Here is a 115,343-nt window from a genome sequence, read left to right as displayed (position 1 = left end):
GGCCTGCTTGACCAGCGTGGCAATCTGGGGCTTGGAATACTGGCGATTGGCGCCAACAGCTTCACCTTTATGAAGTAATTCATCAGTAATCAGGGACGAAAAGAGATATACGGTCAGGTCACGCAAGTTTATATCTTCCTTGATCCTCTTGGTCAGGGCATGCCCGTCCATTCCCGGCATTTCAATATCCGAGACAACCAGTTGTACGAATTCGGAAACATGCAGTCCGGTTTTGGCTACTTTTGCAGATATCTCTTGAAGAGCCTGCCATATTTCAAGCCCATTGGAATAAGCTTCAACCTCAAAGCCGCCTCGATGCAGCGAATTTTTGACCAGATTTCGCATGGAGCGGGAATCATCAGCGCATATTGCCTGATAAACACATTCCACAGACTCTTCCACTTCTTCAAGGGAGGCCTTGTCACGCGCCGGATTAAGGTCTTCCATGGCCTGCTCAAGATCAAGAATCTGCAGAATACGATCAGGATCGGTAAGCTTTACGGTCCCGATAATAGTTCCTTCAGCATACTTAGCCATGTTTCCTTGCAGGGATTCAAGCTCGCTCCAGCTTACACGGTGGATACGGTTAACCCCGGAAACAAGAAAAGCGCTGACTATTTCATTAAATTCAGTAACCAAAACCATGCGCCGATCTTTGGATACAGGCTCCATACGCAACCAGCCGCTAAGATCAATAAGAGGGATGACCGACCCCATAAATTCAAACATTCCCAAAACCAACGGGCTCTTGGGATCAATTTCAGACGGTCCTTTCGGTATATTTCCATTCTGCTTGCGTCCTGAAAAATTTTTCAGATCCGCTTCGCGGACAATTTTCTTTACTTTGGCCACGTTCAGGCCGAACGACCAGCGTTTGTAATTATCTCCACTACCCTCATCAAGATAAACTTCCAGAAGCTCAACTTCGTTGGTTCCGGATTCAAGCAGAATTCTACTCCCCGTCATTACTGGCTATCCCCTCAATTCGCTTTAAACTTAATCGATTTTTATACCTGATCCATGAATTACCGCACCTGCGAGTTTCAGTCCAGCACTCTCGTCCAAAAAGCACCGAATCACCATATATTTAACTTTTCAGTTTCTCTTTCAGGGCTGCAAGCATGTTATTGAAAACAATACTCCAGTCTCCCGGACTTTTCTGGCGAAAAAGCGTCATACTGGGATACCAGGGAGAATCCTTGCGCTTTCGCATCCAGCGCCAATCAGGATTATAAGGAATAGCAACCCAGACTGGTATATTCAAAGCACCGGCCAGATGAGCGACCGAAGTATCCACAGTAATAATAAGATCCAGCTGCCCCATAACCTTGGCCGTATCCGCAAAATCTTCACAGCCGTTACCGAGATCACGCACCAGCACTCCGCAACCGAATTCTTCACGCTGCTTTGTTTCCGGTCCTTTTTGCAGGGAATAAATGCTCACACCGGGAATTCCGGCAAAAAGCATGAAATTTTCAATACTAACCGAACGGTTGTGGTCATTTTTATGGGTAGGCTTACCGGCCCAGACAATTCCAATCTTGAATTTAGTTCCTTCAGGGACATGAACCGGAAATCCAGCTTGTGCCGGAGCGGCGAGGTAAGGGCACTCCCGGGGAATGGACTTCAGGTCATGCTTTAAAATTCTAGGCAGGCTTATCAACGGGGTCTGGACATCAAATTCAGGTAATTTATCACCGCCGCTGACAATTTTTTCAATACCATCTATCCCTTCAAGCAATGAAACCAGTTCCGGCTGACACTCGAAAACAACCTTCCCCCCTGCTTCAGCAACAAGCGGAAGGTAACGGCAGAAATTCAAGGTATCCCCGAAGCCCTGCTCATGATAGATGAAAATTCTTTTCCCGTTTAAAGGGGAGCCGTCCCAAAGCGGCTGGCGGAAATGTCGGGGAAGCAGTTCCTTGCGCTTCCAGCGGTACTCATAAAGCTCAAAACCGTTTATGAAATCTCCCTTGGACAATAAAGCCAGGGACTTATCCCAGTTAATCCTATGATCGTCAGGCTTAAAATTCAGGCAATGATTGAAAAGGCGAATCGATTCGTCAAGTTTTCCAAGGTCCTGCAAAACTAATCCGAGGTTGTAATAGGCATCTATAAATTTACGGTCCAGTTCAATTGCCCTGCGATGGCAGGCTACTGATTCCTTAAGCTGCCCCAACCTGCGCAGCACGTTGCCCAGATTGCTCCATGCACCGGGACTGTCCGGTTTAACGGCAATTGCCCTGCGGTAACATGCTTCTGCAGCCTTAAATTTATCCTGCGCTCGCAAGGCCACCCCAAGATTACCCAAAAGGACAGGATCGTCCGGCAACAGGCTCAGTGCCATGGAATACAAAGAGACAGCTTCATCATAATTGCCAGCGGAATGCGCCCTCACAGCATTAATAAAAATTTCTTTAACCCTGGGCGGAACAGTATCGATCCATTCAGGCTGCTTACTTTCCTTTTTCGGGGAGACGGGGCTTTTTGTGCTCATCGTTCCCTCATAGCATAGCTCATGGAGCCCATGAACGGCTCAAGAATATATTCCATCACCGAACGTGTTCCTATATGAATTCCGGCAATTACCCGTATACCGGGAAAAAGCTTATAGTAATTTCCATCGTGCTCGAAGAAATCCTTATCAGTCTCAATACGCACCCTGTAAAAGGTCAATCCACGGTCAGTTGAATCTGCATCCGGGCTGATGTTAACAACCTTGCCGTCAATATTGCCGAATCGGGAAGCATCGCTGGAAGCCAGTTTGACCACCGCCTTCTGCCCGTCCTTAACGTAACCGATATCACTGATGGGCAAACGCGCTTCAATGACCAGCTTATCCCCGGCCGGAACAATATCCATGATGGTCATCCCGGAGCGCACAACTTCGCCCACGCTGACCACGTACAGAGTCTTCACCACCCCATCCACAGGGGAGCGGATGATAGTCCGGTTCAGGTTATCCTCAAATTTCCTGAGCCGCTGGGAAAGCTCATCAAATTCCCTTCGTGCTTCCTGAAGTTCTTCACGCACCGAAGCCAGATAGGAGTTCCTGATCTCGCCGATGTCGGCCTTGGCCTGCGCCAAAGCGGAACGGGCCTTGGCAAGTTTGGCTGAATCCTCTTCAATCGAGCTTTTAAGATTTGACTCTTCCTTAAGAAAACCGAGATGCTTGTACCGTGAGGTCAACCCGTCTTCCAGCAATCCGGCACTTATTTTAATCTGTTCACGCAAAAGCTTAAGACTGTTCAAGGAGTTACGCTGCCGTGAACTGATCTGATTAATATCCTGCTCGCGCTGTTTGATCTTTTCATGCTCGGAAAGCAGGTCACTTTCAACCCGGGCCTTCCTGGTCTGAAACAGTTTCAGGGACCGCTCAATCAAAGCCGGAAATTTTTCATAAATATCTTTAGGATAATCAGGAGCATCAAGCCCTTTATCCTCAGCAGACAGACGGGCTATATTCACCCTCAGGGAAGTGACTCGAACCTCAAGTTCATCAACAGTGGAATCGCTGGCGGTTGCTTCAAGAACTATAAGCTCCTGCCCCTTGGCCACCCTCTCACCTTCGCGAACATTGATCTTCATGATAATGCCGCCTTCAAGGTGCTGAACGGGCTTGACCCTTGAGCTGGGAATAACCTCGCCTTCAGCCTGACTGACTATATCCAGCTGGAAATAACAGGCCCACGCCAGAAAAGCGAGGCACATGGCTATGCACAGGAAAAGAAAGAAATGACTGGCAGCCTTTACTTCACCTGAATATTCAGGGCTCATGCTGTTCATTGCGCACTCCCGCTCTTGGATGAGTGAGTTCCCTTCGGCGCAACATCCTTTTTAGGATATAAGACATTTGGTTTCGGCTTGTTTCCAAGGTCTATAATGATATCAGCACGCTGCATAAGACGCATATCCTGCGAAACAATAATCAAGGTTTTCTTGGCCTTAGCCATGCTCTGGATGATCATATCCATAACCCGCAACCCTTCGATATCAAATCCCTCGGCAGGTTCATCAAGCACAGCCACTGCCCCTTGCACGGAAATAGCACGGGCAAGGGCAAGCCTGCGCCTGATACCAACTGCCAGTTCTGCCCCGCCGTTTACCACTTGTGCATCCAGCCCCTGAACGCTGGTATCAAGATATTTTTTAAGTCCTGCGATTTCCACCACCCGGTTCAGACGATCGTCATCCATACCCGGACTGTTCAGACAAATATTTTCCCTGATGGTTGCATTCAAGAAGGTAGGTTCCTGCGGGAGGTACATAACCTGCTTGCGCCACCACGGTGCGGAAAGCTGACGGACATCCACTCCGCCCACAAGAATCTGTCCCCGGCCGGGATCAATAAGCCCCAGCAGCAATCGTACAAGGGAAGTCTTTCCGGCCCCGTTATGCCCGGTGACAATTACGATATTACCCGGTTCAATATTCACATCCAGACCTTCAAAAAGAGGTCCGGTAGAACCGGGATAGGCAAAGCCGAGGTCTTTGATTTCAATTGCACCCCGGTAATCCTTGAGTTCTGTACCTGTTTCGGATTCAAGGGGCTGGCGGACGAATTCATGCAAAGATTGCATTATCTGTCCGGCCTGAGCGATCATGGTCCGCGATTTCATAAAAGAGGCTGAGACAGCCAGAGCCTTGCCGGAAAGAATGGAAGCACCGATCAATCCCCCGGTGCTCATTGATCCGGCAACAACTTCACGTGCGCCCACAGCATAAATCAAAACCCGCAGTAACATGGAGATACTCTGCAACACAGCCTGCCCGCGAGTTCCACTCTGAACCATGTCCCGCTTAATCTGCTGCAGCTTGTCCATTTGTGCCTGAAAAACTCCGGTCAGATGACCGCGCCCGCCGAATGCTCGGACAGTATCAGCACCGCTGATGGCATTGGCGAGGTTGCCACGATGGACAACTGATTCATTACGCATGGCATCGTTCATCTGCTTGCCGCGACGCATATTCAGCCAGCCCGCAAGCATGGAACACCCGATAGCCAGCATAGTGATCAAGGCCAGTACCGGACTGAGGAAAAAGGTAGCACCCACAAAAAGAAGAAAAAAAGGCATATCCAGAACAGAGCATATAACGGATGCATCATAGCCTGACTGTACAACCTGTATCCCACTCATGAGCTCATGAATTCGGGCCGGTGGAATCCTGCCCAAAGTACTCATTTTGGCCCGGGCAAGGCAGCCCAGCACAGTCTCGGAAAGCACACGGTCTGGCCCCACATTGACAGCCGACGCCAGACGAACCCGAACCACAGTAAAAGCATGGTTCAAAACCCCGGCAATGAGCATTCCGACTGTAAGCGTAATCAAAGTCCCGTCAAAACCATAACCAACATAACGGTTCAAGACCTGAATTACGAAAATGGGAGAAGCTAGGGAAAGTATATTGATAAAAAAAGACGCGAGGCAGATTTCGAAAGCCAAAAACGCATGTAGCGATAATCTCCTCAACAACTCTCTCATGTGACCAATCCCCTATCCAAAGTAAAAAAATCAAAAACTGCCCGGAAAAAGAAAATTCCATGAGCATGCACACATGGAATTTTCAGTAAACTTCTAAATTACGCTTAAAGCTTATTTGAAAACATCAATGTTCATCATGCCCATTTCATAGAGAAGCTTGTAGGCAAAGATAATGTTATCAATGTCAGCAGTGACGCTGGCGCTGGTGGCTGTAGAGTAATCCCTTTCACCTACGAGGATATCAAGAAGTTCCACCTGCTCACCAGTGGCTCTCTTTTTCTTGATCAGCTCAAGGAATTCCGCGGTGATGTTAGCCTGAGTCCTGTAGAGTTCAGCGTTCTTACGCAGAGTCATGAGCTCAAGCCATGCATTGCGGACATTTTCCTCAACAGTGCGGCGCACATCAAGGGTCTGCTTGCGGATTTCACGCAGATTGGCCTTGGCGGACTGAGTGGCCTCGTATTCATACAGGCCGGAAAAACCGGAGTAGCCAACCTGAAAAGTTGCCTTGTTCTCGGTTCTTACACCGCTGGCACCCTGATCCTGTTCCCGTCTTTTGCCTTCAAGTACAAATTCGAACTTAGGGTAAAGGGTGGCTTCCTGCACATTAACATCGTGGTAAAGCCTTTCCTTGGAAAATTTAAGCTGCAGCAACAGCGGGTTCTGGGCCTGAGCCTGAGTGATAGCATCATCGAGTGATGCAGGCATATAGCCGGCAGGCATGGGAACCGGAACCATCTTATCGATTTCATCCATAGCAATGGGGAAACCGTAAACAGCCTTGAAACGGTTGCGTGCAGTCTGCAGGGAACGCTCAATTGTCACTCTGTATGAAGTAGCCCCGGCAAGCTGGGCCTTAATCTGGAGCTCCTTATAGGAAAGCCCTGCCCCGCGCTTAACCAAAGTCTCTTCCATACCGGAAAGACGCTTCATGCTTTCTTCGGACTGAATGGCGTATTTAAGGGTTTCCCTTGCCCGGATCAAGCCGAGATAAGCTTCAACACCCTGAATCATCAGTTCCTGACGGATCTGTTCGAGAACAGCCTTATATTCGTTCAGCAGGGCTTTGCTGCTGTCGATATCACTATTCACACCGCCGAAGTCCCAGAGGAGCTGGGTGGCCTGAATTCTTTCTTCGTTACGTCCTTTGTTGGTTCCGCCACCAGGCTTATCAATTTCTTCGCGCCCGCCCTCCACGGAAACATCAAAAGTTGGAGTCCAGCCGGACCAACTCTGGGATACAAGGTGTTCAGCGGATTCAACTCGCGCTTCAGCAGCCTTGATACGGTCATGAGTTGAAAGAAGATCATTGAGGATTGCTCTAAGATAAGGCTTACCGTCAGCCTGATCAGGATTCATAGGAGCCATTTCCTGCTGTGCCGAAGCAATGCTGAACACCCCTGCCAGCAGGCAGAGCGCCAAACTCAAAATTAAGACCTTAATTGCTTTCACCACACAACCCTCCCAAAAAAAATAAACATATTAATCAGATAAAACAAAAAGTTTTCTTGTTTTTATTTTATTGTTACATATATATATAAATTTAATTGAAAAATCCAGATGATTCATACATATATAATAGTATTTACTAATATCTTTTAACATAAATTTTAGCCTACATCCAAAAAAAATGCTGCGTGCACTAAAAAAAATAGCCGGTTCTGATTCATTTTTTCTACTCCTAACCGGGGTTGCTGTCTCTGTTTTGGTGGCTTCCCTTTATATTTTTCAGCCCCCGATCCTGCAGTTCGTGGATTACAAAATCTATGACCAATTTATGCGCTCCAGCCCTGTGGGTACCAAAACCAATATTCCGGTAATCGTTGATATTGATGATGAAAGCCTTGCGGAACTGGGACAATGGCCGTGGCCCCGCTACCGTATGGCACTGCTGCTGGCTAAAATACAGCAGGCCGGAGCACTCTCAACCGGGCTTGATATTCTCATCGGCGAGCCGGACCGCACCTCCCCGGCCACCATTAAAAAAAGCTTGCAAGAAGAATTGGGCGTAGCGGTTAATTTCAAAGGGCTGCCTCAAGGATTAATGGACAATGATCTGGTCTTGGCTGACGTCCTTAAAAACGGACGTTTTGTGCTCGGATTCTACTTTGACTTTATTGAAGAACAGACTCCATCCGTGAATGCCCAGCCCTGCTTTGTCAAACCGGTACCCATTGCCCAGATCAAAGCCAAGGGAGCGCCTCCGCTCAAGGATTTGACCCTGAATGCACTGGACGCAATCTGTCCGCTGCCCGTATTGGCAAAAGCTTCACCTCTGTGCGGCTTCTATAATTCAATCACCGACTATGACGGAGTTGTCCGCCGGGTTCCGCTGATTATCACCAAGGACGGCAAGCAATACCCAAGCCTCGCCCTTGCCACACTTATGAAGGCGTTGGGACGCAAGAACATCATTGCCAAAACAAGTCCCATCGGCATTGAATCCATCCGCGTAGGCAAAACAACCATACCGGTTGATGCCAAGGGGCAGATGCTGGTCCGCTACCGGGGCGGCATGGAAGAATTTCCCTACTACAGCGCCAAGGACATCCTCAGCGGCAAGGTCGGTGAAAAAGAATTGAATGGTAAAATCATATTTATGGGTACCTCTGCCGCAGGATTGCGCGATTTAAGAGTTACCCCTTTTGCTTCGGACTATCCCGGAGTTGAAGTCCATGCCACCATAGTGGACAACATCCTGACCCGTGACTTCCTGCTCAAGCCGGACTGGGTTCCCGGTCTGGAACTGCTACTGGTCCTCGCTGCGGGTATCATCTCCATGATTCTGCTGACATGGTCCCGTTCAATGTGGATGATCCTGCCTATCGCGGTCATGGGTGCCGGTATTGTTTACGGATCACTGCATGTTTTTCAGGAATATAGCGCGTACCTGACCCCAATGTATGCACTGATAGCACTGGGTACAAACTTCACCTTGCTGACTCTAATCAAATTTTGGCGGGAAGAAGGACAGAAAAAATTCCTGCAGGCCACATTCTCATCTTATCTGGCTCCGGAACTTATCGATGAGATGTTCAGCAACCGCGAAATGCCGGAACTCGGTGGCGAAGCAAGAGAAATCACAGCCTACTTCACCGATATCCAAAGCTTCTCAACCTTCTCGGAAAAGCTTACCGCTCCGCAGCTGGTTGAACTGCTCAACGAATATCTCTCGGTCATGACCGACATCCTCATCGAAGAAAAAGGAACTCTCGATAAATATGAAGGTGATGCGATTATCGCCTTTTTCGGCGCGCCCATGGATGTGCCGGACCACGCCCTGCGCGCCTGCCGTGTGGCAGTGAAAATGCAGCGATCAGGAATCGAATTACGCGAAAAATGGGCCAAGGAAAGACAGCTGCCCGATGAACCGGACCGCAACACCAAGAATTTCCCCGAAGAGCAATGGGCCAAAGGCGAAAAATGGCCCAGAGTTGTCCACAACATGCGCACAAGAATCGGGGTTAACTCCGGTGAAATCGTGGTCGGCAACATGGGTTCATCCATGCGCATGAACTACACCATGATGGGTGACGCTGTTAACCTCGCAGCCCGTCTGGAGGAAGGAGCCAAGCAGTTCGGCATATTCACTGCGGTGTCTCATTTCACGCTGGATCAGGAAGTGGAAGTAGACGGCCAAACCCACAAGATTCTTGACCTCGTGGAAGCACGACTTATCGATAACATTCAGGTTGTCGGTAAGAACGAACCGGTCCGAATCTACGAGCTGGTAGCCATGAAAGGCGGCCTTACCGAAAGCGAAGAAATCCTCTTCGACCTCTTCGCCAAAGCACGAGAAGAATACGTCGCCCAGAACTGGGACAAGGCCATTGAGCTGTATCAGGAAGCCAACAAATACGAACTATACGACGACACCAAATTCACCCCCTCAGACGTGTTCATCAAACGCGCCGAGGAGCACAAGATCAATCCGCCTGTCCCCGAAGGAGAACTTTGGGATGGGGTTTATCGGATGACTAAGAAGTAGAAACGCGAACAGACCCGTTTAATGAAAAATTCTCAGGCGATATTGACAATTCCCCGATAATGAAGAACTTCAAGGGTATAACTTTGCGAGGAAAACATGAAATTACTGATCGAGAATTTTTACAATATCAAGCACGCCGAACTGGATTTCAAAAAATTCAACATACTGATCGGTCCGCAGGCTGCGGGGAAGAGTTTGATTGCGAAGATGTTGTATTTCATGGAAGAAATAATCAACACTTACGAAATGCAAAGCCTTTCATTAGAAGAGATAAAGCCGCATAATGAATTAAATAATAACTTCTTCCAACTTTTCTATTCCATATTTGAAAAAAGGTCACTTAACAATAAGTTCAACATCACACTATCTGCAGAAAATAGAAGTACATGGGAATTCAACTCAAAAGGCCTAATTCCAAGTAAATATTTATTTAGCAATGACCCAAAAGCTGAACGCACAGTTAGGAATTCAAAAAAGATCAATACAGATCTAAAAAATATGTATCAATCGTACATAGAAATAAAAGAGAGGTTAGATAAGATTGAAGACACATCGAATGAATTTTATTCTACTTCACTAAATTTTAAAAATTCATTTGAAAATTTTCTAAACGCCTTAAACACAAGTTTAGACTCAGCACATTTATTTATCCCAGCTTCAAGATCACTTGTTAATATTATTTCAGACAACTCTTTTTGGATGAGAGAAAGCAACATAGACGCATTACTAGTACGCTTTGGACAAACTTACTCGAGACAACTTAAAAGAGATACCGCTGACAAACCTCTCACATGCAAAAACTTAAACTCCATAACCAACGGACAAATTGAACGACAGGACTCAGGATACGTTATAAATGAAAACGGAAGACTTGTAAGTCTAGCTAATGCGTCATCAGGGCAACAAGCAACACTACCCATTTTAGTAGGATTAAACAAAGTCAGCGAAGCTTCTGTACAACACACCTACATTGAAGAACCAGAAGCACACATATTCCCAGATGCCCAAAACCTGCTGACCCGATACATAGCAGAAATACACAACCAAACAAGAACGAACATAACATTAACAACCCACAGCCCTTATCTGCTGACAACAGTAAATACACTTATTTATGCGAATACCGTAGCCAGTCAAAGCGAAGAAAAGGCAGCTAAAGTAATGGAAATCATTCCTGAAAGCGAATGGCTAAAAGCAGAAGATGTAGCCGCATACATGGTGAACGAAGACGGAACAGTTCGCTCCATCATGGATGAAGAGACAGGACTAATTGACGCTGACAGCATTGATGATGTTTCCGATGTAATTGGAAGTGAATTCAATAAAATTTTGGATATTGAATTCGAAGAAGAGGCTGCGAATGCCTAAGGATTGCGAGAAAGTACTCAAGAAAAAAAGTCATATTCTTGAAGACAGAAAAACCGGATCAAAAGCATCAGTCAGACTTGAAAATAAAACTCAAACAAAATTTACAGTTATTGAATTTGATGGCTGTGAAATGAAAAACGAAACAGCCTGCGATTATGTCGTCACGACAGATAAACGGGCTTTGTATGTTGAATTGAAAGGTTCAGATGTACGCAAAGCACACAAACAAGTCCTTGTCGCCGTCAATCACTACCAAAAATCACACAGCTCAAAAAGCAAAACTGGAATTATTGCTTTCACAGGAAGACCTAAAGAAAGTAGCTTTATACAAACACAAAAACGAGCATTGATGCTGAAACACAAACTCAAAATGATTTGTGAACGTTCTCCCGTTACTCATAAGCTTTAGCTCTAAAGATCAAAGCCCTCCCCCGGAAATTCCGAAGGAGGGCTTTACTTTATCCCAAACAATTTAAATTTGATAGATCAATCCCGAAACGGCTAAAGCCACTGCAATCAACCACCAAAACGTTTTCCTGAATCCTGCCCAAAAGCTAGACCAAAACCCCAACGATGGTCGTTCCAACTCATAGGTGTACCCATGTCCGCAATTCGGGCACTTGGCAGGCAGATCAGAAATATCCGCCCCGCATTCTATGCAATGGAAATTATCCATTACCTAACCCGAAAAACCCGCGCTCCCTCGGAGCTGTCTTCTACGTTGAAGCCCAGGTCCAAAAGCTTATCGCGCAGGCCGTCGGCTGTGGTAAAGTCTTTGTTTGCTCGGGCAAGTTCGCGTTGTTCGAGCAGCTCTTTGGCCTCTTCGGGCAATGATACGAACGGCACGGGCATGGCCTCATGATCGAGAATGCCTAGGATGTCGTCCACTTCAAGGAGCTGGTCGAGGCAGAACTTTGCTTCCTTGGCGGAAAGCTTACCACTGCCCAGCAGGGAGTTGATGGTCTTGGTGAAGCTGAACAGGATCGGCCAGAAACGGTGCAGCATGAGGTTGTCATTCAGGGCCTGTGAAAGGCCGGACTTGAGGGTGAAGACCTCTTGATCGATGTCCTCGGAAAGCTGGCCGGAATCCCCGGCGTGAATGCTCAAGCCTGCGGCAAGATCCTGCAATTTCTGCTGGTTCTTGACCCACATGGAAATGGACTGTTCGCTGCACACCAGCGGTTTCTTGTAGGATGAAGAAAGCATCCACATACGCACGGCTATGGGCTGACCGGACTGCTCCAAAAGCTCATCCACACAGGGCAATACCGGACCGCCGGGAAGTACAGGCTGGGCCACCATCCACGCCTGCGGAGCGACTCTGGCTCCGGCCCAGATAGCGCGCAGATTTTCCAGATGCGGAAAGCGATGGATTTCCCCGGCAAGCACAAGACTTACTCCGGGCAGACCTTCGAGAGCGGTCACTGCCTGCTGCATAAACCAGCTGGGCCGCACATTACCCCACTCGGTTTCGATGATATCGCCGAGCTTGAGGTCCTGCAGGGTTGCCCGCTTGAGCAGAGTGAAATCTCGCGGATTTTCCTTTACGTAATCATCCATGTCCACGGTCTTGCCAAGGCTTACCTTATCGATATCCATGTTGGACATCTGCCCGTAGCCCTTGTCGCGTGAGATATCAAAATACACGGACCGCAGCTTCTCGTAAGCCAAACCATGAGCGAGCAGAGCTCGGCAAAGCTCCACAGTGCGGTCCACGGACTCCGAGGCACGCTCAAAGCGCATGGACTTGCGCACGCCCAGCAGATAAGCGGCCTTACGTACAGCAGTGGCAATCTCTGTAGAAAAAGTCTCCCGGTCCACACCCCGCTCACGGGAAGCAGCAAGGGTCTGATCCTCAAGGTCAGCCAGCCCAACGAGCGCGGAAACCTTGGCGCCCTCGCGTTCCAGATGACGAGCCAGAACATCGAGCAGCACTATGCGTCTGAACACCTCTGGATCATAAGGATTGTCGAATGACGGTCCCATGGTGAAAAGTCCGGTTTCAGCTTCGGAAATGGAAAGGACACGATCAGCACCGCTGCTCTGATCAAAAATTTTCGGTCCTTTCAAAACCTGCGGACGGAACAACGGGGTGGAAAGGTAGCGTTCACCGCCATCGGGAAAAATCGCCACAACCAGCCCGTCTTCAAGCTCGGAAGCAATAGCGGCAGCCCCGGCCATGGCAGCGCCGGAACTCATACCCACAAATACGCCCTCTTCCTTGGCAAGACGACGGCAGGATTCAAAAGCATCGTTATCCTGTACCCGAATAACGCGGTCCAGCTTCTGCTTGTCGTAGATTCCGGGAGGATAGGATTCCTGCATATTTTTAAGACCCTGAATCTTGTGCCCCGGCTCAGGCTCCACGGCGATCATCTGGATATTCTTGTTAAGCTCCTTGAGCCGCTTGGTGATACCCATGACTGTTCCGGTAGTACCGAGGCAAGCAACAACGTGGGTTACTTTACCTTCGGTCTGATCCCAGATTTCCTGTCCGGTTCCCTCATAATGAGCCTCAATGGAGGCCTCGTTATTATACTGGTCCATGAGCAGATATTTTTCCGGCTCCTCACGGTAGAAACGGTAAGCCTGTTCAATGGCACCGTCAGTAGCAAGGTGGCCGGGGGTGAGCATAATCTCGGCCCCGTAGGCACGCATAATCATCTTACGTTCCTCGGAAGCGGTCTCCGGCATGATCAGCATCAGCTTGTAACCGCGAACAGCACAAGCCATAGCCAGCCCGATTCCGGTATTCCCGGAAGTGGCCTCGATAATAATTTTATCCGGGGTCAGTTCCCCGCTTTTCTCGGCTTTGCGAATCATGGCCCCGGCTGCACGGTCCTTGATGGAACCGCCGGGATTCATGGCTTCCAGCTTGGCCAGAATCTTGACATTTTTATTGGGATTTAGGACCCGCATCTCAACAAGGGGGGTTCCTCCGACCAGCTCAAGAATATCACGCGCAAACATTTTATATAATCCTTTCAACTAATTATCTTTAAGAAAATGAATTTCAGGCCGCGTCCTTTTTACTTCTGGCAATCATTTTGCAAACAAGAGGCAGTAGATCATCAGTGTTTGAAATCCGGGGCAAGGAATGAACCCGGCTAATTACAGCTAATAAACAGTCTGCCAAGGACGGAACAAATGTCAGCCTATCCTTTTCTTAAAGACAACATCGAAGCTCTTGCAACATACAACCCGCCCTTTTATTCCTGGCTGAGCAGTCAGGATATTGACGAAGAGAAACTGAAAGAATCTCTCTTCAAGAATAAGTGGGACATTCTCGACTGGAAAATGGAAAACGGCAGCGGCATGTTTGAATCCGTCACGCCCAACATGATCTACAATAGCTGGCAGGCCAAAGACAAACCCGAGACAAGTGCCACCATCATTGTAGGCTGCAACGTGGGCTACGGTGTCAATCAGGTATTGATGAACACTCCCGACACCCACAAAGTCATTGTCAGCGAGCCGAATCCTGAGATGCTGCTCGCCTGTCTGGGCCAGACCGACTACCGTCCTTTCATGAAGGCCGGCAAGCTCCATTTTTGCCCGGTCGATGAAAACAGCCTGATGAATATCATTAAAGAACTCGACCTTCAATTCGTATACGGCAAAATATATTTGAGGCTGGATATCCCCAGCCAGCAGATCGGACCGGAATACGCCCGCTGGTCCGCAACCATCCGCAACAAGCTGGAATCATTTACCGTTGAGATGACCACCCTGCGCCTGAAGCAGGACGTCATGGTCGGAAACGAACTGGATAACTTTTCGCGCATCCTTGGAGACGGCAGCATTGCTCCGCTCAAGGGCGCAGGACGCGGCATGGGCGCAGTCATTCTCGGCGCAGGTCCATCTCTGGCCCAGTTCGGTCCTGAACTGGCAAAGAATCCCGGACAAGCAGTATTCACCACCTCGCTGCAGGGTCTCCCCGCTGTGCAGAAAACCGGAATCAAGCCCCACTTCTGCATTGGTATTGACTACAACGCATCCATGAGCCGTGTATACGGCCAGTTGGATCATGAATGGGCCAAAGATATTCCACTCATCTACTCTACCAAGCTGGATCACGAAGTACTTGCCGCCTACCCCGGACCGACCATCCCCATGTGGACCGTCGGAGGACTGGGAACCTTTGCCCTGAACAACCATGAAGAAGTTTTTGACGCCGGTAGTAACGTCAGTATCACTCTGGCAAGATTTCTCGACTGGTGCGGATTCAACCATGTTCTGATGGTTGGTCAGGACTTCGCATGGAAAGGTCAGGTTTCCCACGCATCCGGTCACCAGAACTCAGGAGCTCAATACAACCCGGCCATGCTGGTGGAATTGGAAAACGCGGACGGCGAAAAGCTGACCTCCACCATTCAGTACATAACTTCCAAGCGTGAAATGGAAGATGACATCAAGAAACTGCGTGTACCGTTCTACAACCTGTACGGCGGCTGTGCAGTAATCGAAGGCACCCGCAATGTGGATATGAATGCGGTCAACATGGAAGGCCTGCTCTCGGCAGTTCCGGGCAGCATGGAACATTTCAAAACAGCCATTAATATGACCGCAACTCCGCGCAACATCCCGGTATTCGAACCGCGCAGCCCGAGGTGGACAGCATCCCTGAATCACGTCACCAAACGAATGGAAAAACTTTTCCGCAAGCACGGTAAGAATCAGGAAGAAATCCACAAGGCACTACACGAAGTCTATTTCTTCATCAGGCAGGACCTGCTCTACCTGCCTTACCTGTACAACGAAATCCTCGATATGGCGGGGCTGGCAAGGGCAAAGTCACATTACGTGCCCAAAGACCTGCCCCATTACAAGAGGATCATCAAAAAAATCCTGACCAAGGTGCGCCACATGGACCGGGCCATGAACGTGTCCGGCAACCGTAAAGCGGCCTGAAAGGATCAATCAGACAAGAACGTCCAGTAAGTTAATTCATCATAAGGAAGTCCCTTGCAGCACCTGCCCGCTGCAAGGGACTTTCGCATTGAAATTCATAGAAAGATTACAAAAACTTGTACCCGAAATTTATAAAATCATCCTCGTAACGCTCATTTACCAGCTTAATCAGCTCCGGGGTGTAGTAATCCTCAATGTAATCGACCTTATCGGGTCTGGATTTATTTTTATGTGGGATTTCAATCTCTTCCCCAAGCGCAGAAAAGAAACTCTTCATATCGTCAGCAAAATTCTCCAGTCTTAATAGCGTAAAATCATCTAGCAGACCTTCCGGCAAGGTCAAATGTGCTGTCTGAGACATGAAGTGAACATCAGAAAATTCATCCGGGCAAGTAGCTATAATTCTACAGAAATCTTCAAAGTTAAGCTGCCCAACGATTTTACTTAACAAAGGGTACAAAAATTTATTCGGTGCTTCCCGCATTACGTGGGCATATAAGGAAGCAAGTCGTTCATATGGATTTCTGACAATAGCAAATTTCAAATAATCTTCAAAATAAGGATCCGTGATATCGCTACAATTTCTAAGCTCTTTAAACTGGAAACATTGGTCTTTATATTTATCAAAAATCTGCCTTAAAATACCAACAGAACTTGATGCTCCATTCTTACAGATTTCAAGAAATAAAAGTTTTCTGCCCTCAATGACTGAAAAATTCCTGATTCCGATGGGACTTTTATATATAGAAATCGACCTTCCAAGATCGGAAGTAATATATGCAGCCAAAGCTGCAAGTTGCGTTTTACGGCCATTAATATCGATAATACAAATATCTTTAACCTTAGAGAGGTCAATAGCAGCGAAGGTTTGTTCATGGTCATAGTCCAGCAAGTCAACAAAAAAGTGCTTTAACGGTAAGGAAGTACAATCCCCCAACACGTTGCGTACCGCTCCGGGGCCATCTGCTCTACTACTGACATTAAATACATATAAACAGTCATCATCTTCCATATCTGGAAGACTTGAAAAAATGGACATCTTTTTCTCAGGGATTTCGAACAAATCTCTATATACATCTAAAAAACAACAATGTTCCACAAAAACTGAAAAATCTTTACATCCATATGCGTATAACTTTTCTGCAATTTCTTCATAAAAAACAGATGCAACAACTACCTTACAATCCTTAAACATGTTGAGAGTACCTACATTAAAGACAGGAATACAACAAAGTTCTCCAGAACAACTAGTACTATCCATAAAACATCGTATATTTACATCCGGACGAGTTCTATTTAAAGCAAAAAACAATTCCTTTGCCGTTCCTCCAAGGCCATAAATAACGACATCAGAACCAAATTCGATATCATCAAGATTATGAATATAATTATATTTCATAAACACACCATTCCTTTGTACTCATCAAAAACAAAAGTAAACAACTATCTACAGAACTCTATCTTATACCATAATATATAGAACCCTATACACAACTACGATCAAGATGCAATTTAATACGGCAATAACTAAAACCATATTTATCGAAATGATTCCCTTGAATCCTCTCCCGTCAGCGTGTAAACCGTGCCCATGAGTGATAATAAGCAAGACATGCCCTATCTCATGGAAGACGGCACACTGGTTATCCCGTTCTCTTGTCCGGACCACGAATACAAGTACTGGAAAAAGGAAGGAAAAAAACTTTCCGAAGTCCTTGCTGATCTCAATACGGACAAGGAGACATGGTATAAATTCACCACAGACAAGCACCCGGATGATGCTTCTGCAAAGGAAAAATCCGATGATGGCGAGGAGTAGGCAATTGAATTCGTTCATTTTTAAAAACCAGACCCTCTGCCATTACTTTCTGGGCTCCCTGCCCCTGATGCTGATATTCGCAGCCTTTTTTTTCAATTTCGGCAGCGAAGCGGAAGTACTGGCCTTTTTCAAGGCCCATTCACAGGCGCACCCGGATATCAAATCCTTTGCTAAAATCGTGACCAACTGGGGCAACGCAGCCCTTTACCCGATTTACATCTGGTTTCTGATCACAGGGATTAAACAGCGCAAGACGGATAAATCACGGTTGCGTTTTGCCCTCGTTTTTATCGCTGTGCAGTTGGCTGTCAGCCTGATCGCAGTGCGCTTTCTGAAAATAGCCATAGGCAAACCCCGTCCGGGCGAAGGAACATTCTTCGAACCGATGTCAATGAAGGGAGCCTATCATTCCATGCCTTCGGGCCATACATGTGAAATTTACGGGGCAAGCCTGCCCTTGATTCTACGTTACCGAAACCTGCTGCTGACCCTGGGGCTGGGCATTTTTTCCGCAACCGTGGCCTTCAGTCGAATTTACTTGAACTGGCACCATCCCAGCGATGTTTTCTGCGGCTGGATGCTTGGATCAGTAGCCGGATTCGCAATTCACCTTTTTTCCAAAGAGGACTAGTCCATGCGCTATGAAAAAAGACCGTTCATCTGGGACATCATGGAAGCCAACCCGTGGCTCAGTGTCCTGTTCATTCTCTTCCTGCAGTCCATCTTCACCATGGATTACCGTTCACTGTGGTTTTCCGATGAAGTCCGCTATGCCGATGTCTACACCCAGATGATGGATGCCGGACACTGGCTGGTCATGTATTTGAACGGTGTTGCCTACCCGGACAAACCGCCGGTGTACTTCTGGTTCCTATCCCTGATCGACACACTGACTCCGGCAGACGGCATCAGTGTGTTTTTCCTCGGTTCGGCACTTTCCGCTGCCTTTTTCCTGCTTTCCACTGTGGCCTTTGCCCGCACCCTCGGCTGCGGACGCAAGACAGCCCTTGCCACCGGACTGGTGCTGCTGAGCAATATTTTCTTCATCGGCATAGCCCATTATTCGCGTATGGACCTGCTCTTCGGCGGTTTCATCCTCTGGGCCAACATCTGTCTTTATAAAGGCTTTCAGAACCGGGATTCCGGAAGATACTTCCTCTGGGCATTCGGATTCATGGGAATAGCAACCCTAACCAAAGGCCCTCTGGGACTCATCTTCCCCCTGCTCACTGCGGCCTGCTTCCTAATCTGGAAAGGCAAGACAGGACTACTGCGCGACAAAGGACTGCTCAAAGGCCTTGGCATCCTGCTGGCAATCCTGCTGGCCTGGGTTGTCGGAGCACTTGTTGTGGACGGATCATCTTTCATTCACAATATCTTCTACAAGCAAATCTACCAGCGCGCTGTAAGCTCCTTCCACCACGAAGAACCTTTTCAGTATTACCTGATCGCCTTCCCGCTGGCATGGCTGCCGTGGACACTGGCTATCTTCGCCGCACCGCTGAAAAAAAGATTCTCCATTGACCACTGGGTAAAAGTAACTTCCCTGCGCAAGGAATCAGAAAACGAAGGCCGGGACTGGGCATGGATCATGTTCATCAGCGGCTTTGTGCTGCTGACCTGTTTGAGCATCAAGGTTCTGATTTACATCCTGCCCCTTTTCGCCCCCCTCGCCATGCTGACCGCACGTGGACTGCTCGGCGAAGACGGACAGGAACCGGTTCTCAATTCCAAAAAACTATGGTTTGCCATTGGCGGATTCTATCTGCTGCTCGCTGTGGCAGCACCTTTTGCCGAAGTGCTGATCCCCTTTGACATCACCCTGCACGGGCTCTCTTTCACAGTCCTGATCATGGGACTTGCCGGACTGGCCCTGCTTAAATTCAAAGATTCAGGGGCATATAAAGGTTTGCTGGTCATGACCGCAGCCATGGTTCTCTGGCTCCAGCCGCTGGCCCTGATGACCCTGCCCTCGCTTGATCCCCTCATGAGCCCCCGCCAGACCGGGGAAATAATGAGGGAATACGTTGCGGAAGGCAGCTATCCCATAGCCCACAAGATTTATTCCGGCATTTTCTCTTACTACGCCGGAACCAACATACACGAAACCAGCGATCTTGAAGAAATCGAAAAGGTCCTCGCGGAAAAAGACAACGTAATTCTGGTCATGCAGAAAAAATACTACGACCGCTGGGAAAACCGTCCCGAAGGTATCACTGTTGTTAATGAGCAGTTTATCTCTGACCGGCCCTATTTGCTGATTAAAAAATAACCAAACTCGACAATAGAACTCAATAAAACCCAGCTCCCATCTTACAGGGAACTGGGTTTTTTATTTTCCAAAACACCAGTACCGTGCTATCGTCAAACCATAAGCAACAGTCACAACCGGCTATACATCCGATACATTTCATATTTCTGGAGATGATTATGGGACGCTCTAAGAACATACTTTTTATCGACAACGATAAAGAACAGCTGAGAATGCTTGATAAACAACTGAGTGCTTTAAAAAAGCGCTGGCAGGTTGATTACGCTTCAAACAAAGAAGAAGCCATGGAACAGCTTAGGACAAGACCTTATGATATCATTGCCATGGAACTTAATGTCGATGGATTCGAGGGAGATGAACTCCTTGATGAAATCAAATACCGCCAGCCCGGAAGTATCAGGTTCATTATTTCCGAGTCGGTAAATTCAGAGAACTACCTTAAGTTTGTTAAATACGCCCACCAATTCATTACCAAGCCGTATACCCAATCGGAGTTGATCGGAAAAATAAAAAAAAGCCTGCGTCTTAAAAACATCTTTCTTAACGAACGTGCGGCAAAAGGTATTGCTTCAATTGAAGAACTCCCCACCATGCCGGAACTATTCCTCAAGCTTGAAAGAGAGTTGAACAAAGAAGATGTGCTGATCAGCAATATCGGTAAAATGATCGGAGAAGACATGAGCATGACCGCCGGGCTGCTCAAGCTGGTAAATTCGCCATTTTTCGGTCTCTATTCCAAAGTGACCAACCCGGAACAGGCTGTTACCCTACTGGGTTTGGACAACCTCAAAGGACTGGTGCTCGGAATTCATCTGTTCAACTCAACCAAAAATACCAAATTTGATTTTTCCATAGAAGAACTGGGCAAGCACTGCCAATATACAGCCCTCATGGCCCGATCCATCATCAAGGCTGAAGGCGGCAGCAATGAACAGGCCGAACATACCTTTCTTGCCGGCTTTCTGCATGACATAGGTAAACTGGTACTTGCAACATCATATCCGGATGAATACAGTACGATCCTGAGCATAGTGCGTGAAACCAATATTCCGGTACCTGAAGCGGAAAAAGATATTCTGGGATTCACCCATGCAGAAATTGGAGCCTACCTGCTGGCTATCTGGGGATTTGACGAAGACATAATTGAAGCCATTTACTGCCACCACAAGCCACAACGACTGGGCAGCGTTGACTTAAGCCCCGCCGTAGCCATCCATGTCGCGAATTCATTTGACCATGAGTTACGGGTCAAAAACAGTGAATACGCTCCGCACCTGCTTTCTGCTGAATGGCTTGAACAAAATGAATTCAGCTCCAAACTTCCAGAGTGGCTGCAAATTTGCGCAGAAACAATGGAAGAGGATGCAAAAGAAAATTAAAATACAGCCCATCAAATCCTTGCAGACTTGATGGGCTGTAATTTTGTTTCAATAAAATTCGTTTTAAAAACAGGCGCAACTATCCGGTAAACCTGCATGCAATGGGCATCCGCCATCCTGTACCGAAGGCTCTTGAAGTTATCTTAAGCCCCGGCGCGGCCTGCTTGCGCTTGAACTCTGAAATCCTGATTAACCGTAGCACATGCTGAACAGTCTCGGCTTCAAATCCGGTTTCAGCAATGATTTCACTCTCTGCCTTGTGTCCTTCAACCCGCAGTTCGATGATCCGGTCCAGAACATCATATGGGGGAAGAGAATCCTCATCCTTCTGGCCCGGACGCAGTTCTGCGGACGGCGGTTTCTCGATAATCGCCACCGGGATAATCTCGCCCCTGCCCTGCTCGTTCAGCCAGCGGCAGACCCGAAAGACAAGGGTCTTGTACAGGTCTGATATTACAGCCAGACCGCCAGCCATATCACCGTATATGGTGCAATAACCTACTGCCAGTTCACTTTTGTTTCCGGTGGTGACCAGCAACGCGCCCATCTTGTTTGAAATAGCCATGACAAGATTTCCACGGATACGGGACTGGATATTCTCTTCAGTAACGTTGGCGGGCAATCCTTCAAAAGTCGGCGCGAGGGCCTTCTCAAATTGGTTCATGAGTTTGTCGATGGGGATGGTTGTGCAATTGATGCCGATATTTTTCACCAGATCAAGAGAGTCATCAACGCTGCCCTTGCTGGAGTAAGGGGACGGCATAAGCACCCCGGTTACATTCTCGGCACCGAGGGCCTCAGCAGCAACCGCAGCGGTCAGGGCTGAATCAATACCTCCAGAAAGACCAAGCACAACTTTACTGAAGCCGGTCTTGCCGAGATAATCACGCAATCCGAGAACCATGGCCTGCCATGCCTCGGCTTCTTCGCAAAAATCGTCTTCCTCAATGCGTCCGGCAGAACAATCAGATTCAACAATAACCACGTCTTCCTTGAAGCCGTGCCCGCGCGCAACCAGATCGCCGTCGGTATTAAAAGCGCAGCTGCGTCCGTCAAAGACAAGATCATCATTGCCGCCCACCTGATTGGCATAGAAAACCGGAACCTTGTACTTTGAAGCAATATCGCCGAGCAACTTTTCACGAGTCCGCTGCTTGCCTATGCTGAAAGGCGAAGCGGAAAGGTTGACCAGAACATCTGGATTCATATCCATAATCTGCGGAATGGGATTACTTCCGTAACGCCTTCCATTATGGTTTTCACGATCGTTCCAGACATCTTCACAGATAGTCACCCCGATTTTCAGCCCGTCAAACTCAAAGAAATTTATATTTTCAGCAGGTTCAAAATAACGCTGCTCATCAAATACATCATAGGTTGGCAGCAACCATTTATAAAAAACTTTTGGGACAGCTCCATGTTCGATCAGCCATGCGGCGTTGCGCAGAGGATTACCAATTCCCTCATGGTTGAGATCAACTCCACCTGCCAGAAGAGCCATGCCCTCAGGCATGCGTCGGGAAATTTCAGAAACAGCTTCTCGACAACGGCTGACAAAATCCGCATTGAGCAGCAGGTCGCGCGGAGGATAACCGGTCAGGGCAAGTTCAGAGGTCAGGCAAAGTCTTGCACCGCGTTCAGCGGCCCTTTTAACTCCATCAAGGATGAGTTCCACGTTTCCTTCAAGATCGCCAACTGTCAGGTTGAGCTGCAACAGGGCTATTTTCATTTATTCATGTCCGTCCTTAATAAATTTGGGATGGGGAGTACCTAACGTCTGAAAGAACACTTGTCCATTGTCAGGGGACAAATAATTATCAGCCTCTCAGACTCTTAACCTTGCACTGAATATGCTGGAATGCTAAACAGTTGTCTATATCTAAAGCAAAAGCGCGGGAATTTGCCCAATCTATCAACCAACGGATTGAAATTGTTAAAAATAGATAAAGTACAAACCAGAATCGGAGTTCTGATCGTAGCTATTTCCCTAATTTCATTCATTGTTTCCGGGGCATACGATTACAGTTCCATGCGTAGAGACATGCTCGATGAACTCAACCAAAAGGCTGACGGGCTTGTTGAGAGGCTTTCCGAATCCCTGATTACTCCACTCTGGAATGTTGACCAGGCTGCTATCAACCGTATCCTGCTCTCGGAAATGAACGACAAGCGTATCAAGGCCATTCTGGTTACCGAAGACAACGGCAACAATGTTTTTGCCGGAAAGATGCGTGACGAAACGTGGAACATAATCAACTTCAAAAGCTGGCCCATCGGCAAATTCGTTAAACGCAAAACTGAAATTTCAATCATGAACCAGCCCATCGGGGCTGTGGAAATCTTTCTTTCCCCTAAATTCATTGATGATGAGCTATATCAATCGCTCCTCAATTCACTGCTGCGCACCATGCTGCTGGTTATCCTGATTAACCTTGCACTGTTTGTAACCATGCGCAGGATTCTCATTTCCCCCATAACCAAATTAAGCCAGACCGCCAGACAGATTTCGCTGGATAAAAACTACAGTTCACGGGTGCAAATCGAGTGCAGGGGTGAAATGGAAAGCCTCGTCAAAAACTTCAACAATATGCTGCAGCAGATTGAAGAGCAGGACCTTAAGCTCAAACAATATAGCGGACAGTTGCAGGAAAAAATCCATCAAAGCAATAAAAACCTTGAAAAAAGTTATCGCGAGCTGAAAATCATCAACCGTGAACTGGAGGTCGCCAAGGATGAAGCTGAGGCTGCGTCCAAATCCAAAAGTGAATTCATGGCCAATGTCAGCCATGAAATCCGCACTCCCATGAATGCCATCATCGGTATGGCCGACCTGACTATGGAGACCGATCTTTCTTCCAAGCAACGGGAATTCATAAAAATCATTATCAGTTCGGGTAAAGTTCTGCTGCGGCTGATAAACGATATTCTCGACTTCTCGAAAATAGAAGCCGGAAAACTCAGCCTCGAAGAGGTTAATTTCAACCTGCACCAGCTCATTCATGACATCAGCGATCTTTTTGTCGAACAAATGGTCGCCTCACAGACGGAACTGGTTATTGATATCCGGCCCGGCGTGCCTCAACGCATCATCGGTGACCCCTTGCGACTGCGTCAGGTTCTGGTCAACATCACTGCCAATGCTTTTAAATTTACCAGCAAAGGCGAAATCATCATTACTGTTTCAGCAGACCAGATAAATGCCACCAAATCTGAAATTGTATTTGCCATCAAAGATACAGGGATTGGAATACCTGAAGAAGTGCAACCCCATCTTTTTGAAGCCTTCAAGCAGGCGGACGGTTCCACGACACGCAAATACGGGGGAACAGGACTGGGTCTTTCCATCTCCAAACGCATTGTTAATCTCATGGGCGGAAACATCTGGTTCCGCAGCAGGCCGGAAGACGGAAGTACATTTTTCTTCACCATCACTCCTAATGTAGCAGTGGAAACATCCCTGATTGAATTTGAAATTCCGCAGGAGCTGAGAAACAAACCTGTTCTGGTGGTAGACGATAACTTCGCAGTCCGCAGCGTGCTGGTACGCTATCTCAAACAATTCGGATTCCAGCCCACCAGTGTTGCCAGCGCGGAAGAAGGCATCAAACTTATTGAAGAAAAGAAAGATGACCAGTTCAAAATGCTCATCATTGACCTCAAACTGCCCGGCATGAACGGGGATGAAGCAAGTATTGAAATCCGCAAAACATACAGTAAAGAAGAACTCCCCATACTGATGATCACTGCCACAGAGCTTAATACAGCACTGAGTAAAGCCCAAAAAGCTCAAATAAACAGAATGATCAGCAAACCGCTCAAACAGGCCACCCTCTTTAATTCCATCATGGAAACTTTCGGCTATGATGTACCTCAAGAATACTCTTACGAACCTTCAAAGCCGATTAAAGATGAATTCAAATCCTATAGACTGCTTCTTGTTGAAGACAACCCCATAAACCAGCAGGTGGCGGAGCAAATACTGGAGCCCACCGGAATTGAAATTGCTTCAGCCCCTAATGGCGCGGAAGCTGTCAGAATGGTGCAGGAAGCAGGCTATGACATCGTTCTTATGGATATCCAGATGCCGGAAATGGACGGGTATGAGGCAACAACCATAATCCGTAATGACCTGAAAATGAAAAATCTGCCGATCATCGCCATGACAGCACACGCCATGCGCGGCGACAAAGAGAAATGCATTGCTTCCGGCATGGACGATTATATTCCCAAACCTATCGATAAAGAGCAGATGATCAGTATCATCCGCAACCACCTGAAGCAGGAGAAAAAGACGAAACAGCCTGCCGCTTCCTCACCAAAAGAAGAGCCATCCACCACGCAGAGGGATGACACACAATACCGGGAAATAAATGTTTCCGAAGTTCTGGAACGAATTGGCGGAGATATGGGAATCCTGGTCAGCATCCTGCGCAACTTCAGGAGTACAACAAAGATTTCACTGCAGAAATGCGAAAACTGCTGCAAGCCGATCAGCTCAAGGAAGCCGGAGACAAAGCGCACACCTTGAAAGGATCAGCCGCAAACATCTCCGCAAATGAATTGGCTATGGCTGCCCTTGAACTGGAGAAAAGCTGCAAATCAGACCTGAAAGAAGATGCTGAAATCGCCCTTGAAAAAACAACTGAAAAACTCACTCTTCTTTGCGAGGATGTTGCCCTTCTTGAAAAAGATTTTAATTAAGGCAGGCAGATCAGGACACGGTGCATTCATTCAGTTGAAATTAATTCATATTTGAGGCAGAAATCATTAATAAATATTGACTGTAAAAGAGGATTTTAAATATGGCGTTAATGTTTGGAAGCCCCAACCGCAAGACAAACAGGACCATTGAAGATGCTAAAAAAGACCAGCGTCTTGATATGGCCCGCAACCTTTATCTTGGCGGAAAGGTAAAAATTGTGACCACCGAAGAAGTCCCGAACAGGGAAGTTCTTGGAACATTCGGTCTGATCGTCTGCCGAAGCTACAACTTCGACAACGCATTCTACGGCCTCATAGCACAGGCAATTGATGCCAATGCCGATGCCATTGTGGGCTACAGAGAGTCGGTCTCATTCCATCCTGAAGGGGACAAATTCTATTCCTGCTACGGCACTGCCGTTCGCCTGAAAAAAGTTAAATAAAAAAAGGACCGGTATTCCGGTCCTTTTTTTACATTATGACTTCACAGCCTTAATTTTCCAGATATCTTCAGCATATTCCAGCATGGTCCGGTCAGTTGAGAACTTACCCATGCGCGCAGTATTCAAAATTGCCTTGGCGGACCAGATTTCCCTTTCAGCATAATCCCTGTCGATCCGTTTCTGGACATCACTGTATGATTTGAAATCAGCCAGATGCATATACTGCTCATTATCAGTCAGCAGCTTATCGACCAGCCAGCGGAACAGGTCCGGTTCATTGGATGAAAACCTGTTTTCCAATAAGGCGGTAAAAACCTGCCGTATTTCCGGACTGTGGTTGTATATTTCACGGGGATGATAGCTTCCTTCCCGCAAAGCCTTTTCCACCTCTTCCTGCTTCAATCCGAACAGATAGAAATTATCTTGTCCCACCTCTTCCAGCATCTCAATATTTGCGCCATCGTAAGTGCCGACAGTCAAAGCGCCGTTCATGGCAAATTTCATATTTCCAGTACCGGAGGCCTCGGTTCCGGCAGTTGAAATCTGCTCGCTGACATCGCAGGCAGGAATTATCTTCTCCGCAAGGGAAACTCTGTAATCAGGCAGAAAAGCAACCTTAAGCAAGCCTTCCGCACGCGGATCATTATTGACCACATTGGCTACGGAATGAATAAGCTTGATAATCTGCTTGGCCTCCCAGTAACCGGGAGCAGCCTTACCAGCAAAAAGAAAAGCCCGTGAACATGAAGGCTCAACATCATTATCCACCAGCTCAAGGTAGAGATGAATTACGTGTAAAATATTCAGCAGTTGGCGCTTATACTCATGAATACGCTTGGCCTGAATATCGAAAATAGCCTCCGGAGGAATATTAACGTCCAAGGTAGCATTTATGAAATTGCCCAGCTTGATCTTATTGGCTCGCTTGGCTTCCATGAACCTTGAACGGAACTCACTGTCGTTGATGTGCTCTTCCAGTTTATGCAGCTCATTCAAGTCAGTAATCCACCCGTTCCCCAGCGTATCGGTAAGCAATGATGAAAGAGCGGGATTGGCCTTAAGCATCCAACGTCGCGGAGTCACCCCGTTAGTCTTGTTGTTGAATTTCTTCGGGGTAAAATCATAAAAGTCAGGAAACAAACGGGTCTTAACCAACTCGGAATGCAATTCGGAAACCCCGTTTACCGAATGGGAACCGACCACCGCGAGATTGGCCATGCGCACTTTCTTGGTCCCGTCTTCACAGATAAGGGACATGCGTCTCAATTTTTCATTATCACCGGGATACTTGCTCTCAACCTTTTTCAAAAAACGGCTGTTAATTTCATAAATGATCTGTAAATGGCGCGGCAGAACCTTTTCAATCAAGGAAACCGACCACAATTCCAAAGCTTCCGGGAGCAAGGTATGGTTGGTATATGCGCAGGTAGCACTGGTTATTTCCCAAGCCTTCTCCCATTCAATGCGCCTTTCATCCACAAGATAGCGCATCAACTCCACAACAGTCAGGGCCGGATGGGTATCGTTAAGCTGAATGGCAACATAATTTGCAAACTCTTCAAAATTCTTGTTCTGGGCTAAGAACCGGCGGGTAATATCCCGCAATCCGCAAGCTACGAGGAAGTATTCCTGAACCAGCCTTAATTCTTTACCGAAAGAAACGGATTCCGTGGGGTAAAGAACCTTTGAGACCATTTCTGATTCGATCTTGCGTTGCACTGCCCTGATGTAGTCGCCATGATTAAAGATATCCATGTCGAAATTTTCAGAAGCCCTTGCCGCAAATAGACGTAGGTAGTTTACGGTCTTTCCGCCGTAACCTACTACGGGGATATCATAAGGAACTCCTATAATATCATCCCAGTCCACCCACATAGGCAGGTAATCTCCACTGGGGGTAACCGCATTTTCCACCCTACCGTAAAGAGGGACAATAACCGACTGGTCAGGACGGGCAACCTGCAAGGGCATCCCTTCCTTCATCCAGTAATCCGCAAGCTCCTTTTGATAACCGTTGTGGATGGATTGCCGAAACAAACCATACTCGTAATGAATTCCGTAACCGCAGCCGGGCAGATCAAGAGTAGCCAGAGAATCGAGGAAGCAGGCCGCCAGTCTGCCCAATCCCCCGTTACCGAGAGCGGGATCGCGTTCGCTGGCCCTGACTTCGTCCAGATCGTAACCGAGGTCCTTGAAAATATCCTCACAGAGATCTAGAATCTCCATGTTACACAGGTTGTTACCGAGACAACGGCCCAGCAAGTACTCAATGGAAAAATAATACATCCGCTTGGCTTTCACCAGCCGATAGCGGTCACGGGTTTCGATCATCCGTTCAACCAGCCTGTCCCGCAGGGCAAGGGCAAGAGCCTTGCCCGCGTCCCATTCGCTGGCATCCTTAACTTCTTTACTCAACGAATAGATCACATGATTCCGGATGTCCTCGGTGAGGCTCTTGCGGTCATTTTTCTTCTGGACCTTGAAGCTGCTTCTTTTCATGACTCCTCCTAACGGATACGGGGATTAGTCATAGAGTAACAGCTTGAGTGGCCTAAATCCACTTTTATCAAGTATGGAATTAAAAAGAAAAAAGGTCCGGAAGATTCCGGACCAAATTTAATAATAGCGACTAAAGTTACAGCAAAGCATCAACCGGCCAGTTGACCGTTTTCCAAGCGATAAATTGTATCGGAGACTTCTTCCAGCCAAAGATGATCATGGCTGACAATAACAAGTGTCGTGCCTTGCTCTTCACGGGCAGAAACCGAAGCCTTATGGATTAGTTGCGTAGATTCAAAATCAAGGCTGGCTGTTGGCTCATCAAGCAGCAGCACCCGTGGATTCAATACAAGACGCGCGGCAAGGGCAACCCTCTGCGCCTCACCGCCGGAAAGCTCAAACCAGTTGCGATGCAGAAACTTGTCCGGGTCCAAACCAACCTGAATCATGGAATCGCAGACCCTGTCGTGAATATTTCTTTCACCACGAAGCTCAAGGCCGTATGAAACATTTGCTTCCACCGACCTTTTAAGCAGATATGGCTCTTGGGTAAGCATAGTAACTTCGCGTCGCAAGCTCAAATCCGGTTCATCGACCTGGCTGCCGTCATAAAAAATTTTACCGGATTCCGGACTTTCCAGAAAAGCCAGCATACGCATCAGGGTACTCTTGCCGCTGCCGTTATGCCCGGCCAAACCGACAATCGCCCCTTCGCCGACTGAAAATTTTTCAAGGGAGAGAACCTGCCGGCCATTATAGCGCTGGCAGATATTTTCAAGCCTGAACAAATCCTTCATTACTGGCCCGCCCTTTTTCTGACACCGGACATGGAATAGTTAACCGCAAAGGCAATAATCATAAGCACCAGCCCGAGAGCGATACCCATGGCAAACTCCCCCTTGCCTGTTTCAAGGGCAATGGCAGTGGTTATGGTCCGGGTATGCCACTTGATGTTTCCACCGACCATCATGGAAATACCGATCTCAGAAACAATACGCCCGTAAGCTGCTGCAGCAGCAAGGATAAGACTGTAACGGGCCTCCCAAAGGATGGTCCGCAAGATCTGTCCATGTGACGCACCAAGGGTGAGCAGGGTTTGCTTAAGACGCAGGTCGAGATTCTCCACCGCCGTAGCCATCATGGCGATGACGATAGGCAACCCAAGCAGGGTCTGCCCTACAGCAATGCCCGGAATACTGAACAGAAGTTCCATTTCACCCATGGGTCCCCTGCGGGAAAGCATGGCGTATACGAGAAGTCCTATCACGACCGTGGGGAAGGAAAGCATGGTATCGGCAAGAAGGCGCAAACACCTCTTACCGGGAAATTCGTGATAGCCGAGCAGAAAGCCCAAAGGCGCACCGATAATCAGAGTCGCACTGATGGAAATGGTCGTCACGCAGACGGTGGTGTAAATGGCGGAATATGTTTCCGGGTCAGCGGAAAAGAGCAGTACAAATGCCTGCCAGAAGCCGGTTAAAATAAAGTCCATGTACTATTAATCCCTCCCTTTCACATAAATCCTATTAATACCAAACGGCCTTACGGAGAACAAGAACGAAACATAATATAAAAAGGGGAGGGAAAATGAGTGGAACTCCATAGGAATTCCACTCATGAACTATTATTTATTGTGCGTTGGGAATGAAGAGTTTTTTACCGAGCAGCTTGAAGTTACCGATAGCTTTCTGGGTGTTGGGGGAAGCCATCCACTCGGAAAATTTGGTTGCCAGTTCGTATTTTGCATTCTCGCAGTTGGCAGGGTTAACAGCCAGCACGCTGTACTGGTTGAAGAGAGACTTGTCGCCTTCTACCAGTACTTTCAGTTCGGGGGAACCGTTCTTGTTTGCGCTGTATTTAATGTAGGTGCCGCGGTCGGTCATGATGTATGCATCGCGCTCTTCAGCAACGGTGATACTTTTGATCATGCCCTGACCTGTCTGGATGTACCATTCTGCTTTATCGGGAACAGCCATGCCTGCAACTTTCCAGAGGGAAATTTCTTTTTTGTTGGTACCGGAGTTGTCGCCGCGGCTGACGAAAGCAGCTTTTGCATCTGCAACAGCTTTCATAGCCTGCACAACCGGAAGACCTTTAATGCCTGCGGGGTCGGAATCGGGACCGATGATTACGAAGTCGTTGTACATTACTTCGCGGCGGTCTTTGAGAGCGCCCATATCAACATATTTTTTTTCGGCTGCGGGAGCGTGAACCATAAGAACATCTACGTCGCAGTTCTGACCCATTTTGAGAGCCTTACCGGTGCCTACGGCAGTCCACTTCAGCTCGATGCCGGTATCTTTTTCAAACATGGGAGCAAGTTCATCAAGCAGACCGGTGTTATCTGTGCTGGTGGTGGTAGCCATCATCAGCGTTTCAGCTTTTACCAGTCCCGGAGCAACGAGCAGTGAAACGAGAGCGAGAGTAAGCAGCAATACTTTAAATTTTTTCATTTTTCCTCCAAAAAGAACTCTGTTTAAAATTCGTAAATTCCAGATCATCCGCAAATTGAAGTCACGCCAGAGAATAGGCTGGACTAGTGTATGGATAGACCAGAAAGGACGCTCTATGTCAATATGAGCACAATTATACTCTTAGTCTTAACCTGATTTTGCACCAAAAGGGTGCTGAAATAGAAGCAGAAACTAAGGCCTTGCCCGCAAAGCCTGTTACCCCTATGCTTAATAAAATATATCAGGTGGAGCATGATGAAAGAAAGTTTCAGCTATACAGTAAAAGAATATTGCGGTGGTGAGTTCAAGGATAAAGAGATCAGCAGCATCCTTGAAGTACCTTTGACCATCAACCTTAACGGGCGTGAAGTAGTGACCCTGCTGACCACGGCCCGCTACCCTGATTATCTGGCTGTGGGTTTTCTGAAATCAGACGCCTATATCTCCACCCGCGACCAGATTACCGACCTGAAGATTACGGAGCATGAAGACCGCATTATCGCGGATATCAGCACCAGCCATGATCCGTGGAAAGGCCGCGTTCTCGAATATTCCATTACTTCCGGTTGCGGTAAGGGTACAAACTTCGGACGCAATGTTTCCACCATCTCCAAACGGACCATCACCTCGGAACTGACAGTCACACCGGAGCAGATCCTGACCCACGCCAATGAACTGCACTCGCGGTCCACTCTGTATAACAAGACCCGCGGCTGCCATAATTCATCCCTTTGCACGCCGGAAGAGATGCTCTACTTCCGCGAGGATATCGGACGCCACAACGCCATCGACATGATCGTAGGCCAGTGCTTTCTTGAAAACGTACCCACTGACGGTAAAATGATCGTCTCCACCGGACGCGTAGCATCGGAAATCCTGCTTAAGGCCGTACGCATCGGAGTTCCCATACTCGCCTCCACTGCCGTGGCAACCAGTTTTTCTGTGGAACTGGCCCGCAAAATCGGCATCACTCTCGTCGGAAACATCAGCAAAACCGGATTCTGGGTTTACAACGATCAGGGCCGAATCAAAGGATTGTAATTTTTCCGCACAATTAAATTATACCATTTAAGCCATAATATTTTTTTCTCATAATCGATTAGACTTTGTGCCAAAACGCGATTAATTAACACTCTTATGCAGGTGCCACTATTAAGGCATATGCTTTTTTTAACAGGAATGAAATAAACTCGGCCGCCCTACAGCCGGGTTCCTTTAAGGAGTGTTTTTTATAATGAATTTCGATTACAGCAGTGCCAAAGAACAGCTGGATAAAAAAATATCCGAGCTGCGGAAAAAGCCTTTCCTCCCGGAAGAGCTTGTTAATTTAATTTCAAATGTTGCCGCAATCCAGTTGGAGGCGCAGCAGCACTCCTCCCCGATCATTCCGACGGACCTCGCTCCTGACGATGCCAACCTGCAAGGACGCCCTTTGCTCGCCCGTGAGGATTTTACCTACGACTATGAACAGGCATGCAAGCTTGTTGCTGAACTGGCAGAGCTGGTAGGCAGGGAAGAAGGGCCCATCGCCGAAGCAACCGCAATGATCACCGCAGCCATCAAGTCCGGCGAGCTGGACCTGAAGCAGGCTTTCAAGGCCTACCTTGAAACCGATGATGACTTCTTCATGGACTGGGCGGAAAAAATGCCCGAAGCACCGCGCACCCTCAGCTTTCTAGTTCAGTCTGCACTGACTCCTTCCATTAAGGCTGTTGCTGCAGCACTTGAAGAAAAGCTCCCCCATCAGCAGGCAGACACATCTGAACGGGCCGACAGCGCCGAAATTGATTTCGAACTGGAGCAGCCTGCACCGCGCAGCCACGGACACTGTCCTATCTGCGGCTCCGTGCCTTTCATGCACACCCTGCATCACAAGCAGGGCTTCCGCTACGCCAACTGTTCCTTCTGCCATACCGAATACCGTGTCCGCCGCATGGCCTGTGCCTACTGCGACAACACCAACGCGGAAAGCCTTAAATTTTTCACCGTGGAAGAAGCACCGGGATATCGTGTAGATGTCTGCGATTCCTGCAAGACCTACATGAAAACCGCAGATTTCAGGGAAGTGGACAAAGTTTCCGTACCCGCACTCAATGATCTTGAATCCCTGCCGCTGGATTTTGTAGCAGTGGAGGAAGGATACAACCGGGGTACCCTCTCCGTCTGGGGATTCTAAAATGGTACTCACCGACAAGATAGGCCGCACGGTTAATTACCTGCGGCTGAGCGTTACCGACCGCTGCAACCTGCGTTGCATGTATTGCGTGACCAAAGATTTCAAGCACATCCCCCACCCGGACATCCTGCGCTACGAGGAAATGCTCCGTCTGGTTGATCTTGCTGCTTCCATGAATATTTCCAAGCTGCGCCTGACCGGTGGTGAACCATTTGCCCGTAAGGGATTCATGGATTTCATTTCACAAGTCATGAACAGCCACCCGGAACTAGACCTGCGCATAACCACCAACGGAACCCTGATCGAGCCGCTGGTGCCTGAGCTTAAAAAAATCGGGGTCAGCAGGCTGAACATTTCCCTCGATACACTTGACCGGGAAACCTTCAAGGAAGTTACCGGACGAGATCATTTAAATGATGTGCTGGCTTCCATCACCACCTGCCTCTCTGCCGGAATCAGGGTTAAGGTCAATGCCGTGGCCATGAAAGGAATCAACGACAAAGAGCTCAGTTCCTTCATCGATTTTGCGCGTGAAAATCCCATCGACATGCGCTTCATCGAATTCATGCCCATGGGCGACGAGACCAAATCCGACAGCAGGTTCTGGTCCGCTGATGATATCCTTGAGCAAGGCAGAGAATACGTTAACCTGATCCCGGTAAAACGTACTGCCGAAAACCGCGGTCCCGCGCGCATGTACTCTATCGAAGGCGGTAAGGGGCGGCTGGGTCTCATTTCTCCCGTAAGCTCCCATTTCTGCGCCACCTGCAACAGGTTGCGCATCACCTCCGACGGTCAGCTGCGCACCTGTCTTTTCTCAGACAAGACATACGGACTGCGCGATATTTTAAGAAATCCCGAGTTGGATGATGATGCCCTGCGCAAGGTAATTGCGGAGGCAACTCTCGATAAACCGCTGGGATACCATCTACTGGAACAAAGATCAGGAAGTGAAGGTGTATGCGAAACACAGATGTCGGCGATAGGCGGATAGAAGGATCTTCTATGGGAACTGTTTCCGAAAACAGGGATGAATTTCTGGCGCGCCTGACGTCTTCTGAAGATGAAGCCAGAAAATTCCTGCTGCACAAAGCCTTGGGAGATCGCAAACCTTTCTGCCCCCGCTGCCGCGAGCACAAGCTCTACAATCTCAACGGTGACCGCTACCGCTGCTCCTCGTGCAAGTATACCTTTCAGGATTTCAGCGGCCGCTGGATCAACAACGGCGGCCTTTCCGCCCGCGAATGGGTGCGCCTGATCCAGATGTTCGCCGAGGATCACACCGCACATGCAATCTCACTTGATCTGGAGCTTTCCTATAACGCGACCTACAAGGCAATTACCGCCCTGCGTTTCGCAATTCTAGCACAGGCAATCGATGCCCAGCAGTTGCTAAGCCCTGAGACCGGGTTGCATAAGCACCTCAAGAACAAAAAGCTGACCGGAGTGCCTTCCAAGAAAACCACCGGAGCCATCCCCGTATTCGGGATAATGGAAAAGAACGGCTGGGTGTTCATCGATTTGATGCAGAACATCACTGCGGAATCGGTGTTCCACTTCAACCACAACTTCCACCTCAAGCTGGTCCGGCACGGAAGCATTATCCACACCGACCGCTACCAGAAGTACGATTCCCTGATCCTCTGCGGAGATGATTCCCTGCCGCTGGATTACATCCGCAAATACCCGGATGTCACCCCGCACATAGAAATATCAGGTGGAGAGTTCTGGCAATTCGCACGTCAGCGTTTCAAGCGCTACAAAGGAATATCCCCACATCGCTTTCCTTTATATCTGAAGGAACTGGAATTTAGATTCAACAATCGTTCGAAAGATTTGTTTGATTTATTGACTAGTTATATTTGTAAGATTGTTCCTGACGTGGATTAGGGATTTTTAGTTACCCGAAATCATAAAACTATATTGAAATTTAGCAATCCGTTGGTTATGTGAACTCATATAAAACAAATAGGGGTTTAATATGAGTTCTAACAATATGCCTATACTTGCAAATTTCCCTACTCTTGAATCGATTTGTTCAGGAAATAGCCTTACGGACAACCTCGCAACTCTTCTTGGGGGAATAGTCAATGCCGATGGCATCGTGACTATCGAGGAAATTCAGCAATTAGATAATGTGTATGAATTGGTGTTTGGTAAAAAGAAAGGACAGAGATTGGATGTTCGGGCTAAAACTTTATATAAAATATTAAATCCAGCCAGCGAGATCGACCTAGTTATCAAATCAGTGTGCAAAGGGGCCAAGGAATCAGTCCTGGGACATGACACGAAAGAAAGGATTTTGAATGGATTTATCCAAGTAATCAATGACTCCCATCAATTAGATTCTAATGGTGCCAACATTTTGATAAAGTTATATGAGGGATTTGAATTAGACTCCCCCTCTATAAAAGAAAACCTCGAGCAACTCGTAAAAGCTGAACCCTCATTAAAATACACTGAGTATATCAAATCTTTTGGAATAACATTCAAGGTCACAAATCCTTTTTCGCGAAAGGAATCTGGAATCAGTACCTTCACACCTGAGACATGGAAATTTAATCGAGAAATGGCGGCAAGCATTAGAGAGATTGAAGGCATTGCATCTCAAATTGAAAGCGGAGACCTTCTTTCAGAGTGTTCAAGCTTATTCGATATGCTCCAAGAGCAGCCGTTCAAAATAGTTATCTGCGGGGAAGTAAAAAGGGGAAAAAGTACTCTTTTCAACGCCTTATTAGGCAAGACAATAAGTCCTGTCAGAGAAGGGTTAGCAGAAACTGCTACAAATTTTAAAATTCAGCATGCCAAAACACCCAGCTATTCAGGCACGTGGCTTTCTGAAGAGTCATTAGACAAATTTAAAATATTTTTATCTGAAAATGGGCATGAACATGAACTCAACTCATTAGATGAGATCATCAGTCAATGTAATTTCGAGGCTGGCGGGTTAATTAATTCAATCGAATCTTATGACGATGTTATTGCGTACACTTCTGCCAAAGGTGAGTTCAGTTGTCTTGTAGAAGACATAATCTACTCAGATGAAATAGAACTTCTGAAAGATGGGGCTGTATTAGTTGATACGCCCGGCCTTAATGATCCCATTGGTATAAGAAATGATTTTTCGTTAACTGAGAGCCTTACAGCAGACTGTATTCTCTTTGTTGTTAGCGCGAAAGCAATAGGCGCATCTGAAATTGAATACCTGAAACGGATCATTAATGAAGGTAGAGCGGTAAACCTCATTCTAGCTATTAGTCATATTGATCAAATTTCTGAAGTCAGTCGTGATGAAATTATTGCCGATAGGGTAGGACTGGTTGAAAAGTTGTGTGCTGACTCAAGTGTGTCGCTACTTGGCTGTGTTCCTGTAAATGCACTGCAAGCGATGGAATCTAGATGTTCTGATAAATATACACAAATAAATGATACTACAGGATTAAGCTCAATCATCAAGTTGATTGAAAGTAATTTAAAGGATGACAATCACAACTCAAATTATCGGGAAAAGGTAAAAGAGAAGCATAAAAACTTACTCTTGCTGGCTGAGAAATGTAGCCAAGAGTATGCTGAAAGAATGCAGAATAATTTACCTTCTGACGATATTATGGATTTGCTTGAAACCAACTCGGAAACTATCAAAAACACATGTGATAAGCTTGTTCTTTTGTTAAGGGAAAGACTGGCAAAAATTAACGCAGATGCCGATCATATGGTAGCTGACTTTCTGGGACAGTTTGAAACAGCTCGTAAGGCTAGTAATGAGTCATTAGAAAGGGCAATCAGAGAAAAGGTAGAATATCTTGGTTCCAAATTTGCCAAGGAGGATGAATGGAAGGATTTCGATTCTCATACTTCGGTAGCAATTGTCAATAACTGGTTTGATCCTGTTCAGGAAAATTTGAAAAAATGCTTCCAAGAATGGGACCGTCAGAAGAAAGGATTTGATGATACCAACAAAAAAGAGATTGCGTGCAATATTTCAGTTCTTCAAGAGAGTGCTCAAGGGATAGCGAAGGCTTGTTCAGTTGACAGTTCCTTACAGCACTTGTCAGCCTCGATTAATTCAACAATGAAGAATGGTGAGAAGATAGCTTTAGGAGCAGGAGCAACTTCAATGTTAATGTCAGGGACTTCATTAGCTACCTTAGCTCCAACTGTTGCCAATCCTGTAACCTTATCAGCTCTTGCCGCAGTAGCGGCTCTTTATGGAGTAATAAGGCTCTTAACTAGTGAGAAGAAAGCAAAGGAACAGTTTATAAATAAAAAAATGAAAGGGTATGATGAGCTTCTGTCAGAACAGGTAAAACCATTAGGAGAATCTCTGAAAAGTTCGGCTTATGAACTAAAACAAGAGTTTTTAAGATCGGCAGAAAGGCAATATATACCAACTCTCACCGACGCACTTGTACTGGTTCAATACAACCGTTTGTATCTTGATGTACTGAAGAAGTCATCTGAAGGGGTTCCACACATAATGGACGCAATCCAGACTAAGCTTAAAGCTGTTGAAGCATAAGTATCAGGCAAAAGCGTTATCTTGAGCGTTTATAAAATACTCAGCCCCGCACAACCAAGTTGTGCGGGGCTTTCCCATAAAAAAATATCAAATCAATCTTAACCCTTAATAACCATATCCTTCCCCTGCGCCTTAGACTCATACATAGCCTTATCTGCCCTCACGATCAGAGAATCCAAGGTATCTGCATCAGCATACTGAGCAACACCGCAGCTGACTGTAACCCTCTCACCGCAATCACTTGAAACAAGATCATCGTTGCACGCATCAGCTACGGCAGTTCTGATTCTCTCGGCAATATCAAAGGCAAGATCAATTTCACCATCTACAAAAAGAAGGAACTCATCCCCTCCCCAGCGGGCGCAAAAATCTGAATCACGTACAGAAGAGCGTATAATAGAAGAAATATGCTTGAGTATGCGGTCCCCTTCCAAATGACCGCATTTGTCATTGACTGCTTTGAACCCATCAATATCCAATAAGATAATAGAAAAAGGACCGGATTTCTTCTTGATGCCGGAAACTGCGGACTCAAAAAAACGTTCAAATGATCGCCGATTTCCTAAACCGGTCAACTCATCAGAATCAGCTTGCTGTTCCAAACGTAACTGGAAATGATTGATCACAAGAATGCTTAAAACCACAATGAAAAGAGTAGCTATTCCACCAACGATAATCGTACGCACAAAATTATGCCGTGCAGCATCAAGCAACACGGTTTCATTCTGCTCTACAATGAGCCACCACTCCAGCTCCGGGATATAGCGCGAAGTCAAAAATATACGATCACCGGCATACTCAAATTCATATGTTGCAGGCTCAGCAGGGTTGCTCAAAACCTGCGCGGCAATCGTACCATGCCCCGGCATATGCCTTAGGTTTATGTTTTCGATCATTCCGACTTTATGGTGAACCTGTATAAGACCGTTCCCATCAACCAAAAAAATGATTTTACCGTATTTTTCTGAAAACTTTTCCAATAATCTGGAAACATTGTCCATCTTCAATCCGACACCGGTAACTCCCAGCAGTTTACCATCATCACTGGTCAGACGGTGATTGATAAAAACAGTCAGGATATTGTCAGCTGCTTCATTGGAATCCACATCCAAATCATGGTCCTCACCACTGCCGACAAAATCATAATACCAGACATCGTGTTCATCTTTTTGGGAAATGGTTTTGAGAATTCCTCCCGGATAATAGTACTTACCTGTTTCAGCGGAAACGAAAAAGGCGCTGAAAAATCCATACTTATCCTGAATCTCTCCCAGATATCGCTCAATCTTAGAAATGTTATTTTCTCCGCCTGCGGCCCAATCCTTAAGAAAGGTATCATTAGCCATAAGGGAAGATACAAATAAAGGCCGCATCAGTACGGTCTGAATTTCGGAATAAATATTATCGCGGGTCAGGGGAAGGGAGGAGTTAACTATATCCCGATGAATCTTTTTGCGGGATTCGTTATAGTTAAAAAGGCTGATTGAAATAAATGCAGAGACAAGAATCAAAGTCAAAACGAATATCAACTTTACCCGAACAGTCATTTCCCCTCCTAAAACAAACTGCCCTGCCCGCCGGAAGCAACCTTCTGGAGATGCTGGTAAGCCCGGGCAGTAGCAACACGCCCTCTCGGTGTACGCTTCATGAAACCGCACTGGATCAGGTATGGCTCATAAATTTCCTCAATGGTTCGCACTTCCTCGGAACAGGCCACGGCAATGGTTTTAACACCTACAGGACCGCCGCCAAACTGATCAATCAAAATAGAAAGAATCTTGCGATCCATATAATCCAAGCCTAACGGATCAACATCAAGCTTATTCAGGGCCATGTCAGCCAGTTCGCCAGTCACTACCCCATCTCCGTGCACTGTAGCGAAATCGCGCACCCTGCGCAGCAGACGGTTCGCGATACGCGGTGTGCCGCGTGAACGCTTGCCGATAATCAGCGCGCCTTCATCGGTAACCTTGAGATCGAAAATACGGGAAGCACGGGTAACGATGCGAGCCAATTCTTCGGGGGAATAAAATTCCAAACGGAAGATACAGCCGAAACGGTCACGCAGGGGTGAAGTCAGCAATCCCAGGCGGGTTGTAGCCCCTACGAGAGTAAACGGCTCAAGGTCGATCTTTACGGTACGGGCGGCAGGTCCCTGTCCGATGATCAGGTCGATGTTGAAATCTTCCATGGCCGGATAGAGCACTTCCTCGACTGTGGCAGGCACACGGTGGATTTCGTCGATGAAAAGAATATCGTTGCGGGACAGGTTGGTCAGGATGGCGGCGAGGTCTCCGCTGCGCTCCAAAACCGGACCGGAGGTGGAAATGAGGTTAACTCCCAGCTCGGAAGCGATGATCCGCGCAAGGGTGGTCTTACCCAGACCGGGGTTACCGTAGAAAAGGGCATGGTCCATGGCGTTGCCGCGCCCGCGCGCAGCCTGAATGAATACATCAAGGTTGTCGCGCAGGTCGTCCTGCCCAATAAAATCGGACAGCCGTTGCGGTCTGATGTGATCGTCTGAACCGTTGTTTTCCATCATATTCCGGTACTGCCTGCTGAAAAATTACTTGTTCTGGGAAATCTTTTTCAAAGCTACGCGGATAGCTCCACCAGCGTCAAGGTCGGGCTCTTCATCAAATATATTCTTAAGGAAATCGCGCACTTCATCATCTGCGTAACCGAGGTTGCGCAGTCCGGAAAGAGCATCAAGAAATTCACTGCGGTCACCTTCCACAGGGCAGGCACCGCTGCGCACTGTGGCGGATTTCAGGGTTTCCATCTTGTCCTTGAGGGACCAGAGAATCTGGCGCGCGGACTTGGGCCCGATACCGGGAACGATGGACAGCGTCTTCACGTCCTCGCGGAAAACGAGATCCTGCAAATCCTTGGGACCGAACTGGGAAAGGATCGCCAGCGCTTTTTTGGGGCCAAGGCGGTCGACGGAAATAAGGGTACGAAAAACCTCGCGGTCATCAAAGCAGGGAAAACCGTAAAGATCAAAAGCATCTTCGCGGATCACTGAATGAACGTAGAAGGTCACATCCGATCCAGATTCCGGCAGGGTCGAGATAGCGGTAAGGGTCAGGTAAAGTTCATAGCCCACTCCGCCGGGAGTGAGTATAATGCAGGACTTGTCTGTGGCCTCTAGGAGCTTACCATGGATATAGGCGATCATCTTCCGGCTACCTTTGAGAATCTTCGTTCATTGAGGTGGCAGATCGCAATGCCCAGCGCATCGGTGGTATCGTTGGCCCACTTGGTGTTTTTCACCCCAAGGATGCGCTCCACCATGAAGGCGACCTGCGATTTATCAGCCCGTCCGCTGCCCACGAGGTTGCTTTTAACCTTGGTGGGTTCATACCCGGAAACCACAAGGCCGGATACGGCGCAGGCAGCCATGGCTGCACCACGGGCCTGTCCCAGCTTGAGAGCTGAAGCCGGATTGGAGGCGACAAACGCATTTTCGATTGCCGCCTCATCCGGTGAATATTCTTTTATGAGCTCGGCTATACGGGAGTATATCTCCCCCAGCCTTGCGCACATGGGCTCTTTGGTATTGGTACGGATTGTCCCGGCATCCACAAGGGATACCTGTCCGGAAAGTTCTCTGACGATACCGTATCCGGTAACGCGGGTTCCGGGGTCAATACCGATAATGACAATACCTGATCCGCCCATCTAGTCTTCCATTTCAGCCATGAGCTCATCGGGGAAGTCAGCGTTAACGTGTACATTCTGTACATCTTCGTTGTCTTCCAGCTTTTCCATGAGGTTCATGAGCTTCTTAGCGGTAGGAACGTCAACTTCCACGAGGTTCTTAGGCACGAAAGCGAGGTCGGAGCTTGTTGCTTCACATTCTGCTTCTTCAAAAGCCTTCTGAACTGCGCTGAAATCTTCGGGCATGCAGTGAACTTCGAGGGAATCGTCTTCAGCGATTACGTCCTCGGCACCTGCTTCAAGGCCGATTTCCAGCAGCTGGTCTTCGGTGTACTTTTCTGCATCAAAAACCATGACGCCTTTTTTATCGAACATCCATGCAACGCAACCTGCTTCACCCATGGAGCCGCCGCCCTTACCCAGAGCGTGACGAACTTCGGCAACAGTACGGTTCTTGTTGTCGGTAGCTGCTTCAACAAGTATAGCTACACCGCCGGGACCGTAACCTTCGTACATAACTTCAGAAATGTCACCACCGGCCAGTTCGCCGGTACCTTTTTTGATTGCGGTATCGATCTTATCGTTAGGCATGTTCACTGCTTTCGCCTTGGAGATGGCGAGGCGCAGGGAGGGGTTCATTGCCGGATCGCCTCCGCCCTTGGCTGCAAGGATGATATCCTTTGCCATTTTGGTGAAAATCTTACCGCGCTTGGCGTCCTGTCTACCTTTTCTGTGCTGGATGTTAGCCCATTTACTATGTCCGGCCATATTTTCCTCCTGAGAATATCAAAGTCCCGTCACTCTTAAATTTGGCGGGACAGTATTTATAATATATGCATGAAGAACCAGTCTTCTTACTCTTCATTGCCGCGAAAGCCAAGTCCTACGACAAAGAACTCCTTGCTTTCCTCTCTGCAGCTCTTCGGCTTGAATCTTTTTACCTTGGAAAACATCTTGCGTAGAGAGTTGATGTATTCATTAACGTCGGGGCCATCGAAAATTTTAACGATAAAATGCCCACCCTGCTTAAGCCTGCTAGGCACGATATCACGTGCACGTTCGCAAAGCTCAAGGGAATTGGCCTGATCGGCAAACTTAACCCCGGTTGTCTTGGGCGCCATATCACTAATGATAAGGTCGTAGGGCAACTGCTTATCCATTGCAGCCAAAAGCTCCGGGGAATCCTCGAAAACGTCGGCCTGCAGGAAAGTTGCGTTATCCGGAAAGACGGTATCAGTAGACTGAATATCTACTGCAAGCACACGTCCGGTGTCCCCTACTTTCTTAGCGGCAAACAGGCTCCATGAACCGGGGGCAGCCCCGAGATCCATAACATTCTGGCCTTTTTCGAAAACTTTGAAGCGCTTGTCCAGTTCCTGAAGCTTGTACACGGAACGGGCGGGATAGTTTTCTTTTTTGGCCCTTTTGAAATAATGGTCGCGATATTGTTTCATAATCTGATTTATGTTTCGCAGTGATCCGCAAAAGACTTTTGCAACCGACTGCGTTATAAGGTGACTGGAAATTAACTTATTACGGCCCGCAAGCCAAGTATCGTAAGCAATGCAACGCCCCGAAAGAATCCGCATAAAGAACGAATCAGGTCAGCAGCAATCACTTCCCGAAGGTGACAGATATTTTCAGGACCTCGGCGGCGAAGGGGAAATCCTTTTTCTCGGTCTTGGCCCTAATCCGTCCGTAGCCGCGCAGATTTTTCCGCAGGCGAAAAATTTATACTACCTTGAATGCCCGCAGCACAGCGCACAGTTGCCCGAAGGGTATACAATCCCGTCACGATTTAAGCAACTCAACACGGAGCCTGCAATCGATCTATCCGGCTTCCGGGTAATTCTCTATACTCCCGGCAAACGACTGTTTCCCTCTTTCTGGGAACCTCTGCTCGCCAAACTGACCGTGAAACGCACCGGAGTAATGCGTAAAAGCCACAGCAAAACAATCTGGCTTCCGGGCGACGACAACTCATTGCTAATCCCGGAACTCTGCCACGCATTCGAGAGCGAGGGGTTCTCTTACAGGGTTATTGATCCGGACGCAATGCGCAAAAATCTGGTATCCCTGCTGCACAGCGAATTGCCGGAACTGGTCTTAAGCGTCAATTTTAACGGCCTTGATAATGCAGGTGAAACTTACTTCATACTTCGCGAAGCCGGAATTAAAGTGGCAGTATGGATGGTGGATAATCCCTTCCATATCTTGTCCGGCATTAAATCCACGTACTGGCGGAAAGTTCCGCTCATGGTTACTGACCATTGGTTTATCCCCGTCCTTGAAGAGCACGGAGCTCAAAAAGTCGAGCACCTGCCTTTAGCCACCGACCCGCAAATATTCAATACGGGGGTAGTTCCATATCCGGCTTTGGAAGAACGCACTGTTTTCGTTGGCCGCTCCAGTTTCCCAGCCAAGGACAACTTTTTCTCCGGCTGTGCATTTAATATAGAGGACGAAAAAGCAGCCCTGAAGGCTATCGAAAACGCAACAAAGCCAAATTTTGAATGGTGGGCTAAGCGAGAGAACATTGAAAAGCTCTGGCCCGGTAGGGAGGTTCGTTCAACAGGATACAGGACCGAACAATCAGGACTGCTCTGGAGGATTTTGTCATTGCAGAAAGCCGGAAGCGAACTCACGGTTTTCGGAGATGACGGCTGGCGACAATACCTGCCCGACGCAGATATTCGGCCCCCTGTTGATTATTTTACCATCCTGCCCGGAATCTACGCCGGTGCCGGGATCAACCTGAACATGACCAGCCCGCTCCTGCCCTGCGGCCTGACCCAACGCAATTTCGATGTCTGGGCTGCCGGAGGCTTCCTTTTAAGCGACTACACGCCGGGCTTATCCATTTTCCCGGAAGAACTTCTCACTTACTGCACCTTCAAGACACCTGCGGAGCTGCCCGTAAAAATTGAATTCATTAAAAGTAATCCGCAACGGCAAAAAGAGCTTTCAAAAAATTGGCATGAACATATAATGAAAGAACACACATATAAGAACAGAGTTCGTAAGATCTTAAATTTTCTTATTTAAATATACTTTAAACAAAACGGCACAGCTTTTGCTTTATCTGCACTCAGAAACTCTAATCAAGGATGATGACGAGATGCGGAAATTAATATTTTGCCTTGCCCTGCTAGCTTTGACCTGCATGAGCGGATGCTCCGCTTCAGTGCTTATCCCACCGTTACCCGGACCTATGATGATTCCGTCATCAGTCGGTACATTTTACAATGCCTATGCCATCAGCACAGATGAGCGCGGCTTCCAGACTATCGTTGAAGACGAAATGCTTGAAACCAGCATTCAGTCTGAAATTATCAACGAAAAGAATCTCAATATCATGGACCTGAGCACCTATGCATACAACGGGCACGTTTATGTGGTCGGAGAATACGATAACAAGGAAGATTTTCAGCTGATCCGCAAGATTGTCAGAAAAAACAAGAACGTCAATTCCCTTACTACCTATCTGTTCGCTGAAGACGAGAATGCATGCGCTAAGACGGATGACTATATGATCCAAATGGCAGTAAAAAGCGCACTGCTGAATGATGACTCCGTATGGGGAGCCAACGTGGCAGTTAAATCAGTACAATGCAATGTGGTACTTATGGGCAGGGTCGCCAGCATAAATGAAGCGGTCAAGGCCAAGCAGATAGCCGCAGGAGTTAACGGGGTGAAGGGAGTAAAGTCATTCATCCGCTCCACCCGACAGAACAAATATCTAGGGCAACAGCAAAGAATAGCTGATGCAATGCGTTAACTTAAGATGTCACTTCTGAAACTTAAAGTGAATAATGATTCCGCAGAAGTTCTTTAGTAAGCTCAAGATCTCCTGCTTTGACGGCATCAACAATATCTTTGTGTTCTTGCGCATGTACGCCGAGATCAACGCCGTTCTCCAAATGCTGTTTTACCAAGGTGAACATCCAGTAATCGTTAGCCAGAGCTTCCCATGAACGGACAAGTGAACAGTTTCCGGAACACTCCATGATCGTCCTGTGAAAATCAAGATCAGCCTGACCTAAGGCAGTCATATCCTGACGCTCAACTCCGTCAAACATACTTTCGACAGCGGACATAAGGCCTTCAACGTCAATCCTGTTCAGCTCGTACCCCCAGCTGAGAGCCAGAGGCTCAAGCTCACTCCGTACTGCAAAATAATCATATAATTCATCTGAGGACAGGACTTTTACCCGGGACCCTTTGTAGGGTTCGGTCTCAACAAAACCTCTGGCGGTCAGATCCCTGATCGCCTCCCGCACAGCACCCTGACTGACCTGCAGCTCCCGTGAAATTCGAGTTTCGATAATCTTATCACCGGGCTTCAGATGTCCTTTCAAAATGCAGCCTACGATGTGCTCTACAACATCATCACGCAAAACCCGTCTTTTCAGTCCAACACTGGATACCATAAAAATTTTCCCCCTGAAGTAAAGGCCGGATTTATGCATTCCCCCTTCAAAACGCACATATCTTTGAGAGCGGAACCTAACCACTTTTCAAAACAATATCAAGAGCGGAAGTGTACACCGCAACAATATATTATATAAAATCAATACTATCCAGACATACTAAAAACAATACAGGACACGCTCTAATTACAAAATAAACAAAACACAACCATACACTGCGTTCTTTTATACAGCATATAATTTAATACAACAGTTTAATTAAACTAATTATCGCAAAGCAGAATGCAGCATATTTTATCACATCTACATATTACAAACATATTCCAATGTATTTTACACTATCTATAACTCGAAAATACATCCTGTTAAAACCCCACCATTGCAGTGGAAAATAAAAAAAGCCGCCATCCTCCTGGATAACGGCTTTTAAATCAATTTTGAATCAGATCTTACACTTTTTTCAAATCATCTATAACACTCTTAAGATCTTCAGAGAGGCGGGACAACTCATGCACAGCTTGGGAAGACTGCTCCATAGCCTGTGATGTTTCAGAAGCAATGCGATTAATTTCATCAGTATTACGATTAATCTCTTCAGAAGCGGCAGACTGTTCCTCAGATGCAGTGGCAATAGCTCTAACCTGATCTGCTGTTGACTCTACAATATTAACTATTGAAGAAAGAGACTTCCCAGCCTCGGAAGCATAAGCAGTACTCCTTTCAACCATACCGGAGGCTTTTTCCATATCACTGATGCTATTGCGGGTTCCGGACTGAATAGCTGAAACAGCTTCTCCGACTTCCTTAGTGGCATCCATGGTTTTTTCAGCCAATTTGCGGACTTCATCCGCTACAACCGCAAACCCTCGTCCAGCCTCTCCGGCACGGGCGGCTTCGATTGCAGCGTTAAGTGCCAGCAAGTTAGTCTGGTCTGCGATGTCGGTAATCACATTCATAACCTGCCCGATACCCTCGGCCCTCCTGCCCAGAGTCTCAAGCCCTGTAGCCATCTGACCTGCTGCGGCATCAACTTCACCAATACTTGAAATAACATTATCAACAATTCCGCCACCGGCATCAGCTTGCTTGCGGGCATCGTCAGCGCTTTCAGCTGCCTGAGAAGCATTCTGTGCAACTTCAAAAACAGATGCATTCATCTCTTCCATCGCAGTTGCAGCCTCAGATGAACGCTCTCTCTGGATTTCAGCACCGGATCTGGACTGCTCTATCTGGGCGGAAAGTTCCTGAGATGCGCTGGTAATCTGGTCGACAATCTGCTCCAACTGCCCTGCTGCCTGCAGCATACCTTCACGCTTGGCACTCTCTGCTGCTTTCCGTGCTTCCTCGGCCTCAGCCAAGGCTTCTTTAGCCAGCTTTGTCTGTTCTTCAGCTTCGAGGCCTTTCTCTTCAGTTGTCTTGAGCAACTTGCCCAGATCAACAACCATGCCTTTCAAAGCCTGCTGCAAGGTAAGCAGCTCACCGGAGAAGCGGGACTCATCTGGAATGGCATCAAAATCACCTTTGGAAACGGATTGCGCCGCACCGACAAGCATCTGGATAGGATTGGCAATAGACCTGGCAACAAACCATCCGAAAAGACAAAGCACGACAGCAATACCAAGCCCCATAAGCAGGGTATCTTTAACGGTATCATACGCACCTTCCATAATTTCGGACTTGTCGATCAGCAGAGCCAGCTTCCAGCCGAGGGCAGGAGAGGTAAAAACCCTGACGAACTTATCCTCTCCGCCAAGGGTGACCGGAGCAAAGCTATCTTTCATTGCAGCCAGTTTCTTCATACCCGGATCATCAAGATCCTCAGCCTTCTTGAAAGCATAATCTTTATTTACAGGATCGGAGAGGATGGTGTTGTCCCCTTCCATTAATATAATGTATCCGGTCTTACCTATCTTGATTGCTGAGACAACATCGGTAAGCGTCGACAAGTTGATGTCAAAACCGACGACACCAATAACCCTGCCGTTATCTCTTATCTTGGAGGTGATGGAGCTTACAGCCACACCTGTTGTGGATTTATACGCCTTACTGACAGAAGTATCCTTAGCTCCCGCGACGGCTTCGGTATACCACGGTCTTGCACGGGGATCATAACCGGCAGGCATGCCGTCTTCCGGATACATGTTGAACCCGCCGTCATCCATTCCGAAAAAGGCGAAATCATAAGCATCGTGACTGGTAACCAGCCTTTTCATCAGATCAAAAGCCGCCTTTGCCTTATCATTCATCCACTCTCTTTTAACTGCATCAAGACTCTTATCCTGAACCAGATTCAAGTTATTTCCGAAAGACTCGGTAACCGCCGGTTCACCAGCTAAAAATTTGGCATTCAACTCTGCTTCATGCATAAACTCGGATATAAAATTATCCACTTGCTGCAATTCACTTAGCGAAGACTCCTCAAAAGCAGTCTGAGCCATATCTGTCATTTTAACAAAAGAAATTGACGCCATACCGCCTGCACATAGCAATACAGCTGCTAGAATCAACAATATAAGCTTATTCTTGATGTCCAACCTCATTCAGGTAACCTCCTACCAAATTCTGTACGAAATAAACGTAAGCACCACTCATGATATATTATCTATATATCGTTCCAAACTGGAATTACTTAAGTGAATCACACGGAATTATGAATTATAATCCACCTAACCAATATCATAACACAAAAAAAAGCCTTCTGACAGGCAGAAGGCTTTCTAGTAAGACTTTATCTAACTTCTTGGTTATGCATTTTCATGGTGATCACCGGCAGGTAATCTTATTATGAATTTTGACCCCTTGCCCTCCTCAGACTCAACAAGGAATTCTCCCTCATGATTACGGGTAATAATAAAATAGGAAACTGAAAGCCCAAGCCCTGTTCCAAGACCTACGCGCTTGGTAGTATAAAACGGCTCAAAAACCCTTTTACGAACATCTTCATCCATTCCCGGACCGTTATCCTCTACTTCAACGCGCACAAAATCACCGTCCTTCCGGGTTCTCAAAGTCAAAGTAGGACGTTCCCCATTAAATTCTTTATCTGCCATAGCCTGAGCAGCATTTTTGAAAATATTCAAAAAGACCTGTTCAATCTCAGTTTCGGTAATATTTACGGAGGGCAGATTCTGTTCGTAGTCCCTGCGGATTTCAATGACTTTAAAATCATATTTTTTCTTAAGGTCATAGTCATTTTCCGCAAGGCTCAAAGATTTTTCGAGTATGCCTTTCACCTGAACCTGTTTACGGGAAGACTCGCTTTTACGACTGAATTCAAGCATATTACGAACAATTGAAGCCGCCCTGCGGCCTGCATCGCTGATACCTCGCAGGTAACCGAGAATACCACGCTTATCCATGTACTCATGGACTTTATTCAAATCCAGTCCCAGTTCAGAGGCAACTTCTATATTCTTCTTCAAAGAAGGAGATAAACGTCTTTCAGTTCCCTGCACCCCAGAAAGAACTGCGCCCAGCGGATTGTTAATCTCATGAGCCATACCGGCAGCAAGCCCACCTACGGACATCATCTTTTCGGTCTGGATCATCATATCTTCAAGGCGAGACTTCATGGTCACGTCATCAATAAGCACAACTGCGCCCCGTCCTTCTTCACTTTCAAGCAGGGGATAAATCTTGATATTCTTATACTGGATATGCCCGTCCGAATTAAACGGAATCTTATTCTTCTCCCGGACCTCAAGCTTCTCAACCGAGTCCATAATCAGGCCCCGCTCGTCTTTGAGCTGGGGGAAAACATCCATTAACTGCATACCCCAGACCTGTTCATAGGTCAGTCCGGTATCTTCTTCAGCAGATCTGTTCCACTGGTTGATACGCAGGGATTCGTCGACACCGACCAGCATTGTCGGCATGGAATCAATGGTATTTTTAAGCAGGTTGCGCAACCGGGCCAATTCGTTTTCAGCAGTCTTCTTTTCCGTAAAGTCAAAGGCAATACCAAGGTATGAAGTCACATTTCCTGAATCATCCCTGACAACAACAGTACTGTCAGCTATCCAGTAAACCCGTCCGGTGGGATCAACAATCCGGTACTCGTGCCTATAATGGTCCACACCGGTATCAATGAAACCTTGAACCTCTTCCTCTACCTTGGCTTTATCATCAGGATGAATAACCTCACCATACTTGATCCTGCCGGACATAAAGTCATCAGCATCAAATCCCAACTGGCTGACATTCTGGGAAACAAGCTCTACAGGCCAGTCGTACTCGTTTCTCCATTTAAAAAGAACCATGGGACTTTTTTCAACAATCATATTTGACTGCCGCAAAGCTTCTTCAGCTTTCTTACGCTCTGCAATATCCCGAATCAAATTAAGGCGCATTTCATTGAAAGCTTCAGCAACGCGGTCAATCTCGTCCGGTTTGGAATTTTTCTTACGCCGCTTAAGCACCAGCTCACGGCCGAGGGTGCTGATATCCATCTCCTGAGCATATTCAGCCATGGTCTGCAAATGACGGGTGACCATATAATGAATAATCATGAGGATGAAAAGAGCGACTAGAAAGGTCTTAACTGCCTGAGTAAGCAGAACAACAAAGACTCTCAAACGCAACCGCTTGAAAACATTGTCCAGATCAGCCACTGCACGCAGTTGCCCGACCTCAACACTTTTCCCGTCTATGACATGGACCAGTGGAAAATTTTTCTCAATAACATTGCCGCCTGCAGGGACTTTACCGATAAATGCCACCGGGTCAACAGATCCGAACGACATTTCAACAACCTCAAGATAACGCATACCCGGAAGTTTCAAAGCCCCTTCAAGCTGAATTTTAACATGGTCTATATTGATATCCCAAAGACTTGCGGCAATCGTATTGACGTAGCTGTGCTCAATCTGGCCGAACCCTTTTTGTATCTCGCTGACATCACTGCGGTACTCCATATACAGCTGGACGCTGGTGCCGAGAATGGTAAAAAAGGAACTGCAAATTAAAATATATACAAGAAGCTTGTATGGAAGGACCTGGCCCTTTCTTATTTTAAAAAATTTGACCATATTCTCCACCGGAGTAAATGTCGCTAGGGATAAATGAAAATTCTTTTTGAACACGAACTCTTTAGCGTATATTGACATAAATTGCTAAAGGATAAAAGATTCTTTTGTAATAAAACAATTAATTAAAACTAAAAACCAGTCTTAACAGCAATATTATTCAAGGATGAAGCATGCCCATACGGCAATTCGCACCAGAAACTGCAACACTTCGCACCAAAACAATCGTGATTTTAATGCTGACTGCTGCGATATTGCTATTGCCCGTATCTCCTGTTGCTGCAGCCATTCCTTATAAAAACATCACGAAAAACCAAGCCCCGAACAGCAACGAAAGCTTCAGTCTTAATTTTAGCATCAACAATAATACAGAAATCATTGAAGCAGATATCCTGCAGCCAAGACTGGCACCAATTCCGAATAAGGAAAAAGTCAATCCTCAAAAGGCTGACGAGATAAGACCTTCAAAAGAATTGAAGGAAATCATCGAAAGGGTAAAAAACGGAACCCTCCCAACCCACACCAATAAAACCGACACCGAAATTGATTATTCGGTCAGCAGGGAAGACCTTGCCATCATCAAATCGGGCGGCAAGGCGGTCAAAGCTGGAGAAGTTGAACCATCTCCGGCTCTGAAGGCTGTACTCGAAGCATACCGCAGCGGAAAGATTGATTATACCCAACGGGATATCAGGGAAGTTGAAGAAGAGATGTTTTACCATCAGCCATATGCAGAGATGAACATGGCTTCGGTCTATGATCTGATATTACTGCAAACCGGACGAGATGTATTCCTATCACTGGACTACCAGCAACTTTCAAAAAAAGACACAACAGTAGAACAGCAAAAGTCCCGCCGGATCAAAGACCTGCAGCAAACCATTACCGCCATCAAAATCAAGGACAAACAAAAACAAGACAAAGAAACGAACAACCACGAAGAGAAGCTCAATAAAGCCCATGTAAAAATCAAGATTAAGCCCAAGGAAACTTTTGTCCGCAGAATGCTTAACCTGTTCGGGATCAGACGCAAGGATGAGACAGTTGATTACGAAAGTCTCAGTAAGACATACAGGGCTTACAAACGCTGGGACGAACACGTAAAAAGCGTAGATGATATACTACGCCGCAAACGTAAACGCAAAATCCAGTTGATCCAGCAACGCCTGTATAGACCATCACAGAGGTTAGACTGTAGTGATCCTGCTTTTCGTGGAGCCTGCCCGGACGGGCAGTTGAAGATTGATCCTTACAAAAACGGCAATATAAGATTTCTTAGACCTTAATTAAGGAGCAGCCACTGCTACTCCTTATGTTCTGCCCATTTGTTAACAGCTTCAAGAAACATGAAAGTCTCAGTCGACTTTACGCCGCCGACATTAGATAAATCATCAACCAGAAACTGGCGAAAAGCATTTCGGGAGGAAACAAAGACTTCAACAAGGAGGTCGAATCGTCCGGAAACGTTCATTACAGACTGAACTCCGGGGACATTAGCCATTTTTTCCATGATATCGGGGTTAGCCCTTTCTTCAAGGTTAATACCGACCATGGCGATAAGACTGTTTTCAAAATAGAGAGGGTTTACGGAAGCAGTAATTCTCAAGTAATCATTTTTGATCATCCGTTCTGTACGCAAGCGCACTGTTCCGTCGGATACTCCAAGCTTACGAGCGATATTTTTATACGACTCTCGCCCATTACGCTGCAATTCTTCAATAATCTTGCGGTCTACATCATCAAGTACCAAAGGACGCTCTTTCACGCGAAATCTCCTTTACTTAAAATAAATTCACTTTTTATCATTTAATGAAACATACATAGGAGGAAAATAACAATTCCGTCAATATCTGATTTCATTAATGCGATTTTATCAAAACAGAGCTATTTTTAACTTTCGCACAAAATTTATTGTGTAAATTTTGCTTGACACAATTTAGTATGTTGTTTTTTAAATAACGCGTAGCAACACTATTACTGGAAGGGAGAAACGTATATGAAAAATAATTTACTTCAGGCACTTTCAGCCCAAACCGAAGAGCTGAAAGCAAATGGCCTTTACAAAGATGAAAGAATCATAACATCCCAGCAACAGGCCCTTATTTCGGTTAAGGGCGGTCAGGAAGTTCTCAACTTCTGTGCCAACAACTATCTGGGACTGGCTAACAACCCCGATCTGATTGAAACGGGTAAAAAGGCTCTGGATAAGTACGGGTTCGGACTTTCTTCAGTACGTTTCATTTGCGGAACGCAGGATGTCCACAAAGCCCTGGAAAAAAAGATCAGCGAATTTCTCAAAACCGAAGACACAATTCTTTACAGCTCCTGCTTCGACGCCAACGGCGGTCTCTTCGAAACAATCCTTTCCAAAGAAGATGCGGTTATCAGCGATTCCCTGAACCATGCATCAATCATTGACGGCGTCCGCCTCTGCAAGGCCCAGCGCTTTCGTTACAATAATAACGACATGGCCGACCTTGAAGAACAGCTTAAAGCTGCTGCTGACTGCCGTTATAAACTGATCGTCACCGACGGGGTCTTCTCCATGGACGGCATCATTGCCGATCTTAAATCCATCTGTGACCTGGCCGACAAATACGACGCTATGGTCATGGTTGACGATTCCCATGCAGTTGGCTTCATAGGTGAAAACGGACGTGGTACCCCTGAATACTGTGGAGTGCTGGACCGAGTCGACATCATCACAGGAACTCTCGGTAAGGCACTCGGCGGTGCTTCCGGCGGCTACACTTCCGGTCGCAAAGAAATCATTGAATGGCTGCGCCAGAGATCACGCCCCTACCTCTTCTCCAACACTCTTGCTCCGGTAATTGCATCCACTTCCATTGCTGTTCTGGATATGATTGCAGAGAAGCCGGAACTCCGTGAAAGACTTAACGAAAACAGCAAAATATTCCGCACCCGTATGGAAGAAGCCGGATTCAACCTCGTACCCGGCAACCATCCAATCATTCCTGTAATGCTCGGCGATGCTGTTCTGGCCCAGAAAATGGCCGCAGGACTGCTCAAAGAAGGCATATACGTTATTGGCTTCAGCTTCCCGGTAGTACCGCGCGGACAGGCTCGCATCAGAACCCAGATGTCCGCCGCACATACTCCGGAACAGGTAAACAGAGCGGTTGATGCATTCATCAAAGTCGGCCGTGAACTTGAGATCATTAAATAAGGTACAAGGCAAAATACAATGAGCACCATGAAAGCCCTCGTTAAGAGCAAGGCCGAAGAAGGCATCTGGATGGAAGAAGTTCCGGTTCCGGAATGCGGTCATAACGATGTTCTGATCAAAGTAAAGAAAACCGCTATCTGCGGAACAGATATCCACATCTACAACTGGGATAGCTGGGCACAGCAGACTATTCCCGTACCCATGGTTGTTGGTCACGAGTTCGTCGGTACCATCGAAAAAATGGGCGGCGAAGTTCAGGGACTGGCCCTTGGTGACCGTGTATCCGCAGAAGGCCATGTTACCTGCGGCCACTGCCGTAACTGTCGCGCAGGCAAACGCCATCTCTGCCGCAACACCATCGGTGTAGGCGTTAACCGTCCCGGCTGCTTTGCCGAATACGTATGCGTTCCCGCTGTCAACGTTTTCAAGCTGAATGAAAACATTAGCGACAATGAAGCCTCCATCTTCGATCCCCTTGGAAATGCGGTCCACACTGCTCTTTCCTTTGACCTCGTTGGCGAAGACGTACTCATTACCGGGGCTGGTCCCATCGGTATGATGGCTGTCGCCGTTGCCCGCCATGCCGGAGCAAGACACGTCGTCATCACCGATATCAACGACTACCGTCTTGAACTGGCCGGCAAAATGGGCGCAACCCGCACCGTCAACGTTACCAAGGAAAAACTGGAAGACGTCATGAACGAACTGGGCATGACGGAAGGCTTTGACGTTGGCCTTGAAATGTCCGGAAGCCCCGTAGCATTCAGCGAGATGCTGGACAAGATGAACCACGGCGGCAACATTGCCCTGCTGGGCATTCTCCCGGACAACACTGCCATTAACTGGAACCAGGTAGTATTCAAGGGACTGAAACTCAAAGGCATCTATGGCCGTGAAATGTTTGAGACATGGTACAAGATGGCTTCCATGCTCCAGTCCAGCCTTGATGTAACTCCCGCAATTACCCACCACTTCAAAATCGACGATTTCCAGAAAGGTTTTGATGTGATGCGCAGCGGCCAGTCCGGAAAAGTTATTCTCGACTGGACTAAATAAGTTATCAATGGGCAGTCGATATCAACCGGCTGCCCATTCTTTTCCTCCCATCAGTTCTTCATTGAGGCATAGAGCCTACGCACGTGCCGCTTACTGATTCCCAACCGCTCAGCAATATCAGCCGTTTCCACACCATAATCCTTAAGCTGAGCCACCTTTGTGGCCAAACCGGCGTGTTTCAAGAATCGAGTTGAAACATAAACGCTTTCATGGGCAAATTCATTCATCACACACAAAGCGGCCTTTTCCGGGCATTTCATTCCGGATTTCACATGGTTCATTTCGCGAACCAGAACATCATAAAGAACATTCTCCCTCATCTATACGACTCCCTATAACTATACTTAATTAGATATAGGCTATACTTTGCAACAGTCACTCTCTGCCAGATCCTGTCAGGCCATATAAAAACAAACGGGCCGCCTTAATACAAGACGACCCGCTTCAAAGACTAACAGACTGTTACTGAGGTAATTAAAACAATTTCTTAATAGCTCCACCAAGCTCCTGAACAGGATTCTTCTGGGTTTCGCCACTGGAACCGGACTTTTCCTTTCCGGTAAAAGTATTGCCGATGCCCTCGAGCACATCACCAACACCCTCAATAACGCTACCCACAACCTTGAAACCGGACTTGGCTAATATGGCTGCAAAACGCGGCAAATCAACCATTACAGAAGGATCGGCGACATCGCCTGTGATTGTCATGGGAACGGTCAGCCCTACGAGATCCTGCATGCCTTTACCGCCCTGACCTTCGAGGGTTCCGACAACCTTCGCGTCCAACTCGTAATCAATTTTCATCGTATTCAGGTCAACATTACCGGCCCCGGAAGCACGCAGCAGCGGAGATTTAAGCAACAGATCGCGGTTGTCGGCAACGCCGTTTTTAATCTTAGCAGTGGCCGAAACCTCGCCGAACTCAGTACGCTTGCTGTCCCGTTTTCCTAAAGCTCCCCCGGTCAAAACAGAGAAAGCATCCCCGGCAAGATAAAGAAGGTCAAAACCGGAGACATAACCGTCCAGAACCTTAAATCCAAAATCTCCGTTAAGGTTGGAGTATACGGTTTTCATATCGTTACCGCTTGTTTTCAGGCCGGTATTAAAACTCATATGTCCGGAGAACTTATCCTCACCAGTCATCTGCTGCGAAAGGTCTGCACCATCCAATCCGGTAAGTCCGGCAGTCACGGACATAAGCGGATCATTACCGCGCACATCCACAACAGCAGAGGAAGTGAAAGCCCCCTTGGCCACATTAAATGAGGCAGGTTTTACAGTCAGCACACCATCCTTGGCACGGGCACGGACAACTATATCAGTTACATTAGCTTTCTTGGCAATAAGCTGTTTTATGTTCAAATCCGCTTTAAGGGTAAGCTTACGCAGCAAGTCCACAGGAAGGAGCCCCTCTTTAGACTTGTCAGCTTTCTCTTCAACAGTTTTTTCTTCTTTTTTTTCAGACTGCTTATCTGTTGCAGGAGGCAGATAATTATCCACATTAATTTTATCAATGCCGAGCTGAGCCAGAATATCTGGACGTTCCGGGTTGGCAAATGAGAACAATCCCTTAATGGTAGTTTCATCGAGATTAATTTGCAGATCCTTGATTTCTACTGACTTATTAGTACCCGCGTAGTTGAAATCCATTCCTACAGAAGTCAGCGCCTTACTATCAGCTGTTTTCAACCCCATACCCATTTTATCCAGAGTCTCCTTCAAGTTGAAACCGGGGATACTCATATCACCTGAAAAACTCATGGACTTGGAATTGAAGCCCTTTGCAGCAAGTGATCCTTGTGCCTTCAGGCCATAAGCTTCAAGCACCAGACTGGCAACATCGGCACTTCCCTTGATCATATCAAGAGCCGCATCGCCTGAGACCTTGACTTGCCCCTTGCCGCCGGGAACAGCCTTACCGCTTGCATCAACCACAACACTCAACCCTTTTACGCTGAGCTTCTTAAAATCTGCAGAAATTGATGCCTTACCTGTTGTATTGATATCTGCTTTGACTTCTGGCTTAGTAGAAGAAAGAAGCACATGGACATTGAAATCAAAGGGGCTGCCCGGGGCAAATCCTTCAACAACTATATCGCAATCGTCGACTGCCTGCCGGACATTTTCCTTACGGTCATCCCAGACAACACGGGCATTCTGAATATTTACCCCGCCAACGGAAAGGTTAAGTTCTGTTTTGCCGAAAGAAGACGGTTTCTTCTTTTCAGGGGCGCCCTTTTTATCTCCAGCAAGGTCATCCCAGTTGGTAACTCCAGCCTTGTTCCGCATCAAGAACAACTGCAGATCAACAACATCAACATTTTTAAGCTCAACCTTGCCTGAAATCAGCGGCAAAAGCTTGAGGCTGACATCAGCTGATTTAAGGCTGAACATATTCTTCTCTGAAAATCCGGCTGCATTGGAAAGAGAGATTCCTCCGGTCTTGACCCCGATCCACGGAAAAACCGAAAGCTCAAGGTCGCCGTCAAAAACAAGCTCTCGACCTGTCTTATCCCGCACAGCATCCGCGATCTCACCTTTGTAATCATTAGGATTAATCAAAATTACGGCCAGAACCATCGCCACAGCCACAAGCAGGACCAATCCCGCAGCTGCTGCACCAATAATTTTAACTGCTTTACTCATTATCAAACTCTCCGTTTAGCGTTGGCTAAGGGCAGCGTTTATAAAAATCTACTCGATATCATCAAATACAAAACAAATTATATCTTCTCGGAAGAGAAAATCAAACTATTAAATATAAAAAGCGGCTTACCTGTAATATTACCATAAAATAAATTCCAAGAAGGATTTGCCAAGAGCGTTAGAATGAGGCAAACAATGTTCATGAAAAATAAGAGGTCTCTACTTTTGGCGAGCATAGCCGCCTATGTATTATACTTAGTGACAATGGTTAAAATGCCGGGCCTTCTGGACCACTTGATTGGTGCGGACTGGCCCAAAATGATCGGACATAGATTCGCCCGCAAGATGAGCGACACCAGCCTGCTGTACTTCTGCCTTGGTCACATGGCTGTATTCGGGGCGATAATACCGCTCATCATTGCAAAAAAATTCAAACTCAAGCCACACAGAAAGGTTCCCGGAACCATTCTCTGGCCAAGTATTGCCGTGCTCATCGGGGCATTTATGTTTTACGCCCACTCTCAGGGCTTTCTACCAAACATGCTAAACCCAGATCCCGACCCGGCTTACATGACCAAGGCTTTCTTCTACATATTCCCTTTGTCGCTGGGGCTGTGTGTGTATTCCTGCTTCCTGCTGCCCCGTGCAATCATGCACCTCATGGATCAGAACAAATATTCACCAATTCTTGAGGCACTTATCGCCGGCGGTACCATGCTGATTTCATGGAAGGTCTACACGCTGACCCCGCACATTGTGCCGGAAAAAATATTCTGGACCGGAATCGCAATTGCTGCGGCAGGAGCACTCTCACGCTCATTCTATCTTTCTTTTATAGCCTGCTTTGCCACTCTCTATGGTGCGTCAATGGTTATCCCGGTTTTCCATAAAATACCTTGGCAACCAATGCTGCCCGGTTTTCTGGCTGCTTTTGCCGCCTTCTGCCTCTATCTGCATTCACGGGACACCCGTAAATTTCCGTTGCAATAAAAAAGGGGAAGAATCGACAAATTCGATTCTTCCCCTTTTTCTTTTAATAAAAAGATAGTTACTTCAGCAAATCCTTAATTTCCAGCAACTCATCCCTGATTTCACGCAAGACATCTTTATCCAGCGCATCCTTGGACTCTTCGTGGCTGAACAAAGGCATCTGGGATACGACATCTGAAGCTAAAGAGCCTGTGTCCTGAAAAACATTTCCAGCCCCATCATCAGGGGAATCAAGACGCTTACGCGCCCCTTCAATGGTCAAACCTTCGTCATGCAGCAAAGTCTTGATCCGGCTGATCAATGCAATATGCCCGTCATTATACAAACGCTGACCGGATTCCGTTCGAATCGGCTCCAGTTGCTCAAACTCGCCCTCCCAAAACCGCAACACGTACGATTTCAGACCCACAAGCTTCGCTGCCTGCCCGATCTTATATATTTTTTCTTCACTCTGCCCGCTCATAGAAAAAACTAGTATCAGAGAGCTATCCCTTAGAAAAGCCAAAACAGACAAATATCTTCCTGATAATCATAATTTGTAATTGGAATATCCACTAAAACGACAGGCCAGACTGCACACACAACCCCCTAAAAGACTTGGCTATTTAGGAATAGACACAGAATCATTAAAAAAATTAAAAAAACCTGCTTGACAGCAGAGGCCCTCTTACGTAGAACCTTCTTCGTCGACAGCGAGTCGGCACAAAAAAATAGGCGCGTAGCTCAGGGGGAGAGCGCTTGCTTGACACGCAAGAGGTCAGCAGTTCAAAGCTGCTCGTGCCTACCAGAAGATTCAAGGACTTAAGAAGAAATTCTTAAGTCCTTTTTTCGTTTGGGGAGACCAGTAGGAGAAACGATATGGTTCCCCGCCCGGCAGGAGGGATGCTCTCATTGGGGACAAGGAAGCGGAGTTGCTTTATTCTCTACTCTGTTATGCTTTTACGCAGCGAGAACCTGCTTGGACCTACTTCGCAAGATAGGTCAGGCACCCACCGGCAATTACCAGCCCCACCCCGACAATCCGTGGAACAGTTACAACCTCACGCAACACCAACCATCCAAGCCCTACTCCGACCACGAGACTGAATTGGCGCAAGGCTCCAACATAAGTCACCTTGCCCAAAGTCAGAGCGAAAAGAATAAGAACAAAGGACAAGGTATTCAGCACAGACACTCCAATAATGCGCCATTTGTTCACTTCCCACTCCCGGCGGATGACACTTCGATCCAGCCGCCTCAATAGAGGTAAAAAATAAACATTTGCAGCCAGAGTGTAGCAGTACATGTAAATGAAAGGATGCATATGTTGAATCGCGAGTTTACCCCACAGGGTGTACAGGGCCACGGTAAAAGCCGCCAATACAGCAAATATCATTCCCAACCCCATACCCTTTTGCGACACCCAAGCCCTGTCCGATAAATCGGGAAATTTGAACTCGTTAAGAGGAATAAACACCACCCCGAGTGAAACCAGAATGACCGAACACCATCCCACGACATCAATATGTTCACCAAGAAAGATAAAAGCCAGAAACGGGAGAAAAACCGTACTGGATCGCGAAACCGGATAGGCAATTGTCAAATCAAGCAGTTTATAACTGCCAGATAGACACATATAGTTGGCCACAGCCAGCAGCATCCCGATAGCCACGTACCATAACGAAGACAGTTCAACTCCCCAGACATTCAAGGCAAACATAAAAGGAACAAGATAGATCAGTGGCTCGAGAATTTTACTCAAACACAAAAAGGCATCTTTGTTTTCAGCCTGTTTAAACAGAAAATTCCAATAGCCGTGGGCCACGGCTGAAAGAAGAACCAGAAGAAAGGGTAGCCCCTGCATATTTGATAATCCTCATTTGCAAAAAAAGCAGCTTAGATGCACGGAGAGTGTCTCGATAGAAATTAAGACGGACACCCTACCCAAGTTGGCATCCTTATAAGGTGAGGGCTCTTACATACATCCCTTGAGCGCTTGCCGTCAAAGAATGAATCTGGAGCAAAATAATAAATAAAAAGGCCGCCCCCCTTACGAGAACGGCCCGAATCAGCAAATCTGAAAAACATTACAAAATAAAATCAGCTTTTGCTCTCCTGCGACTCAACGCAATGCCCGATCAATTCATAAACCAACTGGGCAGCAGCAAAGTCAGATGCATGATCTCCAGCTTGAGGAGCCAGTTCAACAACATCCGCACCAATAACTTTTCGTCCCGCTACAGCCTTTTCAATCAGGCTGAGCGCATCGTGCCAGCTGATCCCGCCGGGTACGGGAGTGCCAGTTGCGCGGATAACGGAAGGATCAAGCCCGTCTACATCAAAACTGATATAGATATTCTCGGGGAAATTATCAGGCAGGAGGGATTCCGGAATTCCATTGAGATAAAGCGCTCTGGCATCAATTCCAGAAACCAAAGAACTTTTCTTGCGAAATTCAACCTCATCCACACACAAAGCCCGCACACCGAGCTGAAAGACCGGAAGACCCAGATCTTCAACAGCACGGCGCATGACGCAAGCATGGCTTAAAGGGTCGCCTTCGTAGCTAGAGCGTAGATCAGCGTGGGCGTCAAACTGGACTATTCCAAAGGTTCCGTGCTCCTTTTTCAAAGCCCGCAAAGCGCCAAGGGTCACGGTATGTTCTCCGCCTATCACGAACGGCACAGCGCCGCATTCAAGAGCGAAAACAACCGACTTCTCGATTGCTCCAAGACTGTTCTCGGTGTCTCCTGAACAGTCAGCGAAAGACGCGGTATGGATTCCTGCTTCCGCCGGACATGAACGTCCGTTCCAGAGTTCCAACTGAATGGAAGCCTCAAGGATCGCCGCAGGACCGCCAGAAGTCCCGCCCCCGTATGAAACCGAAGTTTCCAGTGGAGCCGGAATGACGTGAACAACGGCTTTTTCCGGTTCACAATTGGGAATTTCTCCCTCAAGAAAATATGTTTCCATACAAAGATTATCCCCTAGTCTTCGGCAAAATTTCCGGGACTACGATAAACGGGTTTTGAAATCCTCATAGCCGAATTCGCGCACTACGCGGATATTTTCATCACGTGAGTTATACAAACAGATGGATGGAAGCTGTATCCCATTAAAAGTATTGGTCTTTACCATGGAATAGATCGCCATATCCGTGAAAACCAGCCTGTCACCGGTTTTGAGAGGTTCGTCAAAGGAGTATTCTCCCGCGACATCACCCGCGAGACAGGACGGACCGCCGATACGGCAGGTCCATGCTTTTTCCCCGGCCTCGCCGGAACCTACGATATGGGGACGATACGGCATTTCGATCACATCAGGCATATGGCAGGGCACAGCGGAATCAATGATCACAATAGGCATGTCTGCCTCGGTCACATCAAGGACTGTAGCCACGAGAAACCCGCTATTCAGGGCCACGGCTTCACCGGGTTCCAGATAGACGTCCACATCCCACTTTTCTTTGAAACGGACAATAAGATCGACCAGCAGGTCCACATCATACCCTTCACGGGTAATGTGGTGCCCACCCCCGAAATTAACGTATTTCATACGAGGCAGGACATCGGCAAAGTTGGCCTCGACCGCCGCGATTGTCCTTTCAAGGCAGTCGGCATCCTGTTCGCAGAGGTTGTGCCAGTGCAGGCCGATCACACCGTCCAGATTGTCGGCGTCAAAATGCGCCCTGCGGATTCCGAGACGGGAACCGGGAGAGCACGGATCGTAAATAGGGACGGCTCCTTCGGAATGTTCCGGATTGATGCGCACGGCCATATCGATGGTCCGCCCTTCCCCGGAACAATACTCGTGGATTACCGGCCGAAAATTGTCCAGCTGGGCAAAAGAGTTAAAAACTATATGATCGCTGGTTTCGCAAAGCTCAACAATATCTGATTCAGAATATGCGGCAGCAAAGGTGTGAACCTCCTTGCCGAATTCCTCACGCCCCAACTTTGCCTCGTGCGGTGAACTGGCGCAGACCCCGTCAAGCTTTCTTGCCAACTGCGGAAAGGTGCTGAACATGGAAAAGCACTTCAGGGCCAGCAGAATTTTGCATCCGGCCCGCTCCCGAACAGAGGCGAGGACCTCCAGATTATTTTCCAGAAGGTCCTCGTCCACGATATAGCACGGTGTTTTCGCTTCAAACGGGTTGAAGCCATAAGCACTCTTTTTCACTAGAATACCACTTCATTCCAGGGCAGGCCGTATTTATTAAGGGCTTCCATAAACGGATCAGGATCAAGCTGTTCCATGTTGAAAACGCCTTTGCCGGACCATTTTCCGGTAACCATGAGCATGGCGCCGATCATTGCAGGAACACCGGTAGTGTAGGAGATAGCCTGAGAACCGACTTCTTCGTAAGCGGATTCATGGCTGCAGAGGTTGTAGATATACATCTTCTTCTCTTTACCATCCTTGATGCCCTTCATGACGTTACCGATGCAGGTACGGCCCTTGGTCAACGGACCGAGGGAACCTGGCTCGGGAAGTACTGCCTTGAGGAACTGCAGGGGCTGGATCATCTGTCCATTGTATTCAATGGGGTCGATAGAGGTCATGCCGATGCCTTCCAGAACACGCAAATGGGTCAGGTACTGTTCACCGAAGGTCATCCAGAAGCGCGCACGCTTGAGTCCCTTGAGGTGCAGAGCCAGTGATTCCAGTTCTTCGTGGTACATGAGGTAACACTTCTTCTTGCCGATGCCTTCAGGGAAGTCGTAATCCATTGACCATGACAGGGGATCGGTTTCAACCCACTCACCGCGTTCCCAATAGCGCCCGCGCTGGGTGATCTCACGAATGTTGATCTCGGGGTTGAAGTTGGTGGCGAAAGCCTGCCCGTGGTCCCCGGCGTTACAGTCAATGATATCCAGTTCGTTGATTTCATCGAAATGGTGCTTCTGGGCATGGGCAGCGAAAACGTTGGTCACACCCGGATCAAAACCGGAACCGAGCAGGGCCATGAGTCCGGCTTCCTTGAAACGCTCCTGATAAGCCCACTGCCATTTGTATTCGAACTTGGCTTCTTCCGGCGGTTCGTAGTTGGCGGTGTCGAGGTAATTAACACCGGCCTCTAGACATGCGTCCATGAGCGGCAGATCCTGATAGGGCAGCGCAAGGTTGACCAGCAGGTCTGGTTTGACCTTGTTGATCAGTTCGACGGTTTCGCGCACGTTGTCCGCATCCACCTGATAGGTGGGAACGTCAACGCCGGTGCGTTCCTTGACGGATTTAGCAATGGCATCACACTTGGAGAGTGTGCGGCTTGCAAGATGAATTTCAGTGAACACCTCGGGAAGCATGGCACATTTGTGCACGGTTACGCTTCCGACACCTCCGGCACCGATGATCAGAACTTTGGACATGATTGAATCCTCATATATACCCCGAACGCGGGGATTGTTTTATCTTTCAAAGTAAGTGTAACCCTGCAGGCCGTTCTTGTACGCCTGAAGGATCTCCCTGCGCTCGGTGGGGGTGATACGTTTGTCACGAACCGCATTTTCTGCAGTTTCCCGGAATCTGGTCAGAAGGTACTTTGTATCATACTCAACATAGGAAAGTATATCTTCCACAGTATCTCCCTCCAATTCCCCGACAAAGTCGAATTCCCCTTTCTCCTTGATCTTCACGGTGACAATATTGGTGTCACCGAGCAGATTATGCAGGTCGCCTAAAGTCTCCTGATACGCCCCTACAAGAAAGGCTCCGAGGTAATATTCCCCGTGCTCTTTAAGTTCGTGCAGGGGCATCGTTCGTTTGACTCCCTGGCTGTCGATAAAACGGTCAATCTTGCCATCGCAGTCACAGGTGATGTCCGCAAGGATGCCTTCACGGGTCGGCTTCTCATTCAGCCTGTGCACAGGCATAATGGGAAAAAGCTGACCGATGGCCCAGGCATCCGGAAGGGACTGGAACACACTGAAGTTGCAGTAATAAATATCGGATATGGCGTGAGCTATTCCCTCAATTTCCTGCGGCAATGACGGCAGGTCCTTGATCAGCACATTTATCCGGCGCACCACTTCCCAGAAAACGTTTTCGCCCATGGCCCGTTCCCTGAATGTGATCTTTCCGCCACGGAATGCCTGACGGATTTCATCACGATAATAGAGAGCGTCGTTGAAGCTTTCCTGAATATTACGCAGGTTAAGCGACTTTAACGCATCAAAGAGGTGCTGAATATGAATGTTGGCGTCTTCGGGAAGAACCTCAGGCAACGGATCAGGCTCAAAACGTGCAGTATCAAGCACGTTGAACAGCAACATGGAGTAATAGGCTACAAGCGCCCTGCCCGACTCGGTAATAATGGTCGGATGCTCCACTCCCTGCTCGTCGAGCACGGTCATGACGCCTTCCACAACGTCGATGCAGTATTCGTTGAGCGAATAGTTGCGGCTGCTCATAAAGTTGGTCTGGGTACCGTCGTAATCAACGGCCAGTCCTCCGCCGAGATCGATGTAGCGCATGTTCGCGCCTTCGCCCACCAGCGCGGCATAAACCCGGCTGGCTTCAGCTACGGCACTTCGAATTTCACGGATATTGGGAATCTGTGAACCAAGATGGTAATGCAGGAGCTGCAGGCAATCCAGCATATCCGCTTCCTTGAGGGAATCGATAACATCAATGATCTGGGTGGCGTTCAGACCAAAAATAGAACGGTCTCCGCCTGATTCGGCCCAGAGTCCAGCAGCCTGCGAGGACAGCTTGACCCGGACACCCAGGATAGGTTTGATTCCCCTTGCCTTGGCGCGCTTGATAATCAGCGGCAGCTCACCCGGCATTTCAACCACGAGGACGCACTTGAATCCAAGCTGGGTGGCATAGAGCCCCAGATCGATGAATTCCTCATCCTTATAGCCGTTGCAGATGAGCACAGCTTCCGTATCGCGACACATACCCATGGCGGCAATGAGTTCAGCCTTACTGCCGGCCTCAAGACCATGGTGATATTTCTCGCCATGACGGGTAACTGCTTCAACAACCTGTTGCTGCTGATTTACCTTGATGGGATAAGCACCAAGATACGATCCATTGTACTGCAACAGATCGATAGCATTAAGGAAGCTTTCATTTAAAAGTGAGATTTGAGTATCGAGGATGTTCTCGATGCGAAGAAGCACAGGCATATCCAGTCCGCGTTCCTGAATACCTGCAATGATTTCAGGGATGCTGACTGCATTTTCAAAACAGCCGGGATTGGCTGTTACCTGAAGAGCCCCTTCTTCGGACACACCGAAAAAGCCGGCGCCCCATTCACGGACACCGTAGAGTTCCGTGGACTTATCTGCAGTCCACCTTTCCAGTATTGGGGTCACTCATAAACCCTCCATTCATTAATTATGGGAAAGAATTCCCGGATGGGGGGAGTCTCAAAAGAGACAACCTTGGTAAGTGCGGAATTAGGGATATGATAGACAAAAGTCAACACTTTTTCCACCCTGCCGGGGTTATTGGCGACTCAACACAGTAACCACCTATTTTTTTTGGGATACAAACTTCATTATAAATATAAAGTCCCCTGCAACTATCCTAACCTACCGCCCTGCTCACAAACGAAGACCATCAGCACTAAATAAAGACACAACTAATTGAATGGACTTACTTTATTTTTATCCAATTTTATTTACCGAAACCCGTGTTAGGTATATTTGTTATTTGCCCCGATAGGTCTTTACCGACTTTGGGCGGGCGAATTTAACAACGGAGAAATACGTGAGCCTGATATACGGAGTGGATAACACTTCATGCCGATCCCATGTCATTCGGGAAGCGGTTCCTAGCGACATAGACTTTGTAATGCAGCTTGAACGGGAGTGCTTTGCGGAGAAACGTCAGAGTTCAAAGCGAAGCCTGCAAAACAGCATAGCCAGCCCCAGCCAGCTTGTGCTGATCATTGAAAACCCTCCCGGACGGAAAAAAACCGTTAAAATGGGTGCAGCCGTAATTATCCATTACAAACGTTCAATTCGTATATATTCACTGGCCATCGACAGAAAGTATAGAAAAACGGGACTTGGTGAGATACTCATTCGACACATCATCAACTTTGCATCCAGTCATGGATATGAACGGATTTCACTTGAAGCCGACATTAATAATCCGCGACTGATTGACTGGTACAGCAAGTTTGGATTTGAGGCGGTTAGAACCCTTCCAGACTACTATGGCCCCGGAGAATCCGGGCTCAGGATGTCTCTGGTGCTATCTGCCAAAAAGACCGTTCAGGATAGATTGCTCATAGTGACGGATGATGTCAGATCATTGAAGAAATGGTCTTCGGAACTGACTTTATGCTCTGCTCAAAACTACCTGTCGGACCAGAACTATGCCAAGTCCAACAGATTTCATGTATTGAACCTCTGTAGTTCTTACAAGATCCATTCATTGGGGTACTATGTGTCTTTGCTGGCTAACGCACGCAATCACATGGTTATTCCGTCCGTTGTGAACATGAAAGACGCCACAACTCCGATGGTGGCGCAAAGCCTCCTTGATGAAATCGAGGATTATCTTGCGGCAAAACTGTCATTAGTAAAAGAGCGTGATTTCTCCCTGACGATTATCATGGGTAAATCCAGCGATCAGCGATTTAATGAGCTGTCTCAAAAATTGTTCCGCCTCTTCTCAATTCCATTCTTCAGCCTCTGTCTTCAGTTCAAAGAACGCTGGACTGTAAAGAAAATCAAAGTGCTGTCTGTGAAGAATGTTATGGCTGAACATGAACATTTGCTGCAGGAAGCTTTGGACGAATATAGTGCGAGAAAACGCTATACCCGTCCACGGCTCAAACATTTCAAATATGATCTGGCAATACTGGTAAACCCGGATGAGAAAACGCCTCCATCCTGCCCGGAAGCACTTGATCGATTCAGAAAGGCAGCAGAAAAAGTCGGTTTTTACGTAGAGTTCATTACCAAGGCTGACAGACGTCGCATCTGCGAGTTCGATGCCCTTTTTATTCGGGAGACAACAGCACTTGAAGACCATACCTATGCCATATCACGACACGCATACACCGAAGGGCTTGTCGTAATTGACGACCCATGGTCCATAATGCTCTGCTCGAACAAGGTTTATCTTCACGAAAAACTTGTCAGCGAGGGGATTTGTCAGCCGCGAGGATGGTTGCTTACCAAAAAGGATATCTCTGACAAACGCATGCAGTCATTAGTGTTCCCTCTGGTCCTTAAACTTCCTGAAAGCTCATTCTCACAGGGAGTATATAGAGTGGACAATCATACCGAGTTGCAAAACCGGTTAAATGAGATGTTGAAAAAATCAGATCTGGTTATCGCCCAGGAATTCCTCGTGTCGGAATATGACTGGCGGATTGGCGTCCTCGACAACAAACCGATCTTCGCATGCAAATACTTCATGGCTAAGAATCATTGGCAGATATACAACTGGAACTCATCCGACACGGTCGGTTTCAGCGGCCAGCATGAAGCGGTCCGCATCGATCAGGTGCCGCCTTCAATTCTAAGGGCTGCGGTACGGGCCTCATCGCTTATCGGAAATGGATTTTACGGTGTGGATCTCAAAGAAATCGGCGGCAAGGCCTATGTGATCGAGGTAAACGACAACCCGAATGTCGATTTCGGAGTTGAAGACCAGTTGCTCGGCAATGAGTTGTACGAGCGAATCATGCAATCTATTTTCAACCGGATTGAATTGGAACGCCAACAAATCCGCTATATTTCCTGAAGAGATTAAAATGATCCATCCAGATACTATTGTGAGGACAGTTTCCCCACAGCTCGGTAACGGGGTATTTGCAATTCGCGATATCCCGCGCGGCACAGTGGTGGTTGTACGTGATGAATTCGATATATGCCTGCCCTACGAAGACTTCCATAAGTTGCCGGATATGGTTCGGGAATCAATGGAAACGCACGTATATCATGACAGGGACGGCATGCTCGTTTTGAGCTGGGACCATGCCCGGTTCATGAATCACAGTTGCCGCTGCAACACCATGATGACGGATTACCGTTTGGAGATAGCCATTCGGGACATTCAGGCCGGAGAACAGATCACCACAGAATATGGACTCCTCAATGTGCAGGACCCTTATGAAATTCACTGTGGGTGTGACGAATGCAGAAAAGAGCTGCGCCCCGATGACATCGATAAATACGGCAAGACTTGGGATGAACTGATCAAGACAGCCCTGCTGGCCATTCCCGATGTTCCCCAACCGCTCTGGGATATGGTGACGCCTGAAATCAGAAGCAGATTGAAAACGCTCCAACAGGACAACGACAAGTACTCATCGGTTCAAAACCTTAAATGGCGCGTGGCTACATAAAAATCAAAGGACTTAGGGATTACCCTAAGTCCTTTTTCGTTTTTGTGGCAAAAGTAAACTAGTCTGAAGCAATCTTATACCAAACATTCATAGACTCAAGGTGCCCGCTGATATTGGTATTATTTTTCAGCTGCCCGGAGAACTCATAATCTCCCTTGGAAAACAGAGAGTTAATCCCGTACGAACAGGCTCTGGCAATCGTGAATAGGCACTTGATACCGGACTCAGTACAATCCTTTTCAAGAGCACGCAGCAAAGCGCCGGCGATTCCCATCTTGCGGTAGTCCGGGTTGACAGCGAAGTCTGTCATCTCCGCACTGTTTCCGTCAGCAGCAACTTCTGCAGAGGCTGCGCCTACCAGCTTTGCGTCTTCGCAAACGCCCAGAAACCGCACCCCTTCTTCCATTTCCTGACGAATAAAATCAGGGTCAGTGATGGGGAACGGGTAAGTTTTAAATGTTTGACCGTAAAGATGCGCGAGCGCGTGCGCATCTTCCGGTCCAAGCCTGCGCATTTGCAGACTGTTAGGCAGAGTTGAGACATTACCCTTGCCCTTTTTGCTTTCAGCAACAGAAAGAACACGATCAAGCTCTTCCTTGTCACCCTGCTCCTTACGCCAAAGATAGCGATAGAAGCTCAGAAAAACACCGTCATCACCGTCAAACATATCCGGCACTTCTGCCTCTTTCTCAAAACCGCAGGACAAAAAATGCAACGCCTGTGACACAGGGACCTTGACGAAAATCTTCGAAAGGTCCTCAGCTACGGCCATATGGATCATTTCATCAACAATCTTCGGACCGTCTTCCGCTGCTAGAGACATCAAATAAATGCGGTCATTGTACGCCCCCATCTGTATGGTGCTGTTCCCTACAGCCAGAATAGAATCATGCAACATGCGAATTACGCTCCGCCCTTTCGTTATCCTCAGGAGTTAAACTAAGAGTGTCGTCCCAGTCGGAAATGAGTTTTTCAACGCCGATGGCTTTTTCCTCGGCTCCATCTTCTTTAAGCTGAAGATTGCACTCTGCACAATTCCGATCACAAGTGTTGCTCTCGTAAGAATCCGGTTCAGTGTAGGTGGTAATCACCCCTTCGTAATTTCGCAACACAACCTTGTTGGTGGCCCATGAAACAATATAGTTGGGCATGACCGGAATCTTGCCGCCACCGCCCGGCGCATCCACAACATAAGTAGGCACGGCAAAGCCGCTGGTATGCCCGCGTAAACTTTCAAGAATCTCAATCCCCTTCCCCACTGGGGTGCGAAAATGGCTCAAGCCTTCAGAAAGATCACACTGGTAAAGGTAGTAAGGGCGAACCCTGTTCTTAACCAGCTTATGGTTCAGAGTCTTGATCAGACGTGGACAATCGTTAACCCCTGCCAGCAAAACACTCTGGTTGCCCAGCGGTATTCCGGCATCAGCAAGTTTTGCGATAGCCCTGCGCGAAGAGTCAGTAACTTCCCGTGGATGGTTGAAGTGAGTGTTGATCCAAAGCGGATGATGCTTCTTGAGCATATTCACCAGATCATCGGTCACGCGATAAGGCAGTACAACCGGCATACGGGTTCCGATGCGAACAACTTCGACATGTTCGATTTCACCGATCTTGGTCAGAATCCAATCCAGCTTCTCATCTGAAAGCATGAACGGATCACCACCCGACAGCAGTACATCACGCACCTGCGGAGTGTTGCGGATATATTCAATTCCCTTTTCCAACTGGCTGGTGGACGGGATTGAATCCTGATCACCGACTTTACGTTTGCGGGTACAATGCCTGCAATACATGGAACAAAGGTTGCTGATATGAAAAAGCACACGGTCCGGGTAACGATGGGTAATTCCGGGAACCGGGCTGTCTTCATCCTCATGCAAAGGGTCGGTCATATCGCAACGTTCTATCTTCAGCTCTTCAGGGCTGGGAAAAGATTGCAGAAAAACAGGGTCATTTTCGTAATCTTCCACATCAATAAGTGAAAGATAATAGGGGGTGATGGCCAACGGAAATTTTCGCAGGGTCATCTCATGTTTTTTACGTTCAGAATCGCTGAATTTAATGCCTAAAACTTTTTCAAAGCTGGAGACAGTCCTGATTGTGTTGCGGACGTGCCACTTCCAGTCAGTCCAGTCAGACTTCGAAGAATCGTCATCAATCACACCGGCCAATGCTTCCTGTCGCTCTGTGTAAACAGTCATAATATCCTGTATTTTTATAATATTTGAGAGAGAAATTCCTGAGTCCGCAGCTCTACCGGAGCAGAAAACAAACGGGAGGGAGTATCCTGTTCCAGAATTACCCCCTGATCCATAAAGGCAACGGAATCAGCTACCTCATTTGCAAAATTCATTTCATGGGTCACGACCATCATGGTCATGCCGTCGTCGGCAAGGTCGCGCATAACGGTGAGCACCTCACCGACCAGTTCCGGGTCAAGAGCAGAAGTCGGTTCATCAAACAGCATTACTTCCGGCTCCATTGCCAAGGCGCGGGCAATGGCTACCCTCTGTTTCTGACCGCCGGATAAGGTTTCCGGGTAAGCAGTTGCCTTATCAGCCATGCCGACTTTATCCAAAAAGGACATAGCCAGCTCCGTTGCTTCTTTTTTGGGCATCTTCCTGACCTGAGTAGGCCCTTCAGTTACATTGCCAAGCACACTCATATGCGGAAAAAGGTTAAAATGCTGAAAGACCATACCCACCCGGCTGCGCATGGAATTGATTTCCTTTTCATCACTTGGAACCTTATCGCCGTTGATGCTGATTTCACCCTTTGTATATGTTTCAAGACGGTTTACGCATCGCAGCAATGTGGATTTCCCGGAACCGCTTGCACCGATGACTACAACCACATCGGAGTTACCTACATTCAGATCAACTCCCTTGAGGACGTGGTTAGTGTCGAACCATTTGTGAACGCCTTCAATACTGATAGTATCCTGCATATTTCCTCCTTAGGACCTGCTAGTGTCGAGCTTTCTTTCGATTGTATGAAAAAGAAATGTAAAAGCTCCGGTATAGATAAGGTAAAACACCCCGGCTATAGTCAGCATTTCCATCATCATGAAATTTGAAGAGGCCAACTGCTGTGATTTAAGCAGCAATTCATTAATGGTAATTGTGCTGGCAAGAGAGGAATCCTTTAAAGCAATGATGAATTGGTTCCCTAAGGACGGGATCGCACGCTTAAAAGCCTGCGGCAAAACGATCCTGAACATTGCGCGAGGATAACTCATCCCGATGCTTCGCGCGGCTTCCATCTGCCCGGGGGAGATGGATGCAATGGCACCTCTGAAAATTTCGGCAATATAAGCACCGTTATGAATCCCCAGAGCCAGAACAGCAGCCGGAAGAGCGGAAAGCCCAACAAGGCTGCGCATTCCGAAATAAATAAACAGCAACTGCAACAGCAACGGAGTGCCGCGGATTATGTAAATGTAGGCATGGGCCGGAAGATTAAACATCCGATTATCAGAAACGCGCATGAATACTGTCACGAGGCCGAGAACAAGCCCGAGAAGAATACCAAGCACGGTAATTTCAAGGGTCATCCATGCTGCCGGGAGAAAATACGGAAGATACTCCGGCAGACTTGCAAAATCGAAATACATCTTTATTCCTTTGCTCAAAAAAGAAAGGAGGCTGTCCGCCCCCTTACTCCTCTTTATTTCTTGGTAATATCTACCTTAAGCCACTTCTTACTCAACTCAGTAAGGGTACCGTCTTCATGCATCTGCTTAAGAATCTTGTTCACCTCATCCGTAAGGGTCTTATCCTCCTTGCGGAAAGCAACTGCGATATCTTCCTTGCGCAGCGGGGAACCAAGAGGTTTAATCTTAAACTTGCCGCTATTCATGGCATTAACGCCCACAACACGGTCAGTGATGACACCATCAATTACCCCGCTGGATAATTCGGTAAGAGTATGGGTATCATCTTTGTAGAGACGGATATCAGACACTCCCAGATTTTTGGCATCCTGCTCAAAAGTGGTTCCGGTAACCAGCCCGACAGCCTTGGCTTTGAGTTCGTCAGCTGACTTGAAAGGAGAATCTGTACGGACAAACATCTGAGCACCGGAATAGTAATACGGGTTAGAGAAATCCACGACCTTCTTACGTTGCTCAGTTGCAGCCATACTTCCAAGGATACCACTGTAAATACCGGACCTCAGCCCTTCGATAATACCACTCCACTCAGTGGTGACTGGTTTCAGCTTTACACCTAGTCTTTTCGCTACTTCTTTAGCAACATCCACATCAAAGCCGACCAGCTCATTTTGTTTGTTAAAATAATTAAACGGAGGATAACCGCCACTCATGGCAAAGCTCACTTCCTCGGCTTCTTTGACCTTGGCAAGGCCGGTCTTTTCCTGTTTAGCGCAACCGACAAAAGACACAGCAATCAACAGGGTGAACACCGCAAGGTATAAGGCCGTAAAACGTCTCATGTTTTCTCCTAAATATGTGTTCTATTTTTAAGGATACACACTCTTATATATCATCATATAAGGTGGTGAAGCAGTTTTTCGAATCTCACTGCGATGCACATATGAAAAACCTAAAAATAGAAACAATGCGACAAACGAAAATACAATAGTTATAATTGCATGCCTTAAGTTGTCACTTGCTATATCTTCCGGTCTCATTTGAATGCAGATAGGTAAAAAATTAAATTGAACAACTCTGTCGTTGTTCAGAACAATACAGACTCACCCCATACCCACAAGGCTATTTATCGGGTATATATTGGGTATACGACATACCCAACATTTTAGGAGTTGATGTGATGTTTAAGATAAGAAATCAACGAAACTCTCTTGCCCTGCAAGCCAAGTTTACGGCGAATATTTTTACGGTGGGTGCGGACGGTATCAGCTGTAATAGAAAGAAGTTCACCTATATGTTCGGTACTCTTTCCAGCCTCAATATAACGGCAGATTTCAACTTCACGGGGGGTGAGTTTCAGTAGCAATTCTTCAAACTGATCACCGGTCTCCCCTGCCAGAGCGGAAAGGCGCTCCTTAATAAATCTTCCAAAACTATTGCGCATCTGCGGAACAGGTTCCTTAATCATACGATCAAGGGCCGGCAGAATCTGTTCGCGAACCTGTAATGCAAAGTCCTCATGCATATCTTTTTTTTCTTCTTCCACAGATTCAATAACAGTACGCAAAGCCACATTCATTCCATCTACCTGCTCGCGAGTCTCTTCCAGACCGTTTTCAAGCCGCTGTATATCGGTCATATCCCTTAATCCGAGATGAAAGACCGTGCCGGACTGAAGCCGCACCTTATGCATGATCAACTCAACAGGAATGTCTTCCCCCGAACAATTTCGAGCAGCAAGCAATTCATCAAAAGGAACGGGGATATCTGTAGTACAGGTTTCAAAATGCTTTCGGACTATATTTGAGGAGTCGGAGCTGAAAATACTAAGGCAACTATTCCCGGAAAGAGTGCAGCTGCGACCGAAAAGCCTTTCTGCAGCGGTGTTGGATGAAAGAATACGGAAAGCCGAATCAGCCAGAAAGCTCGGATCCTGCGCAGCATCAAATAAGGCATTGAAAAGGGCAACACTGTCATCAAGAGCAGCTATATTATCCTCGATGCGCTCCTCATAAGATTCATGTAATTCAACAAAAGGAGCGTTATTGGTTACAACAGCAACATACCCTTCCGAACAATACGGGCCGGCAAGGGGAATTAGACGCAAGGAATAATTTCCACCGTCCTCCCCGTAAGGTATTTCATGCACGCCGGCTACAGGATAAGCTACGATGAATTCATCAATCCCTGAAGCATCAACCCCCAGGATATCCCAAAGCTGTCGCCCTTTCAGCGGCCCTCCGAAAAACTCAACGACACGGTCACTGGCTGAGCAGATACGACCTTCGCCGTCAGTAAAAAGGATAAAATCGGAAAAGGATTCAAATACATCAGAAATGGATTCTGGAATACGTTCAGAATTGTCGTCATTACTTGAGCTCACTAGTGAGTTCCTATGCTTAATAATTAGTTTAATAAAAAATAATTATTAACAGGCATTTCAAATGAGTTCAAATCTGCGCCCGGAATAAATAATTTTGAACAACAGGAAACTAAGTCTTTTTCATTATCTTGAGTTAATCAGCCGATTCAACATTTCGTTCATTGTCCCATTTACATTCAAGGACCTAGTATTCATTCAAAGGCTAAAAATTACCGAAGACGAAAAAGCATTTTGTTGATTTCTTCAGAATTTGGACTCTGGATCACCGGAAGTGTATTTGGAAAGCTCTACAGAAAAATGGCCGACAGAAACTTCGCTTTTAACCTTTACCGGAATGTGTAACTCATCAACGGTAAACCACATTTTAAGCGTAGCATCCGGACTTTTCTTGAAGACACCGCCAAGATCCTTGATTTCCGGCTCGATTACAAAAGTATCGTACTCCTTACCTGCAACTGTAATTGTTTCTCTTCCCGTAACCATTGCCCGGCCAATAACTGATTTTTTACCGTCTGTTATAGGGCAAACAAATTCGTAGCCAACTTCCAAGGGCTGGTTTCGAAATGAGAATAAAATGGACAGAGGGTCAAACTCGCCGGGATAGATTGGCAGCTTCTGGCGAAAAGTCCCGTCTGAACCGTATCTGGTTACGGAAAAGGTATTCCAGTCAAACTGTAAGGTTATGTCTCTATGGTAATCGCCTTCACGTTGTTTCTTGAAATAATAAAGAGCTGAATCCATCCCCGGAGTCGTAATGGATTCGATTCGATTTCTAACCTTGTAAAATACATCTACGAAATCATTTGTGCGTGCAGTTGCATTGAATATCGGACCGGATGTTCCATTGCCTTTTGATGTGGTCAGCTCCGCATATCCGGCATGAAACACCGTCCAGTAAAGATTGTACTCAATTTTTTCTCCCGGGTGAAAAGGAAGCTTTGATTCTGCATGGGCTGAACAGGAAATGGAAAAAGTAAATCCGACACTAAAAAGCATAGCTGCGAACAGAGACCTAAATGTATAATCGTAAAAATATTTATTCATGCTTATAAATCACATTTGAAGGTATTGATGTCAATGAACATAAGGTATGGGCACATGCAGTAACACCCCTGTAAACTCGCAGCAGACAGAGTAAAATTAGCGCGAAAGAAACACACGACAACTGACATTTTAAAAAATCAATTTACTGTTTGGATTGCAGAAGCATCTGTCAATGGTGTATATAAACAATTAATTTACTAAGATAATATGTGTAAAAAGCAAGGAGAACACTCGATAATGCCTAAGAAAAAGCATACCGCAGCAAAAATGGTCTTAATTCCTGTTTTAATGATATTAGGACTTTGCGTTTCTTTTTCAGCAAGTGCAAATCAGGACTACGACTTTTTACGCAGCAGAGTGCAGAATTATCAGGCTTTTGAAGCAGAAGAGCTTGCTACCTACGCAAGCGTGGAGGATTTGATTGTCCAGTCGCAAAAAGAATATGCCAAACTGCTGCAGCGCTCACAAATCCTTTTCTTCTCTGAAAGAGCATCTGCAAACTCTCCGATAGAAAGGAAGTTTGTAAAAAACACTCTGAATGACTTAAGAGATGATATTCAAGAAATCGTCGACAAACTCAAAAATGCCAAATCAGAATGTCTATCCAGAATTGAAGTTCTAAAATCATTTGAACAACTTTCCTCCAGCATGCCGGAGGGAACTCCAAAAGATTTACTCGCTATTTATCGGGAGAGATTCAAATCAGTTTCGGAATTACGGATAAAATCCAATAAGCAGCTTTCCCGCATTAACCTTTTAGATGCACAAGGAATCCGGATGCTTGACCGGATTGAAAAGCTGGAAAAAGGTGAAAAACAAAACCTGCTCCAACTCTGGAAGGCTTACCTGCTGACTGGAAAAAGTCCTATATTCAGCTCTGACTTTTGGGAGACATCATTTTCAATGCAGAATTGGATTCAGCTGAGGCAATCAGAATTCACAGCTGCCCTGCAAATTTATAAAAGCGACTGGGTCAAACATTTATCTGTTTTTATTGTCGTCCTTTTCATATGTTTCTCAGTCAAAGGATTAGTACAGAAAACAATCACGTGGCGATACTCCATACTTCATGAACACAAAAAGATAAAACTTTACACTTTTACTGCCCTGTTCAGTATTTCCTTATGCATTGCTAATATACTTGTATTTACGGGAACATTGGAATTTTTTTTGTATTTTGTTTTCTGCGTTTTCTTTTATTCTATTTTGCGCCTTTCCAAATTCCTGTCACGTGACAGATTTTTGATCACCAGCGGCAGTTTCAGGATGACCATGCTGCTGTTTATAAGTGTAGCAATGGTATCACTACACTTCCCTAGCAAATATATTACTATATTTTTTCTATTATTCATCTTCACATCATGGACAATCAGCTCGACAACTGCATGGCGTAAAAACGGATTCAAGGGCCTTGTCAGATCCACTCAAAAAATAAGCTTCATCACTCCACTTGTTATCCTGTCTTTCTTAGGTTTTGGAAGAATGGCCTGTCTGGTTGCTATTCTACTCTGCCTTGGAATTTTCATACGATCCTTTGGAAGATTATGGGCACAGATTCTGTTTGTCAGCACGGAAAAAGGAGAAAAACTGCTCAAGGGACTGATCAGCGGCCTTGCTGTTCCCCTAGGCTGGGGGATAGCTTTTTTTATTGTTTACTACTGGCTGTCAATATTTCTGGGACCGACCGCTATTGAAGATGTCATGGACAGGCAAATAAACATTTATGGATTCGCCCTGACAATAGGAAGTCTTGTTTCTTTGGCTGTTTTGTTTTTTATAACTAAAAGCTGTGTAGCAGCTTTCAATGTTTCCATCGAACATGTCGGCAATAAGTGGCCCAAAGGAAAGCGCGGTGCAGTACCATCAATGCAGACACTCTTCACCTACAGTGTCTGGTCATTGTTTGTGATAATTTCCATGAGAGTTCTCGGGGTAAACCTTACAAGCATCGCTGTTATTGCCGGTGGCCTTAGTGTCGGTATCGGTTTCGGACTCCAGAATATCGTTAACAACTTCATCAGCGGACTGATCCTGCTATTTGGCAGGTCTATCCAGCAGGGCGATGTCATCGAGCTTAGCGGTCTCTGGTGCACTGTCCAAAAAATCAATATCAGGACAACACTGGTTGAAACCTTTGAAAACGCCGTAATCATGATCCCCAACTCCGACCTTGTAACAAACCAGATGACCAACTGGACCAAAAACAGTTCGTCCCTGCGGCGTGATATCCTTGTAGGAGTTGCCTACGGTTCTGATACGGCAAAAGTAAAAAGCACCCTTTTAGCTGTTGCCGAAAAAAACGAACATGTTCTGCCTACGCCTGAACCTTATGTCCATTTCAGCAACTTCGGATCTAGCAGTTTGGATTTTATATTAAGAGTTTGGATCGACGACATTGACTACTCCATCAGAGCAATGTCGGATTTGCGGTTCGAGATAGACAACAATTTCCGCAAAGAGGGTATAGAGATCGCTTTCCCGCAATTGGATATTCATGTTAAAAACATGCCTGGGGAAAAGACCTCAAAAGGCAGTGCATAACCAGAACCAAATGGACAGGGAAATATCATGCCGCTTCGAGTCATCGAGATAATAGCCCCGGAAGAGGACAAGGACGATATATACAAAACCCTTGAAGAACATCGTCCTAATGAAGGCTATGTCTTTTGGGTTTCCTCAAATGAAGGGGAAAACTCCCTCACCTTCAGGGTAATCATGGATGTGAAGGAATCCGAAAATGTGCTTGATCGTTTGGAGGACTTTTTTACATGGAAAGACAAATACCGTATCATTGTCTTTCCAGTTGAAGCGACCATTCCCAGACTCAAAGAAATTGAAGAAGAACCAACCGAGGAAGAAAAGCAGCAGAATAACCAGAAAAAGATACAAAACAGGTTAAGCAGGGAAGAACTCTATGCCGATGTACTTGACACGTCTGTATTATCCCGCAGTTACATTCTGCTAATAATATTTTCATCAATAGTCGCTGTAATCGGGCTACTGAAAAACAATGTTGCCATCATAATCGGTGCTATGGTTTTGGCCCCCCTGCTGGAGCCGAATGTAGGGCTGTCACTTGCCACTACACTGGGTGATGACGACCTTGCAAAAGCTTCATCTAAAACACTTATTACCGGCATTTTACTGGCCTTTGCCATTACATTAGCTGCCGGATTATTCATCGGGGTGGACATCAACCAGAACTCTTCTGAATTAATTTCAAGATCTTCAACTGATTTTTCAGATATTATTCTGGCAATGGTCTCAGGAGCAGCCGGGATCATATCTTTCACTCTAGGTGTCCCGACATCTTTAGTCGGGGTAATGGTCGCCCTGTCTCTTCTACCGCCGCTCAGTGCCTGTGGTCTATTTCTGGGAGCGGGACACATTTCACACGCCATAGGCGCTGCCACTTTGTTCTTTGCAAACATAATATGCCTCAATCTTTCAGGGGTGATCTCTTTTTTCCTGATGGGAGTACAGCCTTTGACTTGGTGGAAACGTGAGGAGGCAAAAGCATCAGCGATGAGAATTATTGCGGTTTGGGGTGCTCTGCTCATAATATTGAGTATTCTTTTATTCTTCTGGTTAGTTAAATAGGCGTGCGCCAAAGAAAATTCAGGAGGATTTATGGCAAGATTTCTAAGGAACAAAGATCAAAAAGCCGGACTGCCTCCTGGATCGTTGATTTTCACCGGGCAACATAAAATTTCCATACCGGAACTCAGACTTATTAAGTACGACAGCTCCAGCTTGACCGACACGGCCATAGAGTCACTGAATTCTATTTCAGAAGCCCCCGAACGCACGGGAAAAATTTGGTTAAACATAGACGGAGTTCACGATTCTGAATTGATGAAGGAACTAGGTGAGCTCTTCAGCATTTCTCCCCTTGCATTGGAAGATATACTCGATACAGAACAACGTCCTTTTATCGAGGAGTATCCGGACTATCTGTTCTCCACTATGAAGATATTAGTCTCAATTGATGCCGAGCAGGAGATTTTTGCCGAACAAGTCAGTTTTATTCTACGTGAAAACCATCTGATCTCATTCAACGAACAGCCGAATGCCATTTTTGATCCGATCCATAAACGGCTCAAAAAAAACAAAACTAAAATAAGAAATAATGGATCAGACTATCTCTTTTATACACTTCTGGACTGTGTTCTTGAAAACTACCTTAAAGTCATAGAAATCACGGGAGAAAGGATTGAGGACCTTGAAGAAGAAGTCACAACAGAACCGTGTCCCGAACATCTGGAAAGCATAAATTTCTATCGCCGTGAAATTGCATACATCCGCAAATCAATTCGACCAGTAAAAGAGATTATCCTGAAAATTAATAAACTTGATTCTGAGCTTATTTCCGAAGACACAACAACCTACATGAAAGATCTATTGAATATGATGGATCAGGCATTGGATTCGCTGGAAATTTATAAAGATATTCTTGGCGATTTGTTCACCACCTACAGCATGTACATGGGGACCCGCTTGAATGAAACCATGAAATTCCTGACCATATTTTCAACAATATTCATCCCGCTGACCTTTATTGCCGGACTATATGGCATGAATTTCACGACCATACCCGGATTGAATTCACCGAACGGATTTTATCTATCCATTATAATCATGGGCGCAATTTCTGCCGGAATGCTGGTATTATTCAAACTGAAAAAATGGCTATAACAGAACATACACAATCCCATTTTATACCCACCGCAGTCGACCAAAGCACTTCAACTGCAGGCACATATTCAAAATTACAAGGACTTACGACACAGCTCGTAGGTCCTTTTTTTTATAGACCGCCTCAACCTTGCGAAGAATACCAAGAACTGCTATCAAACCCTACACTTTTCCGGATTTCTCTTAAAATCCCACATATTTTTTCGATAAATGAAATTTTGTTTATCTGAAAATTCTATTTGAACACACTCTTAACTTACATCAGGAGGGAAGATGTTTTCTTGGTACTTCAAAAGTAACCTGTTGATTCGAATCATTATCGGTCTGATATTAGGGGCCATTGCCGGACTTATTTTAGGACCTGAAGCAAAAGTCCTGTCTCCGCTGGGAGATATATTAGTCCGCTCGCTGAAAATGATCGTAATGCCGGTAGTCGTCTCCACAATCATCGTAGGCGCAGGCAGCGTAAAACCCAGCCAGCTCGGTAAAGTAGGCGCCAAATGCATGGGCCTCTACATGCTGACCACCGGATTTGCGGTTGCTATCGGACTCTTTTTCGGCAACCTCCTCCAGCCCGGTAACGGCCTTGAACTCGCAGCAGAAGGCGCAGCCCTCAAAGTGGCAGCACCCAAGGCAACATCCTTTCTCGATATCCTGATCAACATCATCCCCAAAAACCCATTTGCCGCTATCACCACCGGTGATGTTCTCTCTACCATCTTCTTCTGCATCATCACAGGTATTGCCATCTCCATGCTGCGCCACAGCGAAGACGCACGCATCAAGAATGCAGGGGACTCCCTTTTCTACCTTTTCGAAGGTCTTGCTGAAGTAATGTACATCATCATCGACTGGGTACTGCAATATGTTCCCATCGGTGTGTTCGCACTTATCGCCGTGGTTTTCGGTGCTCAGGGTTCCAAAGCAGCCGGACCTCTGGGCGTGGTTGTAATCGCAACCTACCTTGCTTTTGCCTGCCACATCTTCCTCATTTACGGTGGCGGACTCCTGCTCTTCAAGGTAAACCCGATCAGCTTTTTCAAGAAAGTTAAGACTGCTTCCATTGCCGCATTTGTAACCCGCTCCAGCAGCGGTGTACTGCCCATCAGTATGGAAGTTGCCGACAAGGAACTGGGCGTAGACAAAAGCATCTACTCCTTCTCACTGCCGCTGGGCGCAACCATCAACATGGATGGAACCGCAATCTATCAGGGTGTATGTGCCCTGTTCATCGGTTACGCCATTGGTGAACCACTGACCGCCAGCCAGCAGATAACCGTCATCGGGACCACTATTCTGGCCTCCCTCGGTACTGCAGGTATTCCCGGTGCTGGCGCAATCATGCTCATGATCGTGCTCAACTCCGTAGGTCTGGAAATCACAGCCGGCTCCCCCACAGCACTGGCCTATGCCATGATCTTCGGCATTGATGCCCTGCTTGACATGGGCCGCACCTGTACCAACGTTACCGGCGACCTTGCCGTAACCTGTGCAGTAGCCAACAGCGAAAATGAAATTAATCAGGAATGCTGGGAAGCCCGCGAGGCAACACAACAGTAAAAACCTGTACCACAACGCAAAAAAGAAGGCCGATTCCATCTGGAATCGGCCTTTTTAATTAAGCTGTCCCGTCCTGAAATAGGTTTACACCCAAAGGACCTATTTTATGAAAAAGGAAGAAACTCAAAGAGTAAAGCGTACTCAGCGGGACTACACAATGGGCTTTAAATTGTCCGTTGTGGCATTAGTTGAAAAGGGTGAAATGACCTACAAGCAGGCCCAAAGGGCCTATGGAATCCAAGGTCGCAGCACTGTTTTAAAGTGGCTTCGTAAACATGGCAGCCTTGACTGGAGCAAGCCAATGGTACATCAGAAAAGAATGCCAAAATCCAAAGAGACTCCAGCACAAAAGATTAAGCGTCTTGAAAAAGAGCTTCAGGAAGAGAAGATCAAAACTATGCTTCTCAACGAAATGATTGATATTTCTGACAGAGAACTGGGTACTTCCATAAGAAAAAAACTTACCCCCGAGCTGCACGAGGTCTTCAGGAAACAAAGCAAATAAGTTTATCTGCTTGCTGTAGACAGCTCGGGGTGAGTCGGCAATCGATATATCAGGCTGAAAAACGCCATAAGGTACGGGAAAAACAGTTCCAAGAAGTAAAGAAACTTGTTTTGAGTCTGCGGGCCAGAATGCCTCGGCTGGGAACGCGTAAGCTTTATTTTTTATTGCGTGAGAAATTTGTAGCTCGTGGAATCAAGCTTGGGCGGGATGCTTTTTTCGCATTATTGCGCAGAGAGCATTTACTGATAAAAACAAGAAAAAATTACACAAAAACTACAAATTCAAAGCATTGGCTCAAAAAACATCCTAATTTATTGAAGGAGTTTAAGCCTCAGTATTCAGAAGAAGTCTTTGTTAGTGATATAACTTACGTAAAAACGTTAAATAAAACATACTATCTATCACTAATCACAGACTCTTTTAGCAGAAAAATTGTAGGTCACAATTTGAGTTCTGATCTTAGTGCCGAAGGGACCACTAAAGCTTTAGATATGGCTATCAAAAACCGAAAAACGCGAAACAAAACAATCCACCATTCAGATCGTGGATTGCAGTACGCATCGTCCATTTATCAAAACAAACTCAAGAAAGCCGAAATGGTCCCATCTATGACAGATGGGTATGATTGTTACCAAAATGCGTTAGCTGAACGTATAAATGGAATTTTAAAACAAGAATTTTTGGTGGTTAAATGCACTAGCTTTGATGAGTTAAATTCACTCGTAAAAGAGTCTATTGAAATATATAATTCTGAACGTCCTCATCTTAGTTTGAAAATGAAAACACCGAACCAAATACATAAACAGGGCTGTGGGGGTACCCCCACAGCCCTGTAGTAAACCAATTAACCGTCAATCTATTTTAGGACGGCTCAAGCATTTGAAATCGATCTATGCATTCTGCGGATAATCGGTAACCAGCCCGGTCACACCCCACTCAGTGAGCCGCTTCATATCATCCACTTCATTAACTGTGTATGGATTAATCGCCAATCCGGCATCACGCGCGGCCTTGACCTTCTCTTCGGTAAGAAAGCGGAATCCCGGATGCCAAGCGTCTGCATTAGCAATACGGGCTGCTTCAAGCGGATCTCCGGCATATTTATGCTCGGTCAGAACTCCAGTAAGAATATGCGGGGCGACTTCTTTACTCCTGCGCACGTAATCGTGATTAAAGGAAGAAACCACCACCTGATCATCCATGGATTGCGCCCGGATAACTCCAAGCACCTTTTCCACAATATCACCGGCAAGAGAATCCGGGACCGCTTTGCTGAGATCCTTGATCTCAACATTGATCCACATATCCAGCTCCCTGCTGAGTCTCAGGGCCTCAATCAGCGTGGGGATGCGCAAATCAGCCGGAAGATTTTCCGGCAGTTCCCGCCAAGGCTGCTCAATATATTTTGGCGGGCAAAAACGGCGCGGGAAAACATCAGCGCTAAGCTCCTTTATTTCGGTAAGGCTGAACCTCCACGGCAGAGCCGGAGGATTACCGATAAACAGCGGATGAACGCTGGCATTGGTGGACCGCAGCAAATTCAGGTCGTGAAGGATAATTACCTCCCCGTCCTTGGTAACCTGCACATCAAGCTCCCAGCCGTCTGCCCCGGCCTCTTTGGCCTTACGTACTGCTGCAAGAGTATTTTCAGCCGCAAGGGAACGTCCCCCGCGGTGCGCCCAAATCAAAGGACGCTCATTTATTAAAGATAAAGACATTGTATAATCCTAATGATTCAAAATCTGCTCCAAGAACATGCGACTGCGCTCTTCCTTGGGTGCGGTAAAGAACTCTTTCACCGGTGCATATTCCACGATCTGGCCTTTATCCATGAAAACCATGGTATCGGCCACTTCACGGGCAAAACCCATTTCGTGGGTTACGCAGATCATGGTCATGCCCTGCTCAGCCAGCTCTCGCATTACATCGAGAACTTCCTTAATCATTTCCGGGTCAAGGGCCGAGGTGGGTTCGTCAAAAAGCATGATCTTGGGCTGCATGGCCAAGGCGCGGGCAATTGCCACACGCTGCTGCTGACCGCCGGAAAGCTGCCCGGGAAACTTATTGGCCTGCTCAGCGATACCCACACGCTTGAGATAGGAATGAGCAAGATCAACAGCCTGTTTGCGGGGCATGCTGCGCACATGAATGGGACCGGAGATAACGTTATCGAGGATGGTCATATGCGGGAACAGGTTGAACTGCTGGAAAACCATACCCACCTCGCGGCGGACACGTTCAATCTGCTTCACATCATTGGTCAGCGGTGCACCGTCAACAACGATGGAACCTTCCTGATGCTCTTCGAGCCTGTTGATAGTCCTGATGAGGGTTGACTTACCAGAACCGGACGGTCCGCAGATAACCACCTTCTCCTGCTGACGAATCTGAAGGTTGATATCTTTCAGTACATGGAACTGCCCGTACCATTTATTAAGTCCCTGTATATCGATCACAACCGGGCTGTCCCCGAGATGTGTAGCTGTATTTGTGTGCTGGGATGTCATTATATTTCTCCTCTATTTACTTGCGGAAGGCATCTTGCGTTCAAGATATTGGCTGTAGCTGGAAAGGGCGTAGCAAAGAATCCAGTACCAGAAGGCTATGAATACATAAGCTTCCTCCAGCCTGCCGAACCATTTGGGGTTGGAGGTGGTGGCGAATGCGATTTGCAGAAGGTCCACCAGACCTACGATGCCCACGAGGGAAGTATCTTTCAGGATTCCGATAAAGTTGTTGACCATGGGCGGGATAACAATGCGCAGAGCCTGCGGCAGGATTACCACGATGGTCTTTTTCCAATAGCTCATGCCCAGCGCGTCAGCAGCCTCGTACTGGCCTTTGCTGATGCCCTGTAAACCGCCACGGATATTCTCCGCAAGGTAGGCGGAAAAGAACATGGTAATACCGACCAAGGCACGCAGAACCTTATCCAACTCCATACCCGCAGGCAGGAACAAGGGCAGAACTACGGAAGCCATGAACAGAATAGTGATTAAAGGCACACCACGAATAAGTTCGATATAGGCCACGCAAAACGGTTTCGCGATAGGCATGTCCGAAGTACGGCCCAATGCGAGCAGAACGCTGAGGGGAAAAGCTGCCAGCATGGCGACAATGGAAAGCATGATGGTAAGCATCAAGCCCCCCCAGTAGTGTGTTCCCACCACGGGCAGACCGATAATTTCGCCGCCGTAAACAAGAGCAAAAACAACTATGGGTGAAACAAACCAGAGGATTTTAAGCCATCTGCTGCGACGATAGGATGCCACAAGACTGAGACTGACCAGAATTACCACGATGCACAGGGCGATCAGCGGACGCCAGCGCTCTTCTGCAGGATAAACCCCGGTCATGAACACGGGCCACATTTCACGTATAAAGCCCCATGCCGCCCCGGTGTATTCCTTGGCAACTTCCGGGTCGAGGGTAATGGAGGCATTAGTTACCGCCCACTCCCAAAAGGGAGCCACCGCCGACCAGATGGCCCAGCAGGAAACAACGGTCAGCATAGCGTTATACCAAGGGCAGAGCAGATTCTTGCACACCCAGCCGATTACCCCCACCTGAGTTGCCGGGGGCTGTCTGTCAGGAATATCTTGAATCATACTACCTCTCCACCAACGCTACTTTGCTGTTGTAAATATTCATTCCAAAAGAAATGAGCAGGGAAATGCACAGGTAAACACCCATCCAGATGCCCACAATCTCCACTGCCTGACCGGACTGGTTCAGGATAGTTCCGCCGACACTGACGAATTCGGGATAACCGATAGCCACAGCAAGAGAGCTGTTCTTGGCGATAGCCAGATATTCACTGGTCATAGGCGGAACGATGATACGCATGGCCTGCGGCAGGATAACGATACGCATAACCTGACGCTCATTCATTGCCAGAGCACGGGCGGCCTCGCGCTGTCCCTTGGAAACAGCCTCAATACCGGAACGGATAATCTCGGCGTTGAAAGCAGAAACGTACACTGTCAGCCCGACCACAAGCGCGGTGAATTCCGGGGTCAGCCCGGTACCGCCCTTGAAGTTAAAGCCCTTGAGTACGGGGAAATCGAGAGTAAAAGGCTGTCCGCCGGCCAACCATGCCAATGCAGGCAAACCAATCAGCACAGCAAGGCCAGGAAATAAAGTTTTAACAGGCTTCCCTGTTTCATCAAGAATACGCTTTGCCCGTCTGCGAATGACCCAGATAGCGGCAAATCCAACAACAACGGCAGCACAAAAGAGCCACGCCCCCTGCTGAGGAACCAACGCAGGCATGTAAAGCCCGCGCTTATTAAGGATCAACCAGCCACCGATATCAATGGACTTACGGACATTGGGCAACTGCTGCAGAACGATGAAATACCAGAAAAAAAGTTGCAGCAGAACAGGCAGGTTACGGTTAAGCTCCACATACCAGCGGCAGATATTGGAAAGCAGCCAGTTTGGGGAAAGACGTCCGAGCGCCACCAGCAGTCCAAGAATGGTCGAGGCCACACAACCGATGACCGTAACTTTCAAGGTATTGCCTAGACCTGTAAGCAAGGCCATGAAATAGCTGGAAGATTCCGTATAATGCGCAATTTCAACGCTGTCCCGGAAGATATAGAGTGTCAGCATGGGCAAACCGATGCTGAACAGCAGACAGACTGAGAGCCACTTGCTGTTCATAGGCCGATCAGACTTACTCTTCAGGTGACGTGAAATCAGCTGCGAAATTACAAGCCCGGCTACAAGGCTGACCAGAAACCAGAGCAGTCCACCCTGCGGTAAGGGGATTCCGGTCACCTCGCCGATGCGAAATCCGGCTTCATGATCCAGAAAACCGAAACCGGAACTGATACCACGTGTTTCAAGGTTGACCAGTGTATTCCGGTACATGGAAACTGCCAGCCAGAGAAAACCACCGACCATGCAGAGCTGGAACATCCAAGCCCTTCCCTGCGGACTGCGCCAGAAAGGAACCTTTTCCTGCGGTGCGAAACGTTCGGACATAGAAAAAACCTTTGCTTAAAATAAAAAAACGCGCCGGGAAAACTCCCGGCGCGAATACTACATTATATAGACCTAACGGAAAGGCGGTGCGTAGATGAGGCCACCCTCATTCCACTGCTTGTTGAGTCCGCGCTCCATGCGCAGGGGAGTCTTGGGGCCGAGGTTACGGTCAAAGATTTCACCGTAGTTACCAACGGTTTTAATGATGCGTACAGGAGCGTCCTTATCAAGGCCGAGGTCGGTCCAGAGGGAACCGGTCTTACCCAGCATACGCTGAACTTCGGGATCCTGACTCTTGGCAAACATTTCTTCAACGTTAGCCTGAGTAACACCCTTTTCTTCAGCAGCCATGGTCAGCCAGATAGTCCAGCGGACAATGTCAGACCACTGGTTGTCGCCATGACGTACAACAGGACCGAGGGGTTCCTTGGAGATAACTTCGGAAAGGATGATGTGGTCTGCGGGCTTCTCCATCAGGGAGCGCTGAGCAGCAAGGCCGGAAACGTCGGTGGTATGAACGTCGCAGCGACCGGTATCGTAAGCTTTACGGACATCAGGCTGTTTGTCGAAAACAACAGGAGTAAAGCTCATGCCGTTTTTGCGGAAAAAGTCGGAAATGTTCAGCTCGGTGGTAGAACCGGTCTGCAGACAAACAGTTGCGCCATCCAGATCCTTGGCATTAGTGATACCGAGTTCTTTGCGGACCATCATGCCCTGACCATCGTAAAGGGTGGTCACGGTAAAATCGAGGCCGAGCTTGACGTCACGGCTCATGGTATGGGTGGTTGTGCGGGAAAGGATATCAATTTCACCGGACTGCAAAGCAGGCAGACGCTCTTTGGATGTAAGCGGGGTGTATTTGATTTCGGGAACATTAACAGCGGCAGCAACTGCGCGGATAAAATCAACATCAAAACCAACACGATTACCGTTGCTGTCCAGAGCGGAAAAACCGGGGTTTTCAATGTGGGTACCAGCCTTAAGAAAGCCGTCTTTCTTGACGTTTTCCAAGGTGCCGGCCTGAGCAATGGATGCCATAGCCACAATCATCAAACAAATGAAAGAAGTACGAAAAAGAGACATTTAACTACCTCCACCCTCAAAACTTCACAACGCAACATTGTGAGGGAATTCCAATCCGTATATCATATAATACGGATTTGCGCTGCATAGATATTGCCGCCCTTCGGAAATGAAATCTCTCCCATTTCCGATGACAGCCATCCTGTTAACTCACTGTATGCAACTGTGATACACTGTTGCCAAGATCAGCTCAACTGGTTTAAACCAGTTTTTACAAAAAAAAGTTACAACTTCGTGATGACTCTGAAAAAATTATGTGCCAAGTTGAAATCTTGAACTCTTAAAAACACAACTAAATCATGAAAAAAACCAGATATTACGAAACAGTGCAGAACTTGATCCTGAAACGACTGGCTTCAGGAGAACTGAAACCGGGAGATAAACTCCCCTCGGAAAGAACCCTCTGCGCAGAACTGGCCTTGAACAGAAACACCATCCGCCACGCCCTGCTGAAATTGCAGCGGGACGGTAAAATTTTCAGGCTGGAACGAAAAGGATGGTATGTAAATCCCATCCGCATGGTCTACAACCCCGCCGACCACGTTAACTTCGCCCAACTGGCTGCATCACAAGGCAGGAAAGCGGAATGGACCACAGAAGACAACGGTATCATCACCATCAAAGAAGAAATGGAAACATATACTGATGATGGATTTGCAGCCGGGACGAAAGTCTATTCCATGGAGAACACCTTCTTCCTTGATGACCAGAAGGTAGCCCGCACCCTGAACTATATTAATGCGGAAAAACTGGAAGGAATTGTCCCTAAAACTGCCGAAAGGGCTATGACCCAGGTTGTTACAGAGGAATACGGACTCAGCCTGAAGCAAAGAAACCTGCTCATAAGACCGCTCCTGCTGCCGAAAGATGTCACATCTCATCTTGGGATCACACACGGATCTCCGGGAATTTACGTCCGACGCATTAAAACCGACGGTAAAGAAACAGTACTCACAGTAGAACACGAATACTGGCGCTTTGACGCTATTGAACTGCGAGTGGACCAGAATTAATTTTCAATCCAATAAAAATGCCCGCAATTTCATCCTAGAAATTGCGGGCATTTTTGTTTTGATAAAAATCTTTATTGCCCTTCGGCATGCTCTTCCATTACAGCAAGCAACTGGCCGGTCTTTTCAGCTTCTTCGGTCATACCTATCTCTGTAAATCCCCGGAAAGATTCGCGCACAACAGCCAAACCGTCCTGAATGTTGCCGGAGACAAAAAGGAGTTGTCCGAGCAATTCCCCGGCAAAGCAATGACCTTTGGATTCACCCAGCTTCTGAAACCTCGAATAAGCTTCCATGAGCATAAGCAGAGCCTGCTCCTGATTGCCTTCACTTATCTCAAGCTTAGCCATTTCATAAAGGGTTTCGGCCTTACCTCTGGAATCACCGTTTTTCTCACATTCCTTGAGTCTGTTTTCGTATTCCGCCTTCAAATCTGCTGACTGGTCCATATTTTCTCCAAGATTGTTTTATGCTTTGTGCGCTAGGGATATTAACGGTTTTTACAAACGTCAAGATGCATTCCCCCGCAAGGAAAAACAGTTCCTCCTGCTTATTAATAAGCTCAACCCCCGCAACCGTTATCGATTGCGGGGGCTGGGAGCGTGAGGGATAATGAACCTGGCTGACACCACGTCCGTTATTTATTTTATTAATACCCTGACCATTAATCCGACCACGTCACACTAATGCAGAAGGTTCGGCAGGAATGTGATGATCGGCGGACAGAACGTCATTACCAGCAGAGAAACCAACAGGGCTATCAGATATGGGGTCGAAGCCTTCATAACCTTTTCCAGAGGCACCTTGGTAATTGCGCTGGCAACAAACAGATCCAGTCCTACAGGAGGTGTGATACAGCCGATTGCAAGGTTGATAACCATAAGCACACCGAAGAACAGCGGATCAATTCCCAATTGGACTGCTACAGGCAGGAATATCGGAGTCAGAATGACAACTGCAGCAGAAGCATTGATAAGCGTACCGATGAAGAGCAGCAGTATGTTCATCATGATCAGAAACATAGCAGGAGAACTGGTCAGGGATACAATGTATGCCCCGATATGATGGGGAATTTCAAGGTTTGTGAGCATCCATCCGAAAACCTTGGCAGCACCGACAATGAACATAATCATTGTGGTTCCCATGACAGCCTGAAAGATAATCCGCGGAAAATCCTTGAGGGTCAGTTCCTTGTAAATGAAGAAACCGACAAAGATGCCGTAAACCGCTGCCACAGCAGCAGCTTCGGTTGGAGTGAATATTCCGCCATAGATTCCGCCGATAATAATTACCGGTGTCATCAATGCCCAAAAGGAATCCTTGAAGGATTTGAGTAAATGAATGAAAGAGAATGATCCTTCCGCCGGAATACCTTCTTTCTTGGCAATAACGTAGCTTACCAGACACATGGTCAGACCCATGACCAGTCCGGGAATCATTCCCCCCATGAAAAGGTCACCGATGGATGCGCCTGCGATAACCCCGTAGACAACCAAAGTAATGGATGGAGGAATAACAATACCTACAGTTCCGCCGGCAGCGACGATACCGGTTGCCAATTCACGGCGGTACCCTTTTTTCTCCATCTCATCGACCATGGTTGAGCCGATGGCGGCGGTAGTAGCTGCTGACGAACCGGAAATTGCTGCAAAGAACATCCCCGAAACCGCAACAACCTGAGCCAGACCGCCGGTAAACGATCCGACCAGAGCCTGTGCAAAATTAACAAGCCTTGAAGTTACGCCGCCTGCAGACATAAAAGATCCTGCCAGCATGAAAAAAGGGACGGCCATAAAGGAAAAGGAATCAATGCCGGAGTACATGACCTGAGTGATCATGACCTGCGGTATTTCCATGTAGTAGTAGAGAATTATTGATACGGAAAGGCCCAGAGCATACGCGACCGGAACTCCCAGAAAGGTCAGACCCAAAAATGAACCGAGCAATACTGCTTCCATGACTACCTCCCCGCTTCCGCTTTCTGTTCTACGACAGCGTCAGTCCCGCAGCGCTCTTTGATCTGTTTGAAAATTCTTACCGTATCTTTGATCAGGTAGAGAATCATCAGGAATGCGCTGATGGGAATAATGGAATAAACGACACTCATGGAAATCCCCAGTCCCGGAGCGACCTGAAAAGTCATGACGGAAGTCATCTTGGCCCCCTGAATCAACAGGAGCATAGTAAAGGCATAGCTGCAAAGGTTGATCAAAATTTCCAGTACCAGCCCTGAAGCAGTACCCTTGAATTTAGTGGGCAGAATTTGGACAGCCAGATGCCCGCTCTCGCCCATTATCAATGCTGAACCAAGGAAAACAACCCAGACAAAAAGGAATCTTGCCAACTCTTCAGACCACTCAAAGGTGTGCCCGAAAAAATATCTGGTTACCACCTGAAAAAAAATCAGGCCGAGCATGACGGTCATTGAAGTTACGGAAATCCAGTACAGGACCGCACGCAGTTTTTCGAATAATTTATCCATCAGGAATCCTCCCTGAGAATCCGGAGCCGGGAATTTACCCGGCTCCGATTGAAACGGCTATTTTTTCAGAGCATTAATTCTGTCAATGTTGTCCTGCCCTACAACCTTCGCAAACTTTTCATAAACAGGCTTGGTTGCTTCAGCGAACTGCTCGCGGTCAACTTCAGTGATTTTAATTTTTCCGGTTCCTTCGATGAGGGTCCAGTATTCATCATCCTTTTCAGTGGAGAACTTGCGCTGCCAGTCGATTGCTTCTTTAGCTGCTGACACGAGGATTTTCTGCTGTGCAGGATTAAGTCTGGACCAGCTGATCATGGACATTACCAGCGGTTCCGGAGCATAGGAGTGAGCGGTCTTGGATGCATATTTCTGAACTTCGAAAAATCGTTTGGTCCAGATATGGGCACTGGGGTTTTCCTGCCCGTCAACAGTACCCTGCTGCATTGCGGAATAGAGCTCACCGAAAGCCATGGGAGTTGGTGATGCTCCGAGGGATTTCATCATTTCAATGTAAATTTTGTTGGTCATGACCCTGATTTTAAGGCCTTCCATGTCAGCAGGAGTCTTGACTTCACGGACGTTGTTGGTCAGGTGGCGGATACCGTTTTCCATGTATCCGAGGAGTTTGATACCCTTGGGTTCAAGAGCTTTCCCAAGATCCATACCGACGGTATCAAGAGATTTGTAGGTGTGTTCACGATCCTGAAAAAGGAAAGGCATATCGAAAATTGAAATCTGAGGCTGGAACTGACCGAGTACGGCAGTTCCCACCAAGGCCATGTCAACGGTCCCGAAAATAAGACCCTCGATCAAGTCCTTCTGGCCGCCCAGCTGAGAGGAAGGAAAAACCTTTACAATAATTTCTCCACCGGATTTTTCCTTAACAAGTTCGGCGAATTTCTCCGCTCCCTGTCCATAAGGATGCACGGGCTCTGCAATATGTCCCAGCTTGAGAACCACTTTACCTGCAAATGCGGGAACCGACATTGCTGCAATCAGCACCAGCGCACATATTACTGCTAATAAACGTCTCATAAACCCTCCTCTGCTTCGGCAGATTTTCATTTTTTTCATAGAACTTCTTCCCAACTTTCAAACCTGAAGCCGAATCTATATGAAAAAATGAAGGAGGTGCTATTAACGGTTTAATATTCTTTTTATTCTTTACGGTAATTTTGTTCATTTTGTTCATGGGAATGAAAAAACAAACAAGAAAAGGCAGGCTATACCGGAAGGCGCCAGAATCAATAATAATTATTCACCATCAGCGAGACAAATCAGTTCCTGAAATACTTCCGCTCAGGGCGTCCTACGGTGCCGTATACTACATCAGGATAAATACTGCCGATTGACACAAGGTATTCCAGATAACGCCGGGCAGTAGACCTGCTGGCTCCAATTGTCTCGCCCACTTCTTCGGCACTGATTCCTTGCTGCTTATCAGAGTTACCATCAGCAAAAACAGCCTTGACCTTCTTCAAGGTCAAAGGATCAATCCCCTTAGGCAAAGTTTCAGAATCCGAACAGGATTCGGACAAGGAAGAGGCCGGATTAAGATTTCGTATGCTGTCCACGTCACTTTGCTCAATAGCTTCCTCTGAACGGAGGCGCTGGAAATATTCGCCGAATTTTTCGAGACAGGTCACGAAACGGTCAAGAATAACCGGCTTGATGATATAGTCAAAAACCCCGCCACGAAGGGCTTCCTTGAGCGGTCCCATCTCACGGGCAGCGGTAATAAGTATCACATCAGTTTCAATGCCCTGAGTACGAATTTCGCGCAGCAGGTCAAGACTGGTGCCTTCCGGGAAATATAAATCAAGAAGTATCAAATCAGGTTTGTACAGCTCAATCATGGTCTTGGCATCATCAAGACCCTGAGCAATAGCCACCACGCTGAACCCCGGCACCCTCTCGGTAAAACGGCGGTGAAGGTCAGCTATTCTGGCATCATCCTCGACGATTACAACTTTTACATCGATCATACTACAGTACACCTGACTTTCGGAATTATCACGGAAAAGAGGGTTCCGCCGGACTGGGCAGCTGAAACGGAAACAAATCCACCGAGTTCATCAAGACGCTGGCGAACCAGATAAAGCCCCAACCCCCGGCGGGAACTTCCCTTGGACGATATCCCCTTCTCAAAAATCTTCTCTATCTGATCCGGTGAAACACCGGGACCTGAATCCTCAATCTCAAAAACAATATCATTTCCAAGATCGGTAAAGGAAAGAAAGACCTTGCGATTGTCCTTATCCTGCTCCAGCACGGCCTCAAAAGCATTGTCCAGCAGGTTGCCGACAACAGTAACTATTTTCTCCTGCTTGATCCAATCCGGAACATCAACCATGGTGCTTTCACGGTCCACTTTGAAATTTATTTTCAGTTCCTTGGCCCGATTGTATTTACCAAGCACAATGGCTGCAATAACCGGATGGGGCACGGCTTTGTTTAAAAATCTGATAATATCCTCGTACCCGGATGATTCCCTGGAAACAAGGTCAAGAGCCTCCTGATAGGCTTCGATCTGGATCAGTCCGGCAATAGTGTGAAGCTTGTTTGAATATTCATGTGTTTGCCCTCGCAACAGTTCGGAATACTCCTGAATGCTTGAAAGCTCATGGGAAATACGGTCCAATTCATCTTTGCGCCGGAAGCTGGCAACCAGCCCCTTGATTGATCCATCCTTAAGAACCGGAACAATGTTGAAAATCAACTCCTGACCGTTAACGATCCGTTCCTGATCGAATTCGCTTTCGCCGGTAGTCAGGGCATGCTTGAGTCCTGCACAGGGGATCACGTCATCGATATGCTTGCCGACCAATTCCGCTGAATAGAAGCAGGTATAATTAAGTGCAGCCTTATTGGCCAGCCGGATTTCCCCCCTGTGGTCCGTGGCAATAACCCCCTCTCTAATGGTTTCCAGCACGGCCCCTCGTTCGAGGTAAAGGTTGGTGATTTCCGCAGGCTCAAGGTTGAGGGTAATCTTTTTAAGATGACGGGCAATACAGGCTGTAATGGCAAAACCGAGTACAGTCAGAAAAAGAATAAAGACTAGAGGACGATCCATGTGCTCGGCAATGCTCTTCTTAACACTGTCAGAAAGGTAACCGACAGAAACAAAGCCTATGATTTCATCATCTTCAGAAAAAACAGGTACAAACGCACGTATGGACCTGCCCAGTGTTCCGACCGCTTCCGAGACATAGGATTTGCCTTCCTTGAGAACCGGCCCGGTATCTCCGCCGACAAAGGTCTTGCCGATCCTATCCGGAACCGGATGGGAAAAACGCTTGTTTTCCACATCTCCCACAACAATAAATGTAGCCCCGGTATTTTTGCGTATATTCTCAGCCAGTATCTGAATCCTTCCTCCGGGATCATTGCGCATCAATTCAGACCTGATCATGGGAGTATGGGCTATTGACTGCGCCGTCTGGAGGGCACGCAACCCGATCTGTTCCTTGAGCAGGTTGGACGTAAGATCGAAGATAAGAAACAAGGTGATACCTAATTGGGTCAGGACGAGACCGGCGACCATATAGGCAAGGTAATGCTGTATGGTCTTTGGTTTTACGGCAGTCAGGATCTTGTACAAACGCATGGAAACCTTCCCCCTGCAATTTTGTTCCGGAATCATGGTTTATGGCGGAAAAGCACATATCTCAGGTCGCCCTTCAATGAACAGACTGCATATACAACTGTCATCTGAAACACTTGATCCGTATCAGTCTAAAATAATGTTTGCAAATCAACACCTGCTGAATTTCCCGACAGGCTATTTACATTTAAAAAAACAAGACTATACTCAAAAAGGTGCTGCCTATCCCGTTTTCCGGGCGGCATTACGAGGAGGTTACATGAAATTAAAACGCTACATTGGATTACTTACTCTCATCACTGTACTCATCCTGCCCGTATACGCACATGCGGACGGACTGCCTTCCTTTGTGGAGCTGGCTAAGAAATGCGGCCCCGCCGTGGTCAACGTCAATACTGTGAAAATGGTCGAAGTGGGCAACCCCATGGAAGACTTTTTCAAATTCCACGGCAAAGGCGGAGACAATCCTTTCGAGGATTTCTTCAAGCAGTTTAATAATCGTGGAAACAACAATCAGCCCAAACAGAAACGCAAAACAGGCTCGCTGGGGTCCGGTTTTATCATTTCCAAGGACGGATTCGTGGTCACAAACAACCATGTTGTCGCCTCTGCGGATGAAATCACGGTCAAGCTCCAGAATGACGGGCACGAATACCCGGCAAAAATCATCGGCCGGGACAAAGAAACCGACCTTGCCCTCTTGAAAATAGAAGTGAAAAAAGAGCTGCCCTTCCTTGAATTCGCAAACTCGGACAAAGCCGAAGTTGGCGAATGGGTACTGGCCATCGGCAACCCCTTCGGTTTAGGACATACTGTAACCAAAGGGATTATCAGTGCCAAGGGGCGCATCATCGGTGCAGGTCCTTTTGACAACTTTATTCAGACCGATGCCAGCATCAACCCCGGAAACTCCGGCGGACCGCTCATCGACCTGAATGGACGTGTCATCGGCATCAACACCGCCATCATTGCCAGCGGTCAGGGAATCGGTTTTGCAATCCCCAGCAACATGGCTGAAAACGTCATCACCCAGCTTAAGACCGACCATAAGGTCAGCCGCGGCTGGCTCGGCGTAACCATTCAGGATGCTGATGCCAAGACCGCCAAGGCTCTCGGTCTGCAAAATGAAAAAGGTGCGCTGGTCAACTCTGTGAATCCCGGCGATCCCGCAGACAAGGGCGGCATGAAGGTCGGAGACGTCATCCTCAAGGTTGACGGCGAAAAAATCGACGACACCAACGACCTGCTGCGCACTGTAGCAGCCCTGCCTCCGGGCAAGGCCGTAAGTATTCAAGTATGGCGCAAAGGACGCGAGAAGAACCTGCGCATCGTGCTTGGCGAACGCAACGGCAAGAATGTTGTGGCTGAAGCCGAACAGATGTCCCCCAAGGCAGCAGAAGAAAACCTTGATGACCTCGGACTGGTGGTTCGCAGGGTAAACCGCAAAGCTGAAGCTGAATCCCTTGGACTGGACAGGCCCGAAGGGCTGCTGGTCATCGAAGTAATGCAGGGAACACCGGCTGAAGATGCAGCCATCGCAGTCGGCGATGTAATTATCGAAGCCAACCAGCATAAAGTTAATTCCATCACTGACCTGCAGAAAATCATTAATAGTGAAGGTAAAAAACGCGGATTGGTTATGCTGCTCCTGAAACGTCAAGGCCATAACATCTTCCGGACTATAGAACTGAAAGAGAAATAATCTCCCGAAAGTTGTCAACTCTCAATTGCCCCGTCCTGAATATCATCAGGACGGGGCTTCCTAATTCAAACTCTTTACGTTATTAGACTGCCCATGAACAAAACAATTCTTACCGCCCCGGCTAAGGTCAACCTTTACTTGAAAATCGTCCGCAAAAGAGAGGACGGTTATCATGAGCTGGACACCTTATTTCACCCCTTTCCCGCTTTAGCTGACACCCTTGAGGTGACTGAAAGCGGAGAAGGCTGTACCATCCACTGTGCGGATTTCGACCTTCCGGCGGAAGACAACCTTATTTACAAGGCTTGGGATAAATATGCTGCGGCAACCGGATTCCGTCCGGGACTGCATATTGAACTGACCAAGCGCACTCCCACCGGGGCCGGACTTGGCGGCGGCAGTTCCGATGCCGCATCCATGCTCCGTTTCCTTAACACCCACCCCGACAGTCCGGGACTTGAACATGACAAGCTGAACGCACTGGCAGCGGGGCTTGGCGCGGACGTCCCCTTCTTTTTACTGGATGGTCCTGCGTGGGCAAAAGGTATTGGTGAAATTTTATCGCCTTCAGAGGTTGACCTTTCCGGCCTGACCGCGTTATTAGCCTGCCCGGATGTGCACGTGAACACCGCATGGGCATACAAGGCATGGTCCAACCGTGACCGCTCCACTAATTTGAAAAAAAGTGGAGGCTTTGACTTGACAACGTCAGCCTGCGGTAATAATAGAACGGCCTCCAAAACGAGGGTGACTTTGTTCAATGACTTTGAAGAGGTTGTCCTTCCCGAGTTTCCCAAAATCAGGGAGACAAAGGAGTATCTGTTGAAAAATGGAGCCTGCGGAGCTGTCATGAGCGGAAGCGGGGCGAGCGTCATCTCTTTCTTTAAAGATGATGAAGCAGCAAAAAAAGCTGCCACCGGCTTGAAATCAATAAACATTGACTCTGTTCTTCACAGGTTTTGAAAATTTTAATATAGATATATTTCACATAATCTGTGCAGGGATGTCGCCAAGTTGGCAAGGCACGTGGTTTTGGTCCACGCATTCGAGGGTTCGAGTCCTTCCATCCCTGCCAAATTCATTTCTCATCCGAGAGGTCAAGTTGGAGACCGACATGAACGGTGAACTCAAGATTATCAGCGGCTCGTCAAATCTGGCGCTTTCAGAAGCAATCTGTGACCATCTCGGCAGCACACTTACTCCCTGCCTGCGTGAAAAATTCAGTGATGGTGAAATCCGCATCGAGATTCAGGATAACGTCCGCGGCTGCGATGTTTTCGTAGTCCAGTCTACCTGTGATCCGGTGAACTTTCATTTCATGGAACTGTGCCTCATGCTGGACGCGCTTAAAAGAGCAAGTGCCCGCCGAGTAACTGCAGTTGTTCCTTACTATGGATACGCCAGACAGGACCGCAAGGTTTCTCCCCGCGCACCCATCAGTGCAAAACTCTGTGCCGACTGCCTGACTGTTGCAGGCATGCAGCGTCTGGTTACTATCGACCTGCACGCGGGCCAGATTCAGGGATTTTTTGACCTCCCCGTAGACAACATTTATGCAGCACCCGTCCTGCTGGACGAACTGCGCACCCGTGACGATGACATGGTTATGGTTTCCCCTGATGCAGGCGGAACCGAGCGCGCAAGAGCATACGCCAAACGTTTGAACGCAGGCCTTGCTATTGTTGATAAACGCCGCGACGCTCCCAACCAGGCTAAAGCCATGCACGTTATCGGCGAAGTAAAAGATAAAGTCTGCGTAGTCATGGATGACATGATCGACACCGCAGGCACCATGTGCCAGGCAGCTAAGGTTCTCATGGACCACGGCGCTAAAGACGTAATTGCCTGCGCAACCCACCCGGTTCTTTCCGGACCGGCTATCGACAGGCTGGCTGCAGCACCTTTTTCCGAGGTGATTGTAACTGACACCCTGCCTGTTCCCGAAGAGAAAATTGCTAACTGCAACGGCAAGATTAAAATCAAATCCGTCGCCGGAATTCTCGCCAAGTGCATTCACAACGTGCACTCCGAGTCCTCCGTAAGCGTACTCTTCGTATAACATTGCCTATTCCCACCCTCTGTCGGTCTTTTTGAGCGACAGCAGGTTAACCATAAGGAGAAAATAATGTCTGAAAAAGTAACCTTCAAAGCTGAGCTGCGTACCCAAACCGGTAAATCCGCAAACCGCAAGCTTCGCAATCAGGGTCTGGTTCCCGTTGTCTTCTATTCTCAGGACGGCGAAAACCTCGTTCTTTCCGTTAACGAAAACGAATTCCTGAAAATGTACCGTAAAGTCGGTACCACCCGCGTTTTCAGCCTCGACGTAGACGGTAAGACCTACGACACCCTGATCTGGAAAGTGCAGATGGACCCCGTCCGTCCTCGCCCCAACCACATCGACTTCCTCGGTGTTTCCAATGACCGTACCATCAAAGTCGACGTTCCCGTCGTAACCGAAGGTAAGGCACCCGGTGTTAAACTCGGTGGCCGCATGGCTATTTACCGCCCCAAGCTCACCGTATCTTGTACCGCTGCAACCCTTCCTGCTGAAATCGTTGTAAACATTTCCAGCATGAACGTTGGTGACACTGTATTCGTAAACGAAATTGACCTCGGTGAAGGTGCTTCCGTTGTTTTCGACAACAACTTCGCACTCGTTCGCTGTGCCGCTGGCCGCGGTTCTGCTAAAGCAGCTGAAGAAGCAGAAGAAAAATAGGTCTTTACTAGTATACTCATTTTCGGGCCCCGGTTTATCCGGGGCCTTTGCCGTTTGTTAAGCAGGGACATTATCATGGAATACAAAGCACTTATCGTAGGACTGGGTAACCCCGGACCGGAATACGCCAAAACCAGACACAATATCGGTTTTATGGCAGTTGATGCTTTGGCAGAAATGGCAGCATCCCGCAAAAGCATGCGCTACAAGGAAATGGGAATTTCCGGCGACTTCGAACTTTTCAGCCTCAATATAGCCGGAACCAGCGTGCTGGCAACCAAACCGCTAACTTACATGAACCTGAGCGGTAAGGCTGTTGCAGCCATCTGCGGCAAATATTCCATTGCCGTATCTGATGTCTACGTCATCCATGATGAACTGGACCTTCCCTGCGGAAGGATGAAATTCAAAAAAGGCGGTGGCAACAACGGCCACCGGGGCCTTGAATCCATTCAGGAGAAAATGGGATCTCCGAATTTCTTCCGCGTAAGGATTGGCATCGGCCGTCCGGAATTTTCCTCACAGGTCAAAGACTATGTACTTGAGGAATTCAATACGCAGGAACTTGAAGTCGCAGCCCAGATGTCACAGGCAGCAATAAAAGGGCTGAACCTGCATTTCAGGCGCGGTCAAGGAACGGCAACCCAGTTCATGAACAGTTTCATGCCTGATCTTCCTGAAACCGAACCGTAGACTATTTTTTACAATTCAGTTATAATAACTTTTCGTAGCAATTCCCTCTTAATAAAATAATTATTAATATAGAGGGTAAAAGAAATGGGAAGGGCCTGTAAACCCGTTTTCAGCTAATCCTGAATTACACGTAACCGCGCCACCACCATCTCGGGATATCCCCGAAATTCGCACCGACCTTTCCAAGCATTTCTTTTGCAATTCCAAGGAGCCATGAGTGTTTGAGCTAGACCAGTTGGTTGTCTACCCTTCGCAGGGAGTAGGCAAAGTAGAACGTATCGAAAGCCAGGAAATCGGCGGAGCAACCGCTGAATTTTATATTGTCCGCATTTTAAGTAACAATGTTACGCTCATGGTTCCGGTCATGAACGCGCATAACGTGGGTCTTCGCGCTGTCTGTGACAAGGACGCGGGCATGAAAATATTTGAAAGCCTCAAAGACAGATCTGATTTCACCGGTTACACCGGTCAGAACTGGAACAGACGCTACCGTGAGTACTCTGAAAAACTCAAAAGCGGTGACCTTCAGGATGTGGCTTACGTGCTTAAAGAACTGTTCCTGATTGGTCGCGATAAAGAACTTTCCTTTGGCGAACGCAGACTCCTTGAGCAAGCTATGGGTCTTGTTTCTATGGAGCTTTCCTTTGCTCTCGGCCTTGATCAGGATGAAATCAAGGATGAGATCAATGCACTTTTCAGTGACGTTCTGGAAAAGCAGGATGAGGAATCCTAAAAATCCTGTTCAAACGACTTGTCATAAACGATTCTTTCAGTTAATGCCCTATGAGTTACAGGCTTTAGAATGCTTCATGTTTCACCAGAAACAGCTAACAAAGCATTCTTAACAAGCAAGACTGCAACTAGGGTGGAGCAAGAATCAAAGACAGTACCAAAGTCGGTATATTCGAACAGATAAACAGCCCCTCACTCAGGAAAATCCAATATAATTTCCATCATCTAGTTAATGATAAAGCATTTCGATAAATGCATGAACACTTTATGTGTGCATTGCTGCCGCTTTCCGTTAACTTAAAAATATTTTTAAACTTTTTAAATCCGGTTATACAGTATGGGCCAAGACAAAAATATACAAAACCTGAACCTGACTGAACTAAAACAGAAGAAGATGTCAGACCTAATGGATCTGGCAGCTAAATTCAAAGTTGAAAACCCCAGCGGTATGCGCAAGCAGGAACTTATTTTCGCACTGCTTCAAGGTTGCGCGGCGCAGAACGGACAGATTTACGGTGAAGGCGTCCTGGAAGTCCTTCCCGACGGTTTCGGTTTCCTCCGTTCACCCACCTACAGCTACATGCCCGGACCGGACGACATTTATGTTTCCCCCTCCCAGATCAGAAGATTCGGCCTGCGCAAGGGTGACATTATTTCCGGCCAGATTCGTCCTCCCAAAGAAGGCGAGCGCTACTTCGCACTTCTCAGAGTAAATGAAATCGGACTTGAGCCGCCGGAACACTCCAGAAATCTGGTTCTTTTCGACAACCTGACTCCAGTATACCCGGACAACCGTTTCAAAGTGGAAAACGGACCCAAGAATTTCAGTTCCCGGGTAATCGACATTCTTTCCCCTATCGGTCGTGGACAGCGCGCCCTGCTCGTTGCACCGCCCCGTACCGGTAAGACCATGATGCTGCAGAACATCGCAAACTCCATCAACGCCAATCATCCGGACGTTGATCTCATTGTTCTGCTCATCGACGAACGCCCCGAAGAAGTTACCGACATGGCAAGAACTGTTAAGGCTGAAGTGGTCAGCTCCACTTTTGATGAGCCTCCGCAGCGCCATGTGCAGGTTACCGAGATGGTTCTTGAAAAGGCCAAACGCCTTGTTGAGCGCAAACGTGACGTTGTCATCCTGCTCGACTCCATCACCCGTCTCGGCCGCGCATACAACGCCGTAACCCCTTCCTCAGGCAGGGTTCTTTCCGGTGGTCTGGATGCCAACGCAATGCAGCGTCCCAAAAGATTCTTCGGCGCAGCCCGCAACATCGAAGAAGGCGGCAGCCTGACCATCATCGCCACCGCACTCATTGATACCGGATCCCGCATGGACGAGGTTATCTTTGAAGAGTTCAAGGGAACCGGTAACATGGACCTTTACCTTGACCGCAAGCTCGCTGAAAAGCGTGTCTTCCCGGCTATCGACATCAACCGTTCCGGTACCCGTAAGGAAGAACTCCTCCTTGATGACGGAGTTCTCAACAAGGTCTGGATCCTGCGCAAGCTTCTTGCCCCCATGAACTCCATCGATTCCATGGAATTCCTGCTCGATAAGATGAAGGGCACCAAAAACAATGACGAATTCTTCGACATGATGGGCAAATAACAGCCCCGGTTCATAAAAGAATTATAAACCCCGCAAGTTCTGCTTGCGGGGTTTTCTTTTTGCTTCCTTCCTTTACAAGCCGCCATTCAAAACTTACTCTCTTCAACATAAATCTAATTTTTCAACATCACATATAGATTCAACAGATTTCAGTATGTCCATCAGAAATAAAATTCATCTCCAGATCATATCGTTAATGCTGATCTTTTTTTTCAGCCTGAGCATAACTCCACAGGCCATTGCAAATTCACTTTTCGGCGAGTTCACAGTCAAAGATGAAATCAAACTCGGCGGCGAGTTTGATAAGATGGTCCGCAGCAGGCTTCCGATTATCCTCGACCCGCAAATTGACGGCTATATTAAACACTTGGTAGCGAAGGTTGCCAGACACATCCCTCCCCAACCATTTCCGATTACCGCTACCGTTATACGCAACAATTCCATGAATGCGTTCGCGGTTCCGGGCGGCTATGTATATGTATACACCGGCCTGATTCTGAACATGAAACATGAGGCTGAGCTTGCAGCGGTTATCGGCCACGAACTTGCCCACGTGTCACTGCGCCACGTGGCCCGCCGCATGGAAAAAATGAAGATGGTCAACTTTGCCAGCATGCTCGGCACATTGGCCGGTATGCTGGTCGGCATAGCCGGTGGCGGCAGCAATATGAGCAACCTCGGTTCAGCCATTGCCATGGGCTCTATGGGCGGCGCCCAGAGTGCATACCTTAACTATACGCAGGAAAACGAAAGGGAAGCTGACCATCTAGGCATGAACTATCTTGTTGCCGCCGGTTACAACCCGCAAAGCATGATCGATGGTTTCAAGGTAATGAAACAGCGTCAATGGCATATCAGCAACACAAATATACCTACTTATCTTTCCACACACCCCGGTCTTGATTCACGTATCGAATACCTGCAGGACCGCTTCAAGCGCATGCCTCCGGAGTATTTCATGCGCAAAGATGACGATGCAACTTTTTTCAAAGTTCAAACCCTGATCAGGGCAAGGCTGACTTCGCCGGACGTTGCCCTTGCCCACTATATGGCTATACCTGAAAATGAACGCACCTGCCTCGACCATTTAGGGCTCGGAATTGTTTACACGCGAATAAAGCAATACAAAAATGCTGAGCTTGAATTTGATCAGGCACATGCTCTTTGCCCTGATGAGACCTTGATCCTGCGGGAACAGGGCCGCTTCTATTTTACCGTTGGAGACATGGATAAAGCCTCCCCGCTGTTGCGCGAGGCCTACCTGCGTGAGCCGCGTGATGCCATGACCCTTTTCTTTATCGCCCGCATTGAAGGAACAAGGAAAAACTACAAGCAAGCCATCCTGACAATGCGCAAGGTCGCGGAAATGGTTCCTTACGATCAGGAAATTCACTACCATCTTGGACGCATGCTCGGAGAATCAGGGAATTACTTTGAAGCCCACACCCACCTCGCATACGCAGCGTTATACGGCCGGGACATGAAGCAAGCCCAATTCCACCTCCACAAAGCTGAAGGACTGGCAAAAACCAAGAAACAACGCGAAGAACTTGCTGAATTGCAGGAAACTATCAATCCGAAACCGCCCGAGGAAGAGGACAATGGAAAGCTTGAATGATCCGGGCTTTTGAGGTAACAGTTTTCGTTTCTAAAATTCTATCTCCAATTAAAAAGTGAAGCGAATATGATCATCGCAAAATCAATAGATGAAATAGTAAAGCCTGAACAAGGCGCATGTGTAACAATCGGAAACTTTGACGGGGTTCACAAAGGCCACCAGAAGCTGATCAGCAGCACCTGCGAAAAAGCACGAGCCAACGGCCTTGCCAGCGTTGTCGTAACCTTTGACCCCCATCCTCTCCGGGTACTGGTCAATAGTAAAACCCCGCCTTTCATAACCCTTACCTCACAAAAGCTGGAACTCATCGCCCTGCACAAGCCGGACATCATTCTGGCCCTGAATTTCACCAAGGAAATGGCAGCCCTTTCTCCCGAAGAATTCATACAGCAATACCTCATAGACCCGCTAGGGATGAAAGAAATGGTCGTTGGTTATGACTATGCACTGGGTAAAGGGCGCAGCGGCAACTACGAAACCATCGTAAATCTGGGCAAGAAGCATGATTACAAGGTTGAGCGTCTTGACCCGGTAATCATCAACGATGCCGTTGTCAGCTCCTCCCGTATCCGGGACATGGTCAGCGAAGGTAATGTCTGGGACGTTCGTCCGCTGCTGGGCCGTTTCTATCAGGTTCGCGGAGAAGTTGTACACGGTATGAACAGGGGTGGCAGGCTGCTCGGTTTCCCCACCGCCAATATCAAGCTCGAAGATGAACTCTTCCCCAAGAAAGGGGTCTATGCCATCCGCGTGGAAGTCGAAGGCAAAGTTCTGCCCGGTGTTGCCAACATCGGCAAGAACCCAACTTTCGGCAATGAAGCACTTTCCGTGGAAGCACATATTCTAGATTTTTCCAGCGATATTTACGGCAAGGACATCCGTGTGCACTTCATTCAGCGCATTCGTTCCGAAAAAAAATTCAACGGGCTGGATGAACTCAAGGAACGCATCAGTATTGATATCGGCCTTGCCAGAGAAATTCTTTCATACCCTGAATCACAGGTCCGTCCCGGACTGCATCTGAGCGAATCAGAATCAGGAGCAGAATAATGAGTCCTTTTCTTAATCTGCATACATGGAAGGATCTCGTACGCTCCTACCGTAAAGTCAGTCATTTCCGCTGGCTGGTACTCGGCATTGTAGTCGGTATTCTTTCCGGTATCGTAGCCGTTCTTTTTTTCGGCGCTGTGGAGCTGGGCAAACACATTTTCATGAGCCAGTTGGCCGGGCTGTCCCTGCCTGCGCCTGAGGGCGAAGAACTTTTCCATGGGCATGCCGGTGAGCACCTGCGCACTTGGACCATCCCCATCTGCCTGACCATCGTAGGTCTGGTTACCGGATGGCTGGTAAACAGATATATCCCGGAAACAACATCCGGCGGAACAGACGGCACCGACGCCACCATTAAATGTTTCCATCAGGGCAGCGGTCTCATGCGCCCCATCGTGCCCATTATCAAGGGGCTTACCTCAGTTTTCACCATCTCCTGCGGTGGTAGTGCGGGCCGTGAAGGTCCCATCACCCAGATGGGTGCAGGTGTAGGCTCATGGCTGGCCCAGAAGCTTAAACTCTCCACCAAGGAACGCCGAATCCTGCTCCTCGCAGGTGCAGCCGGCGGTCTCGGTGCGATCTTCCGCGCCCCGCTGGGGGGAGCACTCACAGCTATTGAGGTCATCTACCGCGAGGACTTTGAATCCGAAGCAATCCTGCCTTCGGTCATATCCTCCGTAGTGTCCTATTCCCTGTTCACACTTTTCTACGGCACTGAGCCTATCTTCGGAATTCCGCGTTTTGTCTTCCACGATCCGCGGGAACTGATCTTCTACGTGGCTCTGGCCTTTGCCTGCACTTTGGCAGGCTGGATGTATATCCGCACTTTCCGCTTCATCAAATATTCCGTATTCAACCAGATAAGGGACCGGGTCGGCCTCATGTGGGCCACCGCTCTCGGCGGACTGCTCATGGGTATCATGGGTATGTTCTTCCCGCAGGTCCTCACCGGCGGTTATGGCTGGCTGGAAATGGCAATCATGGGTGAAATCCCGCTCATGATGATGATCGCCATTGTAATCGGCAAGACCATCGCGACCTCCATGACCATCGGTTCCGGTATGTCCGGCGGTATGTTCGCCCCCGCACTTTTCGTGGGCGGTATGTCCGGCGGTATCGTCGGCCAGCTTGCCGGAAAATACTATCCGGACATCGTCACCCAGCCCGGCGGATATGTACTGGTCGGCATGGCCGCATTCTTTGCCGGGGTGGCAAAAGCCCCCATCGGCCCGCTGATCATGGTCTGCGAACTCACACAGGGTTACGGCCTGCTGGCCCCGCTCATGCTCGCCTCCGCTCTGTGTATTGTGCTGGGACGAAGCTTCTCCCTCTACGAGCATCAGGTGGAAAGTAAATTCGATTCCCCTGCCCATATCGAGGACAAGACCATCAACATCCTTGAAGGGCTGCACGTAGAGACCCACTACAAACCGGGCCGTGTAACCACCCTTGAAGAAGGAACCACGCTCAAGGCGCTGACCGATATCATCGCCAACACCAACGAGCTTTACTTCCCGGTCAAAAGCGAAGATGGGGTAATCACCGGAATCCTAACCATTCAGAATGTCCGTAACCATCTCTTCAACCCGGACCTCTTTGACCTCATCCTAGCCAAGGACCTCGCCACCAAACCGGCGACCCTCAAGGCAGAGGATGACCTTTACACAGCCCTGCTCAAGTTCGTAGATACCGACTACGGGCAGATTCCGGTTGTAAGTGAGGATGATCCCAACAGGATCATCGGTATCCTGAACAGGGAGAACGTGTTCCGAGCTTATGCCTTATCTGTTAAGGAGTTGAGGGAAGCTGCAGAGTAATTTAATTCGAAATGAAGTTTGCCTCCGGCGGCTTAAACCCTTTTGAAAAATGGTTTAAGAATCCCAAAACCTTTCATTAGGCTTCGCCGTTTCAAGCAATTAATTGTCATAGATTGAAAAAGCTCCCTCTTGCGCTTGCAGGAGGGAGCTTTAAATTTTTCAGACTGATTCAAACCCTAAACAACTTCATCAACATAAGTTCCCGGAGGAGGTACCGTACCGACAGAAGCACTGCCTCCTTCAACGGTCTGTGTAGATTCTCCGGTCAGATCGACTTTCTTATCACCCTCCGGTGCAACAGAACTGGCAGTCGCGACAGTACTTACCTGCTCAGCAGCCTGAACATTCCCGGCAACGGTCTGAGGTTCATCCTGCTCATTGCCTTTTAATATTTTGTCGCCCTTGGCTTCAGTTACATCTTCGACCATCTCCGCGATTTCCTCAGCAAGCTCCTCGGGATCAGGGTCAGCATCCAGAACCTTCTTTGCTTCCTCGGGCATAAGCTTTTCTTCGATCTTTGCTTCGGCCTTTTCTTCCTGTTCCTGTTCTTCTTCCTTACGCTCGGCTTCTATCTTCTCTTCAAGTTTTTCCTTAGTATAATCATCTGCCTGCTCTTCGGCTAAATGTTCGGCCTCCATGGGGGTAAGTTTCATTAATTGATAATTCATGGGCATATCAGCAGAAAGCACACTAGCATCATCATTAAAAATATTCGTAACAGTCTGCATCTGAGTACGGAATTGATCCGCAACAGCATAGGAAGTCATCAGTCCGTTGATGTACCGTGACTCCTCACGATTCTGCTTGACGAAACTATCCGACATCATATTGCGCTGGGAAAAAGTATGCCCCTGCGGTTCTTTTTCAACCGTCGGCTGATGGGTTGAGTTTACCTCTTCCTCAGCGGATTTCTTCATATCGAAAATATTGAATTTAAAGCCCGAAGATTCATCGATTCTCATGGCTGACCTCGAATATATGAATTTTAGAGGTTAATTGTGTGTCGATGTTATTTTCGGCATAAATTTATATTTCTTTAGGTTGGGGTGGGGAAGATTTTTTATCCCCCCTTGCCATCCCCCCCACAGGTATTATGTTCTGGTAACCAAAAATTTCACGCCGCTATTAATAAATATCCCTCGGCGTAATTATTGAATTCATAAACAAATAGAACTCAATCCGTCATATTGAAATAGATGAATCAGGAGATGAACATGGAAATGAGAGGAACAACCATTCTGGCCGTTAAGGACGATAAAGGCACTGCCATGATCGGTGACGGTCAGGTCACTATGGGACAGGCTGTGGTTATGAAACATTCCGCAGTTAAAGTCCGTACCCTTTACAATGATCAGGTTATCGCCGGATTCGCCGGGGCGACCGCTGATGCATTCACCCTTTTTGAACGCTTTGAAAAGAAACTCAAAACCTACTCCGGCAACCTTGTGCGCTCCGCTGTTGAGATGGCTACCGACTGGCGCACTGATAAATTCCTGCGCAAGCTGGAAGCAATGATCATGGTTGCTGATGCCGAGCATATCCTCATCATCAGCGGTAACGGTGATGTTATCGAACCTGACGACGGTGTTGCCGCCATCGGTTCCGGCGGTTCCTACGCCCTTTCCGCAGCCCGTGCGCTCATGCGCAACACAGATATGCCCGCTGCGGACATCGCGCAAAAATCCATGGAAATCGCCAGTGAAATCTGCGTATACACCAACGACCACTTTGTTCTCAAAACCCTTGAAAAATAAAATTTCGCGAGCTTGAAAAAAATGAGCAATCTTACACCTAGAGAAATCGTTTCTGAACTGGATAAATTCATTATCGGCCAGTCCGATGCCAAACGGATGGTCGCCATTGCCATGCGTAACCGCTGGCGCCGTCAGCAGCTTCCGCCGGAACTGCGTGACGAAATCGCACCCAAGAACATCATCATGATGGGGCCTACCGGAGTCGGTAAAACCGAAATCGCCCGCCGTCTGGCTAAACTTGCCGGATGCCCGTTCTTCAAGGTCGAAGCCACCAAGTTCACCGAAGTTGGTTACGTGGGCCGCGATGTTGAATCCATGGTCCGCGACCTCATGGAAATCGGCATCAACCTTGTGCGCAAGGAAGAAATGGAAAAGGTCAAAGTAAAGGCTGAAAAACACGCCGAAGACGCACTTCTCGACATCCTTCTGCCCTCATCCAAGCCCAAGCAGCCCGGCATGGGATTCTTCAATCCCGCTGCAGCTGAAGAACCGCAGATTGAACAGCCCGCAGCGGACCAGTCTTCCACCCGCGAGAAATTCCGCAAAATGTGGCGTGAAGGCAAACTTGATGACCGCGAAGTAGAAATTGAAGTTTCCGTACAGGGCGGCGGAGTGGAAATCATGTCCGTGCCCGGTATGGAAGACATGGGCATGCAGGTCAGCGACATGATCGGCAAGATGTTCCCCAACAAAAAGAAAATGCGTAAGGTCAAAATCCGCGAAGCTTATGAGATCCTCATCCAGCAGGAATCCGACAAGCTTATCGACATGGACAACGTGGCAGAGCTGGCCCGTGAACGAGTTGAACAGGGCGGAATCCTCTTCCTTGATGAAATCGACAAGATTGCAGGCAATCAGGAAGGCGGCGGTTCTGCAAACGTTTCCCGCGAAGGTGTACAGCGCGACCTGCTGCCTGTGGTTGAAGGCTGCGTAGTCAATACCAAGTACGGCATGGTCAAGACAGACCATATCCTGTTCATATCTGCAGGCGCATTCAGCTACGCCAAGCCCTCTGATCTGATCCCCGAACTTCAGGGACGTTTCCCCCTGCGTGTGGAACTGACCTCCCTCGATAAGGATGACTTCTACCGCATCCTCACCGAACCGCAGAACGCCTTGACCGTTCAGTACAAGGCTCTGCTGGAGACCGAAAACATGACCATTGATTTCAGCCGCGAAGCACTTGAAGAAGTGGCCCTCAACGCTCAAAAATTCAATGAGGAAACCGAGAACATCGGAGCACGCAGACTCTACACCATCATGGAAAAGATTCTCTCCGACCTTTCCTTTGAAGCGCCAGACCGTTCCGGCGATTCAATTGTTATTGATAAGGAATACGTACAGAAACAACTGCAAGATGTAACAGAGGACAGGGATCTTTCACGTTACATTCTGTAGCAGACTTTATATTTGTATTAAATTAACAGTAAAGCGGGACAGTTGTAATGCTGTCCCGCTTTTTTACTAGTTTTAAAAATTGAGGCCCATTCGGTTCTGTGCTATACGCACAAGGGACATCTGGCTGACATAATTTTAATTATATATTTTAAAAGTTAAGAGACAAAACAGGCGCTATGGCTGAAAGCACAACTCCCATGCCCAAAATAAAGGGCACCTTTTCCACAAAACTGATACAGGAAATCGGGACCGGAACGACTAAAAGGAAGGTCATCCAGTCTTTTCTGTATTATGCGGAGGAGAAAGATAACGGAGAAGTGGGCTTGCGGGTACTCAATGAAAATGACGTTCCCACCGGTGAAGAACAGATTATCAGCAAGGAAGAACTGCTGGAATCATTCACTCCGGAAGTTGAGCTTTATACGTCCAAAGTATTTCCGGCCATCCAGAAACTGAATAAAGCTCTTGCCAAGGCTGACCGCCAACGCCAGCAGGGCAATACATTTACTGCCGAAATGGAATACGGCAAGGCCCTCAGCATTGATGAAGATAATATCAGGGCCAACTTCGGCATCGGCCTCTGCTACCTTGACCGTAATGAAGCAGATAAAGCCGCAGATGTATTCAGCAGATTAATAGGACTGAATGCAGCCTTTGAACGGGAACACAAACACCTCTTTAATGATTTCGGCATCTCCCTGCGCAAAAACAAAATGTTTGACGAGGCAGTTAATTTTTATTCCAGAGCAGTGGGACTGACCGATGACGACGAAAACATCTACTTCAATATAGCGCGCTGCCTTTATGAAAAAGGTGATCGGAAAGGGGCCCTGAAAAATGCTGAAAAATGCCTCGGAATCAATCCAGAATCTATTCCGGCTATGAAGCTAAAAAAATATTTAACAAAAAAAGTTGCTGTCTGATCTATAATTTTCCACGCACAAGTGCCCAGCATAGTCCTTCTTAATTCTATATTAAGAAGGACTTTTTTTCCGGCTTTTCTCCAAATACAACTAACAAACCCTTGATATTGCTTAACACAAACTTTAGGCACGCCCCTTGCTTAAGTACTGGTGACCGGATTTTTATTCCGGGCTACAGGTTTAACAGGTGCAGGCGGAGTCACAGTTTTAGTGCCGACACCTATCAAGGAGTTCAATCATGGGTTTCAGCTCAATGTATACAGCCGCGACGGGCGTGAAGTCACACGGAGTGCTAATGCAGCAGATCGGTGCCAACCTTGCCAACGTCAATACCACTGCCTACAAAAGCGGCGACACATTTCTTGAAACACTCGCCAGCCAGAGTTCGGGCAAGGCTAATTCCGGGATAGTTTCCGGAGGAGCCAACAGCCCCGGGCAGATCGGGCTGGGAACACGGGTTGCGACCACCAGAATAAATTTTAAGGAAGGCTCATTCGAGACAACTAGTTCCAGCACTGATATTGCCATCGGCGGTCAGGGCTTCTTCCGTGTTGCCGACCCGGTCTCAAGTAGCAGCTATTACACCCGTGCGGGTAACTTCCATTTTGATAAGAACGGACAGCTCGTGGACTCTCACCAGAACATCCTTCAGGGCTACAAGATTGATGCTGATGGTAATATCGGTACCACCTCGCAAAATATTGTACTGCCCATGAAAGAAGAAACAGACACATACGGCAACAAAATCATGGTTGTAAAATCAGACCCGAAAGGGACTGATTCTGTAACTATGCGTACCAACCTTGATTCCGGTGCAGTAGACAACAGCAGCAGCGAAACCTCCCCCTTCTTTTCCCTGCTTCAGGAGTGGGATGGAACCAGCAGCACCCCACTGACTGCTGACAAGTATGAATACAACAGCTCCATCCAGATTTACGATGACAACGGAAACAAGCACGATCTTATCGTATATTTCGACAAGGTTTTAAATGACGGCGACAGTTCCGACAAACGACACTGGGAATATATCGTAACCGTTCCCCCCGGAGAGGATGCCAGTGCTTTGACCGGTACTTCCGGTGCCGGACTTGTCATGGCCGGGACACTTACTTTCTCCGGCGATGGAGCCCTGCTTAACCAGAGCGCCTTCACCCTTGCAGCCGGATCGGCAGACGGTAAGGATCTCGCCAACTGGGAACAGGCAGCCCTGAACAGCAACGGGCAGCCGACTTTCAGCGTTACTCTCTCAGGAGCAAGCGGAACCGCAACAGCACAAACCATATCCCTTGATATGGGTATCACCTCCGGCACTGACTCTTGGAATACAACCGGGGTAACAGCTGCAGACATAGGCAGCAATGCATCATCACTTCCTGGAATGGTTGATGGTAAGCTTAACGCTCTTGCCACTACAGATTACTACGGGTCGTCATCAACCATCAGCCAGTCGCAGGATGGATTCGGGGAGGGCTATCTCCAGAACGTCTCCTTCAATTCCGAGGGGATCATGTCTGCCCTGTTCTCCAATGGTATGAGCACCGATCTCTATCAGGTAAACCTTTACAATTTTAAAAACGAATTCGGACTGCGCCGTGAAGGTTCAAACTACTTCAGTTCCACTACGGACTCAGGGGATGCAGTCGAAGGTGTGGCCCGCAAGGAAGGACTCGGCTCTGTGGTCAGCAACAGCCTTGAAACCTCAAACGTGGATCTGGCGGAAGAATTTGCCTACATGATCCTGACCCAACGCGGTTTTCAGGCCAACTCCAAGGGAATCACCACCACGGATTCAATGATCAACACCGCACTTGGAATTAAGAAGTAATCCATAATTTTAAATTAACAAAAGCAAAGCCCCCTCTGGAAATCTCCAGAAGGGGCTTTTTAATACTTTGCAGTGTAAAACTAGCTCAGCTTTTCGGCCAGCATGCGCAGGTGCTTGCGTTCTTCGTCAATACATTCTTCAACGAACTTACGTTCTGTATCAGGAACCATCCTTTTCAACTCAGTGAAAAGAAGAATGGTATCCTTTTCGAAACGCATGGCTGCACGCACAGCCTGCTCAAAATTAAAAGCCTCATCCTTGAAAGCCTCGGTGTAATCAAAATTGAAAACATCGTGGGAATCAACAAGGGCCATCACATACTGGGTATATTCTTCATAATCGCTTCCCGGGGGAATCTCGATGGAACCGATACGATCACGCATATCGCGGAAAAACAGTTCATGACGGGATTCTTCCTCTGCAAAAAACTCAAAGAATTCCTTTGCACCGGGATCTTTTGCCTCATCTGCAGCCAACAGGTAGAAAGCCTGTCCTTTCTGCTCAATACGCATTGCAAGTTCTGCCACTTCATTAGCACTGAAAAAGGTTACCATATGTACACCTCGTAAATTAAAACTTCCTGTGGAAATCGATTTATTTATGATTTATTCTTAGATAAATCCACCAAATCTCTGCAAACAGATGGTCATTGGTTTTTAATATTAACCAGAGTTCTCAAAAGAGCAACCGTAATAAGTTATATTTTTAGCGAACAACCTTTGCCATTTTTATCATTCAGGAATATAAAAAGATAATGGATTTCTTCTAAAAAAAATTGCACAAATATCTTTTAATCACCAAGCTAGTTTTTGCTTGCGGGGCATTCTGGCCCCTATAGCATCTTAATAAACCCGCCAAAGGGGAGAAAAATGACTGCTGATTTACAAGAAGATGTAGCACTGCAACATTTCGTGGAACAATCTCTGGACAAACTGGACCAGATTGAAAATGTACTCATTGAGATGGAAAAAAGTTCATTCCCCTCTGCAGCATCTGTTGCACAGGTCTATGGGATACTTGTTTCCCTCAAGGAAAGTGCATCGCTGCTTGAGCTTACCAACATCAGCCGCGTAGCCGACAAGATCGGCAAAGTCCTTGATCAGGTTTTTAAAAATGAGATTGAACTCAACAATGACCTGTTGAATATCATCATTGACTCGTTCGACAAACTCAATGAGATTGTCAGTAACGCCACCCTGAGTGACGATTTTGACATCCGCATAATCACTCTGCCTCTTGA

General features: G+C 47.4%; 95 protein-coding genes and 2 tRNA genes (2 of these 97 cut by a window edge). 47 read left to right on the top strand and 50 right to left on the bottom strand.

Features of this window, described 5'->3' with window-relative positions; all coding sequences use genetic code 11:
• From ACKU40_RS01165 to ACKU40_RS01145, 5 genes are all read right to left on the bottom strand, one after another.
• Positions 1-966 carry the 5' portion of a chemotaxis protein gene (locus tag ACKU40_RS01165; protein ID WP_320174715.1) on the bottom strand. 39 nt of this gene lie to the left of the window's left edge, so the window shows 966 of its 1,005 coding nt (coding positions 1-966); its start codon is at positions 964-966; its stop codon lies off the left edge, out of view.
• Between the two features lie 121 nt (positions 967-1,087).
• Complete coding sequence (locus tag ACKU40_RS01160; protein WP_320174714.1) at positions 1,088-2,497, bottom strand: tetratricopeptide repeat-containing glycosyltransferase family protein; 1,410 nt, start codon at positions 2,495-2,497, stop codon at positions 1,088-1,090.
• Positions 2,494-3,786 (bottom strand): HlyD family type I secretion periplasmic adaptor subunit, encoded by a 1,293-nt coding sequence (locus ACKU40_RS01155; protein WP_320174713.1) that lies wholly within the window; start codon positions 3,784-3,786, stop codon positions 2,494-2,496. Before ACKU40_RS01155 ends, ACKU40_RS01160 begins: the two co-directional genes overlap by 4 nt.
• Positions 3,783-5,483, bottom strand: a complete 1,701-nt coding sequence (locus tag ACKU40_RS01150; protein ID WP_320174712.1) for an ATP-binding cassette domain-containing protein — start codon at positions 5,481-5,483, stop codon at positions 3,783-3,785. Before ACKU40_RS01150 ends, ACKU40_RS01155 begins: the two co-directional genes overlap by 4 nt.
• A 111-nt stretch (positions 5,484-5,594) precedes the next feature.
• Positions 5,595-6,938 carry a TolC family protein gene (locus ACKU40_RS01145; protein ID WP_320174711.1) on the bottom strand — a complete coding sequence of 448 codons (1,344 nt, stop codon included), beginning with the start codon at positions 6,936-6,938 and terminating at the stop codon, positions 5,595-5,597.
• Positions 6,939-7,113: 175 nt separating this feature from the next.
• On the opposite strand from ACKU40_RS01145, the gene ACKU40_RS01140 reads away from it, so the two are divergent.
• From ACKU40_RS01140 to ACKU40_RS01130, 3 genes are all read left to right on the top strand, one after another.
• Positions 7,114-9,471, top strand: coding sequence for an adenylate/guanylate cyclase domain-containing protein (locus tag ACKU40_RS01140; protein ID WP_320174710.1), 2,358 nt, complete (start codon positions 7,114-7,116; stop codon positions 9,469-9,471).
• A gap of 96 nt (positions 9,472-9,567) precedes the next feature.
• A complete protein-coding gene (locus tag ACKU40_RS01135) occupies positions 9,568-10,839 on the top strand; it encodes an AAA family ATPase (protein WP_320174709.1) in 1,272 nt (423 codons plus the stop codon).
• Positions 10,832-11,248 carry a hypothetical protein gene (locus ACKU40_RS01130; protein WP_320174708.1) on the top strand — a complete coding sequence of 139 codons (417 nt, stop codon included), beginning with the start codon at positions 10,832-10,834 and terminating at the stop codon, positions 11,246-11,248. Before ACKU40_RS01135 ends, ACKU40_RS01130 begins: the two co-directional genes overlap by 8 nt.
• Positions 11,249-11,514: 266 nt before the next feature.
• Here ACKU40_RS01130 and ACKU40_RS01125 read toward each other — a convergent pair whose 3' ends face one another.
• Complete coding sequence (locus ACKU40_RS01125; protein WP_320174707.1) at positions 11,515-13,809, bottom strand: cysteine synthase; 2,295 nt, start codon at positions 13,807-13,809, stop codon at positions 11,515-11,517.
• Positions 13,810-13,986: 177 nt separating this feature from the next.
• Between ACKU40_RS01125 and ACKU40_RS01120 the strand changes: the two genes are divergently transcribed.
• Positions 13,987-15,750 (top strand): 6-hydroxymethylpterin diphosphokinase MptE-like protein, encoded by a 1,764-nt coding sequence (locus ACKU40_RS01120; protein ID WP_320174706.1) that lies wholly within the window; start codon positions 13,987-13,989, stop codon positions 15,748-15,750.
• A 106-nt stretch (positions 15,751-15,856) separates the two neighbouring features.
• Here ACKU40_RS01120 and ACKU40_RS01115 read toward each other — a convergent pair whose 3' ends face one another.
• Entirely contained in the window at positions 15,857-17,149 is a 1,293-nt protein-coding gene (locus ACKU40_RS01115; protein WP_320174705.1) for a sulfotransferase family 2 domain-containing protein, read from the bottom strand.
• A gap of 192 nt (positions 17,150-17,341) precedes the next feature.
• On the opposite strand from ACKU40_RS01115, the gene ACKU40_RS01110 reads away from it, so the two are divergent.
• From ACKU40_RS01110 to ACKU40_RS01095, 4 genes are all read left to right on the top strand, one after another.
• Complete coding sequence (locus tag ACKU40_RS01110) at positions 17,342-17,569, top strand: hypothetical protein (RefSeq protein ID WP_320174704.1); 228 nt, start codon at positions 17,342-17,344, stop codon at positions 17,567-17,569.
• A 4-nt stretch (positions 17,570-17,573) separates the two neighbouring features.
• The gene (locus ACKU40_RS01105) at positions 17,574-18,200 is read left to right on the top strand and encodes a phosphatase PAP2 family protein (protein WP_320174703.1); all 627 of its coding nucleotides are present in this window, start codon (positions 17,574-17,576) and stop codon (positions 18,198-18,200) included.
• Between the two features lie 3 nt (positions 18,201-18,203).
• A complete protein-coding gene (locus ACKU40_RS01100; protein WP_320174702.1) occupies positions 18,204-19,841 on the top strand; it encodes a glycosyltransferase family 39 protein in 1,638 nt (545 codons plus the stop codon).
• 158 nt (positions 19,842-19,999) lie between these two features.
• Positions 20,000-21,220, top strand: a complete 1,221-nt coding sequence (locus ACKU40_RS01095) for a response regulator (RefSeq protein WP_320174701.1) — start codon at positions 20,000-20,002, stop codon at positions 21,218-21,220.
• A 79-nt stretch (positions 21,221-21,299) separates the two neighbouring features.
• On the opposite strand, the gene ACKU40_RS01090 is transcribed toward ACKU40_RS01095, so the two are convergent.
• Positions 21,300-22,949 carry an NAD+ synthase gene (locus ACKU40_RS01090; protein WP_320174700.1) on the bottom strand — a complete coding sequence of 550 codons (1,650 nt, stop codon included), beginning with the start codon at positions 22,947-22,949 and terminating at the stop codon, positions 21,300-21,302.
• A gap of 201 nt (positions 22,950-23,150) precedes the next feature.
• Here ACKU40_RS01090 and ACKU40_RS01085 point away from each other — a divergent pair, with 201 nt between their 5' ends.
• From ACKU40_RS01085 to ACKU40_RS01075, 3 genes are all read left to right on the top strand, one after another.
• A complete protein-coding gene (locus ACKU40_RS01085; protein ID WP_320174699.1) occupies positions 23,151-25,748 on the top strand; it encodes a response regulator in 2,598 nt (865 codons plus the stop codon).
• Positions 25,688-25,921 (top strand): Hpt domain-containing protein, encoded by a 234-nt coding sequence (locus tag ACKU40_RS01080; RefSeq protein ID WP_320174698.1) that lies wholly within the window; start codon positions 25,688-25,690, stop codon positions 25,919-25,921. The genes ACKU40_RS01085 and ACKU40_RS01080 overlap by 61 nt, the downstream gene beginning before the upstream one ends.
• A 101-nt stretch (positions 25,922-26,022) precedes the next feature.
• Entirely contained in the window at positions 26,023-26,364 is a 342-nt protein-coding gene (locus ACKU40_RS01075; RefSeq protein WP_320174697.1) for a hypothetical protein, read from the top strand.
• Positions 26,365-26,397: 33 nt separating this feature from the next.
• Here the strand turns inward: ACKU40_RS01075 and glgP are convergent, their stop codons facing one another.
• From glgP to ACKU40_RS01055, 4 genes are all read right to left on the bottom strand, one after another.
• Complete coding sequence (gene glgP / locus ACKU40_RS01070) at positions 26,398-28,863, bottom strand: glycogen/starch/alpha-glucan family phosphorylase (RefSeq protein WP_320174696.1); 2,466 nt, start codon at positions 28,861-28,863, stop codon at positions 26,398-26,400.
• A 149-nt stretch (positions 28,864-29,012) separates the two neighbouring features.
• Positions 29,013-29,660: an ABC transporter ATP-binding protein gene (locus tag ACKU40_RS01065; RefSeq protein ID WP_320174695.1), complete on the bottom strand. Its 648-nt coding sequence runs from the start codon at positions 29,658-29,660 to the stop codon at positions 29,013-29,015.
• Positions 29,660-30,355 (bottom strand): ABC transporter permease, encoded by a 696-nt coding sequence (locus ACKU40_RS01060; protein ID WP_320174694.1) that lies wholly within the window; start codon positions 30,353-30,355, stop codon positions 29,660-29,662. Before ACKU40_RS01060 ends, ACKU40_RS01065 begins: the two co-directional genes overlap by 1 nt.
• A 136-nt stretch (positions 30,356-30,491) precedes the next feature.
• A complete protein-coding gene (locus tag ACKU40_RS01055) occupies positions 30,492-31,316 on the bottom strand; it encodes a substrate-binding domain-containing protein (protein ID WP_320174693.1) in 825 nt (274 codons plus the stop codon).
• A 252-nt stretch (positions 31,317-31,568) separates the two neighbouring features.
• Between ACKU40_RS01055 and fdhD the strand changes: the two genes are divergently transcribed.
• The 5 genes from fdhD to ACKU40_RS01030 all read left to right on the top strand — a co-directional run bounded on the left by fdhD (position 31,569) and on the right by ACKU40_RS01030 (position 38,011).
• Positions 31,569-32,357 carry a formate dehydrogenase accessory sulfurtransferase FdhD gene (gene fdhD / locus ACKU40_RS01050; protein WP_320174692.1) on the top strand — a complete coding sequence of 263 codons (789 nt, stop codon included), beginning with the start codon at positions 31,569-31,571 and terminating at the stop codon, positions 32,355-32,357.
• A 193-nt stretch (positions 32,358-32,550) separates the two neighbouring features.
• Complete coding sequence (locus ACKU40_RS01045; protein WP_320174691.1) at positions 32,551-33,492, top strand: formate dehydrogenase accessory protein FdhE; 942 nt, start codon at positions 32,551-32,553, stop codon at positions 33,490-33,492.
• Position 33,493: 1 nt separating this feature from the next.
• On the top strand, positions 33,494-34,486 hold the full coding sequence (gene moaA, locus ACKU40_RS01040; protein ID WP_320174690.1) for a GTP 3',8-cyclase MoaA: 993 nt from the start codon (positions 33,494-33,496) through the stop codon (positions 34,484-34,486).
• A complete protein-coding gene (locus ACKU40_RS01035; protein WP_320174689.1) occupies positions 34,453-35,382 on the top strand; it encodes a transposase in 930 nt (309 codons plus the stop codon). Before moaA ends, ACKU40_RS01035 begins: the two co-directional genes overlap by 34 nt.
• A 91-nt stretch (positions 35,383-35,473) precedes the next feature.
• Positions 35,474-38,011: a dynamin family protein gene (locus tag ACKU40_RS01030; RefSeq protein WP_320174688.1), complete on the top strand. Its 2,538-nt coding sequence runs from the start codon at positions 35,474-35,476 to the stop codon at positions 38,009-38,011.
• 98 nt (positions 38,012-38,109) lie between these two features.
• Here ACKU40_RS01030 and ACKU40_RS01025 read toward each other — a convergent pair whose 3' ends face one another.
• From ACKU40_RS01025 to ACKU40_RS01000, 6 genes are all read right to left on the bottom strand, one after another.
• Positions 38,110-39,558 (bottom strand): sensor domain-containing diguanylate cyclase, encoded by a 1,449-nt coding sequence (locus ACKU40_RS01025; protein WP_320174687.1) that lies wholly within the window; start codon positions 39,556-39,558, stop codon positions 38,110-38,112.
• A gap of 8 nt (positions 39,559-39,566) precedes the next feature.
• Positions 39,567-40,553 (bottom strand): Holliday junction branch migration DNA helicase RuvB, encoded by a 987-nt coding sequence (ruvB, locus tag ACKU40_RS01020; protein WP_320174686.1) that lies wholly within the window; start codon positions 40,551-40,553, stop codon positions 39,567-39,569.
• Between the two features lie 24 nt (positions 40,554-40,577).
• Positions 40,578-41,189 carry a Holliday junction branch migration protein RuvA gene (gene ruvA / locus ACKU40_RS01015; protein ID WP_320174685.1) on the bottom strand — a complete coding sequence of 204 codons (612 nt, stop codon included), beginning with the start codon at positions 41,187-41,189 and terminating at the stop codon, positions 40,578-40,580.
• Positions 41,186-41,692 carry a crossover junction endodeoxyribonuclease RuvC gene (ruvC, locus tag ACKU40_RS01010; protein ID WP_320174684.1) on the bottom strand — a complete coding sequence of 169 codons (507 nt, stop codon included), beginning with the start codon at positions 41,690-41,692 and terminating at the stop codon, positions 41,186-41,188. The genes ruvA and ruvC overlap by 4 nt, the downstream gene beginning before the upstream one ends.
• Positions 41,693-42,439 carry a YebC/PmpR family DNA-binding transcriptional regulator gene (locus ACKU40_RS01005; protein WP_320174683.1) on the bottom strand — a complete coding sequence of 249 codons (747 nt, stop codon included), beginning with the start codon at positions 42,437-42,439 and terminating at the stop codon, positions 41,693-41,695. It lies immediately after the preceding gene.
• 86 nt (positions 42,440-42,525) lie between these two features.
• On the bottom strand, positions 42,526-43,125 hold the full coding sequence (locus tag ACKU40_RS01000; RefSeq protein WP_320174682.1) for an RlmE family RNA methyltransferase: 600 nt from the start codon (positions 43,123-43,125) through the stop codon (positions 42,526-42,528).
• A 109-nt stretch (positions 43,126-43,234) separates the two neighbouring features.
• Here ACKU40_RS01000 and ACKU40_RS00995 point away from each other — a divergent pair, with 109 nt between their 5' ends.
• Together ACKU40_RS00995 and ACKU40_RS00990 are read left to right on the top strand one after the other, a co-directional pair.
• Positions 43,235-44,716: a glycosyltransferase gene (locus ACKU40_RS00995; protein ID WP_320174681.1), complete on the top strand. Its 1,482-nt coding sequence runs from the start codon at positions 43,235-43,237 to the stop codon at positions 44,714-44,716.
• 73 nt (positions 44,717-44,789) lie between these two features.
• On the top strand, positions 44,790-45,449 hold the full coding sequence (locus ACKU40_RS00990; protein ID WP_320174680.1) for a BON domain-containing protein: 660 nt from the start codon (positions 44,790-44,792) through the stop codon (positions 45,447-45,449).
• Between the two features lie 22 nt (positions 45,450-45,471).
• On the opposite strand, the gene ACKU40_RS00985 is transcribed toward ACKU40_RS00990, so the two are convergent.
• From ACKU40_RS00985 to ACKU40_RS00975, 3 genes are all read right to left on the bottom strand, one after another.
• The gene (locus ACKU40_RS00985) at positions 45,472-46,101 is read right to left on the bottom strand and encodes a GntR family transcriptional regulator (RefSeq protein WP_320174679.1); all 630 of its coding nucleotides are present in this window, start codon (positions 46,099-46,101) and stop codon (positions 45,472-45,474) included.
• 449 nt (positions 46,102-46,550) lie between these two features.
• Positions 46,551-48,641, bottom strand: coding sequence for a methyl-accepting chemotaxis protein (locus ACKU40_RS00980; RefSeq protein ID WP_320174678.1), 2,091 nt, complete (start codon positions 48,639-48,641; stop codon positions 46,551-46,553).
• Positions 48,642-48,845: 204 nt separating this feature from the next.
• The gene (locus ACKU40_RS00975; protein ID WP_320174677.1) at positions 48,846-51,128 is read right to left on the bottom strand and encodes an ATP-binding protein; all 2,283 of its coding nucleotides are present in this window, start codon (positions 51,126-51,128) and stop codon (positions 48,846-48,848) included.
• 170 nt (positions 51,129-51,298) lie between these two features.
• On the opposite strand from ACKU40_RS00975, the gene ACKU40_RS00970 reads away from it, so the two are divergent.
• The gene (locus ACKU40_RS00970) at positions 51,299-52,411 is read left to right on the top strand and encodes a hypothetical protein (protein ID WP_320174676.1); all 1,113 of its coding nucleotides are present in this window, start codon (positions 51,299-51,301) and stop codon (positions 52,409-52,411) included.
• 17 nt (positions 52,412-52,428) lie between these two features.
• Here the strand turns inward: ACKU40_RS00970 and ACKU40_RS00965 are convergent, their stop codons facing one another.
• Positions 52,429-52,890 (bottom strand): Lrp/AsnC family transcriptional regulator, encoded by a 462-nt coding sequence (locus tag ACKU40_RS00965; protein ID WP_320174675.1) that lies wholly within the window; start codon positions 52,888-52,890, stop codon positions 52,429-52,431.
• A gap of 231 nt (positions 52,891-53,121) precedes the next feature.
• On the opposite strand from ACKU40_RS00965, the gene ACKU40_RS00960 reads away from it, so the two are divergent.
• Both ACKU40_RS00960 and tdh read left to right on the top strand, forming a co-directional pair.
• Positions 53,122-54,312, top strand: coding sequence for a glycine C-acetyltransferase (locus ACKU40_RS00960; protein ID WP_320174674.1), 1,191 nt, complete (start codon positions 53,122-53,124; stop codon positions 54,310-54,312).
• 27 nt (positions 54,313-54,339) lie between these two features.
• Positions 54,340-55,368, top strand: a complete 1,029-nt coding sequence (tdh, locus tag ACKU40_RS00955; RefSeq protein ID WP_407944327.1) for an L-threonine 3-dehydrogenase — start codon at positions 54,340-54,342, stop codon at positions 55,366-55,368.
• Between the two features lie 50 nt (positions 55,369-55,418).
• On the opposite strand, the gene ACKU40_RS00950 is transcribed toward tdh, so the two are convergent.
• Positions 55,419-55,688, bottom strand: coding sequence for a hypothetical protein (locus ACKU40_RS00950; protein WP_320174672.1), 270 nt, complete (start codon positions 55,686-55,688; stop codon positions 55,419-55,421).
• Positions 55,689-55,842: 154 nt separating this feature from the next.
• Positions 55,843-58,014, bottom strand: coding sequence for an AsmA family protein (locus tag ACKU40_RS00945; protein ID WP_320174671.1), 2,172 nt, complete (start codon positions 58,012-58,014; stop codon positions 55,843-55,845).
• A gap of 264 nt (positions 58,015-58,278) precedes the next feature.
• Between ACKU40_RS00945 and ACKU40_RS00940 the strand changes: the two genes are divergently transcribed.
• Positions 58,279-59,004: a hypothetical protein gene (locus ACKU40_RS00940; protein WP_320174670.1), complete on the top strand. Its 726-nt coding sequence runs from the start codon at positions 58,279-58,281 to the stop codon at positions 59,002-59,004.
• Positions 59,005-59,062: 58 nt separating this feature from the next.
• Here the strand turns inward: ACKU40_RS00940 and ACKU40_RS00935 are convergent, their stop codons facing one another.
• Positions 59,063-59,467, bottom strand: a complete 405-nt coding sequence (locus tag ACKU40_RS00935; RefSeq protein ID WP_320174669.1) for a MerR family transcriptional regulator — start codon at positions 59,465-59,467, stop codon at positions 59,063-59,065.
• A 249-nt stretch (positions 59,468-59,716) separates the two neighbouring features.
• On the opposite strand from ACKU40_RS00935, the gene ACKU40_RS00930 reads away from it, so the two are divergent.
• Positions 59,717-59,791 (top strand) — tRNA-Val (locus ACKU40_RS00930).
• 177 nt (positions 59,792-59,968) lie between these two features.
• Here the strand turns inward: ACKU40_RS00930 and ACKU40_RS00925 are convergent.
• From ACKU40_RS00925 to speA, 5 genes are all read right to left on the bottom strand, one after another.
• Positions 59,969-60,847, bottom strand: coding sequence for an EamA family transporter (locus ACKU40_RS00925; RefSeq protein WP_320174668.1), 879 nt, complete (start codon positions 60,845-60,847; stop codon positions 59,969-59,971).
• Between the two features lie 236 nt (positions 60,848-61,083).
• Positions 61,084-61,956: an agmatinase gene (gene speB / locus ACKU40_RS00920; protein WP_320174667.1), complete on the bottom strand. Its 873-nt coding sequence runs from the start codon at positions 61,954-61,956 to the stop codon at positions 61,084-61,086.
• 39 nt (positions 61,957-61,995) lie between these two features.
• Complete coding sequence (nspC, locus tag ACKU40_RS00915) at positions 61,996-63,162, bottom strand: carboxynorspermidine decarboxylase (protein WP_320174666.1); 1,167 nt, start codon at positions 63,160-63,162, stop codon at positions 61,996-61,998.
• Positions 63,162-64,352, bottom strand: coding sequence for a saccharopine dehydrogenase family protein (locus ACKU40_RS00910; protein WP_320174665.1), 1,191 nt, complete (start codon positions 64,350-64,352; stop codon positions 63,162-63,164). Before ACKU40_RS00910 ends, nspC begins: the two co-directional genes overlap by 1 nt.
• A 39-nt stretch (positions 64,353-64,391) precedes the next feature.
• Entirely contained in the window at positions 64,392-66,305 is a 1,914-nt protein-coding gene (gene speA / locus ACKU40_RS00905; RefSeq protein WP_320174664.1) for a biosynthetic arginine decarboxylase, read from the bottom strand.
• Positions 66,306-66,702: 397 nt separating this feature from the next.
• On the opposite strand from speA, the gene ACKU40_RS00900 reads away from it, so the two are divergent.
• Together ACKU40_RS00900 and ACKU40_RS00895 are read left to right on the top strand one after the other, a co-directional pair.
• Positions 66,703-68,694, top strand: coding sequence for a GNAT family N-acetyltransferase (locus tag ACKU40_RS00900; RefSeq protein WP_320174663.1), 1,992 nt, complete (start codon positions 66,703-66,705; stop codon positions 68,692-68,694).
• Positions 68,695-68,704: 10 nt separating this feature from the next.
• Positions 68,705-69,298, top strand: coding sequence for an SET domain-containing protein (locus ACKU40_RS00895; RefSeq protein WP_320174662.1), 594 nt, complete (start codon positions 68,705-68,707; stop codon positions 69,296-69,298).
• Positions 69,299-69,356: 58 nt separating this feature from the next.
• Here the strand turns inward: ACKU40_RS00895 and ablB are convergent, their stop codons facing one another.
• From ablB to ACKU40_RS00860, 7 genes are all read right to left on the bottom strand, one after another.
• On the bottom strand, positions 69,357-70,196 hold the full coding sequence (ablB, locus tag ACKU40_RS00890; RefSeq protein ID WP_320174661.1) for a putative beta-lysine N-acetyltransferase: 840 nt from the start codon (positions 70,194-70,196) through the stop codon (positions 69,357-69,359).
• Positions 70,186-71,499: a lysine 2,3-aminomutase gene (gene ablA, locus ACKU40_RS00885; RefSeq protein WP_320174660.1), complete on the bottom strand. Its 1,314-nt coding sequence runs from the start codon at positions 71,497-71,499 to the stop codon at positions 70,186-70,188. Before ablA ends, ablB begins: the two co-directional genes overlap by 11 nt.
• Positions 71,500-71,513: 14 nt before the next feature.
• Positions 71,514-72,245, bottom strand: a complete 732-nt coding sequence (locus ACKU40_RS00880; protein ID WP_320174659.1) for an amino acid ABC transporter ATP-binding protein — start codon at positions 72,243-72,245, stop codon at positions 71,514-71,516.
• A gap of 9 nt (positions 72,246-72,254) precedes the next feature.
• Entirely contained in the window at positions 72,255-72,911 is a 657-nt protein-coding gene (locus ACKU40_RS00875; RefSeq protein ID WP_320174658.1) for an amino acid ABC transporter permease, read from the bottom strand.
• Positions 72,912-72,964: 53 nt separating this feature from the next.
• Positions 72,965-73,750 (bottom strand): ABC transporter substrate-binding protein, encoded by a 786-nt coding sequence (locus tag ACKU40_RS00870; protein ID WP_320174657.1) that lies wholly within the window; start codon positions 73,748-73,750, stop codon positions 72,965-72,967.
• A 323-nt stretch (positions 73,751-74,073) separates the two neighbouring features.
• On the bottom strand, positions 74,074-75,291 hold the full coding sequence (locus ACKU40_RS00865; protein WP_320174656.1) for a PAS domain S-box protein: 1,218 nt from the start codon (positions 75,289-75,291) through the stop codon (positions 74,074-74,076).
• 243 nt (positions 75,292-75,534) lie between these two features.
• Positions 75,535-76,335 (bottom strand): DUF3108 domain-containing protein, encoded by an 801-nt coding sequence (locus tag ACKU40_RS00860; protein ID WP_320174655.1) that lies wholly within the window; start codon positions 76,333-76,335, stop codon positions 75,535-75,537.
• Between the two features lie 237 nt (positions 76,336-76,572).
• On the opposite strand from ACKU40_RS00860, the gene ACKU40_RS00855 reads away from it, so the two are divergent.
• From ACKU40_RS00855 to ACKU40_RS00835, 5 genes are all read left to right on the top strand, one after another.
• Positions 76,573-78,876, top strand: a complete 2,304-nt coding sequence (locus ACKU40_RS00855) for a mechanosensitive ion channel domain-containing protein (protein ID WP_320174654.1) — start codon at positions 76,573-76,575, stop codon at positions 78,874-78,876.
• A gap of 27 nt (positions 78,877-78,903) precedes the next feature.
• Positions 78,904-79,935 (top strand): TIGR00341 family protein, encoded by a 1,032-nt coding sequence (locus tag ACKU40_RS00850; protein WP_320174653.1) that lies wholly within the window; start codon positions 78,904-78,906, stop codon positions 79,933-79,935.
• Between the two features lie 30 nt (positions 79,936-79,965).
• Positions 79,966-81,030 carry a magnesium/cobalt transporter CorA gene (gene corA / locus ACKU40_RS00845; RefSeq protein ID WP_320174652.1) on the top strand — a complete coding sequence of 355 codons (1,065 nt, stop codon included), beginning with the start codon at positions 79,966-79,968 and terminating at the stop codon, positions 81,028-81,030.
• Between the two features lie 273 nt (positions 81,031-81,303).
• Positions 81,304-82,590, top strand: coding sequence for a dicarboxylate/amino acid:cation symporter (locus ACKU40_RS00840; RefSeq protein WP_320174651.1), 1,287 nt, complete (start codon positions 81,304-81,306; stop codon positions 82,588-82,590).
• A gap of 106 nt (positions 82,591-82,696) precedes the next feature.
• Positions 82,697-83,931 (top strand): IS3 family transposase gene (locus tag ACKU40_RS00835; RefSeq protein ID WP_320173021.1). Its coding sequence is split into 2 segments (ribosomal slippage): positions 82,697-83,051 and positions 83,051-83,931, totalling 1,236 coding nucleotides; the frame shifts between segments, so codons are not numbered across the junction.
• 54 nt (positions 83,932-83,985) lie between these two features.
• Here the strand turns inward: ACKU40_RS00835 and ACKU40_RS00830 are convergent.
• The 5 genes from ACKU40_RS00830 to ACKU40_RS00810 all read right to left on the bottom strand — a co-directional run bounded on the left by ACKU40_RS00830 (position 83,986) and on the right by ACKU40_RS00810 (position 89,167).
• A complete protein-coding gene (locus tag ACKU40_RS00830) occupies positions 83,986-84,813 on the bottom strand; it encodes a glycerophosphodiester phosphodiesterase family protein (protein ID WP_320174650.1) in 828 nt (275 codons plus the stop codon).
• Between the two features lie 9 nt (positions 84,814-84,822).
• Positions 84,823-85,602, bottom strand: a complete 780-nt coding sequence (locus ACKU40_RS00825; RefSeq protein ID WP_320174649.1) for an amino acid ABC transporter ATP-binding protein — start codon at positions 85,600-85,602, stop codon at positions 84,823-84,825.
• A 12-nt stretch (positions 85,603-85,614) separates the two neighbouring features.
• Complete coding sequence (locus tag ACKU40_RS00820) at positions 85,615-86,703, bottom strand: amino acid ABC transporter permease (protein ID WP_320174648.1); 1,089 nt, start codon at positions 86,701-86,703, stop codon at positions 85,615-85,617.
• Between the two features lies 1 nt (position 86,704).
• Entirely contained in the window at positions 86,705-88,084 is a 1,380-nt protein-coding gene (locus tag ACKU40_RS00815; protein ID WP_320174647.1) for an ABC transporter permease subunit, read from the bottom strand.
• A 72-nt stretch (positions 88,085-88,156) separates the two neighbouring features.
• The gene (locus ACKU40_RS00810) at positions 88,157-89,167 is read right to left on the bottom strand and encodes an amino acid ABC transporter substrate-binding protein (RefSeq protein ID WP_320174646.1); all 1,011 of its coding nucleotides are present in this window, start codon (positions 89,165-89,167) and stop codon (positions 88,157-88,159) included.
• A gap of 299 nt (positions 89,168-89,466) precedes the next feature.
• Here ACKU40_RS00810 and ACKU40_RS00805 point away from each other — a divergent pair, with 299 nt between their 5' ends.
• Entirely contained in the window at positions 89,467-90,180 is a 714-nt protein-coding gene (locus ACKU40_RS00805; RefSeq protein ID WP_320174645.1) for a GntR family transcriptional regulator, read from the top strand.
• A 71-nt stretch (positions 90,181-90,251) separates the two neighbouring features.
• On the opposite strand, the gene ACKU40_RS00800 is transcribed toward ACKU40_RS00805, so the two are convergent.
• The 6 genes from ACKU40_RS00800 to ACKU40_RS00775 all read right to left on the bottom strand — a co-directional run bounded on the left by ACKU40_RS00800 (position 90,252) and on the right by ACKU40_RS00775 (position 96,266).
• On the bottom strand, positions 90,252-90,626 hold the full coding sequence (locus ACKU40_RS00800; RefSeq protein WP_320174644.1) for a hypothetical protein: 375 nt from the start codon (positions 90,624-90,626) through the stop codon (positions 90,252-90,254).
• Positions 90,627-90,860: 234 nt separating this feature from the next.
• Positions 90,861-92,135: a TRAP transporter large permease gene (locus tag ACKU40_RS00795; RefSeq protein WP_320174643.1), complete on the bottom strand. Its 1,275-nt coding sequence runs from the start codon at positions 92,133-92,135 to the stop codon at positions 90,861-90,863.
• 2 nt (positions 92,136-92,137) lie between these two features.
• Positions 92,138-92,659, bottom strand: coding sequence for a TRAP transporter small permease (locus tag ACKU40_RS00790; RefSeq protein WP_320174642.1), 522 nt, complete (start codon positions 92,657-92,659; stop codon positions 92,138-92,140).
• Positions 92,660-92,716: 57 nt separating this feature from the next.
• Positions 92,717-93,694: a DctP family TRAP transporter solute-binding subunit gene (locus tag ACKU40_RS00785; RefSeq protein WP_320174641.1), complete on the bottom strand. Its 978-nt coding sequence runs from the start codon at positions 93,692-93,694 to the stop codon at positions 92,717-92,719.
• 242 nt (positions 93,695-93,936) lie between these two features.
• Positions 93,937-94,644, bottom strand: coding sequence for a response regulator (locus tag ACKU40_RS00780; protein ID WP_320174640.1), 708 nt, complete (start codon positions 94,642-94,644; stop codon positions 93,937-93,939).
• Positions 94,641-96,266 (bottom strand): sensor histidine kinase, encoded by a 1,626-nt coding sequence (locus tag ACKU40_RS00775; RefSeq protein WP_320174639.1) that lies wholly within the window; start codon positions 96,264-96,266, stop codon positions 94,641-94,643. The genes ACKU40_RS00780 and ACKU40_RS00775 overlap by 4 nt, the downstream gene beginning before the upstream one ends.
• 256 nt (positions 96,267-96,522) lie before the next feature.
• Here ACKU40_RS00775 and ACKU40_RS00770 point away from each other — a divergent pair, with 256 nt between their 5' ends.
• The 11 genes from ACKU40_RS00770 (at position 96,523) to ACKU40_RS00720 (ending at position 108,203) form a co-directional block, all read left to right on the top strand.
• Positions 96,523-97,965, top strand: a complete 1,443-nt coding sequence (locus tag ACKU40_RS00770) for a DegQ family serine endoprotease (protein WP_320174638.1) — start codon at positions 96,523-96,525, stop codon at positions 97,963-97,965.
• 93 nt (positions 97,966-98,058) lie between these two features.
• Positions 98,059-98,928 carry a 4-(cytidine 5'-diphospho)-2-C-methyl-D-erythritol kinase gene (gene ispE, locus ACKU40_RS00765; protein ID WP_320174637.1) on the top strand — a complete coding sequence of 290 codons (870 nt, stop codon included), beginning with the start codon at positions 98,059-98,061 and terminating at the stop codon, positions 98,926-98,928.
• 36 nt (positions 98,929-98,964) lie between these two features.
• Positions 98,965-99,040 (top strand) — tRNA-Gln (locus ACKU40_RS00760).
• A 39-nt stretch (positions 99,041-99,079) separates the two neighbouring features.
• On the top strand, positions 99,080-100,024 hold the full coding sequence (locus ACKU40_RS00755) for a ribose-phosphate pyrophosphokinase (protein WP_320174636.1): 945 nt from the start codon (positions 99,080-99,082) through the stop codon (positions 100,022-100,024).
• Positions 100,025-100,090: 66 nt separating this feature from the next.
• Entirely contained in the window at positions 100,091-100,681 is a 591-nt protein-coding gene (locus ACKU40_RS00750; protein ID WP_320174635.1) for a 50S ribosomal protein L25, read from the top strand.
• Between the two features lie 75 nt (positions 100,682-100,756).
• On the top strand, positions 100,757-101,374 hold the full coding sequence (pth, locus tag ACKU40_RS00745; RefSeq protein WP_320174634.1) for an aminoacyl-tRNA hydrolase: 618 nt from the start codon (positions 100,757-100,759) through the stop codon (positions 101,372-101,374).
• A 217-nt stretch (positions 101,375-101,591) separates the two neighbouring features.
• Positions 101,592-102,107, top strand: a complete 516-nt coding sequence (locus ACKU40_RS00740; RefSeq protein WP_320174633.1) for a CarD family transcriptional regulator — start codon at positions 101,592-101,594, stop codon at positions 102,105-102,107.
• Between the two features lie 336 nt (positions 102,108-102,443).
• Positions 102,444-103,718 carry a transcription termination factor Rho gene (gene rho / locus ACKU40_RS00735; RefSeq protein ID WP_320174632.1) on the top strand — a complete coding sequence of 425 codons (1,275 nt, stop codon included), beginning with the start codon at positions 102,444-102,446 and terminating at the stop codon, positions 103,716-103,718.
• Between the two features lie 154 nt (positions 103,719-103,872).
• Complete coding sequence (locus ACKU40_RS00730) at positions 103,873-105,336, top strand: M48 family metalloprotease (RefSeq protein WP_320174631.1); 1,464 nt, start codon at positions 103,873-103,875, stop codon at positions 105,334-105,336.
• Between the two features lie 66 nt (positions 105,337-105,402).
• Positions 105,403-106,386, top strand: coding sequence for a bifunctional riboflavin kinase/FAD synthetase (locus ACKU40_RS00725; protein ID WP_320174630.1), 984 nt, complete (start codon positions 105,403-105,405; stop codon positions 106,384-106,386).
• Complete coding sequence (locus ACKU40_RS00720; protein ID WP_320174629.1) at positions 106,386-108,203, top strand: chloride channel protein; 1,818 nt, start codon at positions 106,386-106,388, stop codon at positions 108,201-108,203. Before ACKU40_RS00725 ends, ACKU40_RS00720 begins: the two co-directional genes overlap by 1 nt.
• Before the next feature lie 176 nt (positions 108,204-108,379).
• Here ACKU40_RS00720 and ACKU40_RS00715 read toward each other — a convergent pair whose 3' ends face one another.
• Positions 108,380-109,165 carry a hypothetical protein gene (locus ACKU40_RS00715; RefSeq protein WP_320174628.1) on the bottom strand — a complete coding sequence of 262 codons (786 nt, stop codon included), beginning with the start codon at positions 109,163-109,165 and terminating at the stop codon, positions 108,380-108,382.
• A gap of 252 nt (positions 109,166-109,417) precedes the next feature.
• On the opposite strand from ACKU40_RS00715, the gene hslV reads away from it, so the two are divergent.
• The 4 genes from hslV to ACKU40_RS00695 all read left to right on the top strand — a co-directional run bounded on the left by hslV (position 109,418) and on the right by ACKU40_RS00695 (position 114,103).
• Positions 109,418-109,957, top strand: coding sequence for an ATP-dependent protease subunit HslV (hslV, locus tag ACKU40_RS00710; protein ID WP_015852803.1), 540 nt, complete (start codon positions 109,418-109,420; stop codon positions 109,955-109,957).
• Positions 109,958-109,978: 21 nt separating this feature from the next.
• Positions 109,979-111,355, top strand: coding sequence for an ATP-dependent protease ATPase subunit HslU (hslU, locus tag ACKU40_RS00705; protein WP_320174627.1), 1,377 nt, complete (start codon positions 109,979-109,981; stop codon positions 111,353-111,355).
• 176 nt (positions 111,356-111,531) lie between these two features.
• The gene (locus ACKU40_RS00700) at positions 111,532-112,278 is read left to right on the top strand and encodes a tetratricopeptide repeat protein (RefSeq protein WP_320174626.1); all 747 of its coding nucleotides are present in this window, start codon (positions 111,532-111,534) and stop codon (positions 112,276-112,278) included.
• A gap of 238 nt (positions 112,279-112,516) precedes the next feature.
• A complete protein-coding gene (locus ACKU40_RS00695) occupies positions 112,517-114,103 on the top strand; it encodes a flagellar hook-basal body complex protein (RefSeq protein ID WP_320174625.1) in 1,587 nt (528 codons plus the stop codon).
• 80 nt (positions 114,104-114,183) lie between these two features.
• On the opposite strand, the gene ACKU40_RS00690 is transcribed toward ACKU40_RS00695, so the two are convergent.
• On the bottom strand, positions 114,184-114,657 hold the full coding sequence (locus ACKU40_RS00690) for a ferritin family protein (protein ID WP_320174624.1): 474 nt from the start codon (positions 114,655-114,657) through the stop codon (positions 114,184-114,186).
• Between the two features lie 315 nt (positions 114,658-114,972).
• Between ACKU40_RS00690 and ACKU40_RS00685 the strand changes: the two genes are divergently transcribed.
• Positions 114,973-115,343: the 5' end (the start) of an aminotransferase class I/II-fold pyridoxal phosphate-dependent enzyme gene (locus ACKU40_RS00685; protein ID WP_320174623.1), read on the top strand. It continues 1,207 nt past the right edge of the window; 371 of the gene's 1,578 nt are visible here — the first part of the coding sequence; its start codon is at positions 114,973-114,975; its stop codon lies off the right edge, out of view.

This window comes from Maridesulfovibrio sp., from assembly GCF_963666665.1.
Taxonomy (GTDB): Bacteria; Desulfobacterota; Desulfovibrionia; order Desulfovibrionales; family Desulfovibrionaceae; genus Maridesulfovibrio.
Note: the sequence above shows the minus strand (reverse complement) of the source record. Positions and strands in the feature narration are given on the sequence as shown.

Coding starts and splice junctions, on each gene's coding strand:
- ACKU40_RS01160 (WP_320174714.1), bottom strand. CDS start 2,497: ATGAGCACAAAAAGCCCCGTCTCCCCGAAAAAGGAAAGTAAGCAGCCT.
- ACKU40_RS01155 (WP_320174713.1), bottom strand. CDS start 3,786: ATGAACAGCATGAGCCCTGAATATTCAGGTGAAGTAAAGGCTGCCAGT.
- ACKU40_RS01150 (WP_320174712.1), bottom strand. CDS start 5,483: ATGAGAGAGTTGTTGAGGAGATTATCGCTACATGCGTTTTTGGCTTTC.
- ACKU40_RS01140 (WP_320174710.1), top strand. CDS start 7,114: ATGCTGCGTGCACTAAAAAAAATAGCCGGTTCTGATTCATTTTTTCTA.
- ACKU40_RS01135 (WP_320174709.1), top strand. CDS start 9,568: ATGAAATTACTGATCGAGAATTTTTACAATATCAAGCACGCCGAACTG.
- ACKU40_RS01130 (WP_320174708.1), top strand. CDS start 10,832: ATGCCTAAGGATTGCGAGAAAGTACTCAAGAAAAAAAGTCATATTCTT.
- ACKU40_RS01125 (WP_320174707.1), bottom strand. CDS start 13,809: ATGTTTGCGCGTGATATTCTTGAGCTGGTCGGAGGAACCCCCCTTGTT.
- ACKU40_RS01120 (WP_320174706.1), top strand. CDS start 13,987: ATGTCAGCCTATCCTTTTCTTAAAGACAACATCGAAGCTCTTGCAACA.
- ACKU40_RS01115 (WP_320174705.1), bottom strand. CDS start 17,149: ATGAAATATAATTATATTCATAATCTTGATGATATCGAATTTGGTTCT.
- ACKU40_RS01110 (WP_320174704.1), top strand. CDS start 17,342: ATGAGTGATAATAAGCAAGACATGCCCTATCTCATGGAAGACGGCACA.
- ACKU40_RS01100 (WP_320174702.1), top strand. CDS start 18,204: ATGCGCTATGAAAAAAGACCGTTCATCTGGGACATCATGGAAGCCAAC.
- ACKU40_RS01095 (WP_320174701.1), top strand. CDS start 20,000: ATGGGACGCTCTAAGAACATACTTTTTATCGACAACGATAAAGAACAG.
- ACKU40_RS01090 (WP_320174700.1), bottom strand. CDS start 22,949: ATGAAAATAGCCCTGTTGCAGCTCAACCTGACAGTTGGCGATCTTGAA.
- ACKU40_RS01080 (WP_320174698.1), top strand. CDS start 25,688: ATGCGAAAACTGCTGCAAGCCGATCAGCTCAAGGAAGCCGGAGACAAA.
- ACKU40_RS01075 (WP_320174697.1), top strand. CDS start 26,023: ATGGCGTTAATGTTTGGAAGCCCCAACCGCAAGACAAACAGGACCATT.
- glgP (WP_320174696.1), bottom strand. CDS start 28,863: ATGAAAAGAAGCAGCTTCAAGGTCCAGAAGAAAAATGACCGCAAGAGC.
- ACKU40_RS01065 (WP_320174695.1), bottom strand. CDS start 29,660: ATGAAGGATTTGTTCAGGCTTGAAAATATCTGCCAGCGCTATAATGGC.
- ACKU40_RS01060 (WP_320174694.1), bottom strand. CDS start 30,355: ATGGACTTTATTTTAACCGGCTTCTGGCAGGCATTTGTACTGCTCTTT.
- ACKU40_RS01055 (WP_320174693.1), bottom strand. CDS start 31,316: ATGAAAAAATTTAAAGTATTGCTGCTTACTCTCGCTCTCGTTTCACTG.
- fdhD (WP_320174692.1), top strand. CDS start 31,569: ATGATGAAAGAAAGTTTCAGCTATACAGTAAAAGAATATTGCGGTGGT.
- ACKU40_RS01045 (WP_320174691.1), top strand. CDS start 32,551: ATGAATTTCGATTACAGCAGTGCCAAAGAACAGCTGGATAAAAAAATA.
- moaA (WP_320174690.1), top strand. CDS start 33,494: ATGGTACTCACCGACAAGATAGGCCGCACGGTTAATTACCTGCGGCTG.
- ACKU40_RS01035 (WP_320174689.1), top strand. CDS start 34,453: ATGCGAAACACAGATGTCGGCGATAGGCGGATAGAAGGATCTTCTATG.
- ACKU40_RS01030 (WP_320174688.1), top strand. CDS start 35,474: ATGAGTTCTAACAATATGCCTATACTTGCAAATTTCCCTACTCTTGAA.
- ACKU40_RS01025 (WP_320174687.1), bottom strand. CDS start 39,558: ATGACTGTTCGGGTAAAGTTGATATTCGTTTTGACTTTGATTCTTGTC.
- ruvB (WP_320174686.1), bottom strand. CDS start 40,553: ATGATGGAAAACAACGGTTCAGACGATCACATCAGACCGCAACGGCTG.
- ruvA (WP_320174685.1), bottom strand. CDS start 41,189: ATGATCGCCTATATCCATGGTAAGCTCCTAGAGGCCACAGACAAGTCC.
- ruvC (WP_320174684.1), bottom strand. CDS start 41,692: ATGGGCGGATCAGGTATTGTCATTATCGGTATTGACCCCGGAACCCGC.
- ACKU40_RS01005 (WP_320174683.1), bottom strand. CDS start 42,439: ATGGCCGGACATAGTAAATGGGCTAACATCCAGCACAGAAAAGGTAGA.
- ACKU40_RS01000 (WP_320174682.1), bottom strand. CDS start 43,125: ATGAAACAATATCGCGACCATTATTTCAAAAGGGCCAAAAAAGAAAAC.
- ACKU40_RS00995 (WP_320174681.1), top strand. CDS start 43,235: ATGCAACGCCCCGAAAGAATCCGCATAAAGAACGAATCAGGTCAGCAG.
- ACKU40_RS00990 (WP_320174680.1), top strand. CDS start 44,790: ATGCGGAAATTAATATTTTGCCTTGCCCTGCTAGCTTTGACCTGCATG.
- ACKU40_RS00985 (WP_320174679.1), bottom strand. CDS start 46,101: ATGGTATCCAGTGTTGGACTGAAAAGACGGGTTTTGCGTGATGATGTT.
- ACKU40_RS00980 (WP_320174678.1), bottom strand. CDS start 48,641: ATGAGGTTGGACATCAAGAATAAGCTTATATTGTTGATTCTAGCAGCT.
- ACKU40_RS00975 (WP_320174677.1), bottom strand. CDS start 51,128: ATGGTCAAATTTTTTAAAATAAGAAAGGGCCAGGTCCTTCCATACAAG.
- ACKU40_RS00970 (WP_320174676.1), top strand. CDS start 51,299: ATGCCCATACGGCAATTCGCACCAGAAACTGCAACACTTCGCACCAAA.
- ACKU40_RS00960 (WP_320174674.1), top strand. CDS start 53,122: ATGAAAAATAATTTACTTCAGGCACTTTCAGCCCAAACCGAAGAGCTG.
- tdh (WP_407944327.1), top strand. CDS start 54,340: ATGAAAGCCCTCGTTAAGAGCAAGGCCGAAGAAGGCATCTGGATGGAA.
- ACKU40_RS00950 (WP_320174672.1), bottom strand. CDS start 55,688: ATGAGGGAGAATGTTCTTTATGATGTTCTGGTTCGCGAAATGAACCAT.
- ACKU40_RS00945 (WP_320174671.1), bottom strand. CDS start 58,014: ATGAGTAAAGCAGTTAAAATTATTGGTGCAGCAGCTGCGGGATTGGTC.
- ACKU40_RS00940 (WP_320174670.1), top strand. CDS start 58,279: ATGGTTAAAATGCCGGGCCTTCTGGACCACTTGATTGGTGCGGACTGG.
- ACKU40_RS00935 (WP_320174669.1), bottom strand. CDS start 59,467: ATGAGCGGGCAGAGTGAAGAAAAAATATATAAGATCGGGCAGGCAGCG.
- ACKU40_RS00925 (WP_320174668.1), bottom strand. CDS start 60,847: ATGCAGGGGCTACCCTTTCTTCTGGTTCTTCTTTCAGCCGTGGCCCAC.
- speB (WP_320174667.1), bottom strand. CDS start 61,956: ATGGAAACATATTTTCTTGAGGGAGAAATTCCCAATTGTGAACCGGAA.
- ACKU40_RS00910 (WP_320174665.1), bottom strand. CDS start 64,352: ATGTCCAAAGTTCTGATCATCGGTGCCGGAGGTGTCGGAAGCGTAACC.
- ACKU40_RS00895 (WP_320174662.1), top strand. CDS start 68,705: ATGATCCATCCAGATACTATTGTGAGGACAGTTTCCCCACAGCTCGGT.
- ablB (WP_320174661.1), bottom strand. CDS start 70,196: ATGTTGCATGATTCTATTCTGGCTGTAGGGAACAGCACCATACAGATG.
- ablA (WP_320174660.1), bottom strand. CDS start 71,499: ATGACTGTTTACACAGAGCGACAGGAAGCATTGGCCGGTGTGATTGAT.
- ACKU40_RS00880 (WP_320174659.1), bottom strand. CDS start 72,245: ATGCAGGATACTATCAGTATTGAAGGCGTTCACAAATGGTTCGACACT.
- ACKU40_RS00875 (WP_320174658.1), bottom strand. CDS start 72,911: ATGTATTTCGATTTTGCAAGTCTGCCGGAGTATCTTCCGTATTTTCTC.
- ACKU40_RS00870 (WP_320174657.1), bottom strand. CDS start 73,750: ATGAGACGTTTTACGGCCTTATACCTTGCGGTGTTCACCCTGTTGATT.
- ACKU40_RS00860 (WP_320174655.1), bottom strand. CDS start 76,335: ATGAATAAATATTTTTACGATTATACATTTAGGTCTCTGTTCGCAGCT.
- ACKU40_RS00855 (WP_320174654.1), top strand. CDS start 76,573: ATGCCTAAGAAAAAGCATACCGCAGCAAAAATGGTCTTAATTCCTGTT.
- ACKU40_RS00850 (WP_320174653.1), top strand. CDS start 78,904: ATGCCGCTTCGAGTCATCGAGATAATAGCCCCGGAAGAGGACAAGGAC.
- corA (WP_320174652.1), top strand. CDS start 79,966: ATGGCAAGATTTCTAAGGAACAAAGATCAAAAAGCCGGACTGCCTCCT.
- ACKU40_RS00840 (WP_320174651.1), top strand. CDS start 81,304: ATGTTTTCTTGGTACTTCAAAAGTAACCTGTTGATTCGAATCATTATC.
- ACKU40_RS00830 (WP_320174650.1), bottom strand. CDS start 84,813: ATGTCTTTATCTTTAATAAATGAGCGTCCTTTGATTTGGGCGCACCGC.
- ACKU40_RS00825 (WP_320174649.1), bottom strand. CDS start 85,602: ATGACATCCCAGCACACAAATACAGCTACACATCTCGGGGACAGCCCG.
- ACKU40_RS00820 (WP_320174648.1), bottom strand. CDS start 86,703: ATGATTCAAGATATTCCTGACAGACAGCCCCCGGCAACTCAGGTGGGG.
- ACKU40_RS00815 (WP_320174647.1), bottom strand. CDS start 88,084: ATGTCCGAACGTTTCGCACCGCAGGAAAAGGTTCCTTTCTGGCGCAGT.
- ACKU40_RS00810 (WP_320174646.1), bottom strand. CDS start 89,167: ATGTCTCTTTTTCGTACTTCTTTCATTTGTTTGATGATTGTGGCTATG.
- ACKU40_RS00805 (WP_320174645.1), top strand. CDS start 89,467: ATGAAAAAAACCAGATATTACGAAACAGTGCAGAACTTGATCCTGAAA.
- ACKU40_RS00800 (WP_320174644.1), bottom strand. CDS start 90,626: ATGGACCAGTCAGCAGATTTGAAGGCGGAATACGAAAACAGACTCAAG.
- ACKU40_RS00795 (WP_320174643.1), bottom strand. CDS start 92,135: ATGGAAGCAGTATTGCTCGGTTCATTTTTGGGTCTGACCTTTCTGGGA.
- ACKU40_RS00790 (WP_320174642.1), bottom strand. CDS start 92,659: ATGGATAAATTATTCGAAAAACTGCGTGCGGTCCTGTACTGGATTTCC.
- ACKU40_RS00785 (WP_320174641.1), bottom strand. CDS start 93,694: ATGAGACGTTTATTAGCAGTAATATGTGCGCTGGTGCTGATTGCAGCA.
- ACKU40_RS00780 (WP_320174640.1), bottom strand. CDS start 94,644: ATGATCGATGTAAAAGTTGTAATCGTCGAGGATGATGCCAGAATAGCT.
- ACKU40_RS00775 (WP_320174639.1), bottom strand. CDS start 96,266: ATGCGTTTGTACAAGATCCTGACTGCCGTAAAACCAAAGACCATACAG.
- ACKU40_RS00770 (WP_320174638.1), top strand. CDS start 96,523: ATGAAATTAAAACGCTACATTGGATTACTTACTCTCATCACTGTACTC.
- ispE (WP_320174637.1), top strand. CDS start 98,059: ATGAACAAAACAATTCTTACCGCCCCGGCTAAGGTCAACCTTTACTTG.
- ACKU40_RS00755 (WP_320174636.1), top strand. CDS start 99,080: ATGAACGGTGAACTCAAGATTATCAGCGGCTCGTCAAATCTGGCGCTT.
- ACKU40_RS00750 (WP_320174635.1), top strand. CDS start 100,091: ATGTCTGAAAAAGTAACCTTCAAAGCTGAGCTGCGTACCCAAACCGGT.
- pth (WP_320174634.1), top strand. CDS start 100,757: ATGGAATACAAAGCACTTATCGTAGGACTGGGTAACCCCGGACCGGAA.
- rho (WP_320174632.1), top strand. CDS start 102,444: ATGGGCCAAGACAAAAATATACAAAACCTGAACCTGACTGAACTAAAA.
- ACKU40_RS00730 (WP_320174631.1), top strand. CDS start 103,873: ATGTCCATCAGAAATAAAATTCATCTCCAGATCATATCGTTAATGCTG.
- ACKU40_RS00725 (WP_320174630.1), top strand. CDS start 105,403: ATGATCATCGCAAAATCAATAGATGAAATAGTAAAGCCTGAACAAGGC.
- ACKU40_RS00720 (WP_320174629.1), top strand. CDS start 106,386: ATGAGTCCTTTTCTTAATCTGCATACATGGAAGGATCTCGTACGCTCC.
- ACKU40_RS00715 (WP_320174628.1), bottom strand. CDS start 109,165: ATGAGAATCGATGAATCTTCGGGCTTTAAATTCAATATTTTCGATATG.
- hslV (WP_015852803.1), top strand. CDS start 109,418: ATGGAAATGAGAGGAACAACCATTCTGGCCGTTAAGGACGATAAAGGC.
- hslU (WP_320174627.1), top strand. CDS start 109,979: ATGAGCAATCTTACACCTAGAGAAATCGTTTCTGAACTGGATAAATTC.
- ACKU40_RS00700 (WP_320174626.1), top strand. CDS start 111,532: ATGGCTGAAAGCACAACTCCCATGCCCAAAATAAAGGGCACCTTTTCC.
- ACKU40_RS00695 (WP_320174625.1), top strand. CDS start 112,517: ATGGGTTTCAGCTCAATGTATACAGCCGCGACGGGCGTGAAGTCACAC.
- ACKU40_RS00690 (WP_320174624.1), bottom strand. CDS start 114,657: ATGGTAACCTTTTTCAGTGCTAATGAAGTGGCAGAACTTGCAATGCGT.